The following is a 111,377-nucleotide window of genomic DNA, read 5'->3' as shown; positions in this document are numbered from 1 at the left end:
ACTGTAGCATCTATGGTGACAAAGGGTATATTGGAGCTGACGTACAGCTTGACTTGTTCGAAACCGCACACATAAGACTGGAGTGTCCGTATCGGCTCAACCAAAAGGACTGGAAACCGACATTCATCCCGTTTGCAAAGGCAAGAAAGAGGATTGAGACAATATTCTCTCAACTTACAGACCAGTTCCTGGTCATCAGGAACTACGCGAAAATAACGAATGGTTTGTTTGCCAGAATCATTGGCAAAATTAGTGCACTTACCATTCTGCAATACGTAAACTTCATTAACGACAAGCCCATTGGCAGAATTAAGTATGCACTAAATTAATTCCGCCAACAGGTAGAAATAATGAATCCATACGCTTCTTATCTTTTGTTTACTTTCTTGTATTTTTGATTACTTGCTGTAGGATTATCTGGATTAGTCATCTGCAAATATCCTGCTGCAACAAGGGAGGTGATGTATTTGGCTATATTTTTTGTATGATAGACAACACCGGCTCTTTCCAAAATTTCCCTACTTGTTCTTGGCACGCTACAGAAGTTTACTATATCCTTCTGTTTATTCGTCAATGGCACTCTTTTAGTGTCATGGTTAGTGTCATGGTAACTATGTATAGTGTCATGGTCTTCGGCAAAAGTGTCATGGTCGGTGGCTAAGTCAGTGTCAGAGTGTCTAAGTCCAGTGTCATGGTCTTCGACTTGGGTACTTTTTTCATGGACTTCGTTACCGACTTGGTTACTTTCTCCTCTCCAAACCGTGATGACAAATTCCTGTGCCTTGTTATTATTCATAAATGTGACATTGATGTCTTCGTCCAGAGCACGAGTGATGCCGCTACCTACACCAGTGTATGGCAGCAAGTATATAGCATTGTTAAAAAGAAACATATTGCGAGGCATGGAAGTTCCTGCCTTGATGTCATCAATAGTGAGTCCGTTAGGCAATACACCTGGACTGTGAATCTCCACACGATTGTCGAAAATGAAAATGCGAACAGGGGCTTTCATGTTCAACGAACGGTGTACAAGGCTGTTTACAGTGAACTCAACCAAGCTTGTATAAGGTATTTCCAACTTACCCATGCTGTTGAATTCATCTCCCACCTGCACATTATGTAGGTTACGAGTGAAGAAATCCATGATAGTGTCATATTGATGAAGCAGATTCCCCTCCATATCTGCATCATTCACCTTGTCACGGAACACCTTGCTGCCAACACTGTTGCCAGCAAAACAGATACACTTGGCTGTCATCATTGGCATCCAGCGTTGGGTATATTTGCCAAACAGAAGCATGGCAGCAACGGTCAGTGTGCCATCGGGACGGATAAATCGCAGATTGCGAAGTATCTTCTCACAGTCATGTCCCTTAGCTATGGCAGAGCAAATCATATCAAGTGATGCTTCATTAAAAGCGTCACCTGTCAAGCCTTTCTTCTCCAAAACTCTTTCAAAACGGTTGCCAAGAAACTGCTTGATCGTCGTTGCATCAAGGTCATTGACAGTTGCATCCCTAACACCAGCCTCGTCTGGAGCAAAACTACCGCAGTCGGTCATCATTTCTGCAAGTTCAGCATTATCGAACACTTTACGCTTGTCGGCACCATTCTTCACCCATACGATTCCCTTGTTGTCATGATAAGGCTTGTTGAGTCCTTCCTTCACAGTAGCAATAACCAAGTTGCCATCCTCAACTTCTATAGTATCTATCTTTATCAGAATGGATGGCACTACGTTTTCTGAAGCAATGTCACTCAACAAGTTGGTTGTTTCTTGTACCTCAGAATACGACAAGGCATTGGTTTCTCCGGTCTTATCCTTTATACCAACTACCAACTTGCCACCATGTGAATTACTGAACGCCACTAACTCGCAGGCAATATCATATTTGTCGAGAATGCGTTCCTTGAACTGCACCCCCGACACCTCGCCAGCCTTTATCTGTTTCAATATATCGTTCATCATTCTTTGATACATTCTTTGTTCAACAAATCATTTACATCCACTTTCAGCAAATCAGAAATCCGTATTAAGGTTTCCAAGTCTGGTTGGCAAGTGTTGGTGCACCATTTAGAAATGGTTGCTTGGTCTTTACCCAACATTTCTGCCAACCACTTGTTTGAGTGCTTGGTTACTGCCAACATAATCTTCAATCTGTTTACATCTTTCTTTGCCATACATTATTATAAAATAAGTAAATACGCTTTCAAAAGTACGAAAATAATTTCAGAGAAAGGTACAATATTCTCAAAATGTTTGCGGGATATGCATATAATTGAGTATTTCGCAATATTATTCCTTTCATTGATAATCATAAAATACGAGCGAAAAAGGTTGTTTTGGAGCTTTTCGAGTTACTACTAACACAGAGATGACATAAATATCATTTCATAGACCTGAACAATCAAAAGACAAAATCGGAAAATTATCGTTGTTTTCTGTGTTAATTTATGTTTTCTCATGCTTTCATTTTGGGGTTTCTTGATTTTGTTGTTCCTAATTTGTTTCTTTCGTCATTTTGCTATCTCAATTAGTATTGATTATCAGTACATTACGAGCAATCAGTAAGATTTGGAGAAAAACATCACACTCGGCGAGGTTACGGTGAAGGCAGCCAAGGTGGTGAACAAGTCAGACGGTATGATTATCTATCCGACGGATGCCCAGAAGCAGGCGTCAAACAATGGCTACAGCATACTTGAGAAACTCACACTTGCCAATCTGCGCATCGACAACATCAACCACACAGTCACAGCCATCGACAATAGGGGAGGAGTACAACTCCGGGTCAATGGCATCGTAGCGGGCAAACAGGAGATGCTGGCTCTCAATCCCAAGGATATCGCAAAAATAAACTTCATAAACAATCCTTGCGTACGTTATGGCGACGGCATAGCCTATGTGATAGACATCGTTACACGCAGGTCCGAGAGCGGCTATACTGTTGGCACAGACCTGACCACGGCACTCACCACATTGCAGGGCGATGGTATGGTTTATGGGAAATGGAACAAGGGCAAGAGTGAATGGTCTCTTTCGTATGATGTGAACGGATATAAATCCAAGGGGGCAAAGAGCAGCCAACTGGCAGAATATACCTTGACAGACGGCAGTATCTATACTATAGAACGAAACGATGTGGAGTCGCTTCGAAAATCCATAGCCCATGATGCGAAACTGACCTATAACTGGGCAGACACAACAGCCACTGTCTTTCAGGCATCATTGAGCGGAGCGTTCAACGATGCCCCAGACGACTATAATATAAAGGAAATAGCAGACGGCGCCCGCCGATATAGAGCCACGAGCCGGGATGCAGACAAAAGCTATTCGCCGGTATTGGATATCTACTTCTTCCGTCAGATCACTCCACGACAGTCAGTTACCGCCAATGCCGTGGGTACCTATATTTCCACTCAGACCAGCAATTATTATGATGAGGGGAATCCATACCGGTATGATGTGGATGGCAAGACGTCTTCTCTTCTCGCTGAAATAATTTATGAGAACAGACTGAAGCCCTTCACGCTCTCGGCGGGAGGAAACTATAGTTACAAACACATCAAGAACGACTATTCCGGTGACGCTTCCTCTTTGACCAAGACGAGCAACAACCGCTTGTATGCCTTTGCTGAAATCAAGGGGACGATGCGGAAATTGCGCTACACGTTGGGAGCAGGAGCAAGCTATATCCATTACACTCAGAACGGTCATAGATATGACTTCCAGACATTCCATCCCAAGGTGTCGCTGACTTATGATATCAATAACAGCATGCAGTTGGGTTATACCTGTCAGATGCAAGACAAAGTGTCTCGCATCGCCATGACGAGCGATGTTATGGTCCGCACCAACAGTATGGAATGGACAGCAGGCAATCCCGACTTGAAGCCATCACACGATATGGACCACCGGTTGCAGTTCTCGTATAACACAAACCGTTTGCAAACATTTGTAGAAGGTTACTACAAGCAATGCCTCAAACCGAATATGGCACATTATGAACGCACCGATGACAACCAATTCATATATACCCAGAAAAACCAGAAGGAGATAGACGTATTGAATGTCATGGCATACGGAGGCTATTGGATATTGCCCGAAAAACTACAGGTTGCCGCCAATGGAGGTGTGTCCAGATGCTTCAATTTCGGCAACGACTATACACATTGCTACACCTCGTGGTTTTATGCTTGCAGCATCACGGCTTACCTCGGCAACATCACTTTGCAGGGATATGCAGATAACGGCAACCGCTTCCTGGAGGGCGAGTCGAAAGGCTACAACGCTGCCTATTCGGTTCTGAAAGCATCATACACATGGCGCAACTGGCAATTCTCGTTGTCGTGGGCGAATCCCTTGAACAACAACTACAAGGCATACGAAAACGAGTTGCTCAACCGCAATCTCTATAAGCATACAGTAGGCTATTCAAAGGGCAACGGCAATCAGGTGTCTCTGAATGTGTCTTGGCGATTGAGCAGAGGCAGCAAGCATAATTCGGCAGAGAAGAGAATAAGTCTGAGTGATGCGGATAATGGTATACTGTGATTGACAAAGTGATATTATTTGGTCTGATATAATTCCTGCTGGTATAAATGCAGCTGGTATAATAGCAGTCGGGAATTAATTCAAACCTATGCGCCGGATATGCTCAGGCGAACTCCAGATTGAGCAGTTCGCCGAGTTTCCCGACGGCATCATTCTCTTTGCAGAGCTTCAGGTAAAACTCCTTGGGGGAGAGAATACGCTTTATCTCCTCAGGACGAGCCAGACGCAGCGACAGTTCTATATCGTCGTTGCGTAGCTTCTGCACGAGAGTGTTACGAACGCGGTTCTTTATTTTCTGCACGTCCTCCAGCAGCATCTTGTTGTCTATCACCACTTCAACCTTGGGGAACTCCGTGATGACAGGCGTGAGGTTCTTCATTCGCTTCGAGGTGCCCAGCATGTTGGGAGGCATACGGTTGCACATCATCAGCCATTGCTGCAAGAGCATGTCGTCGTCGAAAGTCTCGTGCAGTCCGGTGGTAGCCTTCTGCTCCGGTTCCATTTCGTAAGTAGGCTTTTCCGGTCCTTTCATAAGATTGCCGAAAGACTTTCCTATCGACCCTAATTTCAGTGCCGGTCTGTGTTGAGGCTGTGTTACCGGCTGTGTGGCAGATACCGTAGAAGCGTTGCCCGGCGTAGCCGTGACTTGTGAAGATGCTGACGGAGCATTGTCTGGTGAGGACACAGCCACTCCCTGCACAGCTTTGTTCTCACCAGGCTGTGCTTGCGACGCAGCGGCAGCCACCTGCTGGACTGCCGTGTGGCGCTGCGCCGAGGCTATGAGTTTCTTGAACAGGCTTTTCAGTCGCTTGGGGCTGCGCCCCGCGACGCCGTCTTCGTCGGGCTGTGTTATCTGTGCCACGCGGATGAGCGTTATCTCCACGAGCAGTCGCTTGTTGCTGCTCTGGCGATAGTTGATGTCGCATTCGTTGAGGATCTTCAGTGCCGAATACAAGAACTTGGTAGGACATTTCTGTGCCTGCTCCTTGTATTTCTGAGCCTGTGCCTCGCTTGTCTGCAGCAGCGGCAATGTCTGCGTGTCCTTCGCCATCAGCACGTTGCGCACGTGGCTTGCCAGTCCGCCGATGATGTTGCCACCGTCGAAGCCTCTGGCGATGACGTTGTTGAGCAACACCATCACTTCAGCAGCCTTGTTCTCCATACATAAGTCTATGATGCGGAAATAATTGTCAGAGTCGAGCACGTTGAGGTCTTCAATCACCTTGGCGTAAGTGATGTCGCCCTGACAGAAGCTCGCTGCCTGGTCGAACACCGAGAGGGCGTCTCTCATTCCGCCGTCAGCCTTTTCGGCTATGACGTTGAGAGCCTCTTCCTCATATTTTATCCCCTCCTTCTCAGCCACCATCTTCAGATGGTTCACGATGCCCGGCACCGTCATGCGCTCGAAGTCGTAAATCTGGCAGCGCGACAGGATGGTGGGCAGAATCTTGTGCTTCTCCGTTGTCGCGAGGATGAAGATGACGTGTGCCGGCGGTTCTTCGAGAGTCTTCAGAAAGGCATTGAAAGCTTGTGTGGAGAGCATGTGCACCTCGTCGATGATGAACACCTTGTAGCGTCCCACCTGGGGTGGGATGCGGGTCTGGTCCATCAGCGCCTTGATGTTTTCCACCGAGTTGTTGCTTGCCGCATCGAGCTCAAAGATGTTGTATGAACGCTGTTCATTGAACGCCTTGCAGCTCTCGCATTCGTTGCAGGCCTCACCGTCGGCAGTGGGGTGCTGGCAGTTTATCGCCTTGGCGAAGATGCGGGCGCATGTGGTCTTACCCACGCCCCTCGGTCCGCAGAACAGGTAGGCATGGGCGAGCTTTCCGCTTCTCACCGCATTTTTCAGAGTGGTGGTGAGAGCCGACTGTCCCACGACGGAGTCGAACGACATGGGGCGGTATTTTCGTGCCGAAACAATGTATTCTTCCATAAATAAATATAAGATTTCGCTTATTTTCTTGCAAAGATAATGTAATTTCGTTCAATTGAGCTATCTTTGCACGAAAATAATGATACACTAATTCTATAAAATAAAACAAAGACAATGAGTCGCATCAACCCTCTGTGGAGATTTATGTCGCACAACATTTATTGGATAACAACGATAATTGGTGTGCTCATCGTTGCCGTGCTCGACGAGAACAGTTTCCTGACCCGCATGAAATATGACATGCAGATAAGCGACCTGGAGGAACAGATCGATGAATACAACAGTCAGTATGAGCGCGACGACCAGAAACTGAAGGAACTTCGCCGCAATCCAAGGGCTATCACCAAGATTGCACGCGAGAACTATATGATGAAGGCCGACGACGAGGATATCTTCGTGTTGAGCGACGACGAGAAACAAGAAACAAGCAAGAATGAAACAGCTGAATAGAACGCAAAGCGCCATGATGCTCATAGGAGCATGCCTGATGGTGGTGGGAGCAGCTCTCTATGTTTTTGGAGAGCAGACCGTGGCACCCTGTATCTTCACTCCAGGCACACTGATGTTCGCCGCCATGCAATATATGCAGAAATACACAGGCACCGACGTCACCATGCGCCGACTGAGAAGAATCATGCTCACCGGAGCTGCATTCTTCATCATCTCAGCGCTGCTGATGGTGGAGAACGCATATCACGTGGTATTCCCTCTGTTTGCAAAGACAATCAACGGATACACATCATACGTAAAGTACATCCACAACAACTGGGTGGTGACTCTGCTCGTGGCTGCCGTGCTCCAGCTCTATTCCACACACCGCATCTCATCTGAGCTCCAGAAGAACAAACAGCGTGAGGCATAAACGACCTGGACTTGCAGCGTTGACATGGAAATGACAAACATGCGGATGCTGTGTCGTAAAGACTAAAAAAAGCTAAAAACAGGGAACCTTGTTTTAAATAGAATAAACATATTTCCATACATCCGTAATACGACTTACATTTGTATGGAATTTCAAAAACAGATATGAATAAGATATTTTACTCTCTCATCGTTGCCATAGCAATGATACTCACATCTTGTGCCGGAACATACGATATCAAGGGCACATCCAACGTGTCGGTGCTCGACGGCAAGATGCTATACCTGAAGCAATATCATGACAGCGACCTGAAGAACATCGATTCTTGCGACGTCGTTCACGGACAGTTCGGCTTCAATGGAAGACTCGACTCCGTAAGGATGGTGACACTCTTTATGGACGACGAGAACATAATGCCTGTAGTCCTGGAGTCAGGAAGCATCAACGTGAAGATTGACAACGGATCGCAGAAGGTGAGCGGCACGCCGCTCAACGACAAACTCTCTGAATTCATTGAGAAATACAACCAGCTCGAGATGCAGATGAACGACCTCGCACACAAGCAGAGCCAGGCGATAATGAACGGTGAGGACGAGAATACCATAAACCAGAAACTCGCAATCGAAGCGCAGCAGATCACTCAGAAGGAGGACAAGCTCATCACATCATTCATCTGCGACAACTTCGACAACGTGCTCGGTCCCGGAGTGTTCTTCATGATGACTATGGGATACCCGATACCGGAACTCTCGCCATGGATAGAAGACATCATGAGCAAGGCGACGGACCACTTCAAGAACGATGCCTACGTGAGGGACTACTATCAGAAGGCACAGCAGAACCAGGAAATATTGAACGGCATGGCAACGCCAGACGGACCGGCTCCGCAGCCGGCGGCAGGACCACAACCCACCGATGCTCCACAGCAGCCGATGGACGGACCGACGCCAAACCAGTTGGCACAGCCTGCTGAATAACCCCATAAGCCAAGGCTGGTCCTGAGAGGTAAAGATTCTTCAGGACAGGCCGTAAACATTTATACCTTACTTGAATAATGAATACATTGATTACAGGAGCTACGGTCGTGAACGAGGGAATGGCAGTCAAGGCAGACATTCTGATTGAAGACGACCGAATAGTAAGCATACTGAGCAATGGCGAAACACCCCGGGACAACTACGACGAAACAGTAGATGCCACGGGGTGTTTCGTATTGCCGGGAGTGATAGACGACCATGTGCATTTCCGTGACCCCGGACTGACACACAAGGCAGACATGCAGACGGAAAGCAGGGCAGCGGCATACGGAGGAGTGACGACATATTTCGACATGCCTAACACCAAACCTCAGACCACCACACTTGCCGACCTTGAAGACAAACTCGATATGGCACGGCAGAAGAGTCACGTGAACTATTCCTTCTTCATAGGAGCTACAAACGACAATATCGACCAGCTGCTGAAGGTGGATACAAATAAGGTGCCGGGAGTGAAACTCTTCATGGGATCGTCAACGGGAAACATGCTCGTTGACCGTGAGAAGGCGTTGCGGCAGATATTCACCAAGGTGAAACTTCCGATAATGACACATTGTGAAGACACCGGCATCATCAACCGGAACATGGCTGAGGCAAAGAAGAAATGGGGCGAAGACCCCGATATCTGCCACCATCCGGAGATAAGATCGGTTGAGGCATGCTGGCAATCCACAGAACTCGCCGTGAAACTGGCTAAGGAGAGCGGAGCGCGACTCCATGTGGCACATCTCACCACGGAGAAGGAGCTGGAGCTCTTTGAGAAATATTCAGAGAAGGAAGTGCTTGCCGCTGCGGGCAGCGACGGATTCCCCAAGATTACGGCAGAGGCTGTGGTGGCACATCTTGTATTCACCGATGCCGACTACAAGACTCTTGGAGCAAGGATAAAATGCAATCCGGCAGTGAAAACCGCCGCCGACCGCGATGCCCTGCGTGCCGCTCTTACAGACGGACGCATCGCTGTGGTGGGGACAGACCATGCTCCACATCTCATAGAAGAGAAACAGGGTGGTTGCCAGAATGCCATGTCGGGAATGCCGATGCTTCAGTTCTCGCTCGTCACGATGCTCTCGCTCGTAGACCAGGGTGTGCTGACGGTGGAGAGAGTGGCAGAGCTGATGAGCCACAATCCGGCAAAGCTCTTCGGAGTGAAAGACCGCGGATTCCTGCGTCCGGGCTACAAGGCAGACATCGTGGTGGTGCGTCCAGGTGTGAAATGGACGTTGACAAGCGAAGACATACAGAGCAAGTGCAAGTGGAGTCCGTTGGAGGGCAAAACCTTCGGATGGAAGGTGGAGCATACCTTCTGCAACGGTCACCATATATATGATAATGGAAAGTTCGACGATTCGGTGCATGGCGAACAGGTGGAGTTCGACCATTCTTCCATCTAATAACGAAATAGAATAATGATAGTAAAAATACTGATTCCCATACTGCTGCTTCTGCTGGTTTCCGATGTTTACGTATATCTGCATTTCCTTCGCTACATGAAGCGCAACAAGATAGCAGCCATTACAGCTTGGGCGGCACAAAGCGTGGCGATGGTGGCATATAGCGTGGTGATGGCAGTTCAGCCGGATTTCGCTCCGGCAGACATGGATTGTCTCAACTTCTATCTCCTGCTCCTCGGAGTATGGGCAGTGCCGAAGTTCGTCTTCACGGTCTGCTCCATCCTGGGATGGGGACATTGCGTCTATCACAAGACAAAGACAAACTGGGGCAACTATGCAGGAATTCTGGCAGGGGTCTTCTTGGCTGTCGTTTGCGTATATGGTTTCACCAAGGGATTCAACAAAGTGACGGTGCGCCATGTCACCTTCGAGTCGGCAGATCTGCCAGAGGCTTTCGATGGCTACCGTATCGTGCAGTTCAGCGATGCCCACGTGGGTACATATACAGGACAGAGGGCTTTCATGCTGAAAGTCGTGGCAGACAGCATCAACAGTCAGAAGGCAGACATGATAGCCTTTACCGGAGACTTGCAGAATATGCGCCCTTCAGAACTCTATCAACACGAGAAGACCCTCGCTTCCCTCAAAGCGAAAGATGGCGTGTTCTCAGTGCTTGGCAACCACGACTATGCCTATTATGTAAAGGCAACCGAAGCAGAGCGGCGTCATAACTGTCAGGAGATGAAGGATGTGCAGCGCAGGATGGGCTGGAAACTGTTGCTCAACGACAACTGTGTGATACGTCGCGGCAACGACTCTATCGTTGTGGCTGGAATGGAGTTCGAGGGCGAGAGTCCGAGAGTGCCGAGTTTCGGCAACTTGAAGAAGACCCTCCATGGCGTCAATCAGAAAGGTGCGTTCATACTCATGCTTCAGCATGATCCGACAAGTTGGCGCACCGACATACTACCGCATTCCACTTCGCAGCTGACGCTCAGCGGACATACCCATGCCGGACAGATGAAGTTCTTCGGCTGGTCGCCAGCCTCACTGAAGTATGACGAATGGGGAGGGTTATATACCGAGGGCAGACGTTCCATCAACGTGAGCTGCGGTGTGGGAGGTTTCGTCCCATTCAGACTTGGATGTCCTGGCGAGATAGTAGTCATAGAGCTGAAAAAGCATAAATGATATTTGTGCAAATAGTGTTCTTATTGTTAAAAAAGATATAATATTCCGATGCCTCATGATAAGGTTTCGGAATATTTTTTTATCTTTGTAGCGATAAAAAATATCCCCACAATTATGATAGTATCAGTATTAGTTATAATCAGCATCTCGGTTTCCGTATTCTTCTGCATAAAGTAGAATACCGATCAGTTTCGTGTCTGAAACAGGAGACCCGTTTAATGAAGTCTGACGCTTGACGGCATTTGACTTCAAGTATACCATTCCATGGTTTTGGAATGGCAGTGTTGGCAGGTGCTTGCAGAAAATCATAAGTCCAACACTCTGACCTCTGCATTTGTCATCTTCTGTACATCCTTCATTTCCTTGTTGTAATAAACAGCCTGTATAGCCTTGTTTATTATTCCATGTCCCACGGCAAGGACTGTCTGTCCGGGATATTCTCGCTTTATCAACTCAAGAAAATCCCGTGCCCTCGCCTTCAGCGTGTCGAGAGATTCCACATCGTCAGGCCACACTTCGTCTTTCAGGTCTGGGATATATCGTCCGGTGAAGCTTCCCCAGTCGCGTTCTCTCAGCAGTGGAGTGGTGCGCACATCCGCATGATGCGGTTCGGCGATAATCCGGCAGGTGTCTATAGACCTCTTCAGATCGCTCGACACGAAAGCGTCGAAATGCTTCTCGGCCAGTTTCTTTGCCACTTCCTTCGCCTGTTCTATACCGTGGTCGTTGAGTCTGCCCGGTGTCTGTCCCTGCATTATCTTATTGGCGTTGTCGTAGGTTTCGCCATGCCTTGTGAGATATAGTCTTGTCATATTCCAAATGTTCTTTCTGTTTCTTCCGCAAAGATAACGCAAACCGAATGCATAATGAAATAAATGTATTTATTTCTTATGCTGAGGTGCAGCTTATCTTATGCAAAGATAGGAAAATAAAATAGAATAGCCGTAATGTAGTGCCCTTAGTGTCGTTTTATGTGCCGTTTTTTTAGCTTTGCATCGTGCGTAGATGATGTCATAGCTTCATGACATTATCCATGTCAACGGTGATTGCCATTGGCGTGATGGTTACAAAACGCCCAGTGCCGACGTCTTTGTTAATAAAGAGGGCAGTCTCCTGTATATGCCCACTTTAAGAATCAGGAAATAAGAAACCACATTACACTAAATGAAGAAACTACTATTTTCAGCAGCCGCTGCCATGATGCTTGTCCCAAGGGCAGGCATGGCGACGGACATTTTCGTTTCGACCTCGTTTCATGAACCCGCCAACGAAGGACTGCGCTTCATCTATAGCCGCGACGGCATACATTGGGACAGTATTCCTGGCACCTTCCTCAAGCCGGAGGTAGGCACGCAGAAGGTGATGCGTGACCCGTCGATAGTGAAAGGTCCCGACGGCACATACCATTTCGTGTGGACCTGTAGCTGGAGAGGCGACAGAGGGTTCGGATACTCATCGTCGAAGGATTTGATACACTGGACACCGGAGCGTTTCATCGAAGTGATGAAAGACACCACCACCGTCAATGTGTGGGCGCCGGAACTCTTCTACGACGACGTGAAGAAGCAGTATATGATAATATGGGCATCCTGCATACCGGGAAAATTCCCCGACGGAATAGAAGAGCACAAGAACAACCACCGTCTGTACTACTGCACTACAAAAGACTTCAATACCTTCTCAGAGACCAAACTCCTTATCGATCCCGGTTTCAGTTGTATTGACGCTACGATGGTGAAAAAGGGAAAAGACGACTATGTGATGGTACTGAAAGACAATACCCGCAAGCAGCGCAACATCAAGGTGGCATTCTCAAAGACACCCTACGGTCCGTGGAGTGAGGCTTCAGAACCATTCACACCGATGTATAGCGAAGGTCCGTCTACGGCATACGTCAACGGATGGTGGTATATATATTACGACTGGTATCGCCAGTTTATCTATGGCGCACAGCGCACGAAGGATTTCAAACACTTCCAGGATCAGACGGGAGCCGTTTCCTTCCCAGACGGTCATAAACACGGCACCGTGTTCATGGCACCGGAGGAACTTGTGGAAAACCTTATAAAATACAACAGCAGTGCCGTTCACTACACCGGCAGCGACATTTCCCTGCCATCGCGCCATGACGGCGGACTCTCCCCCGTGGTGGGAGTGCATAGCATACAGACCATGCGTGCCGAAAAGGGAGCCACATACAACCACCAGCCGATGATTGCATACTGGAAGGGAAAGTTCTATATGCACTATCTTACCGACCCACGCAGCGAGCACGAGCCGCCAGGAGTCACCATGCTGCAGACCTCTACTGACGGATACACATGGACAGACCCCGTGAAGCTGTTCCCTGAATACAAAGTGCCCGACGGATTTGAAAAGCCTGAAAAATATCCGGGCCTGAAGGCAAAGGATCTTATGGCAATCATGCACCAGAGAGTGGGGTGGTATGTATCGAAGAAGACAGGCAAGCTCCTGGCTATGGGCAACTACGTAGTGTCGATGACACCGAAAGACAACCCCACCGACGGCAACGGCATCGGCAGAGTGGTGAGGGAGATAAAGAGCGACGGCACCTTCGGCCCCGTATACTTCATCTACTACAACCACGGTTTCAATGCCGGCAACACAGACTTCCCGTACTACAAGAAATCCAAAGACAAAGCCTTCGTCAAGGCTTGCGACGAACTGCTCGCCGACCCGATGGCACGCATGCAGTGGGCTGAAGAGGCTGACCGCGGCGATGACATACTGCCGCTGAAGACACCATATAAGGCATTCTCAGGCTACACGCTGCCAAACGGATGGAAGGTGGGACTCTGGAAACACGGACTGACGACCATCAGCTGTGATGGCGGCAACACATGGCGCACTCCGGCAAAGCGTGCTCATGGCTTCGTGACATCCACAGGAAAGATTTGGGGGCAGAGGCTCTCCGACGGAACTTATGCCACGGTATATAATCCTGCGGAATACAGATGGCCACTTGCCATCTCGCTGAGTGCCGACGGACTGGAATATACCACTCTGAATCTTGTCAACGGAGAGATAACCCCAGAGCGCCATGGCGGTAACTACAAGAACTACGGTCCGCAATACACCCGTGGCATCCAGGAGGGCAACGGCACTCCGGCAGACGGAAACATGTGGGTCACCTACAGTAACAATAAGGAGGACATGTGGGTTTCGCGCATCACAGTGCCTGTACAGACTGCTGCAACATCTCATGCCGATACAGACTTCTCCGCATATTCAAAGCTTGCAGATATGGCAGACTGGAACATCTATTCTCCAAAGTGGGCACCTGTTGCTCTCGATGGGAAATGGTTGAAGCTGTCAGACAAAGACCCTTACGACTATGCCAAGGTGGAACGTATAATACCTGCCACAAAGGAACTTACCGTAGAGTTTGATGTCCAGGCAGCACAGAACGGTCATGGAGAGCTTGATGTGGAGTTTGTCGACGCCAAAGGACAGGCTTGCTCCCGTATAGTGCTCGACTCTCTCGGAGTGATGAAGGTGAAGGGCGGTCCGCGTTTCGGTACCATGCTCAAGAACTATAAGGCAGGAGAAACCTATCGTGTGAGGGCTGTTCTTTCTACCGACATGCATGCCGGCACATATTATATCAACGGCAAGAAGGTGTGTCAGCGCCAGTTCGACACTCCTGTGGAGGCAATAACAAGGGTGGTGTTCCGCACCGGTCCGCTCTTTGCAGAGCCAAACAACGAGACTCCGGCAGACCAGTATTTCGACATGCCGCGTGCCGACGAGTCGGATCCCGTGGCTACATTCTCTATCGCAAATGTGAAGACCTACGCTGCTGATGCTGACGGGCAGGCTGCTGTGCTGAAGTTCGACGACTACAAACACTACATCGACTACTTCAATACGATGGAGGACGAGAACATCGCCAACGCTATCCCCAACAGCAAGGCGGCGGAATGGATGAGCAAGAACGTGCCGCTCTTCGACTGTCCGCAGGATAATTTCCGTGAGATGTATTACTACCGTTGGTGGACTCTGCGCAAGCATATCAAGCGCACCCCAGTGGGTTACGGCATGACGGAGTTTCTCGTGCAGCGTTCCTATGCCGACCGCTACAACCTCATTGCCTGTGCCATCGGCCACCACGTGATGGAGACCCGATGGCTGCGCGACACAACATACATCAACCAGATTCTCAATACCTGGTATCATGGCAACGACGGCAAGGCGATGCAGAAGATGGATAAATTCAGCTCCTGGAATCCTGCCGCAGTGTATGAGGCTTATAAGGTGAACGGCAACAGGTCGTTTGTCGACTCTCTGAAGCCTTCGCTCGAAGAGGAGTATGCTCGTTGGCAGAAGACCCACCGTCTTGACAACGGACTCTACTGGCAGGAGGATGTGCGCGACGGAATGGAAGAGAGTGCCAGCGGAGGTAGAAGGAAAAAGTTTGCGCGTCCTACGATTAACAGCTATATGTATGGCAACGCCATGGCTCTCGCCGAGATGAACAAGCTTGCCGGCGATGAGGCTAAAGCTGCAGAATACAACAAGGAGGCTGCAGAACTGAAAAAGCTTGTGGAGAACAAGCTTTGGAACGGCAAACATGAGTTCTTTGAAACGTTGCAGACCGACACTCTCGCAAATGTACGCGAGGCTATAGGCTTCATTCCGTGGTATTTCAATATGCCTGACAACAAAAAGTATGATGTCGCATGGAAGCAGGTTACCGACGAGAAGGGCTTCTCTGCCCCTTACGGACTTACCACCTGTGAGCGTCGCTCGCCGCTCTTCCGCACCCATGGTACAGGAACTTGTGAGTGGGATGGTGCCGTATGGCCTTTTGCCACGAGTCAGACGCTGACGGCAATGGCAAACTATATAAACAACTACCCGGAGCCTATTGTAGGCAGCAAGGAGTTCTTCCATGATATGGAGGTGTATGTAGAGAGCCAGCACCATCGCGGCAGACCATATATCGGTGAGTATCTCGACGAGACAAACGGTGCATGGCTTATGGGTGACCGTGAGCGCAGCCGCTATTACAACCACTCCACCTTCAACGATCTGATGATAACAGGCATCGTAGGACTGCGTCCGCAGGCAGATGGCAGCATCATCGTCAATCCGCTTGTGCCGGAAGGAAAATGGGATTATTTCTGTCTCGACAACGTGATGTATCACGGCAAGAACATCTCCGTGGTCTACGACAAGACCGGTTCTCACTATCGCCACGGCAAGGGTCTCATCCTGCTTGTCAACGGCAAAAAGGTGGCACAGCGGGACACGCTCGGAAAACTTGAATATAAATTATAGTTATCGTTATTCACAATAAAATCGGAGCGCTTGTAGTTCTCTATAAAACAAAGAGAATTCCGGGCTCTCCGATTTCTTGTATTAAAATCAAAAAATAATCATGAAGAGAAATTCAATTCTTATAGCAGCCCTGTTTGCCGGCACAGTTTGCCAGGCACAGACTTTTGAGACGAAATATGCACGTCCGCTTGGTGATGTGCTCAATGATGTGGCAAAGCGTTTCGACGTTAGACTGAAGTTCAATGTAGACACCGCCGGACTGAAACTCGACTATGCCGACTTCCGTGTTCGTCCGTATTCTCTGGAGGAGACGTTTGACAATATCCTCAAGCCTTTCGACTTTTATGCCCTCAAGCAGAAGGGCAACCTCTATAAGATAAAGAAATATGAATATCCGCGCCGTCAGGCTTCCGACGGATGGAAACTCCTGCCGTATCTCGCTTCCAAATATAGCGACCGGGCGTCATGGGAGCTGCGTCGCGACTCACTGCGTCGTGAGGTGCGCCAGCGTCTTGGCATCGACCCGCTGCTCGCCCGCTGTTCCAAGGAGAAGCCTCTTGTGTCGAAAATAAGGAAATACGACGGATATACCGTTCAGAACTTCTGTATGAAAACCGTAGACGGACATACCGTGAAGGGGTCAATATATACTCCTGCCACCAAGGGCAAGCATCCGCTTATCATCTGTCCCAACGGACATTTCGTCAACGGCAGATATGGCACCGTGCAGCAGCAGCGTCTTGCCACACTCGCCCGTATGGGAGCCATCTGTGTGGATTATGACCTGTGGGGATGGGGCGAATCAGAAGATGAAGTGGGGGCAAAGGCCCATCAGACAGCCGAGGCTCATCAGATGCAGGCCCTCAACGGCATACGCATCCTCGACTGGATGATAAACCGCAAGGATGTAGACAAGACGAGAGTGGGAGTGAACGGTGGTTCGGGAGGCGGCACACAGACCGTACTTCTCACAGCTCTCGACGACCGCTATACGGCTGCCAATCCGGTGGTGAGCCTCTCGTCGTGGTTTGATGGCGGCTGTCCCTGCGAGAGCGGCATGCCGATACAGCTCGCTGGCGGCGGCACGTGTAATGCAGAAATAGCAGCCATGTTCGCTCCGAAACCGATGATGCTCGTAAGCGATGGCGGCGACTGGACCTCTACCACTCCCGAACTGGAATATCCCTATCTGCAGCGCATCTATGGATTCTATGGCAAGAAGGAGAATATAAGCAATGTCCATCTGCCGAATGAGCGTCATGACTTCGGTCCGAACAAGCGCAATGCCGTTTATGATTTCTTCATCAAGACCTTCCGTCTCGATGCCTCTAAACTCGACGAGAGTAAGGTGACGATAGAAAAAGAAGAACAGTTGAAGTTTGGAAATAAATGAGTAGACGAGTAAACAAGTAGACGGGTAAACGAGTTGACAAGTAGATATGTCCTTATCAGATAGACCATCGGTAGGCCATAGAAATTTCTTTGTCAATTTGTTTACTCGTCAACTCGTCTACTTGTCTACTATTTAGTATATCCCAGCGACAACACGCTCAGTGCCTTTGCGCCGCCTTTGAGAAGTTCCTTTCCGCATTCCATTATCGTGGAACCCGTAGTCACCACATCGTCAATGATAAGCACATGCTTGTCTCTTATTTTCTTTGCGTCGCGTAGCGCAAAAGCATTCTCCACATTCTCCCTCCTTTCATATCCCCTGAGTCTTGTCTGCGACCCATTGTAGACTGTCCTCTCCACCGCCTTGTCTGCGATGGGGATTCCCGTAGCCTCACTTATTCCGAGCGCCAGATGATAACTCTGGTTGTAACCTCTTTCCCGCTTTCGCTTTTTCGTTATCGGGATAGGCACAATCACGTCGATGCCGTCGAAGAATCCCGCTTCACCGCATTCCCTTGCCATTATGTGTCCCATGTCTTCAGCCACATCCCATCTTCCCTCATATTTCATTTTCAGCATTATGCCCGACGATGGCGAGTGGGGCAGATAATAGAACAGTGCCGCAGCCTTCTCTATCGGCATCAGTCCCCAGAAACACTGTGCCATCTCATTGTCGTATGGAGAGGAGCAGAATGCGGTGCGCGGCAGATGCAGGTTGCACGCCATGCAGATGGAGTCTTCGGTTATGCCGAGCCTCTCATGACACACGGTGCAGAGCCTTGGCATCATGAGGTCGAAAATGCGTCTTGGAAAACTTATTCTCACTTGCATGTCGTTATCGTATTTTTTTTCTGCTATGCTGATTGCTATAATATCTCCAGCGCTATGGCAGCGCAGGCTTCAGCATCTGCCAGGGCATGATGATGGTTTGTCAGGTCATAACCGCAGCGGGCGGCGATGATGTCGAGGTTGTGCCTGCCTTTTGGCCATACCCGGCGTGATGCTATGCAGGTGCAGAAGAACGGGTAGTCGGGGTAGTTCATCTGGTATACGCGGAACACGGCTTTCAGACAACTCTCGTCGAACGCCTTGTTGTGGGCAACGAGGGGCAGTCCGGCAATCTTCGGCTCTATCTGCTTCCACACTTCGGGAAAGACGGGAGCATCTTCTGTGTCGGCAGCGCACAGACCATGCACCCGCATGCACACATAACTGTAGTATTCTGGTTCGGGTTTGATTAGCGAGTAGAACTTGTCCACGATCTCGCCGCCTCTGACTATCACGATGCCGACAGAGCAGACCGATGATCGCTCGCTGTTGGCTGTCTCGAAATCTATTGCTGCAAAATCCTGCATTCTTATCAGTTTTATATTATTGTCAATATCCCCTTGTTCTCTGGGATATTGCAAAAATACACAATTTCTCAGTCATATAAGCATCTCTGTTTGTTTTCTCTCTAAAAAATATTTTGATGGGCTTGACTCCTGTCTGGGAGAAAAATGTTGTTGAAATGTGTTATTCAAGCAGAATATTATGATGGTGTGAACAAAGAAGATACACCAGAGCAATATCTTTGCAGTCGAAACGTTATCTATATGAATGTAATGATAGGGGTGATGGAGAATAAAATTTTTGCAAATAACGGTTCTTCTATCGTCCTATATACGACAAACGATGGCAACACCCAACTTGAAGTAAAGTTGGAGAAAGATACCGTGTGGCTTACACAAAGTCAGATGGCTGAATTGTTCGGAAGAGACCGTACTGTAATAACGCGCCATATAAGAAACATCTTCAAGTAGGGTGAATTGGATGAAAATATCACATGTGCAAAATTTGCACATATGGGTACAGACCAAGATCAAACTTATGAAACAAATTCTGCCCATCAGGGGCAAGGTGCTTGCCCATGTTGGGTAAGCAGCGTTCCCACTTGGGGCAAGCATCGTGCCCGTTTTCCGAAGATTTACTGTGCTTGCCCATGGTTGATTTTTTTATTTTCAGCAAATTAGCCAAATGGGAGATATGTCGAATTAAACGTATGAAAATTTCCTTATGCCATGTTTTTTGTATACTTTTGCCAAACGATAGGCAAGGAAGAGAAAACAAGTGATATGAGAATAGAAGAAATACTGGCTATGGAAATTGGCGACAGACAGTTCTGCCGTACTGAGATACAGGCTGACGATGTGGAACGGGTGCTCCGGGCAGCGCTCCTTGCCACTTGTGGCAAGGGAGGGAACTCTGTGGAGCTATACCCCGTGGAAGACCCGCATCTGCTGGAACGTCTTGCAGATGCCAGAGACCATGGTGCGGAATGCATCGCTCAGGCACCGATGGCAGTGGCAGTGGTTGCCGACCGTCTCTATGATGGGGCGTGGGTGGAAAACTGTTCTGCTGTAGTGTGGGCGATGTGTGCGCAGGCGGCAGAAAGGCAACTGGCTTACCATTCGGTGCAGATAAGAGGCTATCAGCTCACCGACGGTACCATGTCTGACGAGGTGGTGAGAGGAATACTCGACATTCCGGAGAGCAAGACGGTGTATGCGGTGGTGGCGATAGGCACTGCTGATAAACCTGTGTCACAGGCAGAGATAGATGATGACCAGCTCGAGTGGCAGCGAATACATATAGGTTGACTCTTCTGCTGCATGGCAAACAGGAAAATTTGCCAACCCCAAATCATAACGCAACGAAAAAATACAAGGACAGGATATGAAGATAGTTTTTGTGGGGGCAGGAAATCTTGCCACCAACGTGGCCAGGGCGTTGAAAGACGCCGGTCATGAGATAACACAGGCGTATAGTCGCACACAGGCGTCTGCCGATGCACTTGCCTCTCAGGTGGGGGCAGAAGCGGTGTCAGACCTTGACGGTGTGGCAAGAGAAGCCGATATATATATAGTGTCGGTGAAAGACGGGGCGCTCAGCGATGTGGTGGCACGATTGTGCGACGGCAGCCGGCGTGGACTCTTCGTCCATACGGCAGGCAGCATCCCGATGAGCATCTTCGATGGACATGCCGGCCGCTACGGAGTGTTCTATCCCATGCAGTCGTTTTCAAAGCAGCGACAGGTGGATTTCACCGACGTTTCCATCTTCGTTGAGGCGCGCTATGAGAGCGACCTGCGGTTGCTTACAGACCTCGGCAGCAGTCTCTCGCAGCATGTCATGCAGCTGGATTCGGAAGGCCGCAAACATCTGCACCTGGCGGCAGTCTTCGCATGCAACTTCGTGAATCACTGCTACGATCTCGCTTCAGAAGTCCTCGACAGATACGGCATCCCCTTCAGTTCGATGCTGCCGCTCATCGACGAGACGGCGGGCAAGGTGCATAGCATGTCGCCGAAGTCAGCCCAGACCGGTCCTGCCATCCGCTACGACGAGAATGTGATAGGTATGCAGAGCAGGATGCTCGCCTACGACGACCGCATCAGGCAGATATACGACATCATGAGCAAGAGCATTCATGAGAGAAACGAGAAGTGATGCCGGAGGTGACGCCCGCTTGGAGGTTTGCCCTCGGTTGGAATCCGTACCATTAATCAGTTATAGCAAACAAACAGAGAAAGATATGATAGACTACGATTTGAAGAAGATACGCGCCGTGATATTCGATGTTGACGGAGTGCTCAGTGCCAGTACGATAAACCTGCATCCGTCGGGAGAACCGATGCGCACGGTGAACATCAAGGACGGATACGCCATACAGTTGGCAGTGAAGCAAGGACTCCACATCGCCATCATGACAGGAGCCACCGTTGACAGCATCCGTATCAGATACGAGAGGCTCGGAGTGAAAGACGTGTTTACGGCGTGCTCGGTGAAGATAAAGACATACGACAAGTTCCTTTCCGACAACGGACTCACCGACGAGGAGGTGATCTTCGTGGGCGACGACATCCCCGACTATGAAGTGATGAGTCGTTCGGGCTGCCCCTGCTGCCCTTCAGACGCATGTCCCGACATCAAGGCCATCAGCCGCTACATCTCGCAGGCCGTGGGCGGACATGGAGTGGGGCGCGACATCATAGAGCAGGTGCTCAGGGCGCAGGGAAAATGGCTCGCCGACAAGAAAGCCTTCGGATGGTGATTGCCCTGTGAGTTCGTTGGCAGTTCGGCAAGTGTCAGATATGCAGTATAGCTATATTATATAAGAGGTGGGATAATCAAGCGGAAAGAGTCTGCATGAGCGATGGCATGACAACAAGAGCAACCATAACCCCTGCATAAGCATCTTAAAGACAAAATAATGCGTATAAAATTTGCAGGGTTTGTTTTTTTTCGTAATTTTGTGGCAATTATGTTATTACCATAAATCTAACAGAAAAAATGTTGTATGTAGCATTGCCCGACAATACGCAGCATCGCTTGCCGTTCTATCTCGCCATGGAAGAATATGTGGCGAAAACCATTGATGAGGAAGACTGCTTCTTCATGTGGCAGGTGCAGCCTAGCGTGATATTCGGCAGGAACCAACTGGTGGAAGCCGAGGTAAATCTCGACTACTGCAGGGAACATTCGGTACAGACCTACAGAAGAAAAAGCGGTGGAGGATGCGTGTATGCGGATATGAGCAATATCATGTTCTCTTATGTCACGAAAGACGAACACGTGAACTTCACTTTCAACAAATATATAAACATGGTGGTGATGGTGCTCCAGAAACTGGGGCTCGACGCCAAGGCTACGGGGCGCAACGATGTGCTCATCGGCGACAGGAAAGTCAGCGGCAACGCCTTCTATCATGTGCCGGGACGCAGCATAGTGCATGGCACGATGCTCTTCGACACCGACATGCAGAACATGGTGGGAGCCATCACGCCGTCGGACCAGAAACTGCTCAGCAAGGGCATTCAGAGCGTGCGCCAGCGCATAGCCCTGCTCAAAGACTATCTCGACATCGACATCGAGCAGTTCAAGACCTTCGTCAGACAGAACCTCTGCGACTCGGAGATGACGCTGACAGACCACGATGTGGAACTGATAAAGGAGATAGAGAAGGAATATCTTACCGATGATTTCATTTACGGCAAAAATCCACGATATGCCGTGGTGAAGCGAGGACATATAGATAATGTAGGCGACATTGAGGTGAGGCTGGAGATGAAGAACAACATCATAAAGAGCGCCGCCATGGTGGGAGATTTCTTCATCGTGGGCGACATCGACGAGAATCTCCTCAAACCCATACGTGGCGTGGCGCTCACGGAGGGAGAACTGACAAAGGCGCTGCCCGAGAAACTCGACGAGGTGGTGATGAATCTCAAGAGGGAAAACTTCGTGGAGCTGCTGCTCAGCTGACACGCCACACCGGAAAGAATCTAAAAAAGAGAACCCTATAAAAACACATATCATTATGGAAAACAAAAGAACATGTCTCTATGACAAGCACGTGAAGCAAGGCGCGTTGATAAGCCCATTCGGTGGTTTCGACATGCCTATCCAGTATTCTACAATCATCGACGAGCATCAGGCAGTGAGAACAGACTGCGGCGTGTTCGACGTGTCACACATGGGTGAGGTGACCGTGAAGGGAGCCGACGCCGAGCGCTATGTGCAGCATATCTTCACCAACGACGTGAGCAAGATAGAGGCCGGACAGATTCTCTACGGCATGATGCTCTACGACAATGGTGGAACCGTAGATGACCTTCTCGTATACAAGATGGCCGAGAATGACTTCTTTCTCGTGGTAAACGCTGCCAATATCGACAAAGACTGGGAGTGGATGCAGAAACAGTCAGAGGGCTTCAACATTGAGCTTCTGAACCGTTCAGAGGACTACGGGCAGATTGCTGTTCAGGGACCTAACGCTGAAACCGTCGTTGAGGAAGTGCTCGGCATAGCTTGCAAGGAGCTGACTTTCTATACTGTCAAGACCATTGGCGACGTGATAGTAAGCCGCACGGGATATACCGGAGAAGACGGATTTGAAATCTATGCAAGCCATAATTATATTTGTGACTGCTGGGACAAACTGATGGAGAGCGGACGCTGCAAGCCTTGCGGACTCGGATGCCGCGACACTCTCAGATTTGAAGTGGGACTGCCTCTGTATGGCGATGAACTGTCGGCAGACATCTCTCCAGTGATGGCAGGGCTCTCTATGTTCTGCAAACTCGACAAAGAGGAGTTTGTGGGCAAGAATGCCCTCGTTGACCAGAAGACAAACGGCGTGGCACAGAAGCTCGTGGGAATAGAACTCGAAGGAAAGGCCATTCCACGTCACGGATACACAGTGCTGAAAGACGGTGAGCCTGTAGGCGAGGTGACCACTGGCTATCATTCCATTTCAACGGACAAGAGCGTGTGCATGGCTCTCGTAAAGGCAGAGTATGGCAAGCTCGGAACGCCGCTTGAGGTTCAGATCAGAAAGAAGACCTTCCCAGGCGTTGTGGTGAAGAAGCGTTTCTACGACAAACACTACAAGAAATAATGGCAACGGTAAATCATTGAAACTTTAGACAAATATTTTTTCATAAAACAATAATCCAATAAAATATAATACTATGGCAAAAGTAATTGAAGGACTCTACTATGCAGAGTCACACGAATATGTAAAGGTAGAAGGTGAGTTCGGCTATATCGGTATCACAGACTATGCACAGAACGCATTGGGCAACATCGTATATGTAGACATGCCTGATACAGACGACGAGGTAGAGGCAGGTGAGGATTTCGGAGCCGTTGAGAGCGTGAAGGCTGCCAGCGACCTGACTTCTCCTGTAAGTGGAACAGTGGTAGAGGTGAACGAGGCTCTTGAGGACACACCGGAGATTATCAACCAGGATGCTTTCGCCAACTGGATAATCAAGGTGGAGCTCTCTGACAAGACAGAGCTCGACAACCTTATGGACGCTGCGGCATACGCTGAGTTCTGCGAAAAGGAAGCTCACTAAGAGAACGGTACGTTTTGTATGACTCTTCATTTTCTATAATATGGAATACAAGTATTTTCCTCACACGGAAAGTGAGATAAAGGAAATGCTCGACATCGTAGGAGTAGGTTCGCTCGACGAACTCTACTCTGATGTGCCGGAGGAGATCCGCTTCAAGAAGGAATACGACCTTCCGGAGGCAATGAGCGAGATGGAGGTGAGAAGATTCTTCGAAGCTCTGGGCAATGAGAACAAGAGACTGGTATGCTTTGCCGGTGCCGGCGTTTACGACCATTACACGCCAGCCGTGGTGGGACGTATCGTGCAGCGCTCTGAGTTCCTCACATCATATACTCCATACCAGGCAGAGATATCACAGGGCACGCTCCACTACATCTTCGAATATCAGTCGATGATGGCTGAACTGACAAGCATGGATATTTCTAACGCTTCTATGTATGACGGTTCCACAGCCACTGCAGAGGCTATGATGATGGCTGTGGCTGCAGGAAAGAAGTGTGACACGGTGCTCGTTTCTGAAACCGTAGACAAGAAGGTGCTCACCGTGGTGAAGACATACGCCAAGTTCCACGGCGTGAACATCGTGATGGTGAAGGAAAACGATGGCATCACCTACAAAGCTGATTTCCAGGAGAAGATAGCGCAGAAGGGTGTTGCCGGAGTAATCGTACAGCAGCCTAACCGTTATGGCATCGTGGAAGACTATGCCGGATATGCCGACGCTGCCCACGACAACAAGGCGCTGATGATAATGAATGGAGTGGCTGCTGACTATGCCGTGCTCAAGACACCGGCAGAATGGGGAGCCGACATCGCAGTGGGCGACGGACAGAGTCTCGGAGTGCCGATGATGTTCGGTGGTCCATACGTGGGATATATGTGCTGCACAGAGAAGCTAATCCGCAAGATGCCGGGACGCATCGTAGGAATGACGGAAGACAGCCGCGGACAGCGTGCCTTCGTGCTCACATTGCAGGCCAGAGAGCAGCATATCCGCCGGCAGAAGGCTACATCCAACATATGCTCCAACCAGAGCCTCATGGCTCTTTTCGTTACCGTATACATGGCGGTGATGGGAAAGAAGGGAGTGAAGGAAGCTGGCGAACTGTCGTATGCCGGAGCTCACTACATGATGGACAAACTCGTGGAGACGGGACATTTCAAACCAACGTTCCAGAAACCGTTCTTCAATGAATTCTGCGTTGAATACGACGGAGACGTTGACGTGCTGCAGAAGAAGTTCGTTGACAACGGATTCCTCGGAGGAGTGAAGATGGGCGACCACACTATCATGTTTGCTGTGACGGAGCAGCGCTCCAAGGAAGAGATAGATAACCTTATTAAGTTAATCTGAAAAAGTTTGTCTGATTATGAATAACAAATTATACGGAAACTTGATTTTCGAACTGTCGCATCCAGGCAGAAAGGGTTACTCTCTTCCTGACAACAAATTCGGTGATTATGAGGTGCCTGCAGAGATGCGCCGAGAGAACGACGCACAGTTGCCTGAGTGTGACGAGATGACCGTGGTGAGACACTATACCAACCATAGCGGAAACAACTTCGGCGTGGACAACGGATTCTATCCGCTTGGCAGCTGCACGATGAAATACAACCCAGCCATAAACGAGGAGATTCCAGGTATGGCAGACTTCAGGGATATACATCCGCTGCAGCCTGTTGACACGGTGAAGGGATGTCTCGATGTTTGTGCCGGACTGAGAAAAGCTCTCTCTGAGATTGCCGGTCTTGCAGACTTCACTCTCAACCCGTTTGCCGGTGCTCACGGTGAGCTTACCGGACTGATGGTGATCAGAAGATATCATGAGAGCAGGGGCGACGAAAAGAGAACAAAGGTGATCGTGCCAAACTCTGCACACGGTACCAATCCGGCTTCTGCCGCGGTCTGCGGACTGGAAATCGTGGAGGTGAAGAGTACGGCCGATGGAGTGGTGGACGTTGACGACCTGAGAGGACTCCTCGACGACACTATCGCTGCCGTAATGATGACCAACCCGAATACTCTCGGACTATTCGAGAGAAACATTCCAGAGATTGCCAAGCTCGTTCATGAGTGTGGAGCACTGATGTATTACGATGGAGCGAACCTCAACCCGATGCTCGGCGCTTGTCGTCCTGGTGACATGGGATTCGACGTGATGCACATCAACCTGCACAAGACATTCTCTACACCTCACGGAGGTGGCGGACCAGGAAGCGGCCCGGTGGGAGTGAGAAAGGGACTGGAGCAGTTCCTGCCCGACAACGAGCATGACTCGACACTCAGCGTCAGTCCGTATCACGGCAATTTCGGCGTTATCCTCAAGGCATACACCTACATACTTTCTCTCGGCAAGGAGTATATCAAATATGTAGGACCGCTTGCCACACTCAATGCCAACTATATCAAGGAGTCGTTGAAGGATGTATATGAACTGCCTATCGCAGGACTCTGCAAGCATGAGTTCGTATTCAACGGCCTGGCAGACAAGTCTACAGGCATCACCACTATGGATGTGGCTAAACGCTTGCTCGACTATGGGTATCATGCGCCGACCATCTACTTCCCGCTGCTCTTCCACGAGGCAATGATGATAGAGCCTACAGAAAGCGAGAGCAAGGTGACGATAGACGGATTCATCGAGGTGATGAGGAAAATCGCCGAGGAGGCAAAGAATGAGCCAGAACTGCTGAAGTCTGCGCCACACAATACTCCTATCGGAAGAGTGGACGATGTGTTGGCAGCAAAGCATCCTGTGGTGACATATAAGAGCATGCTAAATGATTGATTCTATATGGATTTCAATTTGATAATCATCGGTGGCGGTCCTGGTGGATACAAGACCGCCACTTATGCCGCATCCAAGGGACTGACGGTATTGGTAGTGGAGAAAGACGAACTGGGAGGCACATGTCTCAACCGTGGCTGTATTCCCACCAAGACTTACGCGCGGCTCGCTGAGGTGATAGAGACGATGAAGGATGCCGGGAGCTATGCGCTCGACGGTGTGACATACAGTTTTGATTTCGCCAAGGCTTTCGTCCGCAAGCAGCAGGTGGTGGAGACTCTGCGCGGAGGCATCGCCACACTACTGTCGGCTTCAGGCATAACGCTCGTCAAAGGTATGGCTGTGATGAAAGACGCCCATACAGTGGTAGTTGACGGTAAGGATTATTCTGCCGACAACATCATCATAGCCACTGGCTCCGTGTCAAAGTCGTTGCCTATCCCAGATCTTGACAAAGAGATGGTGTGCGACTCCGACTGGCTTCTCGACACCGACGTGCTGCCGAAGCGCATCTGCATAGTTGGTGCCGGAGTGATAGGAATGGAGTTTGCAAGCATACTCAATTCTTTCGGTTGTGAGGTAACAGTAGTGGAATTCCTCAAGGAATGTCTGCCGCCAATCGACAGCGATATCGCCAAACGCCTGCGCAAATGTCTTGAGAAGAGAGGCGTTACCTTCTATATGCAGTCTGCCCTCAAGGGAGCGGCTTCCGGAAAGGTTACCTTTGAGCGCAAGGGCAAGGTGACAGAGGTGGAGGCCGACAAGGTGTTGCTTGCCGTTGGCAGAAAACCGCTTACTGATGGACTCGGTCTTGATGAGGTGGGAATAAAATACGATGCCAAGGGAATTGCCGTTGACGACAATATGCTCACCTCTGTAGAGAACGTGTATGCCATTGGCGACGTTAACGGCAGACAGATGCTTGCCCATGCAGCAGAGATGCAGGGCAAGAGGGCCGTAAACGCTATCGTAGGCTGTCGCGACGATATCCGCTTCGATGTGATGCCGGCAGCGGTATTCACATTGCCTGAGGCTGCCAGCGTGGGCAAGACGGAGGATGCCCTCAAGGCTGAAGGTGCTGATTATCGCAGCATAAAGCATTACTATCGTGCCAACGGCAAGGCCGTGGCGATGAACGAAACGGAGGGTATGCTGAAGCTTCTCACCGATGCCGGAGGCAAGGTGGTGGGCTGCCATGTATATGGAGCACATGCCGCCGACCTGGTTCAGGAGGTCAGTGCACTGATGTGTCAGAACATCACGGTGGAAAAGCTTGATGACATCACTCATATACATCCTACTCTGAGCGAGATTATAGTGGGATAATGCCTGCTTGACAATATCTTTCTGAAGTTACCGCCTCTATCGTGTGCCATGCGACATGAGAGACGGTAGCTTCTTCATTTCATAATTCAAGGGGGAAAACACAACGAGTGGAACCCTAAAGCAACGATTCTATAAAATGAATTTCTTTAAAAAACTGTTTGGCGTTGCCAAAGAAGAAAAGACTCCTACAGTGGAGGAACTGCAGCGTGCTGACGAGAAGAACTTCGACATACTGAAGTTTGACGGCGTGAAGGCACTCAAGATAAACAGTGTAGGGTATGCAATAGAATGTTTTACCCATGCCCTCAACATCAAGGAAGACCTTGAAGTGAGAGACTATCTCTCGCAAGCTTACGTGGGAGTGGGAGACTACAACAATGCGTATCAGCAACTGGAAAAGCTGGCGCAGGCACAGCCCGACAATATCGGAATATTCCTGCGTATGGCTGGCATTGCCTACGTGATGGAAAACTATGTGCTCATGTCTGCCTCTTGTGAGAAGGCGCTGCTCGTAGATTCCAAGTCTGTTGAGGCCCTCTTCCTCTATGCAAAAGCTTGCATCGGCACCGACGACATCACAAATGCCGTGGCAATGCTTACCAAGGCTATAGCGCTTAATGAGGAGTATGCTGAGGCTTACCTGCTGCGTGGAGAGGTGTATCTGTCTGACGGCAATCTTGATGATGCCGACAACGATGCGGCTTATCTCCTGAACAATTATCCCGACAACGAAGAGGCGCTGATGCTGAAGGCGAACATCGAGAACAAACGTGGAAATGCAGAACAGGCGATGGAATACTACGGAAAGGTAATCGACGTGAATCCATTCTCAAAAGAAGCGCTGGAGAACCGTGCCTTGTTGCGCAAGCAGGCCGGCGATGCCGAGGGCGCCAAGAGCGATGAGGAACGTCTCAACGAGATATTGTCTCGTGAGCAGGAAGAGGGGGACCAGCAGGGAATAGAGTCAAAGGTGAAGGAAAGCTACAACAATATCAATCCTTTGGGAATATAAGCTTATTATTTCAAGAAAAATCATTACCTTTGCAGCCGCTTTCATCAAAAGATGATGGATGGCATAATAACAGTTCATCCCAAATCGTCTGTCAGACCTTGTCTTGATTTGACAGTTTGGGACTTAGCGAGTGCTTGACAAACCTCCATGTCCGTGTTTGCACTGGAAACAGAGCCGCCGGACTAAACAAAACAAGAATCATGAAAGTAAGCAACAATAGTGTGAGTGTGCTGTTTATGCTTTTCAGCGTGCTCTTCTGCGTCTGCCTCATTACGGCAAACGTGCTCGAAACAAAGCAGATTTCAATAGGATGGGTCAATATCACCGGCGGACTGCTGGTGTTTCCCGTGTCGTATATCATCAACGATTGCGTGTGTGAGGTGTGGGGCTATAAGAAAGCCCGACTGCTCATCTGGCTCGGTTTTCTGATGAACTTCATCTTCGTTTCCTTCGGTGCTTTGGCTGATGCCATACCAGGAGCACCATATTGGGATAATGAAGCCGGATTCCATGCCGTGTTCGGACTGGCGCCACGTATAGCCTTGGCTTCCTTCCTCGCGTTTCTCGTAGGCTCGTTCATCAACGCCTATGTGATGAGCCGCATGAAGGTGTCGTCAGGCGGGAAGCATTTCGCCCTGCGTGCCGTGATGAGCACTGTGTATGGCGAGACCGCCGATTCAATAATCTTTTTCCCGCTTGCCCTTGGTGGGGTGGTGCCACTTGCGGAATTGCCCAAACTCATTATCTCACAGATTGTGCTGAAGACGGTCTATGAGATTGTGGTGCTGCCGATAACGATGAGGGTGGTAAGGAAAACGAAGCAGATAGAGGGTGTTGACACCTACGACCGTAACATAAACTACGGTGTGTTCAAAATTGGTAATATCTAAAAATGTTCGTATGACAAATAGCGAAAACAGACAGGACGAGGGATTGCATGCCCTCGGCAAGAAGACGGAGTATAGGCAGGACTATGCGCCTGAGGTGCTTGAGACATTCGAGAACAAGCATCAGACGAATGACTATTGGGTGCAGTTCAACTGTCCTGAGTTCACTACGCTGTGTCCTATCACGGGACAGCCTGACTTCGGAGAGATAATCATAAAATACATTCCCGACGTGCGTATGGTGGAAAGCAAGAGCCTGAAGCTGTATCTCTTCAGCTTCCGCAACCATGGCGACTTTCATGAGGATTGTGTCAATATCATAATGAAAGACCTCGTGAAGCTCATGGATCCACGCTACATCGAAGTGACGGGAATATTCAAGCCCCGTGGAGGAATAAGCATATTCCCATTTGCCAACTATGGCAGACCGGGGACTAAATACGAAAAGCTGGCAGAGCAGCGCTTCATGCAGCATGCCCTGTAGCAGATTCCGTAGCTTGTCCCAAGCGCGGATGCAGCAGCATTCCGTGTGGGGTTAATCTTCAAGATATCCTTTCGTGAACATGTCATACGACAGGGCCTCAAGTTCCTTGAGAGTCATCTGTCCTAAGGCATGTTCAATTTTTTTTATCAGTTCCTCGCGCTTGTAGTCGTTGTCGTTCGAAAGACGGTCTGTGAATGTTACCATTATCGTTATTGTTGTGTTATATAAAGCCTTTTCCGGCAATCGCCAACTGAGAGCGGGGGTGATTATCGGAATGGTTCACGAATATTATTTCTGCAAAGTTACGCAAATATTTCTTCGGATGGACATAAATAGCTAACTTTGCACTGCAATTAAGTTAAGAAATCAACGATGAAGATAGGGTTTGACAATGATAAGTATCAGTCTATACAGTCTGAACACATAAAGGAGAGAATATCCCAGTTTGATGGAAAGTTGTATCTGGAGCTTGGAGGAAAGCTCTTCGATGACCATCATGCCAGTCGTGTGCTGCCTGGTTTTTTGCCAGACAGCAAGCTGCGTATGTTCCAGAAAATCAACGACAGCATAGAGATTGTCATAGTAATCAGTGCTACAGACATTGAGAAGAACAAGAAACGGGCCGACCTCGGTATCACCTACGACGAGGATGTGCTCCGGCTCAGAGGCGAATTCCAGGGCCGTGGCTTCATGGTAGGTTCTGTGGTCATCACCCACTGGGGCGGACAGCCGGCAGCCGTGGCTTTCAAGCAGCGTCTGGAACGTCTTGGCATCAGGACCTATTGCCACTATCTCATTGAGGGCTATCCTCACAACGTGGAACTGATAGCTTCTGACGAAGGCTTCGGCAAGAACGACTATGTGGAGACCGAGCGTCCGCTCGTCATCGTCACCGCTCCCGGTCCGGGCAGCGGCAAGATGGCAGTGTGTCTGAGTCAGCTCTATAATGAGAACAAGCGTGGCGTCAGGGCAGGATATGCCAAGTTTGAGACCTTCCCGGTGTGGAACCTTCCGCTCAAGCATCCTGTCAACATTGCCTATGAGGCAGCTACGGCCGACCTCAATGACGTTAACATGATAGACCCGTTCCACCTTGAAGCGTACAATAAGATTGCCATCAACTACAACCGCGACATAGAAATCTTCCCTGTGCTCAACGCTCTCTTCGAGGGTATCTATGGCACCAATCCATACAAGTCGCCAACGGACATGGGCGTCAACATGGTGGGGTTCTGCATCAGTGATGACGATGTGTGTGTGGAGGCATCGAAGAACGAGATTATCCGCCGCTATTACGCAGCCACGAATAAACTTGCGCTCGGAGCATGTAATGATGCGGAGATAAAGAAGATACAGCTCCTCATGCAGCAGGCAAAGATTTCTACCGACTTCCGTCGAGTCACCACAGCGGCAAAGGGACGTCTCAATGAAACGGGACATACGTCGGCAGCTATAGAACTGCAAGACGGCACGATAATATCCGCCAATTCCAGTCCGCTGCTTGGTTGCAGTGCCGCTCTCATTCTTAATGTCACCAAACATCTTGCTGGCATAGACCACGACCTGAAGCTCATCCCTGAGTCTATGATAGAGCCTATCCAGCACACCAAAATCAGTTACTTGGGTGGCCACAACCCTCGTTTGCACACAGATGAAGTGATTGTCGCCTTGTCTGTACTCTCTGAGCAGGACGAGAACTGCCGTCGCGCCTTGGAGCAGTTGCCTAAACTGCGCGACTGTCAGGTTCATTCCACGGTGATGCTGAGCGATGTAGACCAGCGCATATTCAAGAAGCTCGGTGTGCAGCTTACCTGTGAACCCGTGATGAAGACGGTGAAGAGATAATAAACGCCAAACGGAATATAGCCGATAGGGATAAACGCCAAGCAAGCCCTAATGATTGATTTGGGTTGAAAGAAAAAAAACGACAACCGGGTCTTGATTGAAAGGACTATATGCCTTTCGCATCAAGACCCGGTTGTCGGTTTGCTTATATTTACCAAACGATGTTTAGACAACTGTATCTTTCCGGATACAAGTATATATGGTATTTATATTGCCAATTATTGCCTTTTGTCGTAGATACAGAATGTTGTTATTGGTCAGGGTTCTCCACAAAACCTTGGTATTTCTCTTCCAGTCCCGACATGATGGCTTTGTAGCATTCGTCCATGCGGCGGTTGATGTCCTCCGGTCCCTGTCCTTCAGGATAGATGGGTTTGTGGATGGTGAGCTTAAGCGGATGCCAGGTTACCCATTTGCAGTCTCTCATTCTCGGCATGATGTCGAAAGAACCGTTTATGGTCAGCGGCAGGATAGGCAGTTGCAGTTCGTCAGCAAGCATGAAGGCTCCTCGCTTGAACACTCCCATGTGACCGGTGAAACTCCTCGCACCCTCCGGGAACACCACAAGGCTCATACCGCCTTTCAGCGTGGCGCGAGCCTTGTCGTAGGTCTCCTTCACTTTTCGCGGTCCGCGCTTGTCTACGAAAATCTGATGCGACTTCTCACAGGCGTAGCCCACGAATGGCACTTTTCTCAACTGGTGTTTCATCATCCACTTGAACTGACGTCCGAGGAAACCGAAAATAAGGAATATGTCGAACGCCCCTTGGTGGTTGGCGGCGATGACATACGACTCGTTTTCCTTCATGTTCTCACGCCCCTCTACCTTTACCGGCAGCAGTAGCAGACGGATGATGGCCCATCCCCATGATTTGCCAGGGTAATATCCCCAGAAATGTCCTCCGCCCAGCGAACATCCAATGGCTGTGGCGAGAGATATCATTATTGTCCATAGGAGCAATATTGGCAATGCGATGCATAGCTGGTAGGCTCTATACAGATATTTCATGATAGCAGTGTGTCTTCGTTATTCTTTTATTTTCGGGTATTTCCTTGTCCATCCGTCCCAACGCAGTCTCATTACGCCGAAGAATGCCTCTCCGAAGATGCCGCCGCTCATTTTCGACACGCCTTCTCTTCTGTTTACGAATATCACCGGCACTTCCTTTATCTTGAAGCCAATCTTGTATGCCGTGTATTTCATCTCTATCTGGAAGGCATATCCCTTGAATCTGATTTTGTCGAGTTCTATGGTTTCGAGCACACGGCGTTTGTAGCATTTGAATCCGGCAGTGGTGTCGTTCACTTTGAACCCCGTTATGAAGCGCACGTATTTGGATGCGAAATAGCTCATCAATACTCTGCCGATAGGCCAGTTCACCACGTTCACTCCGCTGACATACCGTGAACCGATAGCCACATCGTATCCTTCGTCGTGGCATGCGGCATAGAGTCGCGGCAAGTCTTTCGGGTCATGGCTGAAGTCGGCGTCCATCTCGAAAATGTATTCGTAGTCGCGCTCGAGCGCCCATTTGAATCCTTTGATGTATGCTGTTCCCAAACCCAGCTTTCCGCTGCGCTCGAGCAGATGAAGTCTGCCGTTGAACTCCTGGCTCATCAGTTCCTTCACCTTCGCTGCCGTTCCGTCGGGCGAGCCGTCGTCGATGATGAGTATGTCGAATTTCTTTTCCAGTCCGAACACTGCTCGGATAATCTTCTCAATGTTCTCTATCTCGTTGTATGTCGGGATGATGACGATACTGTCACTTGTGTTCATAATGTGTGAGAATATTAATATTATGTTGTGCAAAGGTAGCAATAAAAAACTAAGTTGTATGCTTTCGCCATTACTTTTTGATATCCCATAAGATATAATATGATTTTTTTTCAGTAACTTCGCAGCGTTTTTGTGGTAAAAGACTCTTGATGCTGGAGTGAAAGGCCCGTGTAATCCTTTGTACGGCATTTGAGATCTTTTCCGTTTTGTGCCATAGCGGGATGAGCCTGTAGCGTGTCTCGTTAGGGCTATTATATGTTTTAGAAAAGAAGATGGAAATTCAGAAACTCTTGGACTTGTATAGTTCGTCACCTCATATAGAATCGATGCTGAAAGCGATTGGCGATTCAGAAGTGCGCACGATATCGCTGCGCGGACTCAATGGCTCGTCAGTGCCCATGGTGTTTGCTTCTGCCAACGGCAGGCTGCCGCGCACTTGTCTTTTTGTGCTTAATGACGCTGACGAGGCCGGGTATTTCTATCACGACCTCACCCAGTTGCTGGGCAATTCGCATGTGCTCTTCTTTCCGTCGGCTTATCGCAGACAGGTGAAGTACTGTCAGAAAGATGCTGCCAACGAGATATTGCGCACTGAGGTGTTGAGCCGGGTGAAGGAACAGGAGGCGTCACATGACGACTCGAATTCAACGCTCTACGTCGTGACTTGCCCTGAGGCGATGGCAGAACTGGTGGTCACCAACAAGCATCTGGACGACCGCACCCTCATGCTGCGCGTTGGCGAGGAGAGAGATGTGGTGGAGATAGAGAAGACGATGCGCTCATTCGGTTTCAAGGAGGTGGACTATGTTTACGAACCGGGACAGTTTGCCGTGCGCGGTAGCATTCTCGATGTATATTCGTTCAGCAATGAGTATCCGTATCGTGTGGACTTCTTTGGCGACGAGGTTGACTCAATACGCACCTTCGAGGTGCAGTCGCAGTTGTCGAGAGGTAAGGTGGACTGCATCTCTATCGTACCGGAATTGTCGGAGATTGTGGCAGACAAGATTTCTTTTCTCAAATTCCTGCCTGCCGACTCGTTGGTGGTGATAAAAGACGTTACATTCGCCCACGATGTGATAGAGAATATCTACCGTGAAGGTTTCTCCCATCAGGCTCTCACCGAGAAACTCGAGGGGGCCACGGAGATGGAACAGAAGAAGATAATGCAGGAGATGAGGTCGGAATATTCGTTGCTGCCGGCAACGGCATTCACCGAAGACATAGCAAAGTTCAAGAGAGTGGAATTCGGTAACAGTCCAACGGGACTGCCGCAGGCTACCATCACCTTCAGCACCACACAGCAACCTTTGTTCCATAAGAACTTTGAACTGCTCACCACTGCGCTCGAAGACTATATGCTGAAAGGTTACAAACTATATATCCTTGCTGACAGCCAGAAGCAGAACCAGCGCCTTCGCGACATCTTCGACGAGATGGCGCAGAACAAGAAACTGGCTGACGGCACTGTGATAAGCGTCACGCCGATAGATTTCCAGCCGGTGGAGAAAACCCTGCATTGCGGCTTTGCCGACAATGACATGAAGGTGTGCGTCTTCACCGACCATCAGATATTCGACCGCTTCCATAAATACAGTCTCCGTTCGGATGCCGCACGCAGCGGAAAGATGGCGCTCACCATGAAAGAACTGCAGGAGATGGAGCCTGGCGACTTCATCGTACATGTGGATTACGGCATCGGAAAGTTTGCCGGTCTCGTGCGTGTTCCCGTTGGCGACAGCTATCAGGAGATGATACGCATCGTGTATCAGAATAACGACAAGGTGGATGTGAGCATCCACGGCCTCTACAAAATATCCAAATACAAGCGCCGCGACAGCGAGAAACCGCCACGTCTCAGTGCACTCGGTTCTGGAGCGTGGGAGCGACTGAAAGAGAAAACAAAGAAGAAGATAAAGGACATAGCCCGCGACCTGATCAAGCTCTATGCCACACGCCGCCATGAGAAAGGCTATCAGTTCAGTGCCGATTCTTTCATGCAGCATGAGTTGGAGGCGAGCTTCCTCTATGAAGACACCCCCGACCAATTGAAAGCCACCAACGACGTGAAGGCTGATATGGAGAGCCAGCGTCCGATGGACCGTCTTGTGTGTGGCGATGTGGGTTTCGGCAAGACCGAGGTGGCTATACGTGCTGCTTTCAAGGCTGCATGCGATTCCAAACAGGTTGCCGTGATGGTGCCAACCACAGTGCTTGCATACCAGCATTACCAGACTTTCTGTGGCAGACTTAAGGATCTGCCTGTCAGAGTTGACTATCTGTCGCGTGCCCGCAGTGCGAAGAAGACACGTGAGGTACTTGCCGACCTGGAGGCTGGCAAGATAGACATCATAATTGGCACACACAAGCTCATCGGCAAGAGCGTGAAATTCAAAGACCTCGGACTTCTCATCATCGATGAGGAACAGAAGTTCGGGGTGTCTACCAAGGAAAAACTGCGCAAGATGAAAACCAATGTGGACACGCTGACCATGTCGGCGACGCCAATACCGCGCACGCTGCAGTTCTCTCTCATGGGAGCAAGAGACATGAGCATCATACAGACGCCGCCGCCAAACCGCTATCCCGTGTGCACCGAGGTGCATACCTTCGATTCAGATATCATAAAGGATGCAATAAACTTCGAGATGAGCCGCAACGGACAGGTATTCTTCGTGAACGACCGCATCAGCAACCTGCCGGAGATTGCCAATGTGATACGCCGAAACGTTCCGGATGCGCGAATAGCTATAGGTCACGGACAGATGAAACCGGAAGAACTGGAGAAGGTGGTGATGGGGTTCATGAACTACGATTATGATGTGCTCCTCTCCACAACCATCGTGGAGAACGGCATCGACATCAGCAATGCCAATACCATCATCGTGAACGATGCACACCGTTTCGGACTTTCCGACCTGCATCAGATGCGTGGACGCGTGGGAAGAAGCAACAAGAAGGCGTTCTGCTATCTCCTTGCTCCTCCGCTGTCGAATCTCTCTCAGGATGCGCGCCGCCGGTTGGAGGCACTTGAGACATTCTCAGACCTTGGCAGCGGCTTCAACCTCTCGATGCAAGACCTCGACATGCGTGGCGCCGGCAACCTTCTCGGTGCGGAACAGAGCGGATTTATGGAAGATCTCGGTTTTGAGACATACCAGAAGATTCTGTCGCAGGCCGTGACGGAGCTTAAGAACGATGAGTTTGCTGAGATGTATCAGGAGGAGATGAAAGAGGGCAGACAACTCAAAGGCGACGAGTTCGTTGACGACTGCGCCGTGGAGAGCGACCTCGAGATGTTCTTCCCAGACCAGTATGTGCCGAGCAGCAGTGAGAGAATGCTGTTGTATCGCGAGCTCGACAGCATAACCAACGACAGTGACCTCGATAGGTATAAGGCAAACCTTATCGACCGCTTCGGTGCTATACCCCGTGAGGGCGAAGAGCTGCTGCATGTAGTGCCGCTACGGCGTCTGGGCAAGTCTCTCGGATGCGAAAAAATAATACTCAAGGGCGGCGTGATGCAGATGCAGTTCGTGACAAATCCCATGAGTGCCTATTACAAGAGCGACGTCTTCGACCGTGTGCTCCAGTATATCGGCAGCAACCCCCGCCAATGCAATCTCAAGGAGAGTCGTGGCAAACGCTATATGGTGGTGTCGGGCATTGACACCGTGGAAAAGGCGGTGGAGATATTGAAAAAAATTAATGGATAACGATTATGCTTATACTTACAACAATACTGATTTATTTCTGTGTGCTCATGCTTATGGGCAGACTGACGAGTAAGAAATCCAACAACGAGACGTTCTATCGCGGTGAGCGCAAGTCGCCGTGGTATGTTCTCGCTTTCGGACTCGTGGGAGCGTCTATATCGGGTATCACTTTCGTGTCGGTGCCTGGAATGGTGATAAAGCAGGACATGACATATCTGCAGACGTGTCTTGGATTCATCCTTGGCTATTTTGTCGTAGCTTTTGTCCTGCTCCCAGTGTACTACAAACTCAATCTCACCACTATCTATTCCTTTCTGCAGAAACGGCTCGGCAACAGATCGTATAAAACGGGAGCCCTGTTCTTCCTGCTTTCCGAAATGACGGGTACGGCACTTCGCTTCTATGTGGTGTGCAGCATCCTGCAGCGATTCGTATTCGGACCTGTAGGGGTGCCGTTCGTTGTCACCGTAGTGGCGCTCGTAATGCTGATATGGCTATATACAAGGCGCGGAGGAATAAAGACCCTCGTCTGGACCGATACCTTCCAGACCTTCTGTATGATGGCGGCATTGCTGATAATAATTGTGGAGGTTATAGGAAAACTCGATATGTCGGTGGGTGATGCCGTGTGGGCAGTGGTGGCAGACAGCCACAGCCGCATATTCGTGTTCGACGACTGGGTGTCTACTCAGAATTTCTTCAAGCAGTTTCTTAGCGGAGTGTTCATCGTTGTGGTAATGACAGGTCTCGACCAGCACATGATGCAGAAGAATCTCACCTGCAAGACGCTGCGTGACGCACAGAAGGATATGTGTGTGGGAGGCTTTTTCTTTGTGCCTGTCAATCTGCTCTTCCTCAGTCTTGGTGTGTTGCTTCTGCTTCTGGCTGGCAAAGAAGGGCTTGCAGTTCCAGCCGACAGCGATGAGTTGCTGCCGATGTTCGCCGCATCGGGATGGATGGGGTCACTTGTGCTCGTGCTCTTCTCCATCGGCATCGTGGCAGCGTCGTTCAGTGGTACCGACTCTGCTCTGACCGCCGTCACCACAAGCTATTGTGTTGACATCAAGGAGCGTCCCGATGATGAGACATTGCGTCGCCGTGCACATTTCGGAGTTTGTGTGTTATTCGCCGTATTCATATTGGCCTTCAGAGTGATAAATTCCACCAGTGTGATAGACGCTATATATATCGTGTTGTCATACACCTCAGGCCCGCTCCTTGGTCTCTTTGCCTATGGCATACTGACCAAGCGTGGAGTAAACGACCGTCTTGTGCCATACATCTGCGTGGCGGCACCAGTGATATGCTTTGCCATAAACCAGATTACGGTTTCGCTCACTGGATATAAGTTCGGTTATGAACTGCTGATGCTCAACGGCATGCTCGTGTTTCTCGGCATGTATCTCACGTCGCATAGAGCAGCTAAGGCCGCCTGACAGTAAGAATAGGTTTTCATCTGCATCTTTTTCGTCATTATTCTTAGGCATATACACCGTTTCCTGTAAGAAATATAGATTTCATCTATATCAGGATAGAGTCGTTGATTTGTATGAATCTTGCATAATATGTATCTTTGCAATCGTAAAAGAGATGATAATGAAAAGACAGGCGACAATACTGGCAAGACCGGTGTCACTGTCAGAATAGTTTAACAATAATAAAACAAGGAGGCTATTATGAAAAAGTATGTTTGCGACGTTTGTGGATATGTATATGACCCTGCAGTAGGTGATCCAGACAATGGTATCGCTCCTGGCACTGCATTCGAGGATCTTCCTGCAGATTGGGCTTGTCCACTCTGTGGAGTAGGCAAGGATGAATTCAGCGAGACTGAATAACAATAGAATAAATTACAAAATAGACCGGTCATTGACATGCATGACATAATGCACATTCCAATGACCGGTTTATGTATTTAACCCCACTCTTCTGAAAAGCAAGATTCAAGCAATACCTGATGTCTGATTGCTTTTTTTGATTTTATCAAACTCTCTATTTCAATATTTCTGCCACTTCATCTTTGCTGATTCCTGTAATTTCAGCAATCTGCAAAATGTTCATACCGTTTGAATAGAGTGATCTTACTATATTATTTAGTTGCTCGCTCTTCTGCTGAAGCTGCTCGCTCTTCTGCTGAAGCTGCTCGCTCTTCTGCTGGAGTTGTTCGCTCTTCTGCTGGAGTTGCTCATCCTTATGCTTCAGTTCCTTGTCACGGTTCATTATTGCCGTGTCACGGTCCTCTATCGCCTTGTAATATTCATCCTCCACGTTCATGTCCTGACGCATCTCGGAGTCGGCGGCAGCGGCTGTAAGACGATGGAGCATATACATCATGTCGGCATCATCCTCATATTTGTTCTCGTCAATATTGAGAACCTGCTTGTCTTCCGCATCTTTCCTCGACTGGTCGAAAACGCTGAGCACCTTCTCAAGGCGGTTGTTCACACGACCTTTCAACCTCGGTATCTGCACAATTATGCTGTTGTGGGTAAGACTCTCAACGAACGGGTCTTCCTTGCCCTCCTCTACCACCTCGCCGTTGTAGTCGAACACGTCGTGGTTGACATAAACCACCGGCTCCTCAATGTCGCCGACTCGATGTCCGAGAAGGTAAACGGCAACCATTGGATATGCGAATCCTTTCGGCGAGTCTTTGCGGATGTTTATCTTGTTACTGTACTGCGCACCCAGATACTGGCGGAAGCGCAGGGTCTCCGTGTCGAGCCATGTCTTCTGCAGTTCTATAAGGATGACGCGGTCCTTGAATCCCTCGCCCTCAGCATCCTTCTCCCTCACGGTGGCTGCAAAGTCAATGCGGAACATTGAAAGCGTGTCTCGTGTGGTGTTCACATACTCGTGCGGGCGCATCTCCACCTTCACCACCTCTTTCTTAAGCAGTGCAGAGAGGATGGTCTTTGATATGCGTTCGTCAGACATTATGTATTTGAACACGGAGTCGTAAATCGGATTGGCTACATGTAATATCATATGCAATGGCGTTTACAGGTTATTATATTTGCAAACTTACACATTTTATGTGAATTACGGACACTTACATCACTTTTTTTTAGGGACGTTCGACAGAAAAGTGTCATTCGACTTTTTATCATATAGAATTCACCCCCTAACGTGGGGAATGAAACCCCACATTAGGGGGTGATGTTCCCCACGCTGTGGGGGAAAAATCAAGGTCAGGAAATATAGTTTGAAACTTGCCAAATGTAAGGAGCAGGTTTATTCATTTCATACTATAAAACGATAACCGAAGAATGGTATATTGTGTATTTACTCACTTGTCAACAGTAAAAGATTAGGCTTAATGGAATAAAATCGCTAACTTTGCGTTTGGAAACAATAATAAGAAAGGAAACGATTATGAAGATTTTGCAGAGTTCAGTGTTCCGTGCCATCTGTGCCATTGTTGTTGGCGGAATGCTAATCAAGAATCCGGACAGTACGGTGAAAGGCATTACGATAGCCATCGGTGTGCTTTTCCTCATCTCCGGCGTCATATCATGCGTTGTGTATTTCAATGCCCGTATGCACAGTGCTGACAATGAGGTTTACGATTCCAACGGCAGACTCCTCGTCGGCGGCAGACCGGCATTCCCTATCGTTGGATTGGGCAGCGTGATTCTCGGTTTCGTATTGGCGCTTATGCCGGGAGCTTTCGTCACATCGCTGATGTATGTGCTCAGCGGCATATTGCTGCTCGGAGCCCTCAATCAGTTTCTTGTGCTTATCCAGGCCCGCAAGTTCGCACGTCTGACGATGTGGTATTGGGTGTGTCCTTCGCTGATATTGCTCACTGGTATATTTGTTATGGTGAAGCCGATGGAGTCGGCAGGACTGCCATTGCTCATCATCGGATGGTGTCTGCTGTTTTATGGCGTGTCAGAGTGTATCAGTGCGTTCAAGATACATCAATATCGTCGCATGCTGTCGAAAAGCGACAAGGCAAGTGACGGTGAAAAAGAATAAACCCGAATCGGTCGTTAGGGCTTGCTTGGATTTTGTTTTTTTAGAAGAGTGGATTTTGTTTGGCTTTTAATGAGTAATAGCGAGCTATTGCGAATTAAAAACAGACAAAAGACGCCTTATAAAAAACAAAAGACTGCAAGCAGTAATTAAAAAATACAATAAACGGCCTAATGACCGATTTGGGATAAATGAATACAGCGTCAGTTCTTTGCTGCCTGCTTCTTGTTTATGATCCTTGTCATCACCATATTTATGGCGATGAAGAGGATAATGTCGATAAGCACGATCAGCGAGATGCATATGTATGGAATCATTGCCAGATTGATGATGATGTATGCCAGCTGCAGTGAGAGTATCGAAACGAGAGTCTGATGCTGGTTCAGACCGATGGCAAGGAACTTGTGGTGTATGTGTCTCTTGTCAGGATTGAAAATCGGCGTGTGGTGTTTCATTCTTACGATTATCACGCGGAACACATCGAAGGTGGGCACTATCATCAGACTGTATGCAAAGGCGAGACACACTTTCTCGTATGGCATATCGCTGCAGAACAGCGTGATGTCGTATTTGCCGCATGGAATGAGGTCGGGACGGCTCATTGCAAATTTGATGGTGAAGAAGCTGAGCATGAAGCCGATGGTGAGGCTTCCCGAATCGCCCATGAAAATCTTCAGTCCCTTTTCTGGATTGCCGAAGATGTTGTAGTACATGTAGGCCAACAGGATTCCCATCAGTCCGGCGATGAGAATGCAGTAGATATACAGTTCTATGCAATAGAAACCATAGAGGAATCCTCCCAATGCTATGAATGCGAGCCCTGCTGCCAGTCCGTCGATGCCGTCGATGAGGTTCATGGCGTTGTCGATGAATGCTATGCAGAGCACCGTGAGAGGGAATCCCACGGCGAACGGGATCTCATAGATGCCGCAGAATCCGTATAGATTGTTGATATATAGGCCTGAGATTGGCAGCAGACTGGCTGCTATGATCTGGAACAAGAACTTTATCTTGGCCTGTACTCCCACGATGTCGTCAACTATGCCCACGGCATATATTATCAGCAGACTTATCATGCAGCTTGCCGTCCATTGGTTTATCACGATTTTCTGGTCGCCCGTGATGTTCTCGTAGGTGAGCAGCATTATGATTGCTGCCAGCAGCATGCTTGGCAGGAAGGAAATTCCGCCGAGTCGGGGGATTGCCGCATGGTGGACCTTACGTTCGTCGGGAATGTCGTAGAGCTTGTTCCTTCTGCAGAAGTTCAGAATGAATGGTATGAAGCAGAAGCCCGTGAGCATGCTTATGAGAAATGTGCCTATTAGCAGTAATGATATCGTGTTCATTGTTATATTTAAGTCTGTATTTATCCTGTGACGCGCTTGGCCGGCAGCGAAAGCCACACTATGGCGAGCGTCAATTTTTAGTATTATAACACTGAAATTCGGTTAATATTGTATAAGTAATGTCTTTTTTCTGTACTTTGCGTTACAAATCCAATAACAGAACGTCGAAAAGATATGCACCTCAGGGTGTATTGGTATTGTAAATTACAGAATAACAACATTTTCAGAAACATTATGGATATGAAACCATTATTGCCGGCTATACTTTTTGCCGTCTCTCTCGATGCTGCTTTTGCGTCAGGCGTCAGAGACGATGAAACAAAAGTTGGCTCCGGACAGGCATATGCATCAGCTGTTGCCATTTCAGACTTGATGGAAAACGGCAACATAGTGAGGTTGAGTCAGGTGGGTGCCAAGGCTATGCCGGCAGACATCGCTCCGCTGGGCAAGCTGCCGTTCAAGATGAAACAGGTAAAACGGCCAGTGTTCAAGTCAAACCGTCTGATAATCAGCGATGGCGACAAGGATTCAGCAGGCAAGGTGACCAAGGCTTTGAATGCCAAGATTGCTGAACTGTCGGCAATGGGCGGCGGACGACTCATCGTGCCTGAAGGCAGATGGCTGACGGGTAGGGTAGAGTTGCAGAGCAATGTGGAGCTTTATCTTGCCGAAGGTGCTCGTCTGGAGTTTTCGGCATCGATAGCCGATTATCAGCCAGCAGTATTCACCCGCCATGAGGGTATAGAAGTTATGGGAGCAGGAGCTTTCATCTATGCCAACGGAGCGAAGAACATCGCTCTGACAGGACATGGCGTGGTGTCCGGTCCGCCGATGGACGTGGAGATGAGGACTCTGCGCAACGGCAACAGTGTGGTGGAGAAAGATGTGGACTATCGGCTGCCTGTGGCAGAGAGACTCTGCGACGGACTCGACGGCCGCACCTTTTACCGTCCGAAGTCGTTTGCGCCAATCAACTGCAAGAATGTGCTCGTAGAGGGAGTCACCTTTGAACGCAGCGTGTTGTGGAACATCAATCCCATATATTGTGATAATGTCATAATACGCGGTGTCACTGTGAATTCCGTGGGAGTTCCAAGTGGCGACGGCATCGACATCTCGTCGTGTAAGAACGTGCTGATAGAGTATTCCACTCTCAGTTGCGGCGACGACTGCTTCACGCTGAAGAGCGGAAGGGCAGAAGACGGCTTGAGAGTGGGCAGACCTACAGAGAACGTCGTCATCAGATATTGTCTTGCCGAGAAGGGACATGGCGGCATAACCTGTGGCAGCGAGACGGCGGCAGGAATAAAGAATGTGTATCTGCATCATTGTGTGTTCAACGGCACACGCACAGGCTTCAGATTCAAAACGAGACGCAATCGAGGCGGTGGAATATGGGACATCGCCTACGACAATGTGCGGCTCATAGACGTGGCAGAAGCATTCACATGGGATCTCCTCGGTTCGCGCATGTATATGGGGGAATTGGCACAACGCAATCCGCCTCTTGCCGTCACTGCGCTCACTCCAGTGGTGAAAGACATCACGATAAGGAATTTCATCATCGAGTCTGCCGACCGCATGATGAGTATGAACACCATACCCGAAGTGCCTACAACGGGAGTGCTGCTGGAGAATGGAGTGGTAAGGACCAACCGCATCTTCAAGACGCTCAACGATGTCGGTTCGTTGACGCTGAGAAACATCACTATACAGGCTACCGACAACAACATCAATATCGACAACAGCCGTGGCATAACCTTTGACAACGTTACATTCTACGTGCCAGGCGATTCGCTGAGATACAACATCAAAGGCGGCAAGGCAGAGAAGCCTGTATTGAAATGAAACAGATAGAAACCAATAACGTTTGAGCAATGAGAAAAATATCATCAGTAATGTTGCTTCTGTTGTTCTGTATGGCAGTGTCAGCCGGTGGTTACGACACGGCGAAAAGGGATTCCATCCTCTCCGTCATTACAGGTGCACATATGCCAAAGAAGAAAGTGAACATTTTGAAATACGGCGCTAAGGGCGACGGAAAGAAAGATTGTCTGCCTGCATTCACAAAGGCTATGGCGCAGTCGAAGAAGAATGGCGGACTGCACATTGTGGTGCCTGCAGGCACATACTATTTGCAGGGACCTATACATTTTGAGAGCAATACCTGTATGGAACTATCCGAAGGTGCCATATTGCGCTTTTCGCCAGATCCGCAGTTTTATCTTCCTATGGTGAAGACCAGTTGGGAGGGGACATTCCTTCAGAATTACTCTCCGTTCATATATGGCTGTGGTCTGCATGACATATCCATTATCGGCAAGGGAACAATTGATGGCAATGCTTCGACTACCTTTGCCACATGGCGCAAAAAACAGAAACCAGCGCAGCAACTGTCGCGGAATATGAACCATAAGGAGACTCCTGTCCCTGAACGCAACTTCGGTGAAGGATCGTGGCTGCGCCCGCAGTTGATACAGTTTTTCGGATGTACCAACATTACGCTTGCCGACTTCTTTGTCACCAATTCTCCGTTCTGGTGTATTCATCTGCTCAAGAGCGAGAACATCATTTGCCGATCGCTGCGTTATGATGCCAAGCTTGTGAACAATGACGGTATAGATCCGGAGATGTCGCGAAATATACTTGTCGAAGACGTATCGTTCAATAATGGCGACGACAATGTGGCGATAAAGAGCGGACGCGACAATGACGGATGGGCGGCGGCTTCTCCGTCAGAGAACATTATTATCCGCCGCTGCCGTTTCAAGGGATTGCATGCTGTGGTGATAGGCAGCGAGATGTCGGCAGGAGTGAGAAACGTATTTGTGGAAGACTGCACCTATGCCGGATATTGCAAACGCGGCATCTTCGTGAAGACAAATCCCAACCGCGGCGGATTTGTGGAAGGGCTTTATGTCAGGAACTGTGAATTCGGTGAGGTGGAAGACCTTTTCTATGTCACGAGCATGTATGCCGGTGAGGGAATGGACGATGACCACTTCTCTGTTGTCAGAAACATCTTCGTTGACGGACTTCGATGCGACAAGGCTCGCATTGGCGGTATTATATTGCAGGGTGCAGAGGCAAAGCCGATATCAGATGTCGTGTTTCGGAATGTGGATATAAAGGAAGTGAAAAACGCCCTCAGCATGGATAATACAGAGGGCGTTATGTTCGCGGGCTGTCATCTGGGCGGAAAGGCTGGTGTGCCAACACAGGTGACGGCAAAAGACAAGATTTTCAATTAGTTGACGAGTTGACGAGTAGACAAGCAGACAATGATATTGTCCTTTGATATAAATATGACAATCTGGGAATATCCTTGTTCGCTTGTCTGCTTGGTAATTCGTTTTATCAGAATCTGAACTGCAGCTGGACGTCTGCCATATTATAGTTGTGCTTGTTCAGTGTGCGGTCGTTTACGAAAACATATTCGGCGGTGACTCCAATGTTCTTAGAGAACTTGTAGTCGGCGCCGATTTCATACATGGTCTTCGATTTGTCCCATTCACCGTTGCGGCGATACATGTTGTAGCGAGCCTTAACGTGGGCTTTCTTCTTCTTGATAGGAGCGATGGCGAGGGCATACAGACCGTCGGCTTTGCTGCCATAGCCGTTGAGCGTAAGGTCTGCGTTCTTCTCGTTGTCGGAAGTCTTGAAACCTTCACCCGTGCTGTGGATATATTCAGAACGGAAAGTCCAGTCGCTCTTCGTCACGTATTCCGCACTCACGGCATATCGGTGTTGCGGCAGGCTTTTTGTCACGCTGTGTTTCTGTCCCGCCTCATCGGTATAGCTCCATTTGCGGGCATAAGAACCCTCCAGGCCGAACACTCCGATGCGCATTCCCTCTACAGGCATCACCCACACGCCGCCAGCCACTGTTTTCTGCTGGTCAACGTCCTTGCGGTTTATTCCCTGACCGTTGAACACTCCTGCCTGATAGTGGAACAGAGGTCTGCCTTTGCCGACATTCAGGAAATCACCCTGCAACTGTATACCGATGTCGCGGCCGTTGCTCGACTGCTGTCCTGACCGGTCGGAGAATCCCGACAGGCAGCTCACATTCTGGCTGTAGCTCATAAAGCCCTGGTCGATAGGGTGCATGGGGTTCTCAAAGGTGAATGGCAATTTGAACTGTCCTGCCTTTACTCTCAGGAATGGATATTTCTGCCATTCTGCAAATAGGTCAACGAGGCGTGGCGATGTGCCGTTGTTCGTCGTGTTGCCATTTATCTGCATCTGGGCCTTCCAGTAGAAGTCACCTTTCAACCGCCCGTCAAGCGACACTCTCACCAGGCGCAGGTCGAAAGTGTTCGACTTGTTGCCCTGTTGGCCGGAGTATTGGTATTCCACGAGACCGTAGCCCGACAGTTTGATGTTACTGAACCATGGCGTTTGTTTCGTTTCTTGAGCAAACGTCGTTGCCGCCATCATAAGGGCGGCTGCCAAAGTAAGTTTTCTCATATCTTATTTTATCTTGTGTTTTTTTCTGGGTATTTCTGTTATGTATGGCCATGTTGATCTTGCCAGATTTTCATCTTTCCTGGATAGTCAAATACCAACATTATGTCACTACAAGTGCACAAAGGTACTTCATTTTCTCTTACTGACCAAGGTTTGTCGTCTGAATTGGTTCTTTGTAAATACACTTTGTCAATCATTCTGTGTCGTCCTGACGTATGTTCAGGAATATGAAATAGCATAACCCAAAACGGTCATTAGGACGTTTACTTTATTTTTTTTTATGACTGCTTGCAGTCTTTTGCTTTTTATAAGGCGTCTTTTGTCCGTTTTTAATTCGCAATAGCTCGCTATTACTCATTAAAAGCCAAACAAAATCCACTCTTCTAAAAAAGCAAAATCCAAGCAAGCCATAATGGTCGATTTGGGATAAAGACGTCGCTTTGTGATGGTTTTGTTTTCTTTCTAAAAAGACAAGCCGGAATGACGATGGTCCTTTGATTTCCATCATCACTCCGACTCATTGTAGTTTGTTATTCAGCTCCGTATAGAAGTGTATAGACTTTTTATGCAAGAATTGCATCTGCAAGTGCTTCGAGGGCAGGGATGTCACCCTCTTTCATCACGCCGCGCAGTGTTACAAGGTCGCCCTTTATCGTGATGTTTTTCATCTCTTCGAGCATCTGCTTCATCACTCTGCCTGCACTCGGTGCCCAGCTGCCGTTCTCGATAATGGAAACCTCGCGCTTCTGCCAAGCCTTGATTTTGAGATGATGCAGGAAGTCGAACATCGGAGGGAAGAGACCGGCGTCGTAGCTTGATGCTGCGAGTATCACCTTGCCATATTTGAATGCGTCTTCGATGGCTTCAGCAAGGTCGTCGCGGCATAGATCGGTGATAGCCACCTTCTTGCAGCCCTTAGCCCGCAGTATGTCGGCGAGTTTCTCAGCTGCCGCTTTTGTGCATCCGTGTATTGAGGCGTGAGCGATAAGAACACCTTCTGCTTCCACTCCATAACTGCTCCATATGGTGTAGAGACGCAGTGCCTCCTGCATCTTCTCACCGCTGAGAAATGGTCCGTGTAGTGGCAGAATCATATTTATGTCGAGCTGCGATGCTTTCTTGAGCAGTGTGGAAACAGGACCTCCGTATTTTCCGCAGATATTGAAGTAGTAGCGGCGTGCCTCACAAGCCCAGTCGTCCGGGTCGGCATTCATGACACCGAATTTGCCGAATCCATCGGCAGCGAACAATACCTTGTCGAGAGCATCATATGTCACCATCACTTCAGGCCAGTGTACCATCGGTGCCATAACGAAATGCAATGTGTGTTTGCCAAGTTCAAGAGTGTCGCCTTCTTTGACGGCGATTACGCAGTCGTCCACATTCAGTTCCGGGAAGAAAAGCGGAATCATGGTCTTTGCTTTTGCTGAGCATACGATCTTTATTTCAGGGTACATCGCCTTCACCTCAGCTATGCCGCTAGCATGGTCTGGTTCGAGATGCTGCACTACGAGATAGTCTGGTTTGCGACCGTCGAGGCCTTCTGTCAGGTTCTTTTTCCATTCCTCCATAGTGCGCTTGTCAGAGGTGTCCATGATAGCCACTTTCTCATCCATGATGAGGAAAGAGTTGTAGCACATGCCCTCTGGTACGTTATACTGCGACTCAAAGAGTCGAATGTCGGCATCATCGCAACCGATATAATAAATGGTGTCTGTAACTTTTTTCATGTTTATATTATTATTGTTTTTATTTCTATAAGGTGGATAATATTCTTGTTGCCTCTTCTGCAGACAATCCTGTAGCGACGGTAATCATGTTTATATCTGCTCCTATGGCCTTCAGTCGCTTTACTGTTTCGATTTTTTCTTTCTCTATACCTTCCGCACGTCCTTCCGCACGTCCTTCCGCACGTCCTTCCGCACGTCCTTCCGCACGTCCTTCCGCACGTCCTTCCGCACGTCCTTCCGCCAATCCGTCTTGCTTGGCACCTTCAAGAACGGATAATGTGTCACGATATTTCCTGAGACCAACATCATATTTCATTCGCTCCTGTCTCGAAAGGGAGGCGACGTCAGCAATCTGTTCCAGTCTCTTGAAAACCGAACTTTTGGCTGCCCAAGGTAATCTTGTCAATGTCTCCATATTCTTCAGTACATATATCCATTTGTCAAAATCTGTATCACACTCGTCGGCTTCCTTGGTGAATAAAGGGAGCTGCATGAAAGTCATCCTCATCTTATCTGAGAATAGCTTGTTGTTTCCCTTGTCTGCCAATCCTATATCCGACCGGAACTTCTTGTCAAAGTCCATCGGGCAAAAATTCAGAAAGGCTACAAGATACACCGCATCGATGTTGTATTTCCAGTCTGTTCCCCTTTCTCCTTGTCTTGCTATGGCTTCACATACATAATAGATGCTCCGGTTCTTGAAATAAGGCTGTGACTTGTTTTGCATTTCCACGATGATGTTTTCTCCTTTTTCCGTTTGGCAGTATATGTCGTATATAAGCGAACGGTCGTCTTCGAAGAGGGCTGGTTGTTCTTTATCGAGGAATGTAATGTTTGTTATGCGTTCTTCGCCGAGCAGCAGACTGTTGAGAAAATCAATAATCAGCGGCTTGGATATCTCTTGTCCGAAAATCCTTTTGAATCCTATGTCTGTAAAAGGGTTGATGAATTTTGCCATAATGAGACATTTAATGAAGTTTATTTGCAAAGATAATGCTTTTTATTAAATCTGCAATTACCTTTGCTCTTTTATGAAAGGAATTTGTTGTTTTTTTAATGTGGCGTATTGGTCATCCACATCCTTCGCTCTTCTGGTTCCATCTTTTCTATGGCATATCGTAGAGTGGTACGAGGCATTGTCTCGTGGTGCTCAGACAGAAATCCACGTAGCACTTCGATATTCCTTTTCCCCACTTCTCTTAACATCCATCCCGTAGCTTTGTGTATGAGGTCGTGTGGATGGTAGAGCAGTTTTTTGGCAATGCGCAAGGTGTCGCCAAACTGTCCTTCCTTTATCAGAGCTGCGGTAGATACTATGGATATACGCTGTTCCCACAGGTTTGAACTTGCCGACAGCGTGTCGAGAATGTTGCGATCAGGCATCGTGCCGTCGGGTAGGGGATGGAGGAGAAACGTTCCGATGATATAGCTGCAAGATAGGTCAACAAGGTCCCAATTGTTGGCTTGTATGGCATGGAGCAGATAGAAATCGGCAATCTCTTTCCTGCGGTCAGGTTGACCAGTGCCGTTCCTTTTCGGTAATGCCGCCTTCATCTCTTCAACGAGCAGAAGGAATCCGCAGAGTCTAACCTCATGCCACTCGGAATAGAGCAACTTCTCTATTTCGCTTAGTGTCATGCTGAGTCGTGCCTCTTTCACAACGAGTCGTGTCTGCGGCACTTTCAGTCCGAGGAAGCTGTCTCCCTCTCCATATTCTCCTTTGCCGGTCTTGAAAAACCGTTGCAGAATCTCTCGTTGCTTTTCGTTCTCCATGCCGCGCATGGTGTCAATGATATCTTTGGCTGTAATCATGTTTCTTTTCTTCTGTGTAAATAAAAAGAAGCCGCTGAAACTCAGCGACTTCTTGTAGTAGATAATGGAGTGGAGCTGGAGGGATTCGAACCCTCGTCCAAACAGGGAAACCATACGTTTTCTACATGCTTATCTTGGATTTCATTTTCGAGCTGTGGCAAGACCCAAGCCACCAACCGCAGCCTTATCCTCTAAAATCTCATTACGTTGGCGAGGCACAACGCAACTATTTCCGATTTAACCGCACCGCTTTACCAAAGAGCCTCGGAACAACGGCCTTTGAGCGATGTCTCGTCCTGCTACCTGGTAGCGGGATAAAGCCAGTAATCTACTGTACTTCGATTAGGCAGCGAGAGCGTAGTTGTTTTCGCCAGATAAATTGTTGACTGTCGAGATTAAGGAGCCGGCAGACTGCGCTCCGCATGCTTACGTACCATTCCTACCCGCTGTCAAATCCAGTCAACCCCTAAGTGTTGTACATTACTGAAATACAACGTTTTGTGTACTGAGAAATCCTTTTTGTGGACAATATGTGGACATAAATCCTTGATTATCATCCCCATTTCAAGCGATTTCTTTCTGCAAAGATAGCGCAAATGCATGAAACCACAAAATAAAACAGCAATATTTTGCATATGTGTGGACAAAGTGTGGACAACATTTTATCGCGATTCTTCAGTGAAGGTATCCGCCATCTTTGATTTTGCGGTTTCAATGGCACAAAGTCCCAATTCTTCTTCACCTTCAAGCGCATCCAATATCTTGTCAGCAAGCCACAATGTTAGTATTTCCTTTTCATCCACATGAAAGTATTCTGCCAACATTATCACCTGACTACGCTTTGCCCGTCTGTCCCCACGCTCAATCTTACTGAACATGGGAGTATCTATTTCTAAGTATGCAGCCAACTGGCGCTGCAAAACACCTTGCTCGTCTCTAAGGGTCCTTATCTTGTTTCCGAATAACATATTCTACTATTTTAGTCGTTGTCCAAATTTACGATTTCCCAATAGCCACCAAAGTCAGCACCATTGCGTTTGATTATTCCAGCCTCTCTGAGCTTTTTTATCTGTTTTTCTACTCCTCGTGATGACATATCTATTTCCATTGCGATTTCTGCTGCTGATATTGTAGGCTTGTTCTTTATTAAATCAAGTATTCTCTCCGAACTTTTTCTTTTTCTCTCCGAACTTTTTGAGGCTGTCTCCGAACTAATCTCCTTTCTCTCCGAACTTTCTTGATGAGTTTCCGAACCAAGTACTTCTGTTTCCGAACTTTCACAACATCCTTTATGGACAGGAATAGTAACCAAGAAAGTCAAGCGATCGTCGGTAGTTTCAAAGATGGCGCGTGGCGACCCGTTCTCTGCCAGTTTCGCTTGAATTGTTGGAACACCGGTTGAGCGACCTTCTGTAAGGTCAAGCTCTTTCAAGAAGTCGCCTAACCTTCGATTTCGGTAGCGACGGCTTTTCAGCATATCGCCTTTTGCAATATCTTCTTTGGAGATACTTCTATCTGGACCAGGACAATTAAGTATAGATATTCCGCTCGGTTCAATGGTTATCTCTATTGGTTCATGCTGTAAGAAATCTCTATGATATACAGAGTTTACAACAGCTTCCTCAATAGCATCGTATGGATAGTTCCAAAAACGTTCTGCCTCCTGTCTGCCAGAAATCTTACGCACATGCTCTTTGAGCACATTGCTCTTGATATAATCCATTGTCTGTTTTATCATCTGCGGAACACTGCCCTTGAATGTTACTTCGGTAAAATTGTTGGGGTCTTTCATCTTTCCGTTAGGGAATGTCACTACATCAATCTGAGTGTATGGGAAGAACTTGTTTGGGTTCTCGCAGAACATCATGGCTGCCACGTTACGAAGTAAACGATTCTCTTTCGGGCCAGTGTATAGTTCCATTTGGTCAAGAATCGTAGCAAGTGGGGTTGTTATCACCTCATCAGCCAACTTGCTACCCACTTTGACAAGATAATCACGAAGAAGTACCAATGAGATATCTTCCAACTGTATGTCGCTATTTCCTCGTTCGTCAAAAGGCATACGGTTAGCCAACTCTCGCAGTTCAACGAGCACTTCACCTCTTGCCTCTATGCTACTTGTCCCACTACGGATGTAGAAATACTCTTTTGTGCCTTTTGCTGTAACATTTACTGGTACGGAATAAGGGCGATAACTACCGGCTGGACACCAAATTACAATTACTTGTTTGCCGTCCACCTCTTCCACGGAGGTACGAGGCAAATAGTATGGAGCCATCTTGTTATTGTACGCAACCATCTCCTGCAATATGCCGTCAATCTTTTCCAATGGAACACCTTCTGCAGGGCGAATTGCCATACCTGTCTTATCATCGGTATCTACACCAACGATGATATATCCACCACCAAGGTCGTCGTAATCATTAGCGAAAGCACATATACTGTGATATATGCTCCCAGGATTCCAACCTTTCTTAAACTCAATGCGGTTGGATTCAATCTTCTGCTTGTTGAGCAGATCGTTTATGTTTATTGCGAGTGCCATAACTTTACGCTTGTTGTATTTTAAATAAGTTCTTCGGATTCTTATATTCCTTACCCATTGGCGGAATTAATTTAAGTTGATAAATATAGGTGGAAAGTTGTACCTGTCGTTGATTTTTAGCAACTTAGTGGTGATTAAAACATTAAGTTCAAACCATCGTATGTACAACCTTTATACAAAAATCGTCAAAATACTCGAGATATGCAAGCAATTCTCTGAAAATCTCGTAAGAGAATCGGGGAATGTTACACGTCGTGGTCCTGTTCCTGAGTTTTAGATTTGGAAGTGGTGCACTATCTCTGGCAATAGAGACCGAGAGCATTGATAGTGAGAAGTGGTTGTTCGAGTATAAATTGCAAGAGTACAAGGATAGAATTCCTAATCTCATATCCTATGATCTTTCAAAGGCAAATGTGGTAGACCACCATTAATTGATTCCGTCGGTAAGCGTATCTGCGATGCAGTCTTGTACACGTTCATTTGTCATTATATACTTTAACGGGCCGGAAAAGTGTCATAGTATCATTTTCCGGCTTGTCAAAGAATCTAAAGTTCACTAACTCAATGAGTTGACTTGATTATACTTTTCTGGATTCTTTACAGAAAAGTATCATTGAAGTATCATCGAAGTATCATCGGGGCATTAATGGCTTTTTATAGAAAAAGCTATGGATTTTCATCGAAACATCAATCGGTTTTTCTATCGAAAGCCACTCAAATTCCACTCAAATTCCATCGACACGTCATCATAGATAAAGTGTTTTGCATATCCATTACGAGCGTATTCATTCTATTAAAGTTTTTGTTACTGTTTTTGCAGGAAACGTGCTCACTTGGGGCAAGCAGCGTTCCCCAAGTGAGTAAGCAGCGTTCCCCTATTGGGCAAGCATCGTGCCCATTTTTGTGTCTTTTTGATTTGTTTTTCAGGAAGGCTTGTCGTTTCATTATCATACTCCAGTTAGGGATAAGTTTCCGAACTTTTAAGTTGAGTTCCCGAACTTGCTGACTTTGCGTGGACACCCTAAGAGACTTGCACCTAAATGATAATGCTGCTATGGGTGTATTTTTGAAGCTCCTTATAAGTGGTACAACATGTTTTTTACATTAATTTTTTTTTGTATAAAGAAAATATTGTGTAACTTTGCAAAAAGTAAAAAATGATGCTTATGTAACAAAAAGAAAACGACATATTATAAAAAAGCGTTAGCTTTATATTCTTGCTTTCAGAAAATCGCCAAATTTGAATGAAGCAGCTAAGAGTAGAAGTTAATGCTCACGTCTGTGTACAGGAGTGGGCTTTTACTCGTATATAGCTGCAATGGTGTTTGGCGATACCTCTGAAAGTATAGACGAAGTGATTAGTCCACGTTTTTTTTATTGTCTATATTTGGGGTGTTTGGACTAACGGAGATGATAGAATTATAAACAATAAAAACTGTACGAGATATGATTTATAAACATTCTTTTTTATTTGCCATTGCTATGGCAATAGTTTCTTCATCTGCACTTGTAGCATGCAGCAGCGATGATGACAACAACGGTGGTGGAAACGGCAATAATGGTGGTTTGCTCGATAATGAGGAAGTGCTGTGTATGCTGAAAGGGGATAAAAATAGTGCAACGAAGCTTGGTGAGGATATATTTATAGGAGAGAACAATATTTTTCAGGCCATAGATAATGACCCGTATTATCCTCATGCTTGCTTTGTCTCGATTCCAAACGTAAATAAACTTGGCGATATAACAAGTGTTCCCAAAACTGGTTGGTCTGGAAAAGCTGTCGTAAAAAAAGGATATGGGTATGTTTGCTATAATTCAAATGATGAAGATTATTTTTACAGAATTCTTGTAGAAGACGCAGTGCGTGACGACGATGGTAAGATCGTTGGATATAATATAAGATACCAATACCCTTTCTGTGGGAAAGACATAGACATACAACTCCCGAAGAACGAACTTTCGTTTACTGATGATGGCGGAAAAGAAAAGGTGGAATTCCTCGACAATGAGCCGATATACTTCTCTTGTGAATCTTCTGCAGGATGGTGCAGAGCCACACCTACCTCGTCTCTTTACAAGAATTTCCTGACAAATGCCGTGAATATTTCTGTTGATAAGTCGGATACGGTGGGGGTGTCTACGGCAACGATAACGCTGACCACGGGTTATGGCAAGAAGAAAGAGATAAAGGTTACTCGTGGTGCGGCTGAGCCGAGGATGGAACTCTACGGCAACAATAGCTCGTATGTGACTTCTATGAATCTACCTCTTTCTGTGAGTGGAGCAAGTAAGTCTGTATATGTAAACAGCAATATTCCGCTTGAAGATATCGAAGTAGAGAATACAGCATCAAGTTGGTGTGAGGCAAAACTGGGGAAAAACAGTGACTATGGTTATTACGGTAGATACATATTGATTGTAACAGCGACGGAAAATGATACCGATACTAAGCGGACTGGCACGATAACGCTGAAATACCGCAATGGGGATACGAGTGTAAAGCTGAATTTGGAACAGGATGTAGCGTATATAACAATGGAAAATGGTTATTCTGAAGAAAATCCATATACTTTTGACTATTATTATAATAATCAATATTTGTATTTCAAAACAAACCTTAGCAGTGATGACATAAAGGTAACGACATCGGCTGATTGGTTGACAGCGGATTTTGATGATTTCGATAGTAATTATTATAATTATGGCTATAATAGAGGGCGTGTTTATTTACGTGCTAACAGTAATAACTCCTCTTCCGACCGCGAAGATATCGTTACCATCTCCAACAAGAAAGGTACCGTATCATGTTCATTCAAAGTAAAACAATTTGGACGTTAATAGGCGCACCCGACAAACCCTGTGGGGGAGGATAAGCAGATGCTAACCCAAAACTGTTGCTAAACGATACATGAAGAATGGCATGTCTTTGACTCCTTTCACCTGTGCGCGGAAGCATTTGATCTTTGAGTTCGGCGATTCAGCTGAAGCATTTGTCTTCGCAGCCTTCTCCGCCACATTTCACCACATGGAAGCAGTCACGTACGACTGTGGCTTTGGGGAATGCCTCCCGGACTATGGCACGCATACAATCAGAGAGGTCCATCGTGATGTTCCCGACCATTTCACGCTTATCTGCAGGTAGCTGCATGAGAACCTTCAGTACGTCAGCAGGATTCGTTCCCTTGACTACTGCTATGATTGCACCCTTGCGACCATGGCATCCTTGTTGTGAATGATAGTGTATAGCTCGCCCTATAGGGATGTTTCGTCTATGCCTTGCTCCTTGCCTACATTCTGCGGAATAAGAATCCATTCTGATGCATGCTCTTTCTGTTCCCACGTCTCGAAGTTACTTAGGGTGTCCTTATATCTCTTAGCAAACGTGGAGCTGTTGATCATGTACGTATAACCAATCTGACGAGCGGTTATCGTCTCAGAGTCCATTCGCCCTCTTTAAAAAAAGCGCAAAGTCCTTCGCGTATCGAGTGCCCTTATGCTTCAATTCGAACTCCTTGCCAATGTCAACAATTCTTGTTGTGCCGTCCGGCATTGTCCAGCGTCTTCTTCGTATGTGCAGTACCGCCTTTTTGTCTCGGGCAGGATAGTCAAGCAAACATGATTCTTCGCCAAAACCATCGCTCACGGAGCCTTTCATGTCTGGTGTGAGATTGTCACGCTCATCAAGATAGATGTGAAGCTCTGTTGTGTAAAGAACATCTTTGTCCTGAGTACGCTGTGTTGCAAAGTCTGTCACCTCAAAATATTCAAGAACTCCTTCGGGTAGGAAATATGAGGCGAGGCCTTCATACATGTTTATATTGCCATTCTGATTCATAGTGCAAAGGTATTACTTTTTGACAATCATGTATCGTTTGGCAACACAGTTTTTGGGTTAGCATCTGCTTATCCTTCCCCACAGGGTTTGTCGGGTGCGCCGAAAAAATAAAACGACTGAATATTATTTCACTTTGTCTTATCTTCACAATGTCTGTCTTTGCCGCAGACAATGATTTGATAACGAAACAGATTACAGTTTGTGTGGATAAACCGGGCTGCCTTGCCAATATGATTGGCGAGAGCAAGAAATATTGTATCACGTATCTCAAGTTGACTGGACAAATTAACGGTGACGATATCCAATTTCTACGTGAGATGGCAGGTTGTGAAGGATCGAATGGTAATGATGACGGCAAACTTGCCTGTATAGATATGTCGGAGGCTATGGTAGTAAGTGGTGGCATGTATTATTATTTCGATGAAAAGTCAAATCATATGACTGGGGTGTATTCTTGGAACAATATAGTTAGCGAATACATGTTTTATGGATGTAAAAGTCTTGAAAGGGTTACTCTTCCTCAAACGGCAACGGAAATAAAAGAATGTGCTTTTGCTGGCTGTAAGAGACTTACAGAAGTAAAAATGGGAAATAATCTGAAAACTATAGGTGAACGTGTCTTTTCAGACTGCTCATCTTTGAAGAATATTAAAATACACGGTAACGTTGAAACTATAGGCAATGGCGCATTTGAAGGCTGCACGTCCCTCTTGTCGGTATACTCTGATTGCAAAAAAACGCCGTTGTTAGGAAAGGGAGTTTTTGCAGGCTGCAACAGAAAATGTTGTGTTCTTATAGTTCCGCAAGGCACATACTGCAGTTATTGGCTTTCGTCATGGGGTGATTTCTTTATCAATATCAAGGAACAGAACAATATGAATAAATGATTGATTGTAGTTTGTATATATTGATATCGTTTCTCGTGAGTATGCTTTTGGGATTAGGATTGATACCACTCGTCGTCAGTTTTTGCAAGGTCAAACGAATTTATGATCTGCCTAATGAGCGGAAAGTGCACAAGGTTTCCGTTCCGCGATTGGGAGGAGTTTGCTTTATTCCCTGTGTTGTGATTAGTTTTATGCTGGCGACAGCTATAGTGAGCAGAATCTCGGAAGGAACATCGCTCAGCTTGAGTCTTTGGACATGTTATTTTTCTGTCGGTTTGTTGGCGATATATGTTGCTGGTGTAGTAGATGATATTGTAGGGGTGTCGCCAAGGACAAAATTCCTGGTTCAGATATTTGCTGCATCCATTCTTCCTCTGTCCGGATTGTATATCAATAATCTTTATGGCTTTTGCGGAATTGGTGAGATACCGTTATGGGTCGGTGCCATGTTGACAGTTATTGTGATTGTTTTTATAGACAATGCCATAAATCTTATTGATGGAATAGACGGATTGGCTGCATTTCTTGCAATCATCGCTTTGTTTGGATTCTTCGTACTTTTCCTTTCTGAAGATTTGTTATCTTATTGCATTATAATTGCAGGGCTGCTTGGAGTACTTGTGGCTTTTGTACGTTTCAATCTATTTGGCAAGCAGGGGAAAACAAGATTTTTATGGGTGACTCGGGCAGTTTGACACTCGGGTTTATACTTGGTACTTTATTTGTTAAATGTTCTATGGTTAGGGTAAATGCCGAACCGGCAGTTGTCGGAGGAATGCCGATAGTCAGCTCCTATTTGATTGTCCCGGTGTTTGATGTCTGTCGTGTGATAATTACCAGGTTTGTGCATCACCGTCCGATATTTATGGCTGACAAAAATCATATACACCATAAACTGTTGCGCACGGGAATGACACAGCATCAAGCTCTTGGGGTATTGGTCGTAATGGCTTTACTTTTCATTCTAATAAATCTATTGATAGGAAAAAACATAGGTTTTACTATGATAATTGTTTTAGATATTTTAGTATGGGTTGCTCTTCAGCAACTGTTGGATGTCTTTATACGGAGAAATGGCAAAAAAGTATTTGTATGAAATTAAACACTCAAGTTTCAAATTTAGAATTGGCGATTGAATTTGTTGCATAAAAATACCGTTGGCGGAATTGATTTAGTGAATACTTGTCCTGAAACGGTCTTTGTGGCTTGCTTGGATTTTGGCTTTTAATGGGTAATAGCGAGCTATTGCGAATTAAAAACAGTCAAAAGACATCTCATGAAAACAGAAGACTGTAAGCAGTTGTGAAATATTACATTGGACGACTTAATGAACCGATTGGGAGTTAAATGGGCACGACCATTGTCCCAGATGGACAGAATAGCAGTCCAATGACTGCCCGGTTTGTTCATGTACATCCATAGTCGTGTTTTTTCAGAATTCAGTCAACGCATGCTATTTCAGTCATCTGCAAACCATCTATATGGTTTGAAACAATCATCTGGTTGCTAATCATTTGTATATCAAGCAATTATAGAAAAACCAGATGGTCTGATGGCTTTCGGGAATCAGCGATATGTGCAACTTTACTCATATCTGTCAGCGTAAATCAATTCCGCCAACGGGTATTATCATTGCTAATCCACAAGTTGGGCGACAGCCGTTCCGATATGCAGATTATGACACTTGTAATTTTCCCAAATGTGATGTTTTGTTACGGCAAGGTTGATTCCTTGCAAAAGATAAGACGCATGTTGCGCCAATTTTTAAATAAAATATAGTACCTTTGCAAAAAATATGCAATAAAAGAGCCGTTTGTCGGTTTTAAAGAAAATAAGAAATAAGTAAATAAACAAAGTGAGTAATCAAAATACAGAAGAGGTGAGCGGTTTCGAAGGCAGCCATGACGCGATGGGCTGTGTTCAGCGAACCGTCAAGCGCCTGTTTGACATAGTATTCTCTCTTGCCGGCATGATAATCCTCTCGCCGGTCTATCTGGTGATAGCCATCATGCTGAAGAGACAGAAAAACGGTCCTGCTATATTTTCGCAGGAGCGCATCGGATATAGAGGGAAGCCGTTTACCATTTACAAGTTCCGCACCATGAGCGAGCCTGAGAAGGAGCCTCAGCTTGTGGCGAAAAGCAGCATAGGGCAGTCCACAAAGACAGAGTTGTTCTTGCGTGAGCATCATCTCGACGAATTGCCCCAGCTCTGGAATGTGCTGAAGGGCGACATGTCGTTTGTAGGCCCCCGTCCGGAGCGCCGGTTTTATATCGACAAGATTATGGCCAACGACCCCAGCTATGTGCTCATCTATGAGATGAGGCCCGGACTGACGTCGGAAGCCACCCTCTATAATGGCTATACCGATACTATGGAAAAGATGCTGATCCGTCTGCATATGGATACCGACTATCTGAAGCGCAGGTCGCTGGCTCTTGATGCCAGCATCATTGCCAAGACGTTCATCAGCATCGTGAGCGGAAAAAAGTTCTAACATAAAATACATCAGAAAAACCAAATAGAAACAAATTCTTCATTATGAAAAGATTCATCATAGCAATTTTAATGTCCGTGCTCATTCCGATGAGCATCATGGCGCAGTCGTCAATGACCGATGACCAGGTTATGAAATTCATCGTAAAGGAGCACAATGCCGGAACCCCTCAGTCTCAGATCGTTACGAAACTCATGCAGAATGGCGTTAACATCGAGCAGATACGTCGTGTGAAAAAGAAATATGAGCGTGCCGCCAAGGACCAGGGATTGGGACAGGTGTCGGGCACTACCGGAAGCAAGAACGACACAAGATTGAGGTCGAACGGCAAGAAGAAAGCCAACGGCGATGCCAAAGATGATGAATATCTTGACGACAAGAAGTCGCAGTATGACTCGCAGAACCGTTTGAAAGACGGTCGCGTTAAAGACAAGCGCAGCTATGTGTTTGACGATACCAACGATGAGTGGAACGACATGCGCGACGAACTCGACGAGTTCGTGCCCGATACGGCAGCCCTTCTTGAGAAGCTCATGATGGAGAAGACCAAGAGAAAGGTGTTCGGACGTAACATCTTCAACAACAAGAACTTGTCTTTTGAACCGAATATGAACATTGCCACACCGCAGAACTATCGTCTCGGTCCTGGCGATGCCGTGTTCATCGATATCTACGGAGCTTCACAGAAGACCATTGAGTGCACGGTGTCACCGGACGGATTCGTTACGATAGACGGATATGGACCGGTGGAAGTCAGCGGACTTACGGTGAGTCAGGCGAACGCCAAATTGCGCTCCACTTTGGGATCGAGATACAGCAGCTCGCATATCAAGCTCACCGTCGGTGAGACCCGCTCGATAATGGTCAACGTCATGGGAGAAGTGAAAGCTCCTGGCACATACACTCTGTCAGCCTTCGCCACCGTGTTCCATGCCCTTTATATGGCAGGAGGAACAAACGACCTCGGTACACTTCGTAACATCAAGGTCTATCGCAACAACCGCCTTGTCACCGTAGTGGATATCTATGACTATATGCTCAACGGCAAACTGACGGGTAATGTGCGCCTTGCCGACAACGATGTCATTGTGGTCGGTCCGTACGACTGCCTGGTGAATCTTACCGGTAAGGTGAAGCGCCCTATGTGGTATGAGATGAAGAAGAACGAAAGCGTCGGCTCATTGCTGAAATATGCCGGTGGCTTCACTGGCGATGCCTATACTAAGTCGGTTAGAGTGGTGAGAAAGACCGGAAAGGAATATTCAGTATATAATGTGGACGAGTTCGACATGAGCTCATTCCAGGTGAGCGACGAAGACTCGGTAAGCGTAGACTCAATCCTCGACAGATATTCAAACATGGTCGAGATAAAGGGTGCCGTGTTCCGTCCAGGTATGTATCAGGTAGGTGGCGAGATAAACAGCGTGCGTAGTTTGCTGGAGCATGCCGACGGTCTCAGAGAGGAGGCGTTCACCGCACGTGCCGTGATGCACCGCATGAAGAAAGACCGCACTCTGGAAGTGGTGCCGGTTGATGTGGAAGGCATCCTTGACGGTAAGGTAGCCGATGTGCCGTTGCAGCCTAACGATGTTTTGTTCATCCCTACGAAGCAGGAGATGATGGAAGAACAGACCATAACGATACATGGAGAGGTGAACTATCCTGGCATCTATAAATACGCATCCAATGAGACGCTTGAGGACTTCGTGCTTCAGGCAGGAGGTCTGAAGAATTCCGCTTCCACTGTGAAGGTCGATGTGGCGCGCCGCGTGATGAATCCAAAGGCGCTTACCAACGACTCCATCTCAGCTTATACATACAGTTTCGCATTGAAAGACGGCTTCGTGATCGACGGTACTCCAGGCTTCCACCTTATGCCATTCGACGAGGTGTATGTGCGTAAGAGCCCGGGCTTCTCAAAACAGCAGAATGTCGTTGTTGACGGTGAGGTGATGTTCAGCGGTACATATACGCTGCAAAGAAGGAACACCCGTCTGAGCGACGTCATCAAGGCGGCAGGCGGAGTGAACGACCGCGGATATGCAGCCGGTGCTACACTCGTAAGAAAGATCAACGAGAGTGAGCGCAAGCGTCTGGAGGCAGCCCGCAAGATGGCCCTTGAGCAGTATGAGCAGGTGGCTGCCGAGGAGGCAGCAAAGACCGGCAAGAGTGTTGATATCACAAACAGTGAGCGTATCAAGAAATTCCAGATCGATGACACCTATTCAGTAGGTATCGAGCTCGACAAGGCTATTGCCAACCCAGGCAGCGATGCCGACATCGTGCTTCGCGAAGGCGACCGCATCGTTGTTCCGCAGTACACCGGAACGGTGAAGATCAACGGTGAGGTGATGTATCCAAACACCGTAGGTTTTGTTAAGGGCAAGAAGGCAAGCTATTATATCGACCAGGCCGGTGGTTTCAACAACAAGGCAAAGAGAGGCCAGACCTACATTATATATATGAATGGTATGGTGGCAAAGGTTTCCCACAACGCCAAGCCGATGCCTGGTTGTGAGATTGTGGTTCCAGCCAAGGCTACCACCAAGATGAGCATCGCCGAGACGATGACCATCGGTACGTCGGTAGCGTCTATCGCCACGATGATCGCTACTTTGGCTAACATATTATAAAGGAAATACGATGTGATACGGCCCTGTCACGATAAGTGTCAATGGGCCGTATTGCTGATACAGACAATTATGACTTAATCCACTATTGAGTGGAAGACTTCGATAGACTGAAAAGCGAATGGCAAACGATAGGAACATAGTTCTGAAGAAAAACATACTGATGTCGGCGGTGCTGAAGATGGTGGGACTGGCAACGTCTCTCCTCATAGTGCCTATTACCATCGGCTATCTCGACAAGGAAGTCTATGGAGTATGGATGACCATGACGTCGGTATTGTTCTGGATAGGAACCTTCGACATCGGTCTGGGCAATGGAATGCGGAACTATCTCACCGAGGCAATCTCGAAGCAAGACTATTCGTTGGCCAGAAAATACATCTGCACCACATTCTCATTGCTCACCGTCATCGCCCTGGCGTTGGGAGTGATAGGGCTGTTGCCCTTGTCGCAGCTTGACTATTGCAGCTTCTTCAATACCCATGCTGTGAGCGGAGAAAGTCTTCGCAACGCCACGCTCGTGGCAATAGGTTTCACGCTCGGCAATTTCGTCTTGAAGAATGTGGGCTTCATCTTCGTTGCCATGCAGAAATATGCAGTCAACGACCTTCTCACCGTGTCGGGCAACGTCATCTCGATGGTGATAATATTCATACTTACCAAGGTGACGTCGGGCAATCTCATGTATGTAGTCCTTGCATACACGGCAACGACATGTGCAGTCTTTGCCCTTGCCACAATCCCCCTGTTCTTGCGGTATCCCGAACTCCGCCCCGCCGCCAACGACTTTGACAAGAGTCTCGGCAGACAGATTGTGGGCAAGGGAATGGGATTCTTTGTGATTCAGGTGAGCAGCTGTCTTGTTATTTTCGGTGCTGCCAACGTGTTCATAGCCCAGAACTGCGGACCGACGAATGTCACGACATACAACATCGCATACAAGTTTTTCAACCTTCTGATAATAGCCTATACCATCATCCTCTCACCAATGTGGAACGCCTATACCGACGCCTACGTGAAGGGAGACATGGCATGGATAAACGCCACTTTCAACAGAGCGTTGAAGTTCTGGGCGCTTTCCGTCGCCGGCGGAGTCTGCATGCTGGCAGTCAGCGGAGTGTTCTATCATCTGTGGGTTGGCGACAAAGTGGAGGTGCCGCTCTCCATCTCGCTGTGCACATTCGTATATGTGTGTGCCTTCAATCTCAACAACTGTGCAACGTATCTTATCAACGGACTCAACAAGATAAGAGTGCAGATACTGACATCCGTAGTCTTCACCATCCTTTATGTGGCGATGGTCAAGTTCACTGATATGGGACTGAGCGTAGAGAGTATAGTCCTGAGCATGGCAACATGCTATCTCGCCATGGCGCTGATACACATCTATCAGTGCCGCTTGCTGATCAGGCAGAAGGCAACGGGAATATGGGACAGATGACAATAAAAAGATAACAATAAAACAACAGATATAGTAGATGAGCAATAAAATAAGTGTAATCACCGTGGTCTACAATGATGTGAAGCACATCCGTGAGACGATGGAGAGCTTCTTCTCGCAGACGTGGGAAGAAAAGGAATATATCGTCATTGACGGTGGCAGCACTGACGGCACGGCAGAGGTGATAAAGGAGTATGCTGACCGTCTGGCATATTGGTGCTCAGAGAAAGACGCCGGTGTCTATGATGCCATGAACAAAGGCGTGCAGCATGCCAGCGGCGACTGGGTGAATATCCTGAACTGCGGCGACTATTATTTCTCAGACCATTCGCTTGCCGACGCCATCCGGAATTGTGATGCCGGGAATGCCGACATCATATATGGCGACAGCATGAAACTGCGCCAGGGACACGTATTCCCTTTCCCCTCCTCAAGCAATGTGGCAGGTCTCGAATACAGACCTGTCTATCGTCACGGTTCATCACTCGTGAGAACGCAGATACACAAGGAAAACCTGTTCGCTCTTGACAAGAAGAAAGATTATGGTTTCGCTCTCGACTGGTATCTCATCTATACCCTATACAAGAAGAAATACAGGTTTGTCAGGACCGATGCCATAATAGAAGTCTTCGATGAAGAAGGAATGTCAAACCATCCCGTCAGGGGAGAATATCTGAACTACAAGATATCCATCAGCGACGGCTTCAGGATTGGCAAGCTCGTAAGCTTCCTGACAAAGGTGATGAAGATATGGTTTGTTGGAAGTCCCGTATATTCAGGAATGAGGAAATTCGTTCTCGGACCTCTCACCAATTCCATCCTGCCCAGCCTCCCGTGGTGTGTGCGCAGGTTTGCCATGAGAAAGCTCGGCATGAAGATAGGCAAAGGCACCTATGTGGACAGCCGCTGCTATATAATGAACCTCAACAAACTGTCTATAGGAAAGGATTCACATATAAACCGCATGGTGACACTCGATGCCCGTGGTGGACTGACCATCGGCGACAGCGTGTCGGTGTCGCATGGAGTGATGATTATGACAGGCAGCCATGATGTGCAGTCACGCCATTTCCCGGTGAAGTTCTATCCCATCGAGATAGGCGACTTTGTCTGGATAGGTTGTGGAGCTATGGTTCTGCAGAATGTGAAGATAGGCAAGGGGGCAGTAGTTTCGGCAGGAGCCGTAGTTACCAAGGACGTCCCGCCATATACCATCGTCGGTGGAGTGCCCGCCAAGGTGATAGGCCACAGGACCGAAGACCTGGAATATCGCTGCACGCCATAAACAGGCAGGGGTAGGACAGTAGACAATGATTAAGAAGTAAACGAAATACAAGATAAAATGTCAGATACAAAACGCGTGAAGGAAATCGACGTGCTTTCGCTTTTGAAGAAAGTGGCGTCGAGGAAAAAGGAAATGATAATCTTCGTTTCCGTATTCTTTGTTATTGGAGTTATCGTGGCTTTGGAACAGCAGAAGAGATACACCTCTTATGTGGTGTTGGCTCCAGAGGCCACAAGTATGGGTATGTCGCAGAACCTCAGCGACATTGCCGGAGCCATAGGTATGGATATCGGTGGCGGTAAATCATCCGTCGATGCCATCTATCCCGACATCTATCCCGATGTCTTCGCATCCACAGACTTCGTGGTGAAGCTCTTCGATATTCCCGTCAAGGTGAAGGGACAGAAGAAGACATACTACAACCACATCCTGCAGGACACCAAGATACCATTCTGGGACTATCCCAAGTTGTGGCTCATCAAGATGTTCGGTAAGAAAGACACCATACCGAGCACCAATGTCGTTAACCCACATTGTCTGACAAAGATCCAGAGCGAGGTCTGCGAGGCAATAGTCGGAAGCATCGGTTGCCAGATCAACAAGGGTACCAATGTGATAACCATTTCCGTTACCGACACCGACGCTCGTGTGGCTGCCTGCATGGCAGACTCCGTGAAGACCAGACTGCAGAACTACATCACGCTCTACCGTACGAAGAAGGCAAGACAAGACCTGGCTTACTCACAGCAGATCAATGCAGAGGCAAAGGCTGCCTATGAGAAGTCGCGTCAGAAATACGCATCATTCGCCGATGCCAACTCAGAAGTCGTGCTAATGTCGTATCAGTCTAAACTCGAGGACCTGGAGAACGATATGCAGCTGAAGTTCAACAACTATTCGCAGACCGCCCAGCAGGTGCAGAAGGCACAGGCGAAGATACAGGAGAACACTCCGGCGTTCACCGTGATTCAGAATGCCACCGTGCCATTGAAGTCGTCGAGCATGCCGCGAACGCTTATGGTCATCATATTCGTGTTTGTAGGAGTTATAGCAGACGCCCTCTGGGTGTTGGTGTTGAGCCAGGCTTTTGGCAAGAAGAAATAAAGAAAGGTAATACATATAGATGGAGTTCGCTTATCCTTATCTGCTGTTGGTCATGATCTATGGTTCTCTTGCCGTATATGCCCATTTCAACAGCGAGTCACAAATGAAGACAATGTGTGTGAACATATTGTCAGTTGTCGTATTTGTGTTCTTCTTCGGACTCAGAGGATTCGTGGCCTACGACTGGACCTCATATTATCCCGAGTATCAGAGTCTGACCGACCTGCGCACCTTGTTCACGCTTCCGTTGAACAAATGGACGTGGGAGCCGGGCTTCATGATATTCGGAGTGATATGCAAGACCATATATCCCAACTATTTCTTCTTCCAGTTTCTGTGTATCTTGATAAACGTTACATTGCTGATGATGTTCTTCAGGCGATATGTCAGTAACATACCGCTTGCGTTTATGATCATGCTGGTGATGAGCGGTTTCGAGATAAACATCAATCTGGTGCGCAACTCCATATCCATATTGCTGTTCGTCAATGCCATCGTGTTCATTGAGAAGAAGCAGTTCCTGCCCTTTTTGCTCGTTTGCTTGTTAGGCTTCACGTTCCATAGTTCGTCATTGGCATACATACCGATGTATTTCATCATCAACAGAAAGTTCAACAAATACATAATGATGGCGATATTCGCCGTTGCCAATGTGATTTACCTCTTCCATATCCCCATCCTGAAGTCGTTGATACTCCTGGTGGTAGACTATATCATGCCGTCTACCAAACTCTGGGTGGAGGCATATCTCAGCATGGACCTCAGCACGGGCTCCGTGTTGAGTATCGGCTATCTTGAGCGACTGCTCACCGGAATACTTCTGTTCTGCTATATCGACAAGCTCAGAGAAGTCCGCAACGGCAACAACATCTTCGTGAACAGTATGCTCTTCTATCTGTGCACATTCCTGTTTCTCAGTGAGTTCCGCACGATAAGTCTCCGCTGTTCCTATCTTTTCATCTATGCATACTGGATTGTATGGATAGACCTGATAAAGTGCTTTACCTATCGCAACAACAAGATACTGTATCTGTCGTTCGTGGCGTTGTATAGTCTGCTGAAAGTATATTTCCTTAATACCACCGCCATGTCGGAGTATTACAACATCACCATAGAGAACAAGCCATACAACGAGAGGCTCATCCATTTCAGACAACATTTCAACGACGTTAAATAAAAAGACATACCATGAAAGGAAAAGTATTGTTCATAGATTACGTATACATGAAGGGACACGTCAACTTCAATCGTATCCATATCGACGCCATCCGCTCGGCAGGCTACGATGTGAAGATAGTGTTGCATTCAGACATAGCTTCCCAACTCGATTATCCTGACAGCGATTACGTTGCCAAGCTGCCCCGCTTCCTGAATATGCGCGGCAAGAGAGCCGTTCTCAACCGCATTATATTCACTGTCACCCTGCTGTATCTGAAATTCAAGATACGCTTCTCAGATTACACTCATGTAGTGGTGTCGAGTTGCGATGAGGTCACTTTGGGTCTGTTGCCCCTTTGCCGTAATATGTATATAATATGTCATAACACCGGCACCGTGGCATCCAGGGTGAAACTATTTTTTCTCAAGCGTCTGGCGCGCCACAACACCTTCGTTGTGTTCGACGACTATATGAAGAAACCGCTGCTTGAGAATGGCATAACAAATGTTGCCGTGGTGTCACACGGCTGCGTCAGTCCGTTTGATGAAAGCCATGCCGATACCAGCCTTCCCGAATACTTTTCCACTTTCAGGAAAGTGGTGTTCCATCCCTCTTCAAAGGTAGACGACACCTTTGTGAATTCGCTCGTAAGCAGTAGCGAACTTGCAGATTTCCTTGCCCGGAACGATGTGCTGCTGCTCATTCATGGCGACAAGAAAGAAGGCGAGAAATATCCCGACAACGTGCGCTTCATTTCAGGCTTCCTGCCAACGGCGCTCTATCGGGAGATATTCCTCCGTTCAGACATCGTGCTCCTTGCCTATACCTCATCCTTCCAGAATCAGGTCAGTGGAGTGAGCTTCGAGTGTGTGGCAAACAGGAAGAACATGCTTGTGCTTGAGCATCCCGCCCTGCATTACTGCCGTGACTTCTATAACTACGATCCGATATTCTCCTCTACCGGCGAACTGATAGAGAAGATGCGGGCGCTGACAGGCGACAACGGTCTGCATTGTGTGGCAACCCCGGAATCGCTGACTCCAGACTATCTTAAAATCTTTGGATAATGGAAATATCTGTTATAATACCTACATACAAGCCCGGAGAATACATCTCCGACTGCCTCCGTTCTTTGGAGGAGCAGGATTTCCCCGTTTCCGATTATGAGGTGATAATCGTACTCAATGGCTGCGACATGCCATACCGGTCGATGCTCGAAGGTATCATCACCGACAATGGTTATGTCAATGTGAGAGTCATTCAGACCGACGAGCCGGGTGTGTCGAACGCCAGAAATATCGGTATAGACAATGCTAAAGGCAAATATCTGTTCTTCATCGACGACGACGACTGGGTGGCAGGCAACGGCTATCTGTCGAGCATGCATGCCATGACGGATTTGCATACGGTGGTTGCATGCAATTTTTATCTCATTGATGACAAGACCCGTGAGCACCTGCCGTATTTCCTCACATCAGCCTACAAGCGATGCATGGAATGCCCCAAGCTGACATTGTTCAATTCGCGGAGCTTCCTGTCCACGGTAACAGGGAAACTCATACCCAGAGATGTGATAGGAGACAGGCGGTTTGACACGAAGCACAAGCTCGGTGAAGACGCCCTGTTCATGTTCATCGTGTCCGACAGGATTTCCAGAATGGAGATTGTCCACAATGCCGACACCGTATATAACGTGAGGGCAAGAGAGAATTCCGCCACCCGAGCACGCCATCGGTATTCGGAAAGAATTGTCGTGGCGATGAGGCTTACGTGTAGCTATATGGGGGCATATCTGAAAAAGCCGCTGAAATACGACTTCCTTCTGTTTGCATCGAGGGTCTATGCCACGATAAGCAAACTGCGTAAAAAAGTATATGAATAGAAAATAACTGATATCGTATGAAATACTGCATATTGACACCACGCTTCCCCTTTCCCGAAAATGGCGGAGACGTGTTGAGAATTAACAATATAGCCAAATATCTGAAGTCTGCCGGTCATGAGCTTGTCCTTGTGTCCTTCTGTGAGGGCAATCCTGACATGGCAGCCGCAAAGACTCTGTATGACAAGATATACGTAGTAAAGCGCAAGAAGACCAACTCCATGCTATACTCGCTTGAGTATATGCTGAGCGGTCGCCCCATACAGTGTGGCTACTACTACTCTCGGGAATACTCAAAGCTGCTGGGGATGGTAATCAGCAAAGAGAAACCAGACCGTTTCGTCAGCCATCTGCTCAGGATGGTGCCATACCTCACCCAGCATGGCGTGGAGTCTCAATCCATCGTGGAGATGACCGATGCCTTGTCGAAGACCTATACTCTGTCTTCCGGTTTCAAGGGCATGTCGCTGAAGAAGGTGATTTACGCCATCGAGCGCAAGCTTATCCGAAGATATGAGCACTTTGTGATGAAGAAATTCCCGAAGGTGGTACTCGTTTCACAGGCAGACATCGACTATCTCTCTGCCGGGGGCGACAAGCATTCGCTGGCATTATACACCAATGGCGTGGAGTGTATGGACGAGATACCCGATTCCTACGACCATGACAAGATCTGCTTTGTAGGCAATATGCGAACCCTGCAGAACCAGGATGCGGTGTTGCATTTCGTAAACGACATCTTCCCGCTGATTCTGAAGAAGAAGCCCGGAGCCAGATTCTATATCGTAGGGGCAGAGCCGCCGAGAAACATCATGGCGCTGTCTGAAAAATCCGAGAATATCGTGGTGACAGGATTTGTAGACGTCCTTTCAGATGCCGTTAAGGATTCATGCGTGGCTGTGGCGCCGGTGCAGATTGCCGCCGGCATTCAGAACAAGGTGCTTGTGGCTATGGGTATGGGAGTGCCGGTGGTGATGTCGTCGCTCATTTCAAAGGCAATTCCCGAACTTGAAAGTGGCACCAACTGCATCATCGAAGATGCCGACCAAGCCTTTGCCGACGCTTGCCTGAGGATGATGGACAACGAAGCCGACCGCAACCGCATTTCCCGTTCAGGTTATGATACCGTAAGGAAATACTATTCATGGCAGGAGAAACTCTCCGGCTACGATCATTTGAATGCTGACTAATCTTCCACAAGCGGTCATCAAACTGTTACTCTTGCCTAAGCATGGCATAGAAAAATGCTCCATGATTCAGTTATTTGGAATTATGGAGCATTTTTAATTATGGAGTCTTATATCGTTTTAGAATCCCTTGAATGTCAGTTTCAGCGTTTCAGATTGTAACACCATTTTACTTCCGGTCAATTTTATTACCTGGAAATTCTCCTCCAGCTTGTTTATGCCGTATGGTGCCAGCAGGGTAGGGTCGGAGAGAGGCACGTCGCCGTTTTCGCGGTCGTAGACGTATGGTGTGTGCAGCGTGAGCTGCGTGTTTGTCTGGTTGAAGCGCATCAGAATCTTCGCGAGCTTCTCGTTTTTGTCATCCGCCTGCATCAGTTTGTTTTGGAATGCCCAGAATAACTTTTCATTCTTCAGGTCGAGCACTCCGCCAGTGGCAATCGTGTCCACACGGGTCAAATGCCACATACCGTTGAAATCTCCGGCAGCCGATGAAGTCTCTATGTCGCATGAGGCGAGAGTCATCGTGGTAAGTATCGTTGTGGCGGCTATGAGGATGCCGCATATTGTCTTTCTCATTTCTTTTCTTTTTTCGTTTTTTGTTCCCCTTGTAGATTATCGGTGAAGTTATAGTGACAGTGTCTACAGGCTGAAACTGCCCCTCTTGGCGATGGTCAGCTGGAAACCGTAGTTGTTGCCCAGTATTCCTCCGAAGTCCATGGCATAACCGCCTTTCACGCTCCAGTTGCGAAGCAGAGACCTTGTGAATTTGTATTCACCCTCAACGAGGAAACTGATATTGTGGCGTAAGTCGTTGTAAGGACTGCCATAGGTCCCCAATCCCTCCTGATAAGTGGCAAGCACACGGTATCGTGTGTTGTCGCTGGGACGGCCGTCGAATCCCAGATGGAAAGCCATGAAACGGTTGTCCTGCACAAAGATGCTTCCATTCTGGTTGTAGATTGGCGAGCGGAAGAGAGGGTTTCCCATCACCTGTCCCCAGTGCTGCCATCCAGGATAGATGTTGTGGTTGTAGTAATTGTCGGTGCCGCCGATATGGTCGGGAATAGTCGTCGTATGGTCGTGGTATATAGGTCCGCTTTGATATTTTGTGTAGATATATTCCACCACGATGTTTCTCAGCCATGTACCGTATTTCATGTTGAGGTCGAAACCTATCATCCAGTCTTTGAAGTCGTAGAGCACGTAGCGTCTCTTCTTCTTCACCTGCCATTCCTCACCGCTTCCGTAACCATCGTAGTCGAGTTGGAACATCGCCGAGTGGTCTTCAAAGAATTTGTCTACGTAGAGTCCCGCTTTCCAAAGGTCTTTCTCCAAGTTCAGTCGCATCATCCAGCTGCCCAGTTGGTTGCCTTCAGCATTCTTGTAGTTCTCGCCATCGGTGATGTCTTTGCCTCCCGGCACAAAAGCGTTCCAATAACCTTTCAGACTCGTGTTACCGTTTATCACCGACACCGTTCCGTCACCGTTAGGCAGATACGATTTTCCGCCGAACTGCGATGCCATCTCCAGTCCCAGTTCCAGCGAGAGAGGGTGCATATACGGGTCGCTTCCTATTCTGATGAATCCTGCCTTGGAGTGATATAACACGTTGTCGGCATATCTGCTCCGCTTGCTGGTGAATTCGTGCTGCCATGAGTCGTCGGTCATTATTCCGTAAGCCACATGACCTTTCAGCTGCACCCATCCGCCAGTGAACGGCACCTTCCAGTAGTCTTCGAGCGCCAACCTCACCTGTGGCACGGGTCGGGCGTTTATGCCCAAAGTCTGCGAACCGCTGCTGAGCCTGTTGTCCTTCAGGTTCAGCAGCCTTTCCTTTGCTCCTATGGAGAGAGTGCCATGCAGCCATCGTCCCTCCACGTAAGCCTGTTGCAATACCACGTTGCTTGTATAGTTGAAAGGCACGGCGGCATCAATGCCGAATCCGTATCCCCATTTCTTTTCCATGTCGTTGCCGATGTTTCTCTGCAGCGCTCCTCTGATGTAGCCGTTGTTCTCGTCGAGCGACGACAATCCGTATTTGTTGGCGTTCAGCCATAGTGGGGTCTTGCCGTGTGAGAAGCTTCCCTGGGCCTCAGCCGAATATTCAAATTCCCCTTTCTTCTGTAGCGTGGTGGCTTGTTCGTCGTAAGTGTCGTTGTCTTGAGCCGTAGCGTTTAGTGTCGCTGCGGAAATCAAGGCAAGTAGAAATACCTTCTTCTGATTCATAAATGTTTTGATGTTTGTGTCTATTGTTGCATCAGTCTTTCGATGAATTTGCACACCATGTCGATACCCTTCACGTTCTCTCCGCCCTGAGGGATGATTACGTCGGCATACCTCTTTGTGGGTTCGATGAACTGTTCGTGCATAGGTTTAAGCACTTCGAGATAACGGTCTACCACCATCTTCACGTCGCGTCCACGCTCCACGATGTCCCTTTGTATGTTGCGTATCAGTCGCTCGTCGGAGTCGGCGTCAACGAATATCTTCAGGTCCATCATGTCTCTCAGCTTCTTGTTCAGCAGCGTCATGATGCCCTCGATGATTATCACAGGCTTTGGTTCCACATGGATGGTCTCAGGCAGACGGTTGCATTTGATATACGAGTATGTGGGCTGTTCGATGGCGTTTCCCTTGCGCAGTTCGTTCACCTGCTTGATGAGCAGTTTCCAGTCGAAGGCGTCGGGATGGTCGAAGTTTATGGCATGTCGTTCCTCCTCCGTCATCTCCGTCGTGTCGTTGTAATATGAGTCAAGCGGTACCACCGCAACATAGTGTGGAGGCAGAGCTTCCACGATTTTCTTTACCACGGTGGTCTTGCCAGAGCCCGTACCACCAGCTATGCCGATTATTGTCATATATTCTGTTTTGATGTTTGCTATTTTCTTATCAGGACCTTGCGGTATTGTTCCGCTTTCTTCTCCAGTTTCATGGGGTAGGCTCTCGAACTGCTTGGCATGCGGAAGAGAGTCATCCTCTTGCCGTTGTTCAGAAACTCTACCGATGTGCCAACTTTAGGGACGGGGCAGCCGAAATGCGTGGCGAATACCGTAGTGGCCTTCTCTCCTGTCGTCACCACCGTGGTGCAGTGGGGGAGTCTTTCCAGAAGCGAGTCGAGATCAGTTGGTGTCACAATCTCCAGATCCTTGTCAGAAGCCGTGTTCTTCGTGCGTCTCACGGCACACGCCGTGTCGTATAGCGCCACGCCCTCTTTGGTGAGGAATTCCACTATCTGCTCTTTTCTGAACCTCTTCCTCTCCGTGTCCACGAAATGGTCTTTGTCGTCGAAAAACAGTAGCCCAAAGATTCTCCACATGTCGTTTATGAAGTTAGGATAGAAGAAATCCATGCTCCATCGCTGTTTTGATGGCGGAAAACTTCCAAGCATCAGCAGCCAGGCATTCTTGGGCAGGAAAGGCTCGAGTGGATGGCATTCTACAGGAATGTTGGCGGATGATGCCCTGGTGTCGGCACCCGTCAATCCGCCAGTCCCTCCGTTCTTCCCCATGGTAGTGGACAGGCTTGTTTTGCTTTCAGTTTCTTCGTTTGATTTCATAAAGGCTTACTGTGATATAGTCTTGAACTTCGGTATTACCCATTTTGCCTTGGTTCCCTCAAATTAAGATCTATTCCATATCCCTATTTCTGCTCTTTTACCAGATACACGACTACCGGCAGGTGGTCGCTGTATCCGTCGAGCCATACGCCGCCGGCATGAGTACGCTTTGGAGCACCCTTGTATTTCCCTTCGGTCTGGAACAGATAGTCGCGGCGGAAAATCTGGTTCTTGAAGAATTTCAGTGTAGAGAAATCCTTTGCTCCCTTTTTGTTCAGCAGGTTAGGAGTCATTACAATCTGGTCGAAGAGGTTCCACGAACCGCCATAGGTCAATGTTCCCAATCCCTCTTTCACCAGTATGTTGTACCATGGGTTATACATCTCGCCTTTGCCCACCTCGTCGATGTCTGGTTTGCATCCCAGAGCCTCCGTCATGCTGGCGTTTGTGGGGTCGTCGTTCATGTCGCCCATCACGAATACCTTCACCTTTGGGTCTTCTCTGAGCAGCGAGTCCTTCAGCGCTCTCACCTGGCGGCCGCCCGATTCACGATAGAAAGGTTTAGCCGCCCGGCTCGGCCAGTGACACACCACGAATGCCACATGCTCGCCGGCCATCTCTCCGCTCACGGTCAGGAATCCGCGGGTCAGAAACGCACTGTCCTTCTCCAGTTCCTGCACGTATGGCACGAGCTTAGTGTTCCAAACCTTGAAGAGCTGCGGATTGTAGAGCAGCGCGCAGTCGATGCCACGGCGGTCCGGACCCTCTATATGTACGTATTTATAGCCACGTGCCTTCAGCGGTTCCTGTGCCGTGAGGTCGTCGAGCGCTTTGCTGTTCTCCACCTCGCTCAGTCCAATCACGGCGCATCCCACGTTCTTAGGCAGCACGTCGGTGCCCATGTCGGCAAGAGCCCTCGCCATGTTCTTCAGCTTGTGAGAATATTTCAGCCCATTCCAGCGGTAAGACCCCGTAGGAAGGAAGTCGTAGTCTCTTTTGCCCTCGTCGTGGCAAGTATCGAAGAGATTCTCCTGGTTGTAGAATCCCACTCCGTAGCACAAATACTTTTTCTCATTTTGCGACATTGCGCCGATAGACACCATGCACAGCGCTAATATCAGCAAGAAACTGATTCTTTTCATTTTCATATTGTTTTAAATATTTTGTTTTTCTATACTGCCTGTCTGACAATTATCCACGTCTTTGTAACCAAAGACAAAGGTATGAATTATTTTCCATTATTTTGGCATTGCGATATTAAATGTTTGTAACATCCCGTATTTTTATCTTGTAATGTTTGTCGCTTAGTCAAAAAAGCGTTAACTTTGTGGCATACAAACATAACACTTATTTATGAAGCAGAAGAATCTGAAATTAGCCGTGATGGCATTGTGCTCCGCTTCTATGGCCCAGGCCCAGACAGTAGGTACTGACTCCATAGGACAGCGTGGCGCCGCTCTCAGCGAGTCGGCTTTCACGTTTACGGAGGCACAGCTCGGAGAAGACGATGATATGTCGCAGAACGTTACCATCGTCAATTCCAACTCCAACATGTATGCGAGTGAGGTTGGATTCCTCTTCTCGCCGGTGCGTTTCCGTTATCGTGCGTTCGACCAGAAGTATAACGATGTTTATATCAACGGACTGCCGATGAACGACATGGAGACGGGGCAGTTCCGCTATTCCCTCGTTGGCGGACTCAACCAGCAGACAAAGAACCAGGAGTTCGCCCTTCCGTTTGAAACCAACAATTTTGCCATGACGGGGATGGCAGGTTCAAACAACTATAACTTCCGTCCGGCAAGCATGCCGGCAGGCCACAGGATAACGCTCTCCGGAGCCAATCGCAGTTATACGTTGCGAGGCATGTACACCTTCAATACCGGACTCAGCAACCGTGGTTGGGCATTCTCAGGAAACCTCACATACCGCTGGGCGAACGAAGGATACGTGGAGGGGACGTTCTATAACTCCCTCTCTTACTTCCTCGGAGTGCAGAAGGTGTTCGGTGACGGAAGCCACTCTCTCTCGCTCACCACATGGGGCAACCCTACGGAGCGCGCCTCTCAGGGAGCTGGTACTGACGAGATGTACTGGATGGCAAACGACAGATACTACAACCCATACTGGGGATACCAGAACGGCAAAAAGCGCAACTCACGAGTAGTCAACGACTTTGCGCCGACAGCTCTGCTCACATGGGACTGGAAAATCTCCGACAACGACAAGCTGACGACTTCGCTCATGGGCAAGTACAGCATGTATAAGAGCACGAAGCTGAACTACAACAACGCCGACAACCCTCATCCAAACTACTGGAAGAATATGCCGAGCAGCTATTTCGATATCTGGGACGACACCAATACCTCATACCGGAACATCGATGCGCTCGCCAACTGGCAGTCGGCATACGATTTCTGGAGCGGACCTAAGGCAAACCGCCAGATAAACTGGGACCAGCTGTATTATGCCAACAAACAGGCATCGGCACAGGGACAGGATGCCATGTATTATCTGCAGGCAAAGCACAATGATGCGCTGACAATCGCATTGGCTTCAACTTTCAACAAGCAGATAGACAAAGACAAGGCATGGAACATCGGCATTGTGGGAGCTACCAACAAGGGCATGCACTACCAGACGATGGAGGATATGCTCGGAGCAACGACATTCCACAACGTGAACACCTACGCCATCGGCACCTATTCGCCAGATGCCGATGAGGTGCAGTATGACCTCAACAACCGCAACGGCCTCGTGGGAAAAGACGACAAGTTCGGTTACAACTACAACCTGCTCGTGAACAACGGCAAACTGTGGACGAGCTACTCGGAGAACTTCGGCAACCTGCACTATGTAATAGCCGGTAAACTGGGATATACATCCATGCAGCGCGACGGAAAGATGCGCAACGGTCTCGCCAAGGACAACTCTTACGGCAAGAGCCACACGGCACAGTTCATTGACGGCGGAATGAAATTCGGAGCCAACGTTAATCTGGGCCGTGGCAACACCTTTACCCTCGGACTCGGATATGAGCACCGTGCACCTCAGGCAAAGGCGGCCTTCATATCACCGGAGATAAACAACGACTTCGTGCGCAACCTCAAGAACGAGCGCGTGTTCAGTTCAGAAATCGGATACCAGTTCCAGACCTCTTGGCTGCACGCCAACATCAACGCATACTACAGCTACCTCACCAACGTGAGCGACTGGCAGAACTTCTATATGGACGACGTTAACTCATTCACATACGTGTCGCTCACAAACATGAAGAAGGCATACTATGGCGTTGAGGCAGGATTGAAATTCCGTGTTACAAGCGCCTTCGACGTAAAACTCGTCGGACAGATAAGCGACGCCAAGATTCTCAACGACGCCAATCTCGAGTATATGCGCTCGCAGAATGCCGTGGTATATGGTGATGTGGCAGACGGACTCGTTGAAGACCATATATATAATAAAGGTATGCGCGACAACGGCACACCGCTCACGGCAGCAAGCCTCGGACTCAGCTATCACAGCGGCGGATGGTTCATCGACCTCAATGCCAACTACTACGACCGCATCTATCTCTCATACTCTCCTAACTACAGATATGAGTCAGCATGCAAGGTGCGTGGCGACATCCTAAACAACCAGCCGGTGCGCAGCGAACTCTCACAGGCTAAGGGACACGGCGGATTCATGATAGACGGCTCTATCGGAAGAAGCATATACCTGAAGCGCGGATCGCTCTCAATCAACCTCACCGTGACGAACATCCTGAACAATACCAACATCGTGACCGGAGGATACGAACAGAGCAGAAGCGACTACAGCACACCGAAGGCCGACGGAACGGCAACGACACGTGCATACAAGTTCTCTAAGAATCCAATGAAGTTCTATGCCTATGGCACCAACGGACTCCTCAATATCGCGTATAAATTCTAAAAAACTCTCATGACAATGAAAAAGACGAAATATATAAAATTCCTCGTTGCGGCAATGCTCCTCGGCGGACTTGCCACTTCTTGCATGGACGATGACTGGAACGACCCGACCGGCGAGGTGGCTCCATATGGCAACAACGACATCGTGGAGGACGATGCCAAGATGATATCCATAAAAGAACTGAAGGCAAAGACAGTAGACCTCATACCCTCATCACAGGCAAACGACACCGTGCGCATCACGGAAGACTGGCAGTTGAAGGTGCGTGTGACCGGAAACGACATTCAGGGAAACATCTACAACCAGATTGCCGTGCAGGACGAGAGCGGAGAGGGACTCCTCATCTGCATACAGAAGGGCGGACTCTTCGGATTCCTGCCTGTAGGACAGGAAATCCTCGTAAACCTCAAGGGACTCTATATCGGCATCTATGGCAACAACGTGCAGGTTGGTGTGCCATATACGAATACCAGCGGCAGGACATTCCCAAGCCGTATGAACATCAACGTATGGAATGAGCACTTCAAGATTCTCGGTGCGGCAGACGCTTCAAAGGTGGTGCCTGAGAAATTCGATGTGTCAAAGCTGAAAGACGTGGCATACGTGAAATCTCATCGTGGAAAGCTGATGACACTGGAAAACGTGGAGATGGACAAGGCTGACGGCAAACTGGCATGGGCACCGGAGGCTGACAAGGACGCCGGAAACGGAGTGAGCCGCACGGTGAAAATCGGTGGCAAGGCACAGAGTCTGATGGTAGTGCGCAGCAGCACATACGCCGACTTCGCTGCCAAGGCGATGCCTACGGGAAAGGTGAACCTCACCGGTATCTTCACCGTATACGCCACAAATCCTTCAAAATACGGCTACACCTGGCAGATTCTCCTTCGCTCAGACAGCGACATCGAGGATGTGAAATAAGCAAGGCTGAGAATTCAATAAAATGTAACAAAACTATAAAAAAGAAATACAATGAAAAAGATATTATATTCAGTAATGGCGATGGCTGCCCTGACATTTTCATTCGCATCGCTGACAAGCTGTGAAGACGTTCCTGCACCGTATGAAATGCCGGACGTAACACCTGATGAACCTTCAAGTCCGGAAATGGAACCGGCAGGTACCGGTACACAGGCTGATCCGTACAACGTGGCTGCTGCCATCAAGTATATTGACAATGGTGGTGCCGAGGACAAGGAAGTCTATGTAAAGGGTAAGGTAGTGTCAGTACAGTCTGGCAGTTTCGACCCGAGCTACGGCAGTCTCAAATACTACATCTCCGACGACGGTACAGCAACAAACCAGTTCCTCGTTTTCAACGGATATGCAGGACCAAACCGAACCAAGTTCTCTGGCGAGGACGCTCTCAAGCCAGGCGATGAGGTAGTGATATGCGGTAAGCTTGTGAACTACAACGGAACAAAGGAATTCACTACCGGAAACTATATCGTTTCAATCAATGGCAACGGTGGCGGCGGTTCAGACCAGCCGGCAGCAGGTCAGCCAACCGGCGACGGTACAAAGGCAAACCCATTCAACAGCGTGGCTGCAAACCAGTATGCATCGTCTCTCGCTGCCGACGTGGAGTCAGACAAGGACGTATATATCAAGGGAAAGGTGGTTTCAGTCAAGGAGCAGTATGGCACCCAGTTTGGCAATGCCACATTCTACATCTCCGACGATGGCAAGGCAGACAATCAGTTCTATGTGTTCCGTGCTCTTTATCTGAACAATGAGAAATACACCTCAGGCGCAACTCTCAATGTTGGTGACGAAGTGGTAGTCTGCGGCAAGGTTGTCAACTATATGGGCAACACCCCAGAGACCGTTAAGGACAAGGCTTATCTCGTTTCGCTCAAGAGCAACGGCGGCAGCGGTTCTGAAGGCGGCACTACCGGTGATGCGAGCGCTTCGAATGGCGACTTTGAGAACTGGACAAACGGATTGCCAAATAACTGGAAGACTGCTTCTTCTGCAGGAAATGCAACACTCAGCCAGAGTACAGATGCTCACAGCGGAAAGTATTCTGTAAAGGTAGGTGGATCAAGTTCTGCCAACAAGCGCCTTGGTTACAAGGAGATAACTCTGAAGCCAGGTGAATATACTGTTACGTTCTATGCAAAAGCTGCAACATCTACAGGTGCCTCTGTTCGTCCGGGATATGTTCCGGTGAAAGATGGAGCAAACCCAACCGGAAGCGATTATAAATATGGTGACTATGTAAACGACATAACAGCTACGAAATGGGTGAAAGTCACATATACATTCACAATCGAAACAGAAGGTACTTACAGTGTTCTTGTAATGAATGCCAAAAAGCCAGGCGGAGATGTGTTGATTGACGATTACACTTTGACAATGGGCTCTACCGTTATAATTAAATAAAACATTGACCTTATATATTCAGAATCCCATCATCCTTCCAGATGATGGGATTTTTCTAAGCACTCCTAAATCTAACAATACATAAAATGGAAAACGACAAGGAGTTTATTCCGCAGAAAGGAGGCTATCGTGATTTGATAGCATTTCAGAAGGCAACTTGCATATATGACATCACATATTATTTCGCACACAAATTCTTGGACAGGACTGACCGTACCGTAGACCAGATGATACAGGCTGCGCGCAGCGGCAGACAGAATATTGCCGAGGGCAGTGCGGCGGCAACCACCTCACGAGAAACGGAGCTGAAACTGACCAATGTGGCGAAAGCAAGTCTGCAAGAACTATTGCTGGATTATGAGGACTATCTCAGGCAAAACGGACTGGTACAGTGGGGAATATCAGATGTAAGAACTGTAAAGACGAGGGATATTTGTAAAAGACATAACGATACGGAATTTTATATGAAACAGATTCCGAGCCGTTCGGCTGAAACCATCGCAAATATTGCAATAATACTGATTCATCAAGCAGACACTCTCCTCAGACTGTTGATAGAGAGGCAAAAGGCGGATTTCCTGAAAAACGGTGGAATCAGGGAGGAAATGACGAGGGGCAGAATTGCTTATCGGCAACAGAATGGATGGAAGAAGTGAGAAAGTGAGGGAAATTATAGGAGAAATAGGACGTTTTAGGACTTATAGGACAGATAGGACTTATAGGATTAATAGCAAGGCTGTATTTGTCCTATCTGTCCTATAAGTCCTATCTGTCCTATAAGTCCTAAAACGTCCTATTTGTCTTAAAAAAGGCGTAGCCCCCTCATTTAGCCTGCTGGTTCAACATTTTTCCAAAATTTCTTGTCCATTCCACAAAAAAGCCTTACCTTTGCAGCCAAATGCTGAAAAGCATCGAAAATAATAAACAAATAAACAAACAATTTTAGATTAAAATGAAAAAAGGTATCCATCCAGAAAACTATCGCCCCGTCGTATTCAAGGATATGTCCAACGGCGATATGTTCCTTACACGTTCTACATGCAAGACTAACGATACAGTAGAATTTGAAGGAGAGACTTACCCAGTGGTAAAGGTCGAAATTTCAAGCACTTCTCACCCGTTCTATACTGGTAAGAGCAAGCTCGTTGACTCCGCAGGTCGTGTGGACAAGTTCATGAGCCGCTATGGAAAAGCCCGCAAATAATATATACTAAGATATATAATTATTCAGGAAGATATTAAAGTGTGTTCAAGCGTAGTTGCATATGCGCATGAACGCACTTTTTGTTTGTATCCCAATCTGTCTTGCCCCCGAAACGGGCGTTACGCTGTTTTATGAGATGGGTTAAACCCATTTTGGGGCATAATCCTCTTGCTGCCGACAGTCAGCCAGAGGAAAAGAAAACTAAGACAATTCAAATCATTATGAAATTCATTATGAAGAACAGATTTCTTATTCGTACTATGTATGCTGCGGCAGTTGTCCTTTTCTTCACGGCATGCGGCAGCGACAATGATGGTGGCGGTTCTTCACCGGCAAAAGAACCCAACGTAAACAGAAACACCGACTATACCGATGCTGCCGCGACAAGAACCGAAGTGCCGCATCTGCAGGGAGGCAACAGCCAGTTCATAGCCTATAGGGTGAGCGACAAGGCGTTCGACAAAGACGGAGTGAACTACTGTGTGGAGTGGGACCGCACTCTGAAGTCAAACCGCTGGACATGCTATGTGATGACCAAGCAGAACATAAAGAAGAATGTGCAGCGATGGTATGCCGCCGAAGGCGAGATGCAGTATCCTTTCGACGTGGCAAGCCTGACTGCTGACGATTATTACACTAAGAGCAACGGACAGGATTTGATATACGGATCAGGGTTCGACCATGGACATCTCTGTCCGTCGAACGACCGCCTGTACAGCCTCGCCATAAACAAGCAGACGTTCTATCTCACCAATATGCAGCCGCAGTACAAGGTGTTCAACGGAAGCGACAAGAACTATAAGTACAAGGGTCTGTGGATAAACATGGAGCAGTTCCTGTATAACTTCGTGTCAGGAACAAAGTTCTCCTCCGCTGACTCCCTCTTCGTCTGCAAGGGCGGTACGATAGACAGCGAGAACCATATCCTGCAGCGTATCGGCGGCAAGATGATAGTTCCGAAGTATTTCTATGCAGCCGTGGTGTGGAAGCGTGCCAAACTCAACGTGTATTCCGGCCTCGCTTTCTGGTTTGAGCACACCAACGTATATCATGGCGACGATGCGCTGAAGGGATATGTCGTTTCCATCTCCGAACTGCAGAACAAACTTGGCAACAAGATAGACTTCTTCTGCAATCTGCCGGACAAGACAGAGGCGCAGGTAGAGAAAGTGGCAGCGACAATGGACTTCGGTTTATAAAAAATCGCAAATATTCCGCATTTATTTGGTGCCTTTTCATCAGAAATGCCTATTTTTGCAAATAGATTGGCGAGAATGCTTCTTCTGAAGCCTCTGCAATGGAGATATTATAAGTCAGTAATCGTGGATTATCAATCTGTGGTAAGAGGATTGTCAGCCTGTAGGGACATGGATTCCTCAACCTGTAATGCGCAGGGTATATCCTTGGCGCAAATGGCTCCGTGGCAGAAGGCGTCATTCTGACAAAAGAACAGGTTATAAATCGGAAATATATTTTAAAACAAAAAACAAGAATAGAAATGAATACAGTATTTGACTTTTCGGTTAAGGACAGAAAAGGAAAGATGGTAGCTCTCAAGGAGTATGCCAACGAGGTATTACTGATTGTCAACACAGCCACTAAATGCGGATTCACTCCACAGTATGAAGAGCTGGAGAAGCTCTACGAGAAATATCACAGCCAGGGTTTTGAAATCCTCGACTTCCCCTGCAACCAGTTCGGACAGCAGGCGCCAGGAACCGATGAGTCTATCCATGAGTTCTGCAAATTGAATTTCGGCACGGAGTTCCCACGCTTCAAGAAGGTGAAGGTGAACGGTCCTGATGCCGATCCTCTATATAAATTCCTCACTTCGCAGAAGGGCTTCGCCGGATGGGACGAAAGTCATCCGTTGACAAAGGTTCTCGACGAGATGCTCTCACAGACCGATCCCGACTACAAGTCAAAGGCAGACATCAAGTGGAACTTCACCAAATTCCTTGTAAACAAATACGGGATGGTGGTAGAGCGCTTCGAACCGACAGAGAATATGGAGAACGTCGAGAAGAAGATAGAAGAACTGTTGTAAAACAGAATAACGACTTTAAATACTAAATTATAATATGGAACACGTAAAATGCTTGATTATCGGTAGTGGTCCTGCAGGATACACTGCTGCTATTTATGCTTCAAGAGCAAACTTGAAGCCAGTTGAATATTGCGGTCTGCTCACCGGTGGCCAGCTCACACAGACCACTATGGTGGAGAATTTCCCTGGTTATCCTCAAGGAGTGCTTGGCGGACAGATGATGAACGACATCCGCGAGCAGGCAGAACGCTTCGGCGCTGACATCCGCGACGGCATCATCACTAAGGTGGACTTCAGCAAGGCTCCCTACAAGGTGACAACCGAAGAGGGCGTTGAGATTGAGGCGGACACCGTGATCATCGCCACAGGAGCGTCTGCAAAGTATCTCGGACTTGACGACGAGAAGAAATACAACGGTATGGGAGTGTCAGCATGTGCCACATGCGACGGATTCTTCTATCGCAAGAAGACCGTTGCCGTTGTGGGCGGTGGCGACACAGCCTGTGAGGATGCCCTCTATCTCGCCGGTCTGGCAAAGAAGGTATATCTCATCGTGCGCAAGCCATTCCTCAGAGCCTCTAAGGTGATGCAGGAGAGAGTGATGAACGCTGAGAACATCGAGGTGCTCTTTGAGCACAACACCATCGGACTCTACGGTGAGAACGGTGTAGAAGGCGCACATCTCGTGAAGCGTCGCGGCGAGGCAGACGAGGAGAAGATTGACATCCAGATCGACGGTTTCTTCCTCGCTATCGGCCATAAGCCAAACTCTGACGTATTCAAGGAGTGGCTCGAGACCGACGAGGTGGGTTATATCAAGACCATCGACGGCACACCACGCACCAAGATTCCTGGAGTGTTCGTTGCCGGCGACGTTGCCGACCCAGTATACCGTCAGGCTATCACGGCTGCAGCAAGCGGTTGCAAGGCTGCGCTTGAGGCAGAGAGATATCTCTTGAACAAGTAATTCTCTCTTTGAGAGTTTCGTGAATATGCAGCCCGTAATGGTGGGCTCGCAATAGGGTAGGAGGAAGATGAAATATTTTTCCTCCTATTTTTATGTCCTTCTGTCAGGGATTATAAGAATAAAGCAGAAGGAGCGAAGAATCAGATTCCTCACTCCTTTCTTAGGTCTGCATTACCTTAATATATCCTGATGTCTTTTATGCTTCAAAATCCTTTTACCTATCGTTTCTTTAATATAGTATGTTTAATCCTTCTTTCCAGTCAGTCTTGTGTTGTATATATGATATAAGTCTTCTTTCTTTTATCCTTTTATCTTCCGAATCTTCCACCGCCACCGGAACGTCCGCCACCTCTTGATGAACTGTTGCCGCCTGCCGACCTGTTGTTCGACGAACTGCTGCGGCTCGGTGTGAAGGTGTTGGCAGGGCGGGAAGAACCGCCTGCCGGACGATATATTCTCGTCGGGCTGTTGTTGAAACTGTTGCCCCTTGATGATCTGCCTATCTCTTGGCTCACTGTCGTGCGAGAGCTGCTCAGATTCGTTGTGCCGTTGCCGGTGCCTCTCCTCGGTGTAGTGCCTCTGTAGCCGCTGTTGTTGTCGCGTCTGTTGTTGCCGCGGTCATAGCGTCCGCTGTTGTTGTCGTCGCGTCTGTTGTTTCGGTCGTAGCGTCCGCTGTTGTTGTCGTCACGTCTGTTGTTTCGGTCGTAGCGTCCGCTGTTGTTGTCGTTGCGTCTGTTGTTTCGGTCATAGCGTCCGTTGTCATGTCTGCGGTCATGGCCTCTTTGTCCGCGGAAATCGCCACGGTCATATCTGTCTCTCATTCCAAAGCGGCTCTCTCCTGGGCGAGGTCCGAAGGTGCGTCCGTGATACCAGCTGCGTCCGCCGTTTCTGTGCCAGCTGTGTCCGCCGTAGTATGTGGCATAGAATGCCGGTCTGCCGAAATAGAAATATGTGCGGTTCGGGTAGCGTACATAGATGCTGAATCGCCACACGCCGTTGGTCCATATCAGCGGACGGTAGAAATATGCCGCTGAGCAGAAGGCGTTATACTGCCAGTCGAAGAGGATATAGCTGAGATCCATGTTTCTTCTCGTCCAGTATGTGCCGTAGAGGTCATCATAGGTGCTTATGCTCATCAGATAGTCGAGGTTCACCTCGTATGCTGCCTCATACTGCTCATCGTTCAGGTTCAGCTCGTAAGCCATCTTGTCGGTCAGGAAGAGTGCTCTGTCCCTTGCCTGCTCGTAGCTCATCGCCATTGTGGATAGTGCCACGGTGAGAAGCAATGCCATTGATAATATAAACCTTTTCATGATCATTGTGTTTTATGTTCGTAATGTTCTTTTCTCTGGTGCAAAGAAACAACAATTCCCGGTGCTGCCAAAGGGTTTTTCCCTAAAGTGGGAGGGAAAATCCCTATAAGTGTTTTCTCTTTTTTGAAGTGTTAGTTTATTGTTGTACTTTTGCGGTCTCCTTGTTTACTCGTATCTTGCCTGCTTGTCAACTAGCAGAGCAAGTTGAAAACTTGCGGAATATATAATATAAGGTGTATGGCAACAGTGAATGAAACCAAATGGCTGACCAAGTATCAGCAGCTAAAGGACTATGTGGAGCAGCATCATCAGCTGCCCGACAAGAAGAAGGTGGAGAACCGGGGACTGCTCAACTGGTGGAAATACAACAAGAAACTGGCCAAGCTGGACAAACTCTCAGAAGAGAAGCTACGGATGCTGCAGGAATTGTCTGACAGCAGGATAATAAAATCTGACAAAAAGGCATTGTTTTTGTAAATATTATGTACATAGTGTCATGCGTTTGTCATATATTTGTATATATTTCCGCTTGTTTTATGTCAATTATCTAACTATAAATATTTGCTTTCTTTGACTGATGTCAATAAAAAGCATAAGAAACGACTATATCCCCTCTATTTGTTGTGTGCGAACACAAAAGGCATTAACTTTGCAACTGAAAAGATAAAGATATAGATAAAAGCTGCAATGAGAGCAGCAGGTAAAAAGATTGTTTAACGATAACTAAAAAGAGAAAGGAAATTGATTATGTTGACATTTATGTTAGTAACAGCATGTGTAGTAGCTTTTGCAGTATTGGCAAGTGTTGGAATGAACATCGGCATGAAGCTCTACAAGTAAATTTTCTGAAGTATTTGAATTTTAGAAAGTATTAGAGAGAATCAGTTTATTTGTATACCCGCTCGCATGAGAGGGTGTAACCGGAGCGGTTGAATGGCGACTTCAATGTCGTTGTTCAACCGCTTTTCGTTGTTTTTGGCCCGCAGATTTAGACAAGAACCTGGATAAACCCAAGGTGGATGATTTTCCTGCCGACATCAGCCCCCACCTGGCCTCAAACCCATCCTAACCTTCACAAAGGGAAGGAACAGATTACTCCGGCTATCGACGACAGCCCCCACCTAGCCTCCCCCGAAGGGGAGGGACAGATACCTTTGGCTGCATGATATTCATTTGTAGTTGTCTGATTATCAATCGTTTATCAATAGTAATAGTAACTGTCCCTCCCCTTCGGGGGAGGCTAGGTGGGGGCTGATGACAATATTCAGAGTAGTTACTATTGGCTTGGAGTTAAGTTTGAACTTCATCAGCTTTGTGGTTTTTCCCCTGTTTATCGCTCGATGTCTTTTACGAGGTGGTGACTATGGTCACCACCATCAGCTGCCGGATGTAGTTACCGTCGAGAGCTGGCTCTCGACAGGGAAGTACAGCCGACAGATGATAAGCTGTAAGGCTCGTAAAAGACATCGGGTGTTTTTCCGGTTTTTGTCTTAAATCACATATCCCTTTCGCCCGTCCGTATTTCCCCCACAGCGTGGGGAATGAAACCCCACATTAGGGGGTTCTGTTCCCCACGCTGTGGGGGAAAATCATGGTCTATGTCTTAGACATCACAAGTCTATTTTTCAGTCCATGAATTCAACCGGAATATAACCACCAAACGGTCATTAGACCGTCTAACTACAAATCGGTCAACAGTCCGTTTAATGTGTTATCATTCCTCTTCAGACGTTTCCTTTCCGAAGTCAGGGTCTATCTTCAGGAATGCCGTTACGAGGAACGTGATGGTGCAGCAGAGCATCACGATGATGAAGAACGTGCGATAGCCCAGCATATCCTTCATATATCCCGACACCATGCCCGGGAGCATCAGTCCGAGATATGATATTCCGGTGCAGATGGAGTAGTGGGAGGTCTTGAACTTGCCCTGGCTGTAGAAGAGCATGTAGAGCGTGAGCACGGTGAATCCCAGTCCGTATCCGAACTGTTCCACGAAGAGACACGACGACACTACGAAGAGGTCGGAGTTGAGCGAATAGCTCAGATATATATACACCACATCAGGCAGAGTGATGGCACACACCATCGGCCACAGCCATTTCTTCATACCGTCGCGGCTCACGAGATATCCGCCGAGGATTCCGCCGAGCAGCAGACCGATCAGTCCCACCGTGCCGTTGGCGAGTCCGTATTCCTGTGGCGAGAGTCCCAGACCGCCCTGGGAGTTAGGGCGCAGGATGAATGTCTTCGTCATGGTGTTGAGCAAGGCCTCCGGAAATCTGTATAGCAGCAGGAAGAGCATTACGCAAAGCGTTTCAGAAGCCTTGAACTTGCTGAAAAACGTGGTGAACATCGTCTTTATCTCGTTAGCCACCTCTGTCATGCTGCGTTGCGTATGAGCGTCATCTGTAGGTTTCGGCATAGTGCGGCAGTGGAGCAGCCACATTCCCAGGAACAGTCCGGCGAGGCCATAGAATATCAGAGCCCACGAGAATTTTATCTGATTGCGGAACACCACCTGCAGCACTCCGGCGAGCGACACGAGAATGCCGTTGACGAAGATTATGGCGAGCCTGTAGAACGTGTTTCTAAGTCCCACGTATTTAGCCTGGTTGTGGTTGTCGAGTTCTATCATGTAGAACCCGTCGGCAGCCACGTCGTGGGTGGCGCTGCAGAAGGCGATGATGAAGAACAGGCACATGGTGGCCTGAAACCAGAATGCCGTAGGTATGCTGAACGCTATGCCAGCCAATGCGCTGCCGATGAGCATCTGCATGGCGAGCACCCACCAACGCTTGGTCTTCAGGAGGTCGATGAACGGGCTCCACAGCGGTTTTATCACCCACGGCAGAGCCAGCCATCCGGTGAAGAGACCCACCTCAGTATCGGTGAGTCCCATTTGCATATACATCACCACGGAGAGACCCGTCACGATGGCGTTTGGCAGTCCCTCGGCGAAATATAGAGTGGGCACCCATGCCCACGGAGATGTTTTAGTCTTCATTTTTGTTTCGTTGTTTTCAATAAATATCCTTTATCTCGGCGTTGCGATAGTAGTGGAGTAGAATCTGACGGTAGTCGAAACCCTTTTCTCCCATCACGGCAGCACCTATCTGACACAGTCCCACACCGTGTCCCCATCCGGCTCCCGTGAGTTCGAACCGCTGCGGCACACCGTCGCTGCCGATGTCTTTGCGGTCTACCACGAATGCCGAGCTATAGAGGTGAGAGTCGCTCAGGGCGCGTCTTATCTCCAGTTCCTTGCCGATGGTGAACGAGCGTTCGGTGCCCACTATCAGCAGTTTGCTTATCCTGCCACTCTTTCCGCGTTCCACCGCCTTGAGGTCGATGATGTCGCCGAGGTTCATCTTCAGTTTCTCATCCAGCAGACTCTTCAGCTTCTGCTGAGTCAGAGTGACGTGCCAGCGGTAGAAGTCTGCAGTCTCCTGGTCGTAGTCGTTGAGCACCTCAGAGAGCACCTTGGCATCGCTGGTGTTGCAGAAGCTCTCCGGACTCGTCCTTATCCATTTCTCGGCATTCTCCTCGATGGTGAGGTCGGGCACGCTTTCGCCGCCGTCCTTCATTCCGCCCTCGGTATCCCTGACGGCGATGAGATAAGGTTTTGACACATCCTCCCAGCAGTATTGGAACTCCTCGCTCACTCCTCCGCAGCATTTCGAGAACCTGGCGTCGCAGATGTCGTTGCCGTTCATGAGAATCTGTCCTCTCGTCAGCTTTATCGCCTGTGCCACGTGTGGCGACGTCTCCTTAGTTATTCCCTGATAGCGCTGGCAGTGGTCGTCGGCACACACGTCGAATATGGTGTGGTCTTCGCGGTCGTACCAGCGGATGAGCATGTCGTCCTTCTTGACAAACGAGAAGAAGTTGTTGCCGCTCTCAGCCACTTCCATCCTCTTCTTCATCTGTGCGAGCAGCCATGAGCGGGAGATTACGGCGTGAGCCTTGAGCAGTTCCAGACTCGATGTGGCGCTCATCTCGCTTGAGATTACGCTTTCGAGATATTTCTCCACAGGCAGACTGTTTATGGCGCATATCTTGTCGGCCTCCACCACGAGGTTCAGTTCTCCCTGGAAGGTCTGCGTCTCCTTGCGCTCCCAGTGGAAGTTCACACCGATGGTCACGTCGAAGAGCGAGAACGACGCCTTGTCGGTCTTCGGTGAGAAACAGAGTTCGCGGTATTGGTTGCCGTTCCACAATATTCCACCCTCAGAGAATTCCACCACCTGTCTGCCGGTGATTATCTCACCCTTGGCAGAATACTCGCCGTTGAGCGAGAACTCAATCCTCTCGCCGCTCACTATTCCCACGTGAACGTTGGGCTCGCGGCGCTTGGGGCATATCATGCTCGCTGCCGAAGGTTTGTTGGCATTCTCCTTTATCTTCTTTATCACAGAGGCAAACTCCTCGTCGTTGAGGCTCACCTCACGCAGTATTTCTATCGCCTTCTCTGCCGTGAGACTCTTGAAGTCGGCCTCTCGCGGCGTTATTATCATTCCAGCCATGTCGAGAGCTCCCGGACTGATCATCAGCGAACCCTCGGCCTCAGGAGCCGACAGGTCGGGATAGCATGCCGGACGGTGGCGGCGGCGAGGGAATACCACCGAGAGATATTCGTCGCCGTTTCTCCAGCTCACGATGTTCATCATCGGCTCATAGTCGTCCTTTGCCATTGGCAGCGCCTTGTAAACGAATTTGAACAGTTCGGCGTCGCCCTTCAGACTCTTGCTGCGGATGAGCAGTGCCGGCGAAGGATATTCGTTTATCACGGAAATGCTCTCGCCGTCGTTGTTGGTGGATATCTCCGTCATGTTGCGGCAATAGCGTTGCCATCCCGTCTGCAGCGGCAGCAGTCCGCTCGTGCCGGCCTGGAAATGACAATGGTCGGGAGCCGACGCTCCGCATTTCGGACCGTTGTAGAATACCATCAGCTTGGGGAACAGCGTGAGTAGACGGTGTATCTCGCTGTAGTTGTGGTATATTGCCTGTGGCTGGTGGGTGAGCTTGGGTATCGTGAAATGTGCCGGCAGGATAGGGTAGGGGTTGACGAGAAGTTCGAAGTCCTTGTCGACAGTCTTTGACATCTGCTCCTCAGGACGGTTCTTGCGGCAGAGGAAGCACGGACGCTTCTCCAGACTCTTCTTGTCTATCCTTGCCCCTGTGGAGACGATGCGTGCCGGATTGAACTGCACAATGATATTGTTGCCTTCGCTGTTGAGCTGGCGCTGCTCCACATTGTGAAGGTCGCGGAAGTTTTCCCTCGCCAGGTCCCACTGCTCCATCTGTCTGTTGAAGAAGCGGTGGAGCGAACTGTCGTCGCTGAAGTCCATCATTCCCTTTTCTATCTGCTGTCTGGCAGAGAGTTCTATTGTCCTGATTCTGTCCTTGTATAAGTTGTTGGCATTCACCTTCTCTATGCTCAGAGCGGCATCGCTGTTTCCGCCCCATCGGCGGCAGAGATACAGTTCGGAGAATATCCTGCCAATCCTGTAGCGGCGGCAGAAGGCGAGCGCCATGGCATAGTCTTCGCCGTAGCTCGTGTTGGGGAACTGCAACTGCCGGAGCAGCGGTGTGAAGAAAGCGCGTGGCGCTCCCAGTCCGTTGATGCGCAGGGCGTTGTTGCATCCGTTGTCGTCGGTCCATTCCGCATGGTCGATCAGTCCTGGCGGCAGCGTGTTGAGGTTGAAGTCACACATGCGGTAGCTTCCGATGATCATTGCCGCATGCTGCTTGTGGAATTCGTCTACGATAGTCTGCAGCGTATTTTCAGACGAATAGAGGTCGTCGCTGTCGAGCTGCACGGCGAATTTTCCGCATCTGCTGTCGTTCACCGCCACGTTCCAGCATCCTCCGATGCCGAGGTCGGTACGCTCAGGCACGATGTGTATGAGCTGAGGCTTTGAAGGGTCAGCATGTTTCGCTGCATATTCTTCCAGGAGAGTCGTAGTGTTGTCAGTGGAGTGGTTGTCTACAACTATGACGTTGAATCTGAATTTCGTTTTCTGTGCCAATGCGCTGTCCACGGCATCGCAAATCGTCTTCTCACGGTTTCTGACCGGTATTATCACCGATGCCTCGCATGCGAACTGCTGCTCGTTGAAGTCAGGAGTCTCATATCCGGCGGTGTCGATGAATGCTCCCACCTCCTTGAGATGCGCCGTGACGGCTTTTTCCATCTCCACCTGCACCTCACGGTTGCGCGGGTTGACATAGTCGAACTGCTTCTCGCCGCTTGTGCGGGTGTCGCTCTCCTCTTCAGTATAGAGATATTCGTTGAGATGGAAGATGGAACCGTTTCTGCTTATAAACAGGCGCAGGTCGTACAAGCCGGCATACATGTAGTCGGCATCAGCGTCAGCGGCGGCATATTCCTTTATCAGCCTGCTCTTGAAGAGCATCACGCTTCCGAAGTCGAAGTCGTCGCGCAGGCTGCCCGCCTGATAGTCTATCACGGGGTGTGCCACGGTGTTGCCGTTCTCCACAGAATAGTGGTCGCTGTATACCATTGCCGCATTGGTCTCGGCAGCCACCCGGATCATCCTTCTCAGAGCATAGAGTCCGATGGTCAGCGGTGTGGACTTGGTGTATATCATCGTGTATTCGCTGTCGATATTCTCGGCGATGCTTATCATCGTTGCCGACGACATGATATTGTCTACGACAATCATCGCACATCCCTCTGGAGCAGCGTTCTTCATGGCGAAGTCTTGTGAAACGAGCAAGTTTATGTGTTTCACTGCCCTGCATTCTCTCAGCTGGTTCACCGTAGGCATCACGGCCTCGATGTCGGCGCATGGCAGAAAACAGTCTGTCTTTATTATCATGGTGTGTATAAATTGTTTTTTTTTTGTTTGTTGTTCCTTATTTCATTCCGTTGTCCTTCTCTCCTTCGAGCCATGCGTCGATGAGTTTGCGGGCTATGCTCAGCTTTTCGGGGATGGTGGGCAGGTTGTCCTTGCGGAACCATGCTCCGCGGGCCAGCTCCGAGGTCTGCAGCTTTATCTCTCCGCTCACGTAGTCGGCATTGAAGCCCACCATCAGTCCGCAGGGATAAGGCCAGGGCTGCGAACCGAAATAGCGAAGGTTTGTGATTTCGAGGTTTGTCTCCTCCTTCACTTCGCGGTGTACCGCCTCTTCGAGTGTCTCTCCCGTTTCAACGAATCCAGCCACGAGTCCCATGAAGTTGGATTTGAAGTTTCTGGCATGCACGAGCAATACCTCGTCGCCCTTGTGTATCAACACGATAATCGCCGTGGCGAGCTGGGGCCACACCTCCTTGCCGCATTCCGTGCAGCGCTTGCTGATGTCGGTATGCATTTTCATCGGCGAACCGCATACGCCGCAGAACTTGGTGTTCTGGTCCCAATACAGCAGTTCCTCGCATTTTCCGGCCTTGAGATACAGTTCCTTGGTTATCTTGTAGTAGCTCTGGCGCAGTCCGCACATCTCATATCTCGGATTGTCGGTCACGGGATGGTCGATGGAGTATGTGCAGACCGCCGTGTCGCCCAGCGGACTCACGTTCATCATGTTTGTCCACGGTTTCGTCTCCGTGGGGGCGTTCTCGCCGTAGGGTATGGTGTAAGTGCCGTCGGGCAGCTTTTCGAGCATCAGGTCTCCTTTGCAGAAGACGAAAAACAGTTTTTCCATTCTTTTGTCTTTTGAGTAACAGTTTTCTGTTTTGTCTTTTGAGTAACAGTTTTCTGTTTTATCTTTTGAATATCAGTTTTCTGTCGCGTTCGAGTGCCGGCTTGGTCCATTTCTCCGGCACGAAACGCCAGTTCTTGTTAGGTTTGGCATATATCGTTCCCTCGCTCTTTATCTTTTCGGCGAGATAGTGGCGCATGTCGAGCTTGCTCTCGTATTCAGTACGTCCCGGCAGTTCCTCCTTTGCTATTCCGGCACCTCTGGTCAGCAGTTCTCCGCCGCCGTTTGCCCGATAGCTGTTCATCACCACCCGATACCATTTCTTGGCATTGAAGCGCTTGCCGTCAGACATCCTCAGTATCTTCACCTTCTTGCCCTCCGGTTTTGTCACGTCCACCTCATAGTCTATTCCGGCGGCGGAGTCGAAGTTGAAGGTGAAGTTCTTGAATCCGAACTTCTGCATGTCACCAGTATTCCTCTCGTCAATTAGCATGATATGGTCGTCGGGCGATTTCATCTGGTTTGTCCACAGGGCATAGCTCATTTCGAGATAGTTCTTTATCTCCTCGCCCGTCATTCTCAGCACACAGATGTTGTTCTCGAATTTGTATAGCTTGAACATGTCGCTCATCAGGATTTTGCCCTTGTTGAGCTTCGTGTTGAACTGCAGCGGTGCGTTGAACGACACGTCGGCATTTGTTATTGCCAACTGCAGGTTGTGGATGAGGTCGGTGAAAGCCGAATTGCCGAAGAAGCTGTCGCGGGTGTATATCGTGTCGGCAAGTTCGCCGATGGGGGCATTGATGAATCCCTTTATCTCGTCGATTTCCTTGGCGAAGTGGGCCATATACGCCGAGTCAACGGGTTCGTTGCAGATGTCGCGCACCTCACCGGTTATCTTCTTCTCTGCCACCTTGCCGTCGCGCAGCGTTATCTCCACTTCAGCGTCGGCAATGTTCACGGCGTTGCACGAAGGGTCGAGACACAACACCTCTCTTCCTGCCGCATTCTTCACCACCGCCTTCCTTGCGTGGTGGTCGTGGCCAAAGAAGAGGATGTCGAAGCCATCCACGTTTTTCGCCGTGTTCTCCGTCTCGTCCTCGGTGTAGTCAGCGTTTTCTATTCCGCCGTTCCATCCGCTGTGGAACAGTCCCACCACCACGTCGGGACGCTCCGTCTCTCTCAGTCGTGCTATCCATTCCTTTGCCGACTTCTCTATGCCGTCGAAGCGCAGTCCCTTCCATAGTTTCTCGCCGAGCCAGCTCGGTATGGCAGGTGTCAGCATTCCTATCACGGCGATTTTCACTCCGTCGCGCTCTATGATGGTGTATGGCTTCACGTATGGTTTTCCGGTGGCGGTGTCGATGATGTTGGCGCCCAGCACAGGTGCGTTCATCTCGCCAATCCATTTGTCATACACGCTGTGCCCGGTCTCCACGTCATGGTTGCCGAAGGTGGCGGCGTCGTATCGCATATAGTTCAGAATGTCCGACACGATGTTGCGCTTGTCGGTAGCCACATAGTTGTAGTAGTAGCATGTGGGCTGACCTTGCAGGATGTCACCGTTGTCGAGCAGTATCACGTTGTCGCCATACTCCTGTCGCAGTCTGTTCACGTATGAGCTGACCCTTGCCAGCGATCCCTTGGCGTCTCTCCGCTCTATGAAGTCGTAGGGGAAGAAACTGCCGTGGACGTCGCTCGTCTCGAGAATTCTCAGTTTCACGGTCTTTGTCTCTTGTGCCGTTGCCGGGCAGGTGGCAGCCAGGGCAATCGCTGCCGTTATCAGTGTGCTTATTTTCATAATCTGTATTGCCGGTTGCTTGTTGCGCTTCCGGTGTTTGTTCGTTATTGTTTGTAGAAATCCTTCTTACTGCAGCAGACTTTCCCATTGACGGGCAAGACCGTTGTGATGCTCCTTCCTGCGTCATGCTTCCATTGCCTTGGCGAAGTGTGGAGCACCTCCAGCAGCATTGTTGTAAGGATTATTATACAAAGGTAGTGTAAAACTGGCGGATAAAAAAACATTCAGCGGAATTTGTTGACAATTATAGCGGTGGGCTTTCTGTATTTGGACTTATGGGTAACGGCATAATGACTGTTTTGCTGCAAGCAGTTGTCAAATATAATATCGAACGTCCTGATGACTGATTCGGGTTAAGGCAATAAACAATCAACCCAAACCAGTCATCAAGACCGATTTGGGTTGAACGATGTTTTATGAAAAAACGGCAAGACTTATTTCCTGATCTTCTTTCCGTTCATGATATATATGCCTTTCTCTGGCTCATTCTGGAGCTTCATTCCGTTGATGGAATATTTCACTCCGCTCTTCGTTTTGTCTTGTGAGATGCCGTCGACGGACATGGGTCTGCCGAAGTCGGAATATGAGAATATCAGTTTGCCGTCATCGTAACACTCAAGAAAGTATTCCATATGGCTTGTGAGCGCACTTTCGCCAGACCATATTGCCATCGTCGCTCCAATACCCTCTACCCAACATAGGTATTCGTCCTCTCCAAAATCAGAGAAAGTGATGCGTTTGCGGGTTACTCCGTTGACTGTGATGTAGTCAACATCGGTGACTACAGGTCCGTAAGTTACTCCTTCGTAAAGATAATCGCCCTTTTGCTTGTTGAAATCAAGCATTAAGAACGGGTTGTCGCCCCATAAGCCATAGAGCTTTCCGTCTTCCTCATAAGCTGCGGTGGTGTAGCTCGACTTGTGGTCGTTTCTTTGGTAGTCTATTAATATCTTCTTCCATGTCTTGCCGTTTATTACAGTATCCCCCGAAACTGTATAAGTTTCGTATTTAGGACGATCACAAAACATTTCCAATACCTTCCAGCTTCTCCCTTCTTTCAGCATCCTTGTGTCTTCCTGTGCGAAGACGGTGATGCTTGTAATGAGCATAAAGATTACCGGTAAAATTCTTTTCATAATTGTTCCCTCCATATTTTATTTGTTGTTGAATGTGATATCGCTTTTCGTATTCGATAGGTGGTACTACAAGTTGTGTAATATTCTGATAATAAAGTGCTGGCCTTGTCTTTTTGTCTATTTTCCATCTCTCTCATCGGTCATATAGCCCGCTATATTCCCTCTTTGAATGAAGAAAAGATCTCAAGAAATATGAGGCTCAAATCATACCAAGTTATTTTTTTTCGCCGTCACTAAACATCCCCAATGCTCATCAGATACACATTTTCTTCATCCGCGGAACTGGCAGTCAGGGCAGATGCCGGCAGTCCGTAGTGGAATGTTGCGCTATTGTGTTGCGCTATTCTGCCGTAAACCGATATGGATTTGTGTGAAAATCTTGTGCATGTCAGAATTTATTAGTAAGTTTGCAAATCAGAACAAGACGTAAATATACGATAAAAACAAATGGCAGAAAACAAGACACCGCTTGTCGCAATGACGCTCGACGAGCTGAAAAATGCGGCTAAGGAACTCGGGATGCCGGCATTCACCGGAGCACAGATGGCAAAATGGCTCTATGGGAAAGGAGTGCGCGACATCGACGAGATGACAAACTTATCGAAGGCTAACAGGGAGAAGCTGAAAGCCCGCTATGAGGTGGGCGGCATGGATCCGATAGACTGTCAGAAGTCTGTTGACGGAACGATAAAATACCTCTTCCCCACGGCAAGCGGAAAGTTTGTCGAGACGGTGTATATCCCCGATGGCGACAGGGCTACGCTCTGCGTGTCGTCGCAGGTGGGATGCAAGATGAACTGCCTCTTCTGCCAGACCGGAAAGCAGGGTTTCGAGGGTAACCTCACCGCTGCCGACATACTGAACCAGATATATTCGCTGCCCGAAAGGGAGAAGCTGACCAACGTGGTGTTCATGGGGCAGGGAGAGCCGATGGACAATCTCGACAATGTGTTGAGAGTGACGCAGGTGCTCACCGCCGACTATGGCTTCGCTTGGAGTCCGAAGAGAATCACCGTGAGCAGCGTGGGAGTGAAAAACAAACTGAAGAGATTCCTCGACGAGAGCGACTGCCATGTGGCGATAAGCATGCATTCGCCGATACCCGAACAGCGCGCCATGCTGATGCCGGCAGAGAAGGGAATGTCGATAAAAGACGTGGTGGCGCTCATGCACCAGTATGACTTCACCCACCAGCGCAGACTCTCGTTCGAATATATCGTGTTCGGAGGACTCAACGACTCTATGCTGCACGCCAGAGAGATAGTGAAACTCGTGGAAGGACTGGAATGCCGGGTCAACCTCATCCGCTTCCATCAGATACCGAATGTGGACCTGCATGGAGCGAGTGATGAGAAGATGGCATCGTTTCGCGACTATCTCACCAAACACGGCGTGTTCACCACCATTCGGGCGAGCCGCGGACAGGACATCTGGGCAGCCTGCGGACTGCTCAGCACCAAGCGCATGCAGGAAAGCGGTGAGGAGAAATAAGATAACTACTATACCAGATACTTACAAAACAGAATATACACAGCAATGGAAGATAGAAAGATAAGAGTCGCCATAACACACGGCGACACTAACGGAATAGGATATGAGGTGATTTTCAAGACCTTCGCCGAACCGACGATGCTTGAACTCTGCACACCGATAATATACGGTTCGCCAAAGGTGGCGGCATACCATCGCAACGCACTCGGCATACAGGCAAACTTCACTATAATAAATAAGGTGGAGGATGCCGTAGACGGAAAGGTGAATCTGCTCACCGCCTTCGACGAAGACGTGAAGGTGGATATGGGAATGCCGACCAAAGAAGCCGGAATGGCTGCGCTGAAAGCCCTCGACAGGGCGATGGAAGGTTTTGCAGGCGGAGGCTACGACGTGCTCGTCACCGCACCGATAAACAAGAACGACATACAGGGCGAAGGATTCCATTTCTGCGGACATACCGAATATATCGAGGAGAAAGTGGGAGAGGGCCAGAAGGCACTCATGATTCTTGCCGGAAGACAGCTGAGAGTGGCGCTCGTCACCACCCATCTGCCGATAAAGGACATCGCACAGGCGATAACCAAGGAGGCGATAGTGGAGAAATGCACCATTTTCAACAAGGCGCTGAAGAGAGACTTCAACGTTTCGGCACCACGCATCGCCGTACTCTCGCTGAATCCTCATGCCGGTGACGGCGGAGTGATAGGCACGGAAGAAGAGACGGTAATCAAGCCGGCAATAGAAGAACTGTCAGATGCCGGTATTGACGTCTTCGGGCCATTCGCCGCCGACGGATTCTTCGGTCATGGCACATACACGGCATTCGACGGAGTGCTCGCCATGTATCACGACCAGGGACTGGCTCCTTTCAAGACCATCGTGGGCGACGAGGGAGTGAACATCACTGCCGGACTGCCTATCGTGCGCACGTCGCCAGACCATGGCACGGCGTATGAAATCGCCGGAAAGGGCGTTGCCGATGAGGCGTCTTTCCGTCAGGCTGTCTACGATGCCATCGACATATTCAGAAACCGCATCAACTACGACGAACCGCTGCAGGATCCTCTCAAGAAACTGTATCATGAGAGAAGAGACGACAGCGAGAAAGTGAGATTCGCTGTGTCGAAGCAGAAACCAAAGGCTCCTGCGGCAGAGTGACAGAAGTATAGGAGAACTCCATAGATGAGCAAGAAATACCAAAACGGTTTCTTCGTCTTCGGACTCGTGGTGCTCGTCATAATGGTGACGCAGCTCGACTTCAGAGAGGTGTGGAGCGGATTGCAGAGAGCAGGATACTGGTTCTTTGCTGTCGTGGCGCTCTGGCTCGGACTATATGTCATAAACACCCTGTCGTGGTATGTCATCATTCGTCAGGGCGGCAGCGGCAAAGACAAGACACCGTTCTCGTTCTGGTGGCTGTATAAGGTCACGGTGTCCGGCTTCGCCCTCAACTATGCCACACCCGGCGGACTGATGGGCGGCGAGGCATACCGCATCATGGAGTTGGCACCGAAAATCGGAACGGAGAGAGCCTCCTCGTCGGTCATCCTCTATGTGATGACCCATATCTTCAGCCACTTCTGGTTCTGGCTCCTCTCCGTGGGCATATATCTCATCACGCAGTCTCCTACGATGCCCATCGCCGTGATACTCGCTCTGACGGCGGCATTCTGTATGCTCGGCATCTGGTTCTTCATGCGCGGATACAAGAAAGGTCTCGCCATGATGCTCACACGATGGCTGAGCAAGATGCCGTGGATGGGAAAATGGGCACGCCGCCTGATGGAGAAGCAGGGCGACAAACTCCGGGAGATAGACACCCAGATAGCGGCGCTCCACAAGCAGAATCCCGTGTCGTTCGTTTCGGCAGTGGTTCTCGAACTGCTTTGCCGTTTCCTGTCCAGCTTCGAGATAATGTTCGTGCTGCTCGTGATAATGCCGGAGGTGAGCTATCCGTCGTGCGTCATAATCCTGGCGTTCACGTCGCTTTTCGCCAACCTCCTCTTCTTCATCCCGCTGCAGCTCGGAGGCCGTGAGGGAGGATTCATGCTCTCGGCGTCGGGACTCGCCATGGCGGCAAGCAGCGGCATCTTCGTGGCGCTGATAGTGAGGATAAGGGAGCTGATATGGACGGCAATCGGCTTGATGCTGATAAAGATGGAAAGAACAAAAAAGTAATAAAAAGACAAAAAAACAAAACACACTGCCGAAGAGTGGATTTTATTGTGTAATTTTGTCGCAATTATATGAATACATCAGATCTTCAGAAAATAAAGCAACGTTATAACGTCGTGGGAAACTGCGATGCGTTGAACCGTGCTCTCGACGTCGCCTTGCAGGTGGCGCCGACAGACTTGTCTGTGCTCATAATCGGAGAGAGCGGCGTGGGAAAGGAGATTATACCGAGGATAATTCATGACAACTCGCCACGACGACGGGAGAAATACTTCGCCATAAACTGCGGTTCCATACCGGAAGGCACCATCGACAGCGAACTCTTCGGCCATGAGAAAGGTTCCTTCACAGGAGCCATAGGAGAGAGCGAAGGATATTTCGGAGTGGCAAACAAGGGCACCATATTCCTCGACGAAGTGGGGGAGCTGCCGCTTGCCACACAGGCAAGGCTGCTGAGAGTGCTAGAAACGGGAGAGTATATCCGTGTGGGAGGTCAGAAGATAATGAAGACCGACGTGCGCATCGTAGCCGCCACCAATGTGAATATGCGCAAGGCGGTGAGCCAGGGACGCTTCAGAGAAGACCTGTACTACAGATTGAACACCATCCCGGTGCAGATGCCGCCGCTGCGCGACCGTGGCAACGACATCCTGCTGCTCTTCAGACTCTTTGCCATGCAGATGGCGGAGAAATACAACTTCCCGAAGATAACGCTCGACGAACAGGCTCAGGCTATGATGCTCAAATACAAGTGGCCCGGAAACGTGAGACAGCTGAAGAACATCACGGAACAGATGTCGGTGCTCTCGCAGCAAAGGCTGATAACGGCAGAGACTCTGCTGCATTACATCCCGCAAGACCCGGAGACGACGCAGCTCGTTGCCATGGGAGGAAACGGCGGCAGCGGAGAACAGCACTCGTATGAGAGCGAGCGCGACCTGCTGTACAAAATCCTCTATGAACTGAGAGGTACCGTGGCCGACCTCAGAAGAGAGGTGGATGAACTGAAGAAGAAAGTGGGTGGGGGACATTCCGACGCACCACGCCGGCTGGAGCATTTCGACAGTTCAGATACTGTGCCAGCCATCATTCCGCAGCAGCATGGTGATGTCAACAGCAGGCAGACAATCGAACCCTCCGTACAGGATGCCGTGGCAGAGGAGATTTCTGAACCTGAAAGCCTGAACCTGGAGAACGTGGGACGCCACATGCTGGAGAAAGCCCTCGAAAAGAACGGCGGAAACAGGAAGAAGGCGGCGCAGGAACTGGGAATCTCAGACCGCACTCTGTATAGAAGAATCAGACAGTATGGACTCGACAAATAACCATAGTGTGAAGACAATGAAATCAAGAAACAAAGAGAGCCGCAGACTCTCCGAATATAATAAAGGTGTAATGACCGTTGTCGTGGCAATCATCGCCATGGTGATCACGGCATGCAGCGTGTCGTATAAGTTCAATGGAGCGAGCATCGACTACAACAAAACCAAGACGATACAGATCGCCGACTTCCCGATACGCTCAAGCTATGTGTGGGGACCGATGGCGAGCATCTTCAACAATCAGCTGAAAGACCAGTATGCCAACCATACCAGACTCATACAGGTGAAGAGAAACGGCGACCTGAAAGTGGAGGGAGAAATTACCCAATACTCACAGCGAAACAAGGCAGTTACGGCACAGGGAGAGTCGGCACAGGTGGAACTCTCAATGACGGTAAACGTGAGGTTCACAAACAACGCCAACCATAGCGAGGACTTCGAAAGACAGTTCACTGCCACCACCACCTACGACAGCCGCCAGTCGCTCAACTCCGTACAAGAGGAATGTGTGACGCAGATGGTGAAAGACATCACCGACCAGATCTTCAACGCTACAGTGGCAAACTGGTAGGATGTGACAAACCGGCAAGATATAACAAAGACCTATATATTAACAAGATAAAACTACCGACGACAAGAATATGGATTTAGGGCAACTGATAAAACACCCGGAGATGATGGACAAGGAAACGCTGTATGACCTGCGTTCCCTCGTGGCCCTGTATCCATATTACCAGACGGCGAGGCTGCTCATGCTCCAGAATCTGTATGTGCTCCACAGCCAGTCGTTCGACGAGGAACTCAGAAAGGCATCGGTGTATTTCACCGACCGCCGTGTAGTCTTCAAACTCGTTGAGGCTGCCCACTACAAGCTGCGCAATGCCGAGGAGAAGACACAGAAAAAATACCATTCAGAGGAAGGCGAGAGCCGTACGATATCGCTCATCGACCAATTCCTCGACACCCTGCCCGACGATGGCGACGAGACGGACAACTCGGCGCCACGACGCAAGCCCACTCCGGCAGACGCTGCAGTAGACTATGTGTCATACCTGCTCGAAACAGAGAGCGAGGCGGAAAAAGAGGCAGAGAAGGCCAATCCCCACATGAAGGGACAAGACCTCATAGACAACTTCATCAACAACGAGGGAGGGAAGATAGAACTGACTGACGCTCCCGACAGTCCACCCGAAGAATACGACAAGACAGAGGAAAATGGTGGCGATGAAGGGGTCTTTACCGAGACTTTGGCGCGAATTTACATAAAACAAGGACAATATTCAAAGGCTTTGGAAATTATTAAGCGATTAAATTTGAAATATCCAAAAAAAAATGTTTACTTTGCAGACCAAATTCGCTTCTTGGAGAAATTAATAATAAATAATAAATACAAATAACAAAAGAAAATGTACACATTATTCTTAATTCTTATCGTTTTGGCAGCAGTGCTGATGATAGCTATCGTCCTGATACAAGAGTCTAAGGGAGGTGGTCTGGCATCAAACTTCTCTTCATCAAATTCAATCATGGGTGTACGCAAGACCACAGACTTCGTTGAGAAGGCTACATGGGGACTGGCAATCTCATTGGTTGTTTTCAGCGTGGTTTGCGCATATACTGCTCCTCAGGCAGATGGCTCACAGAGCGTGATGGAGAACGCTACAGAGGCTCCACAGACAAATCCTAACAACGTGCAAGGCTTCGGTGCAGCCCAGAAGGCAGCTCCGGCACAGGGCGCCCAGAAGGCAGCTCCAGCAGCTCAGCAGGGTGTTCCAGCAGCAGCTCCAGTAGCTCCAGCACAGGGAAAATAAAGAAAAAAGCAAAAAAGTACGTGAAATATTTGGAAGTTTCAAATAAATCACGTACCTTTGCACTCGCTTTGAAACACTAAGCGTTTACATGGTGGCTGTAGTTCAGTTGGTTAGAGCGTCAGATTGTGGTTCTGAATGTCGTGGGTTCGAGCCCCACCAGCCACCCAGAAGAGGAAGTCTTTAAGAGGCTTCCTTTTTTCGTTGTATAAGGTTTGTGCAACGCCACCTCGTATCTTCTCAACTCTTCTGTCCTCGTCACCTCGTATCTTGGGTCAGCGGATTTATTTGTCCTCTTCATCTTATTTGTCCTCTTCATCTTGTCATCTTGTCACCTTGTCAACTCGTCAACTCAACCCTAATTTCAAAAAGCATTACCGTTTTACACTCAAATCGGAAAATTTCCATTACCTTTGCAGCCCAGAGAGATTTCTGTTACATAACAACAGGTTTTAAGAAAGCAAAAATGGAATGGATTGAAAGTCTTTTCACGATACACTCTGCCGTGCAGAGCATTGTCGTGTTGTCCCTTATTGTGTCATTAGGACTAGCCCTCGGCAAGATCCACATCAGAGGAATATCCCTTGGTGTGGCATTTGTCTTCTTCATCGGCATCGTGGCAGGTAGTCTGCATCTCTCGGCATCCCCAGAGATGCTGAATTTTGCCGAGACGCTCGGCTTGTCGCTGTTTGTATATGCGCTCGGCCTTCATGTAGGTCCCAACTTCATCGGTATGATGCGCCATGACGGCGTGTTGCTCAATGCGTGGAGCATGGCGCTGATAGCCTTGGGCACGGTGATGGCACTCTCTTTGTGCCTCGTGCTGCCGGTCAGCGTGCCGGATATGGTGGGAATACTCTGCGGAGCCACCACCAACACCCCAGCCTTGGGAGCTGCCCAGCAGGCTCTGTCCAATGCACACCTGTCGAGTAGCGGTGCTGCCCTGGGATGCGCCGTTACATATCCCCTCGGTGTAGTGGGAGTGATTTTCGCTATGATACTGCTGCGCAAGTTCTTCGTCACTCCCGACGACCTGCAGCCTCACAATGCAAATGATGAAGACCAGACCTTTGTCGGTCAGTTCGTGGTGGTAAATCCTGCCATTGCCGGCAAGACGCTGGCTAAGGTGTCGCAGATGACCCACAACCACTTCATCGTGTCTCGCATCTGGCGTGGCGACGACGTCATCGTTCCCAATGCCTCCACTATTATCCAGTCTGGCGACAACGTGCTCGTGGTGACAAGGCGCGACGAGGTGTCTGCCATGGAGGTGCTCTTCGGCAAGAGGGTGGAAAAGAACTGGAACCGCGACCATATCGACTGGAATGCCATCGACTCCTCGGTTGAGAGCCGTGTGGTGGTGATGACACGCACGAAACTGAACGGCAAGCCCCTCGGTTCGCTCCACATGCGACAGATCTATGGGGTAAACATCAGCCGCGTGATGCGTGGCGACATCAAGCTTCTTGCCACCGACTCCCTGCATCTGCAGTATGGCGACCGCGTAACGGTAGTAGGTACACCAGACAACATCAACCATGCCGCATCGTTCCTCGGCAACGCCATACAGGATCTCAACGAGCCAAACCTCAGTGCCATCTTCTTCGGACTGCTGCTGGGACTGGCTGTCGGCATGATACCGTTCTCCATCCCAGGCATGAGCACACCGGTGAAGCTCGGCATTGCCGGAGGTCCGATCATTATGGGAATCATTATCGGAGCGTTAGGCTCGAGAGCGCATTTCATCAGCTACACCACACGTTCGGCATCGCTCATGCTGCGCAAATTCGGACTGTCGCTCTATCTCGCCTGTCTCGGACTTGCTGCCGGCAAGGATTTCTTCGCCACGATAATCCGTCCGGAAGGACTGCTGTGGGTGGGAGTGGGATTCCTGCTTACCGTTCTGCCGCTTATCATCATTGGAGTGATAGCCCTGAAGACCAAGAAATTTGACTTCGGCACTATCTGCGGTCTGCTTTGCGGAGCCATGGCAAACCCTATGGCATTGAGCTACGCCAACGAGACCATCAAGGGCGACAGGGCATCAGTAGCCTACACCTCGGTTTATCCTCTCGGCATGTTTGTCAGGGTTATCATTGCCCAGGTGATAATAATGTTCCTGGTTTAATCCCAAATGGTCATTAGGTCGTTCAATGTAATATTTTACAACTGCTTGCAGTCTTTTTTTCAGAAGAACGGATTTGTCAGGCGGCTTTTCGCTTGTCGTATTCCGATATCAAAAATGGAAGGGAAAGAGAATCATATCGTGAGGATATGAAATCTCTTTCCCTTCTGGCTTTTTTCCGCGACGCCACATCTTATCACTACGATGCGGCATCTTTGCTTTCCCATGATGTCACATTATATGTTCTATGCTTTTTCAAAGCTCCACTGGCTCGTATTCCAGTCCGAACACGTCTGCCACAGCCTTGAATGTCACCTTGCCGTTCACGATGTTCAGTCCCCTGTATAATGCCGGGTCATCCTTGCATGCCTTTTTCCAGCCCTTGTCGGCAAGTGCGATGGCATATCTCAGCGTAGCGTTTGTCAGCGCCGTCGTTGAAGTGTTTGGCACAGCTCCCGGAATGTTGGCAACGGCATAGTGCACGATGCCGTCCACGGTGTATACAGGCTCTGAGTGGGTCGTTGGCCGGGATGTCTCGAAGCATCCGCCCTGGTCTATTGCCACGTCAACGAGCACCGTTCCCGGCTGCATGATCTTCAGCATGTCTTTTGTTATGAGGTGTGGGGCCTTGTCTCCCGGCACGAGCACGCTGCCCACCACGATGTCGGTGTCTGGCAGCATCATTCTGATGTTATGTTCAGTGGAGTATAGTGTATGTGCGTTTACCGGAAGTTCCATTTCGAGCTGGCGCAGTCTTGGCAGCGAGATATCCGTTATCCATACGTCGGCACCCAGTCCGCATGCCATTCTCGCCGCAGCCTCTCCCACGGTGCCGCCGCCCAGTATCAGCACCTTCGTGCGGTCTACTCCCGGCACACCGCTGATGAGCTTTCCCTTGCCGCCCTTGGTCTTCTGCAGATAGTAAGCGCCGTTCAGCGTAGCCATGCGTCCTGCCACCTCGCTCATAGGGATAAGCAGCGGCAGCTGATGGTTGTCGGTTTCCACAGTCTCGTATGCCAGACACACGGCACCGCTCTCAATCATGGCATCGGTGAGCCGGCGGTCGCAAGCGAAGTGGAAGTATGTGAATACCAGCTGGTCCTTCTTTATCAGTTTGTATTCAGCCTCGATAGGCTCCTTCACCTTTATTATCATCTCCGCCTCCTGATACACCGCTTCGATGTCGGGCAGTATGGCAGCCCCCACCTTTTCGTATTGGTCGTCGCTGAATCCGCTGTTCTCTCCAGCTGTGTGCTGCACCACTACCTGATGGCCATGGCGTATCAGTTCTGCTACTCCGGCAGGTGTCATGCCGACTCTGTTCTCGTTGTTCTTGATTTCTTTTGGAATACCGATCTTCATAATGATGTGGTTTTAAGGTTAGACATCGCTTTTCCGCCGTAAATATATGAAAAAATCGGATTACTTGTATTTGTGTCGGTTAAAAAAGTAACATTTTTATATTAAAACTATACGTTTTGATTGGTTGGTTTTGCAAAATGATGCATTTGTGTAATGTGTTGTCTCTGTCCTTCGCTCATCTTGATATTCGTGACGCCTTCCTGCCAACTCGTTAACTTGTCAACTCGTTAACTTGTCCACTCGTCTATATCTCCTTCAGCACATTTTTCAGTTTCCTCATTTTTACCCCCCCCGACTCGTTTTGTTCAGGTTGAGGGGATGAGTGAACACCATACGTGTGCCGTTGGTGTACGATGTGTCAAGCCATATCTTGCCGCCCATGCTCTCTGTCAGTACCCTGCATAGAGACAGTCCCAGACCGGTGCCATGCACGTATTGGTTCAGCTTCACGAACCGTCCGAACACCACTTCCGCTTTGTCCTCAGGTATTCCGCAGCCTGTGTCCGTCACGGCGAACTTGATGTAGTCGGTGTTGTAGTCGGGGCGTATGGTGAGTTTTATGAATCCCTTCTTGGTGTATTTGCTGGCGTTCGACAGCAGGTTTATCATCACCTGTTTGAGTCGTATCGGGTCGGTATATATCATGAGTCTCTCGTCGCTGGGGAAATCCTCTATGTATTCCACATCTTCCAGTTTGCTGGCGTGTTTCACCGACAGTATGCTTGTTCGGCTAAGGGCTATCACGTCGCATTCCTCCGGACTGATAGGCAGTTTGCCTGATTCGATTTTCGATATGTCGAGGATGTCGCTTATCAGGTTGAGCAGCATGTCCGAGTTCTCCTTTATCACGTGGCAGAACTGCTTCTTCTCCTCCTCCTCGTAGTCGTCCTCTTCAAGAAGATTCGCAAATCCCACTATGGCGTTCAGCGGAGTGCGTAACTCGTGGCTCATGTTGGCGATGAACGAAGTCTTCACGTTGTTTGCTCTTTCTGCTATGTCCTTCGCTCTTTTCAGTTCCTCGCTCTGTATTTCGAGAGCGTCTCTCAGTCTTTTCATCTTCAAGAGATAGTATATTGCGAGAACCAGGGCGATGGCGAGGAAAGCGAATACAGCGAGTGTTGGCAATATTATGCTTTTGTTTGCCGAGAAGAAGTGTGTCGCTGTGTTCAGCACCACGGCGTCTTGTGGCAGTTCGGCATCTTCCTTATTGAAGGCTTCGAGCATTTTCTGGTCGAAGGTGTATGTAGACGGTATGATATGGAAGAGGCTCTCTCTGGTCTTCTTGCCGTAGAGATATTCTATTGCCATGTCGGCAAGCATCTTTCCCTGGGGAGTATACTGCGACAGGAACGCCGACCACGCCTCCTGTCCGAGCGGGATGATGAGGTCTGGCGGCGACAGTCTGTGTTCGTTCAGAATGCCTGCCATGCGGTATTTCCATTCGTGCCTCTCGCTTAGTCCCTTGCAGTTCAGGTTCTCTATGTCGAGTCTGATGTCGTTCTCTCCCTTATTTTTCAGCTCCTGCAGGATGTCGGATAGGGTGGTATACATCCTCTTGGTGTCGGGGTTATACGAGGTTATCACGAGAATCCTCTTGGCTTCTCGTGCGAAGGCGGCGTTGGCATGCGACAATGCCATGACGCACACGGTCAGGACCAGCAGTCCCGTTCTTATGTGTCTCGTTATTCCCCTCATGATGGGCTATCCCAGGATTTTTTCCGTTTGTCGGCGAATCGTGTCGAGCAGCTTGTTCTGCAGGATAGGCTTTTCGATGAAGTCGTTCACCCCCAGGTCATAGCATTCCGCCATGTTCACCTCGTCTGTTATTGCCGATGTCACGATTATCGCCACCTCGTCTTTGCCATGTTTGCTCCTCACGCTGCGTATCACGTCCCATCCGTCAACGCCCGGCATCATGAGGTCAAGGATTATGATGTCCGGGTTGAAGGATTCAATCTTTTTCAGAGCCTCCTCTCCGCTCAGCGCGGTATCGGAGTCGGCATCGAGTTTCTTTTTTATTATGGTAGAGATCAGCGTTACGTTAGTAGGAATGTCGTCAACGATCAGTATCTTGCATTTTTTCATAAACTTATTTTTTTCAAGTATTCATGCAAAGATAATTCTTTTTTCAATTAAACACTATTTGTATGTAATATTTTTTGTAAAAACGTTTGTCATATTCTTCTTCTTTTGAGAAATTAGTTCACTTACATGGAATTGTTTTCCTGAAACAAAGTGTCAAAGTATCATTTTCAGCCATTGATTTCAGCTTATGTCTCTGAAAGAGAGCGTGTTGCGTGAATGATACTTTTCCGTTATCCTTACAAAGAAGTATCATAGAAGTATCATGGAAGTATCATCAGACCATGTAGCCATTGCATTCCTTTCCTGCGGTTTCGTTCTGTGAATGTTTTGGGCACATTCCGGGCAGTATTCGTGCCCACTTGGGGCAACGTGCTTGCCCAACATGGGCAACGTGCTTGCCCCACTTGGGCACGCTGCTTGCCCATTTCGTGAAGAATTATACCGGACAGCAATGAGTCTTGTTATTTCAAAGCATTATGCCGGAATGAACAAAAAAACATGACAGAGTAATATCTTTGCAGTCCGGTCGTTATCTATACCAATGAATACGGCATCTTAGAACTGCAAGTCATAAATGCAGAAAATAGATTGCTATTACAAGAGATGCAGGCACAAAAATTTCTGCCATGCCCCAATAACCCCCCAAACGTTCATTATACCGTTTTGGCTTAAACCCAAATCGCTTTCTATGTTAATATCCAAATGTTTTGACCATTATTTTCAATTTATGCTGAGATTTTATATTCAGGGGTGAATGTTTGGCGATTTCTGACCATGGCTGTGACCAAATGTACAAGTTTGT

Annotated in this window: 90 protein-coding genes, 1 tRNA gene, 1 other RNA gene and 4 pseudogenes; 61 read left to right on the top strand and 35 right to left on the bottom strand. The window is 48.7% G+C overall.

The window, feature by feature from the left end; genetic code table 11:
• On the top strand, positions 1 to 329 hold a 329-nt coding region (locus ST42_RS09840), incomplete at its 5' end, for a transposase (protein WP_044064441.1).
• A 38-nt stretch (positions 330 to 367) separates the two neighbouring features.
• Here ST42_RS09840 and ST42_RS09835 read toward each other — a convergent pair.
• Positions 368 to 1,966, bottom strand: coding sequence for an RNA-binding domain-containing protein (locus ST42_RS09835; protein WP_044073398.1), 1,599 nt, complete (start codon positions 1,964 to 1,966; stop codon positions 368 to 370).
• A complete protein-coding gene (locus ST42_RS09830) occupies positions 1,966 to 2,181 on the bottom strand; it encodes a helix-turn-helix transcriptional regulator (RefSeq protein ID WP_042520066.1) in 216 nt (71 codons plus the stop codon). Before ST42_RS09830 ends, ST42_RS09835 begins: the two co-directional genes overlap by 1 nt.
• A gap of 394 nt (positions 2,182 to 2,575) precedes the next feature.
• Here ST42_RS09830 and ST42_RS09825 point away from each other — a divergent pair, with 394 nt between their 5' ends.
• The gene (locus ST42_RS09825) at positions 2,576 to 4,555 is read left to right on the top strand and encodes a TonB-dependent receptor (RefSeq protein ID WP_044073385.1); all 1,980 of its coding nucleotides are present in this window, start codon (positions 2,576 to 2,578) and stop codon (positions 4,553 to 4,555) included.
• 103 nt (positions 4,556 to 4,658) lie between these two features.
• Here ST42_RS09825 and ST42_RS09820 read toward each other — a convergent pair whose 3' ends face one another.
• Entirely contained in the window at positions 4,659 to 6,491 is a 1,833-nt protein-coding gene (locus tag ST42_RS09820; RefSeq protein WP_042520064.1) for a DNA polymerase III subunit gamma/tau, read from the bottom strand.
• Positions 6,492 to 6,605: 114 nt separating this feature from the next.
• Between ST42_RS09820 and ST42_RS09815 the strand changes: the two genes are divergently transcribed.
• The 5 genes from ST42_RS09815 (at position 6,606) to ST42_RS09795 (ending at position 10,975) form a co-directional block, all read left to right on the top strand.
• Positions 6,606 to 6,941, top strand: a complete 336-nt coding sequence (locus ST42_RS09815) for an FtsB family cell division protein (RefSeq protein ID WP_042520063.1) — start codon at positions 6,606 to 6,608, stop codon at positions 6,939 to 6,941.
• Positions 6,925 to 7,353, top strand: a complete 429-nt coding sequence (locus tag ST42_RS09810; RefSeq protein WP_022316125.1) for a hypothetical protein — start codon at positions 6,925 to 6,927, stop codon at positions 7,351 to 7,353. Before ST42_RS09815 ends, ST42_RS09810 begins: the two co-directional genes overlap by 17 nt.
• A 164-nt stretch (positions 7,354 to 7,517) precedes the next feature.
• Complete coding sequence (locus ST42_RS09805) at positions 7,518 to 8,330, top strand: DUF4369 domain-containing protein (protein ID WP_022316126.1); 813 nt, start codon at positions 7,518 to 7,520, stop codon at positions 8,328 to 8,330.
• A gap of 77 nt (positions 8,331 to 8,407) precedes the next feature.
• Positions 8,408 to 9,784: a dihydroorotase gene (locus ST42_RS09800; RefSeq protein ID WP_044073383.1), complete on the top strand. Its 1,377-nt coding sequence runs from the start codon at positions 8,408 to 8,410 to the stop codon at positions 9,782 to 9,784.
• A 15-nt stretch (positions 9,785 to 9,799) separates the two neighbouring features.
• The gene (locus tag ST42_RS09795) at positions 9,800 to 10,975 is read left to right on the top strand and encodes a metallophosphoesterase (RefSeq protein ID WP_044073382.1); all 1,176 of its coding nucleotides are present in this window, start codon (positions 9,800 to 9,802) and stop codon (positions 10,973 to 10,975) included.
• A 305-nt stretch (positions 10,976 to 11,280) separates the two neighbouring features.
• Here ST42_RS09795 and ST42_RS09790 read toward each other — a convergent pair whose 3' ends face one another.
• Entirely contained in the window at positions 11,281 to 11,787 is a 507-nt protein-coding gene (locus tag ST42_RS09790; protein WP_022316130.1) for a histidine phosphatase family protein, read from the bottom strand.
• 352 nt (positions 11,788 to 12,139) lie between these two features.
• Between ST42_RS09790 and ST42_RS14510 the strand changes: the two are divergent.
• The 3 genes and pseudogenes from ST42_RS14510 to ST42_RS09780 all read left to right on the top strand — a co-directional run.
• Positions 12,140 to 13,045, top strand: a pseudogene (locus ST42_RS14510) (glycoside hydrolase family 43 protein); the annotation flags it as partial.
• Positions 13,028 to 16,276, top strand: coding sequence for an MGH1-like glycoside hydrolase domain-containing protein (locus ST42_RS09785; RefSeq protein ID WP_316931829.1), 3,249 nt, complete (start codon positions 13,028 to 13,030; stop codon positions 16,274 to 16,276). The pseudogene ST42_RS14510 and the gene ST42_RS09785, both read left to right, overlap by 18 nt.
• Positions 16,277 to 16,376: 100 nt before the next feature.
• Positions 16,377 to 17,666: pseudogene (locus ST42_RS09780) on the top strand (alpha/beta hydrolase family protein); the annotation flags it as partial.
• Between the two features lie 131 nt (positions 17,667 to 17,797).
• On the opposite strand, the gene ST42_RS09775 reads toward ST42_RS09780, so the two are convergent.
• Positions 17,798 to 18,499 (bottom strand): ComF family protein, encoded by a 702-nt coding sequence (locus ST42_RS09775; protein ID WP_022316139.1) that lies wholly within the window; start codon positions 18,497 to 18,499, stop codon positions 17,798 to 17,800.
• Positions 18,500 to 18,534: 35 nt separating this feature from the next.
• Positions 18,535 to 19,023, bottom strand: coding sequence for a 3'-5' exonuclease (locus tag ST42_RS09770; protein ID WP_044073378.1), 489 nt, complete (start codon positions 19,021 to 19,023; stop codon positions 18,535 to 18,537).
• A gap of 261 nt (positions 19,024 to 19,284) precedes the next feature.
• Here ST42_RS09770 and ST42_RS13870 point away from each other — a divergent pair, with 261 nt between their 5' ends.
• The 13 genes from ST42_RS13870 to queF all read left to right on the top strand — a co-directional run bounded on the left by ST42_RS13870 (position 19,285) and on the right by queF (position 31,068).
• Positions 19,285 to 19,470, top strand: a complete 186-nt coding sequence (locus tag ST42_RS13870; protein WP_197068937.1) for a hypothetical protein — start codon at positions 19,285 to 19,287, stop codon at positions 19,468 to 19,470.
• Between the two features lie 312 nt (positions 19,471 to 19,782).
• Complete coding sequence (locus ST42_RS09760; RefSeq protein WP_042520053.1) at positions 19,783 to 20,307, top strand: nitroreductase family protein; 525 nt, start codon at positions 19,783 to 19,785, stop codon at positions 20,305 to 20,307.
• 61 nt (positions 20,308 to 20,368) lie between these two features.
• Complete coding sequence (locus ST42_RS09755; protein WP_394365287.1) at positions 20,369 to 21,157, top strand: Rossmann-like and DUF2520 domain-containing protein; 789 nt, start codon at positions 20,369 to 20,371, stop codon at positions 21,155 to 21,157.
• Positions 21,158 to 21,242: 85 nt separating this feature from the next.
• Complete coding sequence (locus ST42_RS09750) at positions 21,243 to 21,761, top strand: KdsC family phosphatase (protein WP_042520051.1); 519 nt, start codon at positions 21,243 to 21,245, stop codon at positions 21,759 to 21,761.
• A gap of 239 nt (positions 21,762 to 22,000) precedes the next feature.
• Complete coding sequence (locus tag ST42_RS09745; protein ID WP_022316145.1) at positions 22,001 to 22,972, top strand: lipoate--protein ligase; 972 nt, start codon at positions 22,001 to 22,003, stop codon at positions 22,970 to 22,972.
• Positions 22,973 to 23,027: 55 nt separating this feature from the next.
• Positions 23,028 to 24,107 (top strand): glycine cleavage system aminomethyltransferase GcvT, encoded by a 1,080-nt coding sequence (gene gcvT / locus ST42_RS09740; RefSeq protein ID WP_022316146.1) that lies wholly within the window; start codon positions 23,028 to 23,030, stop codon positions 24,105 to 24,107.
• 73 nt (positions 24,108 to 24,180) lie between these two features.
• Entirely contained in the window at positions 24,181 to 24,570 is a 390-nt protein-coding gene (gcvH, locus tag ST42_RS09735; RefSeq protein WP_022316147.1) for a glycine cleavage system protein GcvH, read from the top strand.
• 40 nt (positions 24,571 to 24,610) lie between these two features.
• The gene (gene gcvPA, locus ST42_RS09730) at positions 24,611 to 25,924 is read left to right on the top strand and encodes an aminomethyl-transferring glycine dehydrogenase subunit GcvPA (protein ID WP_044073374.1); all 1,314 of its coding nucleotides are present in this window, start codon (positions 24,611 to 24,613) and stop codon (positions 25,922 to 25,924) included.
• Between the two features lie 16 nt (positions 25,925 to 25,940).
• Positions 25,941 to 27,359 (top strand): aminomethyl-transferring glycine dehydrogenase subunit GcvPB, encoded by a 1,419-nt coding sequence (gene gcvPB / locus ST42_RS09725; RefSeq protein ID WP_044064704.1) that lies wholly within the window; start codon positions 25,941 to 25,943, stop codon positions 27,357 to 27,359.
• 6 nt (positions 27,360 to 27,365) lie between these two features.
• Entirely contained in the window at positions 27,366 to 28,685 is a 1,320-nt protein-coding gene (lpdA, locus tag ST42_RS09720; protein ID WP_044073373.1) for a dihydrolipoyl dehydrogenase, read from the top strand.
• 136 nt (positions 28,686 to 28,821) lie between these two features.
• Positions 28,822 to 29,697: a tetratricopeptide repeat protein gene (locus ST42_RS09715; RefSeq protein WP_042520045.1), complete on the top strand. Its 876-nt coding sequence runs from the start codon at positions 28,822 to 28,824 to the stop codon at positions 29,695 to 29,697.
• 200 nt (positions 29,698 to 29,897) lie between these two features.
• Positions 29,898 to 30,587 (top strand): queuosine precursor transporter, encoded by a 690-nt coding sequence (locus ST42_RS09710; RefSeq protein ID WP_022316151.1) that lies wholly within the window; start codon positions 29,898 to 29,900, stop codon positions 30,585 to 30,587.
• Positions 30,588 to 30,597: 10 nt separating this feature from the next.
• The gene (queF, locus tag ST42_RS09705) at positions 30,598 to 31,068 is read left to right on the top strand and encodes a preQ(1) synthase (RefSeq protein WP_022316152.1); all 471 of its coding nucleotides are present in this window, start codon (positions 30,598 to 30,600) and stop codon (positions 31,066 to 31,068) included.
• Between the two features lie 51 nt (positions 31,069 to 31,119).
• Here queF and ST42_RS14075 read toward each other — a convergent pair whose 3' ends face one another.
• On the bottom strand, positions 31,120 to 31,272 hold the full coding sequence (locus tag ST42_RS14075) for a hypothetical protein (protein WP_197068936.1): 153 nt from the start codon (positions 31,270 to 31,272) through the stop codon (positions 31,120 to 31,122).
• 168 nt (positions 31,273 to 31,440) lie between these two features.
• Here ST42_RS14075 and ST42_RS09700 point away from each other — a divergent pair, with 168 nt between their 5' ends.
• A complete protein-coding gene (locus ST42_RS09700; RefSeq protein ID WP_022316154.1) occupies positions 31,441 to 32,913 on the top strand; it encodes a DUF1846 domain-containing protein in 1,473 nt (490 codons plus the stop codon).
• A 250-nt stretch (positions 32,914 to 33,163) separates the two neighbouring features.
• Here the strand turns inward: ST42_RS09700 and ST42_RS09695 are convergent, their stop codons facing one another.
• Positions 33,164 to 33,922: a lysophospholipid acyltransferase family protein gene (locus ST42_RS09695; protein ID WP_022316155.1), complete on the bottom strand. Its 759-nt coding sequence runs from the start codon at positions 33,920 to 33,922 to the stop codon at positions 33,164 to 33,166.
• A gap of 18 nt (positions 33,923 to 33,940) precedes the next feature.
• Complete coding sequence (locus ST42_RS09690; protein WP_022316156.1) at positions 33,941 to 34,690, bottom strand: polyprenol monophosphomannose synthase; 750 nt, start codon at positions 34,688 to 34,690, stop codon at positions 33,941 to 33,943.
• Between the two features lie 272 nt (positions 34,691 to 34,962).
• On the opposite strand from ST42_RS09690, the gene mfd reads away from it, so the two are divergent.
• From mfd to rd, 3 genes are all read left to right on the top strand, one after another.
• Positions 34,963 to 38,406, top strand: coding sequence for a transcription-repair coupling factor (gene mfd / locus ST42_RS09685; protein WP_044073371.1), 3,444 nt, complete (start codon positions 34,963 to 34,965; stop codon positions 38,404 to 38,406).
• 5 nt (positions 38,407 to 38,411) lie between these two features.
• The gene (locus tag ST42_RS09680) at positions 38,412 to 39,842 is read left to right on the top strand and encodes a sodium:solute symporter (RefSeq protein ID WP_022316158.1); all 1,431 of its coding nucleotides are present in this window, start codon (positions 38,412 to 38,414) and stop codon (positions 39,840 to 39,842) included.
• A gap of 240 nt (positions 39,843 to 40,082) precedes the next feature.
• Positions 40,083 to 40,244 (top strand): rubredoxin, encoded by a 162-nt coding sequence (rd, locus tag ST42_RS09675; protein ID WP_022316159.1) that lies wholly within the window; start codon positions 40,083 to 40,085, stop codon positions 40,242 to 40,244.
• Between the two features lie 154 nt (positions 40,245 to 40,398).
• On the opposite strand, the gene ST42_RS09670 is transcribed toward rd, so the two are convergent.
• A complete protein-coding gene (locus ST42_RS09670; protein ID WP_044073369.1) occupies positions 40,399 to 41,394 on the bottom strand; it encodes a hypothetical protein in 996 nt (331 codons plus the stop codon).
• 387 nt (positions 41,395 to 41,781) lie between these two features.
• On the opposite strand from ST42_RS09670, the gene ST42_RS09665 reads away from it, so the two are divergent.
• Positions 41,782 to 42,387, top strand: a complete 606-nt coding sequence (locus tag ST42_RS09665; RefSeq protein WP_044073368.1) for an HdeD family acid-resistance protein — start codon at positions 41,782 to 41,784, stop codon at positions 42,385 to 42,387.
• A 200-nt stretch (positions 42,388 to 42,587) separates the two neighbouring features.
• On the opposite strand, the gene ST42_RS09660 is transcribed toward ST42_RS09665, so the two are convergent.
• The gene (locus tag ST42_RS09660; RefSeq protein ID WP_044073367.1) at positions 42,588 to 43,730 is read right to left on the bottom strand and encodes an MraY family glycosyltransferase; all 1,143 of its coding nucleotides are present in this window, start codon (positions 43,728 to 43,730) and stop codon (positions 42,588 to 42,590) included.
• Between the two features lie 372 nt (positions 43,731 to 44,102).
• Between ST42_RS09660 and ST42_RS09655 the strand changes: the two genes are divergently transcribed.
• The gene (locus ST42_RS09655) at positions 44,103 to 45,578 is read left to right on the top strand and encodes a glycosyl hydrolase family 28 protein (protein WP_156139345.1); all 1,476 of its coding nucleotides are present in this window, start codon (positions 44,103 to 44,105) and stop codon (positions 45,576 to 45,578) included.
• A 50-nt stretch (positions 45,579 to 45,628) separates the two neighbouring features.
• Positions 45,629 to 46,981 carry a glycoside hydrolase family 28 protein gene (locus tag ST42_RS09650; protein ID WP_231557004.1) on the top strand — a complete coding sequence of 451 codons (1,353 nt, stop codon included), beginning with the start codon at positions 45,629 to 45,631 and terminating at the stop codon, positions 46,979 to 46,981.
• 106 nt (positions 46,982 to 47,087) lie between these two features.
• On the opposite strand, the gene ST42_RS09645 is transcribed toward ST42_RS09650, so the two are convergent.
• The 8 genes from ST42_RS09645 to ST42_RS09620 form a co-directional block, all read right to left on the bottom strand.
• Positions 47,088 to 48,200: a porin gene (locus tag ST42_RS09645; protein WP_042519048.1), complete on the bottom strand. Its 1,113-nt coding sequence runs from the start codon at positions 48,198 to 48,200 to the stop codon at positions 47,088 to 47,090.
• 268 nt (positions 48,201 to 48,468) lie between these two features.
• Positions 48,469 to 48,708, bottom strand: coding sequence for a hypothetical protein (locus ST42_RS13865; protein ID WP_042519046.1), 240 nt, complete (start codon positions 48,706 to 48,708; stop codon positions 48,469 to 48,471).
• Between the two features lie 55 nt (positions 48,709 to 48,763).
• Entirely contained in the window at positions 48,764 to 49,930 is a 1,167-nt protein-coding gene (locus tag ST42_RS09640; protein WP_042519044.1) for an FprA family A-type flavoprotein, read from the bottom strand.
• A gap of 25 nt (positions 49,931 to 49,955) precedes the next feature.
• Positions 49,956 to 50,888, bottom strand: coding sequence for an Rpn family recombination-promoting nuclease/putative transposase (locus ST42_RS09635; RefSeq protein WP_042519041.1), 933 nt, complete (start codon positions 50,886 to 50,888; stop codon positions 49,956 to 49,958).
• 95 nt (positions 50,889 to 50,983) lie between these two features.
• Entirely contained in the window at positions 50,984 to 51,856 is an 873-nt protein-coding gene (locus tag ST42_RS09630; protein WP_316931828.1) for a DNA alkylation repair protein, read from the bottom strand.
• Positions 51,810 to 52,209: a transfer-messenger RNA gene (ssrA, locus tag ST42_RS13610) on the bottom strand. The genes ST42_RS09630 and ssrA overlap by 47 nt, the downstream gene beginning before the upstream one ends.
• Before the next feature lie 195 nt (positions 52,210 to 52,404).
• Entirely contained in the window at positions 52,405 to 52,710 is a 306-nt protein-coding gene (locus ST42_RS09625) for a helix-turn-helix domain-containing protein (protein WP_042519039.1), read from the bottom strand.
• A gap of 11 nt (positions 52,711 to 52,721) precedes the next feature.
• Positions 52,722 to 54,287, bottom strand: coding sequence for an RNA-binding domain-containing protein (locus ST42_RS09620; RefSeq protein WP_044073362.1), 1,566 nt, complete (start codon positions 54,285 to 54,287; stop codon positions 52,722 to 52,724).
• A gap of 85 nt (positions 54,288 to 54,372) precedes the next feature.
• Here ST42_RS09620 and ST42_RS13605 point away from each other — a divergent pair.
• A pseudogene (locus ST42_RS13605) lies at positions 54,373 to 54,679 on the top strand (IS982 family transposase); the annotation flags it as partial.
• 1,054 nt (positions 54,680 to 55,733) lie between these two features.
• Positions 55,734 to 57,125, top strand: coding sequence for a BACON domain-containing protein (locus ST42_RS09610; protein WP_044073360.1), 1,392 nt, complete (start codon positions 55,734 to 55,736; stop codon positions 57,123 to 57,125).
• A gap of 139 nt (positions 57,126 to 57,264) precedes the next feature.
• Here ST42_RS09610 and ST42_RS13600 read toward each other — a convergent pair whose 3' ends face one another.
• The gene (locus ST42_RS13600; protein ID WP_082028633.1) at positions 57,265 to 57,600 is read right to left on the bottom strand and encodes a transposase; all 336 of its coding nucleotides are present in this window, start codon (positions 57,598 to 57,600) and stop codon (positions 57,265 to 57,267) included.
• A gap of 120 nt (positions 57,601 to 57,720) precedes the next feature.
• Complete coding sequence (locus ST42_RS09600) at positions 57,721 to 58,122, bottom strand: ISAon1 family transposase N-terminal region protein (RefSeq protein WP_052488306.1); 402 nt, start codon at positions 58,120 to 58,122, stop codon at positions 57,721 to 57,723.
• Positions 58,123 to 58,298: 176 nt separating this feature from the next.
• Here ST42_RS09600 and ST42_RS09595 point away from each other — a divergent pair, with 176 nt between their 5' ends.
• The 11 genes and pseudogenes from ST42_RS09595 to ST42_RS09545 all read left to right on the top strand — a co-directional run bounded on the left by ST42_RS09595 (position 58,299) and on the right by ST42_RS09545 (position 72,197).
• Positions 58,299 to 59,009 (top strand): leucine-rich repeat domain-containing protein, encoded by a 711-nt coding sequence (locus tag ST42_RS09595; RefSeq protein WP_197068935.1) that lies wholly within the window; start codon positions 58,299 to 58,301, stop codon positions 59,007 to 59,009.
• Positions 59,006 to 60,105: pseudogene (locus tag ST42_RS14595) on the top strand (MraY family glycosyltransferase). Before ST42_RS09595 ends, ST42_RS14595 begins: the two are co-directional and overlap by 4 nt.
• 813 nt (positions 60,106 to 60,918) lie before the next feature.
• A complete protein-coding gene (locus tag ST42_RS09585; RefSeq protein WP_042519065.1) occupies positions 60,919 to 61,506 on the top strand; it encodes a sugar transferase in 588 nt (195 codons plus the stop codon).
• A 44-nt stretch (positions 61,507 to 61,550) separates the two neighbouring features.
• Positions 61,551 to 64,139, top strand: a complete 2,589-nt coding sequence (locus ST42_RS09580) for an SLBB domain-containing protein (protein WP_044073357.1) — start codon at positions 61,551 to 61,553, stop codon at positions 64,137 to 64,139.
• A 118-nt stretch (positions 64,140 to 64,257) separates the two neighbouring features.
• Complete coding sequence (locus tag ST42_RS09575; RefSeq protein ID WP_044073354.1) at positions 64,258 to 65,577, top strand: lipopolysaccharide biosynthesis protein; 1,320 nt, start codon at positions 64,258 to 64,260, stop codon at positions 65,575 to 65,577.
• A 37-nt stretch (positions 65,578 to 65,614) separates the two neighbouring features.
• Positions 65,615 to 66,862, top strand: coding sequence for a glycosyltransferase (locus ST42_RS13595; protein WP_042519025.1), 1,248 nt, complete (start codon positions 65,615 to 65,617; stop codon positions 66,860 to 66,862).
• A gap of 57 nt (positions 66,863 to 66,919) precedes the next feature.
• The gene (locus ST42_RS09565) at positions 66,920 to 67,966 is read left to right on the top strand and encodes a Wzz/FepE/Etk N-terminal domain-containing protein (protein ID WP_042519023.1); all 1,047 of its coding nucleotides are present in this window, start codon (positions 66,920 to 66,922) and stop codon (positions 67,964 to 67,966) included.
• A 19-nt stretch (positions 67,967 to 67,985) separates the two neighbouring features.
• A complete protein-coding gene (locus tag ST42_RS09560) occupies positions 67,986 to 69,143 on the top strand; it encodes an EpsG family protein (protein ID WP_044073352.1) in 1,158 nt (385 codons plus the stop codon).
• Between the two features lie 11 nt (positions 69,144 to 69,154).
• Positions 69,155 to 70,192 (top strand): hypothetical protein, encoded by a 1,038-nt coding sequence (locus ST42_RS09555; protein ID WP_044073350.1) that lies wholly within the window; start codon positions 69,155 to 69,157, stop codon positions 70,190 to 70,192.
• Positions 70,192 to 71,007 carry a glycosyltransferase family 2 protein gene (locus ST42_RS13220; protein WP_052485300.1) on the top strand — a complete coding sequence of 272 codons (816 nt, stop codon included), beginning with the start codon at positions 70,192 to 70,194 and terminating at the stop codon, positions 71,005 to 71,007. Before ST42_RS09555 ends, ST42_RS13220 begins: the two co-directional genes overlap by 1 nt.
• A gap of 17 nt (positions 71,008 to 71,024) precedes the next feature.
• On the top strand, positions 71,025 to 72,197 hold the full coding sequence (locus tag ST42_RS09545; protein WP_044073348.1) for a glycosyltransferase family 4 protein: 1,173 nt from the start codon (positions 71,025 to 71,027) through the stop codon (positions 72,195 to 72,197).
• A 117-nt stretch (positions 72,198 to 72,314) separates the two neighbouring features.
• Here ST42_RS09545 and ST42_RS09540 read toward each other — a convergent pair whose 3' ends face one another.
• From ST42_RS09540 to ST42_RS09520, 5 genes are all read right to left on the bottom strand, one after another.
• The gene (locus tag ST42_RS09540) at positions 72,315 to 72,770 is read right to left on the bottom strand and encodes a lipocalin-like domain-containing protein (protein ID WP_044064743.1); all 456 of its coding nucleotides are present in this window, start codon (positions 72,768 to 72,770) and stop codon (positions 72,315 to 72,317) included.
• A gap of 63 nt (positions 72,771 to 72,833) precedes the next feature.
• Positions 72,834 to 74,420, bottom strand: coding sequence for a capsule assembly Wzi family protein (locus ST42_RS09535; RefSeq protein WP_044073346.1), 1,587 nt, complete (start codon positions 74,418 to 74,420; stop codon positions 72,834 to 72,836).
• A 20-nt stretch (positions 74,421 to 74,440) separates the two neighbouring features.
• Positions 74,441 to 75,052, bottom strand: coding sequence for a uridine kinase (gene udk, locus ST42_RS09530; protein ID WP_022316752.1), 612 nt, complete (start codon positions 75,050 to 75,052; stop codon positions 74,441 to 74,443).
• A 20-nt stretch (positions 75,053 to 75,072) separates the two neighbouring features.
• Positions 75,073 to 75,639: a uracil-DNA glycosylase family protein gene (locus ST42_RS09525; protein WP_042519061.1), complete on the bottom strand. Its 567-nt coding sequence runs from the start codon at positions 75,637 to 75,639 to the stop codon at positions 75,073 to 75,075.
• A 194-nt stretch (positions 75,640 to 75,833) separates the two neighbouring features.
• Positions 75,834 to 76,892: an endonuclease/exonuclease/phosphatase family protein gene (locus tag ST42_RS09520; protein ID WP_022316754.1), complete on the bottom strand. Its 1,059-nt coding sequence runs from the start codon at positions 76,890 to 76,892 to the stop codon at positions 75,834 to 75,836.
• A gap of 211 nt (positions 76,893 to 77,103) precedes the next feature.
• Here ST42_RS09520 and ST42_RS09515 point away from each other — a divergent pair, with 211 nt between their 5' ends.
• The 8 genes from ST42_RS09515 (at position 77,104) to trxB (ending at position 86,289) form a co-directional block, all read left to right on the top strand.
• Complete coding sequence (locus tag ST42_RS09515) at positions 77,104 to 79,686, top strand: TonB-dependent receptor (protein WP_044073344.1); 2,583 nt, start codon at positions 77,104 to 77,106, stop codon at positions 79,684 to 79,686.
• A gap of 15 nt (positions 79,687 to 79,701) precedes the next feature.
• Positions 79,702 to 80,607: a DUF5689 domain-containing protein gene (locus ST42_RS09510; RefSeq protein WP_044073342.1), complete on the top strand. Its 906-nt coding sequence runs from the start codon at positions 79,702 to 79,704 to the stop codon at positions 80,605 to 80,607.
• 51 nt (positions 80,608 to 80,658) lie between these two features.
• Positions 80,659 to 82,071 carry a hypothetical protein gene (locus ST42_RS13215; RefSeq protein ID WP_082028632.1) on the top strand — a complete coding sequence of 471 codons (1,413 nt, stop codon included), beginning with the start codon at positions 80,659 to 80,661 and terminating at the stop codon, positions 82,069 to 82,071.
• An 86-nt stretch (positions 82,072 to 82,157) separates the two neighbouring features.
• Positions 82,158 to 82,727 (top strand): four helix bundle suffix domain-containing protein, encoded by a 570-nt coding sequence (locus ST42_RS09500; protein ID WP_022316758.1) that lies wholly within the window; start codon positions 82,158 to 82,160, stop codon positions 82,725 to 82,727.
• Between the two features lie 296 nt (positions 82,728 to 83,023).
• Positions 83,024 to 83,275, top strand: coding sequence for a type B 50S ribosomal protein L31 (locus tag ST42_RS09495; RefSeq protein ID WP_022316759.1), 252 nt, complete (start codon positions 83,024 to 83,026; stop codon positions 83,273 to 83,275).
• A 233-nt stretch (positions 83,276 to 83,508) separates the two neighbouring features.
• Positions 83,509 to 84,474 carry a DNA/RNA non-specific endonuclease gene (locus ST42_RS09490; RefSeq protein WP_197068934.1) on the top strand — a complete coding sequence of 322 codons (966 nt, stop codon included), beginning with the start codon at positions 83,509 to 83,511 and terminating at the stop codon, positions 84,472 to 84,474.
• 299 nt (positions 84,475 to 84,773) lie between these two features.
• On the top strand, positions 84,774 to 85,322 hold the full coding sequence (locus tag ST42_RS09485) for a glutathione peroxidase (RefSeq protein ID WP_044073340.1): 549 nt from the start codon (positions 84,774 to 84,776) through the stop codon (positions 85,320 to 85,322).
• A gap of 34 nt (positions 85,323 to 85,356) precedes the next feature.
• Positions 85,357 to 86,289: a thioredoxin-disulfide reductase gene (gene trxB / locus ST42_RS09480; protein ID WP_044073339.1), complete on the top strand. Its 933-nt coding sequence runs from the start codon at positions 85,357 to 85,359 to the stop codon at positions 86,287 to 86,289.
• Positions 86,290 to 86,597: 308 nt separating this feature from the next.
• Here trxB and ST42_RS09475 read toward each other — a convergent pair whose 3' ends face one another.
• The gene (locus ST42_RS09475; RefSeq protein WP_044073389.1) at positions 86,598 to 87,602 is read right to left on the bottom strand and encodes a hypothetical protein; all 1,005 of its coding nucleotides are present in this window, start codon (positions 87,600 to 87,602) and stop codon (positions 86,598 to 86,600) included.
• A 237-nt stretch (positions 87,603 to 87,839) separates the two neighbouring features.
• Here ST42_RS09475 and ST42_RS09470 point away from each other — a divergent pair, with 237 nt between their 5' ends.
• Positions 87,840 to 88,079, top strand: a complete 240-nt coding sequence (locus ST42_RS09470; protein ID WP_042518764.1) for a helicase associated domain-containing protein — start codon at positions 87,840 to 87,842, stop codon at positions 88,077 to 88,079.
• Between the two features lie 1,237 nt (positions 88,080 to 89,316).
• Here ST42_RS09470 and ST42_RS09465 read toward each other — a convergent pair.
• The 5 genes from ST42_RS09465 to ST42_RS09445 form a co-directional block, all read right to left on the bottom strand.
• Positions 89,317 to 90,606 (bottom strand): MFS transporter, encoded by a 1,290-nt coding sequence (locus ST42_RS09465; RefSeq protein WP_044073337.1) that lies wholly within the window; start codon positions 90,604 to 90,606, stop codon positions 89,317 to 89,319.
• A 16-nt stretch (positions 90,607 to 90,622) separates the two neighbouring features.
• Positions 90,623 to 94,444, bottom strand: coding sequence for a DUF4922 domain-containing protein (locus tag ST42_RS13590; RefSeq protein ID WP_082028630.1), 3,822 nt, complete (start codon positions 94,442 to 94,444; stop codon positions 90,623 to 90,625).
• A 37-nt stretch (positions 94,445 to 94,481) separates the two neighbouring features.
• Complete coding sequence (gene nudC / locus ST42_RS09455) at positions 94,482 to 95,270, bottom strand: NAD(+) diphosphatase (RefSeq protein ID WP_042518760.1); 789 nt, start codon at positions 95,268 to 95,270, stop codon at positions 94,482 to 94,484.
• 58 nt (positions 95,271 to 95,328) lie between these two features.
• A complete protein-coding gene (locus ST42_RS09450; protein ID WP_044073335.1) occupies positions 95,329 to 97,068 on the bottom strand; it encodes a bifunctional metallophosphatase/5'-nucleotidase in 1,740 nt (579 codons plus the stop codon).
• A 434-nt stretch (positions 97,069 to 97,502) separates the two neighbouring features.
• Positions 97,503 to 98,204: a hypothetical protein gene (locus tag ST42_RS09445; protein ID WP_156139344.1), complete on the bottom strand. Its 702-nt coding sequence runs from the start codon at positions 98,202 to 98,204 to the stop codon at positions 97,503 to 97,505.
• 447 nt (positions 98,205 to 98,651) lie between these two features.
• Here ST42_RS09445 and rlmN point away from each other — a divergent pair, with 447 nt between their 5' ends.
• From rlmN to ST42_RS09400, 9 genes are all read left to right on the top strand, one after another.
• The gene (gene rlmN, locus ST42_RS09440; protein WP_042518752.1) at positions 98,652 to 99,695 is read left to right on the top strand and encodes a 23S rRNA (adenine(2503)-C(2))-methyltransferase RlmN; all 1,044 of its coding nucleotides are present in this window, start codon (positions 98,652 to 98,654) and stop codon (positions 99,693 to 99,695) included.
• Positions 99,696 to 99,740: 45 nt separating this feature from the next.
• Positions 99,741 to 100,856, top strand: coding sequence for a 4-hydroxythreonine-4-phosphate dehydrogenase PdxA (gene pdxA / locus ST42_RS09435; protein ID WP_044073333.1), 1,116 nt, complete (start codon positions 99,741 to 99,743; stop codon positions 100,854 to 100,856).
• A 24-nt stretch (positions 100,857 to 100,880) separates the two neighbouring features.
• The gene (locus ST42_RS09430; RefSeq protein WP_044073331.1) at positions 100,881 to 101,876 is read left to right on the top strand and encodes a lysylphosphatidylglycerol synthase transmembrane domain-containing protein; all 996 of its coding nucleotides are present in this window, start codon (positions 100,881 to 100,883) and stop codon (positions 101,874 to 101,876) included.
• 68 nt (positions 101,877 to 101,944) lie between these two features.
• Positions 101,945 to 103,198 (top strand): sigma-54 interaction domain-containing protein, encoded by a 1,254-nt coding sequence (locus ST42_RS09425; protein ID WP_044073330.1) that lies wholly within the window; start codon positions 101,945 to 101,947, stop codon positions 103,196 to 103,198.
• A 70-nt stretch (positions 103,199 to 103,268) separates the two neighbouring features.
• Positions 103,269 to 103,766 (top strand): LptE family protein, encoded by a 498-nt coding sequence (locus ST42_RS09420; RefSeq protein ID WP_156132498.1) that lies wholly within the window; start codon positions 103,269 to 103,271, stop codon positions 103,764 to 103,766.
• Positions 103,767 to 103,836: 70 nt separating this feature from the next.
• A complete protein-coding gene (locus ST42_RS09415) occupies positions 103,837 to 104,592 on the top strand; it encodes a hypothetical protein (protein ID WP_044073329.1) in 756 nt (251 codons plus the stop codon).
• A 9-nt stretch (positions 104,593 to 104,601) separates the two neighbouring features.
• Positions 104,602 to 105,006, top strand: a complete 405-nt coding sequence (secG, locus tag ST42_RS09410; protein ID WP_044073327.1) for a preprotein translocase subunit SecG — start codon at positions 104,602 to 104,604, stop codon at positions 105,004 to 105,006.
• Between the two features lie 91 nt (positions 105,007 to 105,097).
• Positions 105,098 to 105,171, top strand: a tRNA-His gene (locus tag ST42_RS09405).
• A 298-nt stretch (positions 105,172 to 105,469) separates the two neighbouring features.
• The gene (locus ST42_RS09400) at positions 105,470 to 107,131 is read left to right on the top strand and encodes a putative transporter (RefSeq protein ID WP_044073325.1); all 1,662 of its coding nucleotides are present in this window, start codon (positions 105,470 to 105,472) and stop codon (positions 107,129 to 107,131) included.
• Between the two features lie 252 nt (positions 107,132 to 107,383).
• On the opposite strand, the gene ald is transcribed toward ST42_RS09400, so the two are convergent.
• From ald to ST42_RS09385, 3 genes are all read right to left on the bottom strand, one after another.
• The gene (gene ald / locus ST42_RS09395; RefSeq protein WP_022317653.1) at positions 107,384 to 108,490 is read right to left on the bottom strand and encodes an alanine dehydrogenase; all 1,107 of its coding nucleotides are present in this window, start codon (positions 108,488 to 108,490) and stop codon (positions 107,384 to 107,386) included.
• Between the two features lie 282 nt (positions 108,491 to 108,772).
• Positions 108,773 to 110,185, bottom strand: a complete 1,413-nt coding sequence (locus ST42_RS09390) for a sensor histidine kinase (RefSeq protein WP_044073323.1) — start codon at positions 110,183 to 110,185, stop codon at positions 108,773 to 108,775.
• Between the two features lie 6 nt (positions 110,186 to 110,191).
• The gene (locus ST42_RS09385; protein ID WP_022317655.1) at positions 110,192 to 110,575 is read right to left on the bottom strand and encodes a response regulator; all 384 of its coding nucleotides are present in this window, start codon (positions 110,573 to 110,575) and stop codon (positions 110,192 to 110,194) included.
• Positions 110,576 to 111,377 lie beyond the last annotated feature (802 nt).

It is taken from the genome of Prevotella pectinovora (assembly GCF_000834015.1).
GTDB lineage: Bacteria > Bacteroidota > Bacteroidia > Bacteroidales > Bacteroidaceae > Prevotella > Prevotella pectinovora.
The sequence above is the reverse complement of the archived record's forward strand: the minus strand, read 5'-3'. Positions and strand labels throughout refer to the sequence as shown.

Excerpts from the sequence above, each read along its gene's own strand:
- ST42_RS09835 (WP_044073398.1), bottom strand. The coding sequence starts at position 1,966 with ATGAACGATATATTGAAACAGATAAAGGCTGGCGAGGTGTCGGGGGTG.
- ST42_RS09830 (WP_042520066.1), bottom strand. The coding sequence starts at position 2,181 with ATGGCAAAGAAAGATGTAAACAGATTGAAGATTATGTTGGCAGTAACC.
- ST42_RS09820 (WP_042520064.1), bottom strand. The coding sequence starts at position 6,491 with ATGGAAGAATACATTGTTTCGGCACGAAAATACCGCCCCATGTCGTTC.
- ST42_RS09815 (WP_042520063.1), top strand. The coding sequence starts at position 6,606 with ATGAGTCGCATCAACCCTCTGTGGAGATTTATGTCGCACAACATTTAT.
- ST42_RS09810 (WP_022316125.1), top strand. The coding sequence starts at position 6,925 with ATGAAACAGCTGAATAGAACGCAAAGCGCCATGATGCTCATAGGAGCA.
- ST42_RS09805 (WP_022316126.1), top strand. The coding sequence starts at position 7,518 with ATGAATAAGATATTTTACTCTCTCATCGTTGCCATAGCAATGATACTC.
- ST42_RS09800 (WP_044073383.1), top strand. The coding sequence starts at position 8,408 with ATGAATACATTGATTACAGGAGCTACGGTCGTGAACGAGGGAATGGCA.
- ST42_RS09795 (WP_044073382.1), top strand. The coding sequence starts at position 9,800 with ATGATAGTAAAAATACTGATTCCCATACTGCTGCTTCTGCTGGTTTCC.
- ST42_RS09790 (WP_022316130.1), bottom strand. The coding sequence starts at position 11,787 with ATGACAAGACTATATCTCACAAGGCATGGCGAAACCTACGACAACGCC.
- ST42_RS09775 (WP_022316139.1), bottom strand. The coding sequence starts at position 18,499 with ATGCAAGTGAGAATAAGTTTTCCAAGACGCATTTTCGACCTCATGATG.
- ST42_RS09770 (WP_044073378.1), bottom strand. The coding sequence starts at position 19,023 with ATGCAGGATTTTGCAGCAATAGATTTCGAGACAGCCAACAGCGAGCGA.
- ST42_RS13870 (WP_197068937.1), top strand. The coding sequence starts at position 19,285 with ATGGAGAATAAAATTTTTGCAAATAACGGTTCTTCTATCGTCCTATAT.
- ST42_RS09760 (WP_042520053.1), top strand. The coding sequence starts at position 19,783 with ATGAGAATAGAAGAAATACTGGCTATGGAAATTGGCGACAGACAGTTC.
- ST42_RS09750 (WP_042520051.1), top strand. The coding sequence starts at position 21,243 with ATGATAGACTACGATTTGAAGAAGATACGCGCCGTGATATTCGATGTT.
- ST42_RS09745 (WP_022316145.1), top strand. The coding sequence starts at position 22,001 with ATGTTGTATGTAGCATTGCCCGACAATACGCAGCATCGCTTGCCGTTC.
- gcvT (WP_022316146.1), top strand. The coding sequence starts at position 23,028 with ATGGAAAACAAAAGAACATGTCTCTATGACAAGCACGTGAAGCAAGGC.
- gcvH (WP_022316147.1), top strand. The coding sequence starts at position 24,181 with ATGGCAAAAGTAATTGAAGGACTCTACTATGCAGAGTCACACGAATAT.
- gcvPA (WP_044073374.1), top strand. The coding sequence starts at position 24,611 with ATGGAATACAAGTATTTTCCTCACACGGAAAGTGAGATAAAGGAAATG.
- gcvPB (WP_044064704.1), top strand. The coding sequence starts at position 25,941 with ATGAATAACAAATTATACGGAAACTTGATTTTCGAACTGTCGCATCCA.
- lpdA (WP_044073373.1), top strand. The coding sequence starts at position 27,366 with ATGGATTTCAATTTGATAATCATCGGTGGCGGTCCTGGTGGATACAAG.
- ST42_RS09715 (WP_042520045.1), top strand. The coding sequence starts at position 28,822 with ATGAATTTCTTTAAAAAACTGTTTGGCGTTGCCAAAGAAGAAAAGACT.
- ST42_RS09710 (WP_022316151.1), top strand. The coding sequence starts at position 29,898 with ATGAAAGTAAGCAACAATAGTGTGAGTGTGCTGTTTATGCTTTTCAGC.
- queF (WP_022316152.1), top strand. The coding sequence starts at position 30,598 with ATGACAAATAGCGAAAACAGACAGGACGAGGGATTGCATGCCCTCGGC.
- ST42_RS14075 (WP_197068936.1), bottom strand. The coding sequence starts at position 31,272 with ATGGTAACATTCACAGACCGTCTTTCGAACGACAACGACTACAAGCGC.
- ST42_RS09700 (WP_022316154.1), top strand. The coding sequence starts at position 31,441 with ATGAAGATAGGGTTTGACAATGATAAGTATCAGTCTATACAGTCTGAA.
- ST42_RS09695 (WP_022316155.1), bottom strand. The coding sequence starts at position 33,922 with ATGAAATATCTGTATAGAGCCTACCAGCTATGCATCGCATTGCCAATA.
- ST42_RS09690 (WP_022316156.1), bottom strand. The coding sequence starts at position 34,690 with ATGAACACAAGTGACAGTATCGTCATCATCCCGACATACAACGAGATA.
- mfd (WP_044073371.1), top strand. The coding sequence starts at position 34,963 with ATGGAAATTCAGAAACTCTTGGACTTGTATAGTTCGTCACCTCATATA.
- ST42_RS09680 (WP_022316158.1), top strand. The coding sequence starts at position 38,412 with ATGCTTATACTTACAACAATACTGATTTATTTCTGTGTGCTCATGCTT.
- rd (WP_022316159.1), top strand. The coding sequence starts at position 40,083 with ATGAAAAAGTATGTTTGCGACGTTTGTGGATATGTATATGACCCTGCA.
- ST42_RS09670 (WP_044073369.1), bottom strand. The coding sequence starts at position 41,394 with ATGATATTACATGTAGCCAATCCGATTTACGACTCCGTGTTCAAATAC.
- ST42_RS09665 (WP_044073368.1), top strand. The coding sequence starts at position 41,782 with ATGAAGATTTTGCAGAGTTCAGTGTTCCGTGCCATCTGTGCCATTGTT.
- ST42_RS09660 (WP_044073367.1), bottom strand. The coding sequence starts at position 43,730 with ATGAACACGATATCATTACTGCTAATAGGCACATTTCTCATAAGCATG.
- ST42_RS09655 (WP_156139345.1), top strand. The coding sequence starts at position 44,103 with ATGGAAAACGGCAACATAGTGAGGTTGAGTCAGGTGGGTGCCAAGGCT.
- ST42_RS09650 (WP_231557004.1), top strand. The coding sequence starts at position 45,629 with ATGTTGCTTCTGTTGTTCTGTATGGCAGTGTCAGCCGGTGGTTACGAC.
- ST42_RS09645 (WP_042519048.1), bottom strand. The coding sequence starts at position 48,200 with ATGAGAAAACTTACTTTGGCAGCCGCCCTTATGATGGCGGCAACGACG.
- ST42_RS13865 (WP_042519046.1), bottom strand. The coding sequence starts at position 48,708 with ATGATGGAAATCAAAGGACCATCGTCATTCCGGCTTGTCTTTTTAGAA.
- ST42_RS09640 (WP_042519044.1), bottom strand. The coding sequence starts at position 49,930 with ATGAAAAAAGTTACAGACACCATTTATTATATCGGTTGCGATGATGCC.
- ST42_RS09635 (WP_042519041.1), bottom strand. The coding sequence starts at position 50,888 with ATGGCAAAATTCATCAACCCTTTTACAGACATAGGATTCAAAAGGATT.
- ST42_RS09630 (WP_316931828.1), bottom strand. The coding sequence starts at position 51,856 with ATGGTTTCCCTGTTTGGACGAGGGTTCGAATCCCTCCAGCTCCACTCC.
- ST42_RS09625 (WP_042519039.1), bottom strand. The coding sequence starts at position 52,710 with ATGTTATTCGGAAACAAGATAAGGACCCTTAGAGACGAGCAAGGTGTT.
- ST42_RS09620 (WP_044073362.1), bottom strand. The coding sequence starts at position 54,287 with ATGGCACTCGCAATAAACATAAACGATCTGCTCAACAAGCAGAAGATT.
- ST42_RS09610 (WP_044073360.1), top strand. The coding sequence starts at position 55,734 with ATGATTTATAAACATTCTTTTTTATTTGCCATTGCTATGGCAATAGTT.
- ST42_RS13600 (WP_082028633.1), bottom strand. The coding sequence starts at position 57,600 with ATGGATTCTTATTCCGCAGAATGTAGGCAAGGAGCAAGGCATAGACGA.
- ST42_RS09600 (WP_052488306.1), bottom strand. The coding sequence starts at position 58,122 with ATGAATCAGAATGGCAATATAAACATGTATGAAGGCCTCGCCTCATAT.
- ST42_RS09585 (WP_042519065.1), top strand. The coding sequence starts at position 60,919 with ATGGGCTGTGTTCAGCGAACCGTCAAGCGCCTGTTTGACATAGTATTC.
- ST42_RS09580 (WP_044073357.1), top strand. The coding sequence starts at position 61,551 with ATGAAAAGATTCATCATAGCAATTTTAATGTCCGTGCTCATTCCGATG.
- ST42_RS09575 (WP_044073354.1), top strand. The coding sequence starts at position 64,258 with ATGGCAAACGATAGGAACATAGTTCTGAAGAAAAACATACTGATGTCG.
- ST42_RS13595 (WP_042519025.1), top strand. The coding sequence starts at position 65,615 with ATGAGCAATAAAATAAGTGTAATCACCGTGGTCTACAATGATGTGAAG.
- ST42_RS09565 (WP_042519023.1), top strand. The coding sequence starts at position 66,920 with ATGTCAGATACAAAACGCGTGAAGGAAATCGACGTGCTTTCGCTTTTG.
- ST42_RS09560 (WP_044073352.1), top strand. The coding sequence starts at position 67,986 with ATGGAGTTCGCTTATCCTTATCTGCTGTTGGTCATGATCTATGGTTCT.
- ST42_RS09555 (WP_044073350.1), top strand. The coding sequence starts at position 69,155 with ATGAAAGGAAAAGTATTGTTCATAGATTACGTATACATGAAGGGACAC.
- ST42_RS13220 (WP_052485300.1), top strand. The coding sequence starts at position 70,192 with ATGGAAATATCTGTTATAATACCTACATACAAGCCCGGAGAATACATC.
- ST42_RS09545 (WP_044073348.1), top strand. The coding sequence starts at position 71,025 with ATGAAATACTGCATATTGACACCACGCTTCCCCTTTCCCGAAAATGGC.
- ST42_RS09540 (WP_044064743.1), bottom strand. The coding sequence starts at position 72,770 with ATGAGAAAGACAATATGCGGCATCCTCATAGCCGCCACAACGATACTT.
- ST42_RS09535 (WP_044073346.1), bottom strand. The coding sequence starts at position 74,420 with ATGAATCAGAAGAAGGTATTTCTACTTGCCTTGATTTCCGCAGCGACA.
- udk (WP_022316752.1), bottom strand. The coding sequence starts at position 75,052 with ATGACAATAATCGGCATAGCTGGTGGTACGGGCTCTGGCAAGACCACC.
- ST42_RS09520 (WP_022316754.1), bottom strand. The coding sequence starts at position 76,892 with ATGAAAAGAATCAGTTTCTTGCTGATATTAGCGCTGTGCATGGTGTCT.
- ST42_RS09515 (WP_044073344.1), top strand. The coding sequence starts at position 77,104 with ATGAAGCAGAAGAATCTGAAATTAGCCGTGATGGCATTGTGCTCCGCT.
- ST42_RS09510 (WP_044073342.1), top strand. The coding sequence starts at position 79,702 with ATGAAAAAGACGAAATATATAAAATTCCTCGTTGCGGCAATGCTCCTC.
- ST42_RS13215 (WP_082028632.1), top strand. The coding sequence starts at position 80,659 with ATGAAAAAGATATTATATTCAGTAATGGCGATGGCTGCCCTGACATTT.
- ST42_RS09500 (WP_022316758.1), top strand. The coding sequence starts at position 82,158 with ATGGAAAACGACAAGGAGTTTATTCCGCAGAAAGGAGGCTATCGTGAT.
- ST42_RS09495 (WP_022316759.1), top strand. The coding sequence starts at position 83,024 with ATGAAAAAAGGTATCCATCCAGAAAACTATCGCCCCGTCGTATTCAAG.
- ST42_RS09490 (WP_197068934.1), top strand. The coding sequence starts at position 83,509 with ATGAAGAACAGATTTCTTATTCGTACTATGTATGCTGCGGCAGTTGTC.
- ST42_RS09485 (WP_044073340.1), top strand. The coding sequence starts at position 84,774 with ATGAATACAGTATTTGACTTTTCGGTTAAGGACAGAAAAGGAAAGATG.
- trxB (WP_044073339.1), top strand. The coding sequence starts at position 85,357 with ATGGAACACGTAAAATGCTTGATTATCGGTAGTGGTCCTGCAGGATAC.
- ST42_RS09475 (WP_044073389.1), bottom strand. The coding sequence starts at position 87,602 with ATGAAAAGGTTTATATTATCAATGGCATTGCTTCTCACCGTGGCACTA.
- ST42_RS09470 (WP_042518764.1), top strand. The coding sequence starts at position 87,840 with ATGGCAACAGTGAATGAAACCAAATGGCTGACCAAGTATCAGCAGCTA.
- ST42_RS09465 (WP_044073337.1), bottom strand. The coding sequence starts at position 90,606 with ATGAAGACTAAAACATCTCCGTGGGCATGGGTGCCCACTCTATATTTC.
- ST42_RS13590 (WP_082028630.1), bottom strand. The coding sequence starts at position 94,444 with ATGATAATAAAGACAGACTGTTTTCTGCCATGCGCCGACATCGAGGCC.
- nudC (WP_042518760.1), bottom strand. The coding sequence starts at position 95,270 with ATGGAAAAACTGTTTTTCGTCTTCTGCAAAGGAGACCTGATGCTCGAA.
- ST42_RS09450 (WP_044073335.1), bottom strand. The coding sequence starts at position 97,068 with ATGAAAATAAGCACACTGATAACGGCAGCGATTGCCCTGGCTGCCACC.
- ST42_RS09445 (WP_156139344.1), bottom strand. The coding sequence starts at position 98,204 with ATGAAAAGAATTTTACCGGTAATCTTTATGCTCATTACAAGCATCACC.
- rlmN (WP_042518752.1), top strand. The coding sequence starts at position 98,652 with ATGGCAGAAAACAAGACACCGCTTGTCGCAATGACGCTCGACGAGCTG.
- pdxA (WP_044073333.1), top strand. The coding sequence starts at position 99,741 with ATGGAAGATAGAAAGATAAGAGTCGCCATAACACACGGCGACACTAAC.
- ST42_RS09430 (WP_044073331.1), top strand. The coding sequence starts at position 100,881 with ATGAGCAAGAAATACCAAAACGGTTTCTTCGTCTTCGGACTCGTGGTG.
- ST42_RS09425 (WP_044073330.1), top strand. The coding sequence starts at position 101,945 with ATGAATACATCAGATCTTCAGAAAATAAAGCAACGTTATAACGTCGTG.
- ST42_RS09420 (WP_156132498.1), top strand. The coding sequence starts at position 103,269 with ATGACCGTTGTCGTGGCAATCATCGCCATGGTGATCACGGCATGCAGC.
- ST42_RS09415 (WP_044073329.1), top strand. The coding sequence starts at position 103,837 with ATGGATTTAGGGCAACTGATAAAACACCCGGAGATGATGGACAAGGAA.
- secG (WP_044073327.1), top strand. The coding sequence starts at position 104,602 with ATGTACACATTATTCTTAATTCTTATCGTTTTGGCAGCAGTGCTGATG.
- ST42_RS09400 (WP_044073325.1), top strand. The coding sequence starts at position 105,470 with ATGGAATGGATTGAAAGTCTTTTCACGATACACTCTGCCGTGCAGAGC.
- ald (WP_022317653.1), bottom strand. The coding sequence starts at position 108,490 with ATGAAGATCGGTATTCCAAAAGAAATCAAGAACAACGAGAACAGAGTC.
- ST42_RS09390 (WP_044073323.1), bottom strand. The coding sequence starts at position 110,185 with ATGAGGGGAATAACGAGACACATAAGAACGGGACTGCTGGTCCTGACC.
- ST42_RS09385 (WP_022317655.1), bottom strand. The coding sequence starts at position 110,575 with ATGAAAAAATGCAAGATACTGATCGTTGACGACATTCCTACTAACGTA.